At 64.5% G+C, this 114,634-nt stretch carries 93 protein-coding genes, 1 tRNA gene and 1 pseudogene (2 of these 95 running past the window's edge); 47 read left to right on the forward strand and 48 right to left on the reverse strand.

Annotated elements, in window-relative coordinates; translation table 11 throughout:
• The 3 genes from CIT40_RS04975 to CIT40_RS04985 form a co-directional block, all read left to right on the forward strand.
• Positions 1-915, forward strand: partial view of an ABC transporter substrate-binding protein gene (locus CIT40_RS04975; protein ID WP_094895996.1) — the 3' portion only. It extends 54 nt beyond the left edge of the window; the window shows 915 of its 969 coding nt (coding positions 55-969); its start codon lies off the left edge, out of view; its stop codon occupies positions 913-915.
• Between the two features lie 231 nt (positions 916-1,146).
• The gene (locus CIT40_RS04980; RefSeq protein ID WP_094895997.1) at positions 1,147-2,148 is read left to right on the forward strand and encodes an SPFH domain-containing protein; all 1,002 of its coding nucleotides are present in this window, start codon (positions 1,147-1,149) and stop codon (positions 2,146-2,148) included.
• A gap of 54 nt (positions 2,149-2,202) precedes the next feature.
• Complete coding sequence (locus CIT40_RS04985; RefSeq protein WP_094895998.1) at positions 2,203-2,646, forward strand: NfeD family protein; 444 nt, start codon at positions 2,203-2,205, stop codon at positions 2,644-2,646.
• A 311-nt stretch (positions 2,647-2,957) separates the two neighbouring features.
• Here the strand turns inward: CIT40_RS04985 and CIT40_RS04990 are convergent, their stop codons facing one another.
• On the reverse strand, positions 2,958-3,284 hold the full coding sequence (locus CIT40_RS04990; protein WP_094895999.1) for a winged helix-turn-helix transcriptional regulator: 327 nt from the start codon (positions 3,282-3,284) through the stop codon (positions 2,958-2,960).
• A gap of 72 nt (positions 3,285-3,356) precedes the next feature.
• Between CIT40_RS04990 and CIT40_RS04995 the strand changes: the two genes are divergently transcribed.
• Positions 3,357-3,920 (forward strand): carboxymuconolactone decarboxylase family protein, encoded by a 564-nt coding sequence (locus CIT40_RS04995; RefSeq protein ID WP_244611911.1) that lies wholly within the window; start codon positions 3,357-3,359, stop codon positions 3,918-3,920.
• A gap of 65 nt (positions 3,921-3,985) precedes the next feature.
• Here the strand turns inward: CIT40_RS04995 and CIT40_RS05000 are convergent, their stop codons facing one another.
• Entirely contained in the window at positions 3,986-4,993 is a 1,008-nt protein-coding gene (locus CIT40_RS05000) for a KpsF/GutQ family sugar-phosphate isomerase (RefSeq protein ID WP_162307355.1), read from the reverse strand.
• A gap of 191 nt (positions 4,994-5,184) precedes the next feature.
• Here CIT40_RS05000 and CIT40_RS05005 point away from each other — a divergent pair, with 191 nt between their 5' ends.
• Complete coding sequence (locus CIT40_RS05005; protein ID WP_094896001.1) at positions 5,185-6,942, forward strand: outer membrane beta-barrel protein; 1,758 nt, start codon at positions 5,185-5,187, stop codon at positions 6,940-6,942.
• 86 nt (positions 6,943-7,028) lie between these two features.
• Here the strand turns inward: CIT40_RS05005 and CIT40_RS05010 are convergent, their stop codons facing one another.
• Together CIT40_RS05010 and gltB are read right to left on the reverse strand one after the other, a co-directional pair.
• Complete coding sequence (locus CIT40_RS05010) at positions 7,029-8,480, reverse strand: glutamate synthase subunit beta (RefSeq protein ID WP_094896002.1); 1,452 nt, start codon at positions 8,478-8,480, stop codon at positions 7,029-7,031.
• A gap of 143 nt (positions 8,481-8,623) precedes the next feature.
• Positions 8,624-13,369 (reverse strand): glutamate synthase large subunit, encoded by a 4,746-nt coding sequence (gene gltB / locus CIT40_RS05015; protein WP_094896003.1) that lies wholly within the window; start codon positions 13,367-13,369, stop codon positions 8,624-8,626.
• A 491-nt stretch (positions 13,370-13,860) separates the two neighbouring features.
• On the opposite strand from gltB, the gene CIT40_RS05020 reads away from it, so the two are divergent.
• Positions 13,861-14,667 carry a hypothetical protein gene (locus CIT40_RS05020; protein WP_094896037.1) on the forward strand — a complete coding sequence of 269 codons (807 nt, stop codon included), beginning with the start codon at positions 13,861-13,863 and terminating at the stop codon, positions 14,665-14,667.
• A gap of 152 nt (positions 14,668-14,819) precedes the next feature.
• On the opposite strand, the gene CIT40_RS05025 is transcribed toward CIT40_RS05020, so the two are convergent.
• Both CIT40_RS05025 and CIT40_RS05030 read right to left on the reverse strand, forming a co-directional pair.
• Positions 14,820-15,590 (reverse strand): alpha/beta fold hydrolase, encoded by a 771-nt coding sequence (locus CIT40_RS05025; protein WP_094896004.1) that lies wholly within the window; start codon positions 15,588-15,590, stop codon positions 14,820-14,822.
• 149 nt (positions 15,591-15,739) lie between these two features.
• Positions 15,740-16,210 (reverse strand): Hsp20 family protein, encoded by a 471-nt coding sequence (locus tag CIT40_RS05030; protein WP_162307356.1) that lies wholly within the window; start codon positions 16,208-16,210, stop codon positions 15,740-15,742.
• 207 nt (positions 16,211-16,417) lie between these two features.
• Here CIT40_RS05030 and CIT40_RS05035 point away from each other — a divergent pair, with 207 nt between their 5' ends.
• Positions 16,418-17,365: an alpha/beta fold hydrolase gene (locus CIT40_RS05035; RefSeq protein ID WP_094896006.1), complete on the forward strand. Its 948-nt coding sequence runs from the start codon at positions 16,418-16,420 to the stop codon at positions 17,363-17,365.
• A gap of 122 nt (positions 17,366-17,487) precedes the next feature.
• On the opposite strand, the gene CIT40_RS05040 is transcribed toward CIT40_RS05035, so the two are convergent.
• Complete coding sequence (locus tag CIT40_RS05040; protein WP_094896007.1) at positions 17,488-20,253, reverse strand: di-heme-cytochrome C peroxidase; 2,766 nt, start codon at positions 20,251-20,253, stop codon at positions 17,488-17,490.
• A 153-nt stretch (positions 20,254-20,406) separates the two neighbouring features.
• Positions 20,407-22,203, reverse strand: a complete 1,797-nt coding sequence (locus CIT40_RS05045; RefSeq protein WP_162307357.1) for an adenylate/guanylate cyclase domain-containing protein — start codon at positions 22,201-22,203, stop codon at positions 20,407-20,409.
• Positions 22,204-22,427: 224 nt separating this feature from the next.
• Here CIT40_RS05045 and CIT40_RS05050 point away from each other — a divergent pair, with 224 nt between their 5' ends.
• Positions 22,428-23,060, forward strand: a complete 633-nt coding sequence (locus CIT40_RS05050) for a LysE family translocator (RefSeq protein WP_094896009.1) — start codon at positions 22,428-22,430, stop codon at positions 23,058-23,060.
• Between the two features lie 159 nt (positions 23,061-23,219).
• Here CIT40_RS05050 and CIT40_RS05055 read toward each other — a convergent pair whose 3' ends face one another.
• Positions 23,220-23,972 carry a sulfite exporter TauE/SafE family protein gene (locus tag CIT40_RS05055; RefSeq protein WP_094896010.1) on the reverse strand — a complete coding sequence of 251 codons (753 nt, stop codon included), beginning with the start codon at positions 23,970-23,972 and terminating at the stop codon, positions 23,220-23,222.
• Positions 23,973-24,074: 102 nt separating this feature from the next.
• On the opposite strand from CIT40_RS05055, the gene CIT40_RS05060 reads away from it, so the two are divergent.
• Positions 24,075-24,965: a LysR substrate-binding domain-containing protein gene (locus CIT40_RS05060; RefSeq protein WP_094896011.1), complete on the forward strand. Its 891-nt coding sequence runs from the start codon at positions 24,075-24,077 to the stop codon at positions 24,963-24,965.
• 178 nt (positions 24,966-25,143) lie between these two features.
• On the opposite strand, the gene CIT40_RS05065 is transcribed toward CIT40_RS05060, so the two are convergent.
• The 3 genes from CIT40_RS05065 to CIT40_RS05075 form a co-directional block, all read right to left on the reverse strand.
• On the reverse strand, positions 25,144-26,109 hold the full coding sequence (locus CIT40_RS05065; RefSeq protein ID WP_094896012.1) for a Bug family tripartite tricarboxylate transporter substrate binding protein: 966 nt from the start codon (positions 26,107-26,109) through the stop codon (positions 25,144-25,146).
• A 19-nt stretch (positions 26,110-26,128) separates the two neighbouring features.
• Positions 26,129-26,911, reverse strand: coding sequence for a histidinol-phosphatase (hisN, locus tag CIT40_RS05070; RefSeq protein WP_094896013.1), 783 nt, complete (start codon positions 26,909-26,911; stop codon positions 26,129-26,131).
• Positions 26,912-27,442: 531 nt separating this feature from the next.
• The gene (locus tag CIT40_RS05075; RefSeq protein WP_094896014.1) at positions 27,443-28,333 is read right to left on the reverse strand and encodes an N-formylglutamate amidohydrolase; all 891 of its coding nucleotides are present in this window, start codon (positions 28,331-28,333) and stop codon (positions 27,443-27,445) included.
• 330 nt (positions 28,334-28,663) lie between these two features.
• On the opposite strand from CIT40_RS05075, the gene cpdR reads away from it, so the two are divergent.
• Both cpdR and CIT40_RS05085 read left to right on the forward strand, forming a co-directional pair.
• A complete protein-coding gene (cpdR, locus tag CIT40_RS05080; RefSeq protein WP_007597092.1) occupies positions 28,664-29,023 on the forward strand; it encodes a cell cycle two-component system response regulator CpdR in 360 nt (119 codons plus the stop codon).
• Between the two features lie 75 nt (positions 29,024-29,098).
• Positions 29,099-29,173, forward strand: a tRNA-Val gene (locus tag CIT40_RS05085).
• Positions 29,174-29,497: 324 nt separating this feature from the next.
• Here the strand turns inward: CIT40_RS05085 and CIT40_RS05090 are convergent.
• Positions 29,498-29,959: an NUDIX hydrolase gene (locus CIT40_RS05090; protein WP_094896016.1), complete on the reverse strand. Its 462-nt coding sequence runs from the start codon at positions 29,957-29,959 to the stop codon at positions 29,498-29,500.
• A 117-nt stretch (positions 29,960-30,076) separates the two neighbouring features.
• On the opposite strand from CIT40_RS05090, the gene CIT40_RS05095 reads away from it, so the two are divergent.
• Positions 30,077-30,499, forward strand: a complete 423-nt coding sequence (locus tag CIT40_RS05095; protein ID WP_094896038.1) for a RidA family protein — start codon at positions 30,077-30,079, stop codon at positions 30,497-30,499.
• A gap of 9 nt (positions 30,500-30,508) precedes the next feature.
• Here CIT40_RS05095 and CIT40_RS05100 read toward each other — a convergent pair whose 3' ends face one another.
• Complete coding sequence (locus CIT40_RS05100; protein ID WP_094896039.1) at positions 30,509-31,600, reverse strand: enolase C-terminal domain-like protein; 1,092 nt, start codon at positions 31,598-31,600, stop codon at positions 30,509-30,511.
• A gap of 190 nt (positions 31,601-31,790) precedes the next feature.
• Here CIT40_RS05100 and CIT40_RS05105 point away from each other — a divergent pair, with 190 nt between their 5' ends.
• Complete coding sequence (locus CIT40_RS05105; protein WP_094896017.1) at positions 31,791-33,353, forward strand: adenylate/guanylate cyclase domain-containing protein; 1,563 nt, start codon at positions 31,791-31,793, stop codon at positions 33,351-33,353.
• A gap of 216 nt (positions 33,354-33,569) precedes the next feature.
• On the opposite strand, the gene CIT40_RS05110 is transcribed toward CIT40_RS05105, so the two are convergent.
• The gene (locus CIT40_RS05110; RefSeq protein WP_094896018.1) at positions 33,570-34,499 is read right to left on the reverse strand and encodes an alpha/beta hydrolase; all 930 of its coding nucleotides are present in this window, start codon (positions 34,497-34,499) and stop codon (positions 33,570-33,572) included.
• A 410-nt stretch (positions 34,500-34,909) separates the two neighbouring features.
• On the opposite strand from CIT40_RS05110, the gene CIT40_RS05115 reads away from it, so the two are divergent.
• Positions 34,910-35,185, forward strand: a complete 276-nt coding sequence (locus tag CIT40_RS05115; protein WP_094896019.1) for a hypothetical protein — start codon at positions 34,910-34,912, stop codon at positions 35,183-35,185.
• A gap of 53 nt (positions 35,186-35,238) precedes the next feature.
• Positions 35,239-37,389 carry a methyl-accepting chemotaxis protein gene (locus CIT40_RS05120; protein ID WP_094896020.1) on the forward strand — a complete coding sequence of 717 codons (2,151 nt, stop codon included), beginning with the start codon at positions 35,239-35,241 and terminating at the stop codon, positions 37,387-37,389.
• A gap of 96 nt (positions 37,390-37,485) precedes the next feature.
• On the opposite strand, the gene CIT40_RS05125 is transcribed toward CIT40_RS05120, so the two are convergent.
• Both CIT40_RS05125 and CIT40_RS05130 read right to left on the reverse strand, forming a co-directional pair.
• On the reverse strand, positions 37,486-37,887 hold the full coding sequence (locus tag CIT40_RS05125; RefSeq protein ID WP_094896040.1) for a DUF3606 domain-containing protein: 402 nt from the start codon (positions 37,885-37,887) through the stop codon (positions 37,486-37,488).
• Between the two features lie 202 nt (positions 37,888-38,089).
• Entirely contained in the window at positions 38,090-38,659 is a 570-nt protein-coding gene (locus CIT40_RS05130) for an alpha-ketoglutarate-dependent dioxygenase AlkB (protein ID WP_094896041.1), read from the reverse strand.
• Positions 38,660-38,739: 80 nt separating this feature from the next.
• Here CIT40_RS05130 and CIT40_RS05135 point away from each other — a divergent pair, with 80 nt between their 5' ends.
• Positions 38,740-38,880, forward strand: a complete 141-nt coding sequence (locus tag CIT40_RS05135) for a hypothetical protein (RefSeq protein WP_164718835.1) — start codon at positions 38,740-38,742, stop codon at positions 38,878-38,880.
• On the opposite strand, the gene CIT40_RS05140 is transcribed toward CIT40_RS05135, so the two are convergent.
• Genes CIT40_RS05140 through CIT40_RS05150 form a run of 3 tightly spaced genes read right to left on the reverse strand, consistent with a single transcriptional unit; the run spans position 38,877 to position 42,685 of the window.
• On the reverse strand, positions 38,877-40,463 hold the full coding sequence (locus CIT40_RS05140; RefSeq protein WP_094896042.1) for an ATP-binding protein: 1,587 nt from the start codon (positions 40,461-40,463) through the stop codon (positions 38,877-38,879). The genes CIT40_RS05135 and CIT40_RS05140 overlap by 4 nt on opposite strands.
• Complete coding sequence (locus CIT40_RS05145) at positions 40,460-41,164, reverse strand: response regulator transcription factor (protein ID WP_094896043.1); 705 nt, start codon at positions 41,162-41,164, stop codon at positions 40,460-40,462. The genes CIT40_RS05140 and CIT40_RS05145 overlap by 4 nt, the downstream gene beginning before the upstream one ends.
• Positions 41,165-41,176: 12 nt before the next feature.
• Positions 41,177-42,685, reverse strand: coding sequence for a DUF4153 domain-containing protein (locus CIT40_RS05150; RefSeq protein WP_094896044.1), 1,509 nt, complete (start codon positions 42,683-42,685; stop codon positions 41,177-41,179).
• 190 nt (positions 42,686-42,875) lie between these two features.
• Here CIT40_RS05150 and CIT40_RS05155 point away from each other — a divergent pair, with 190 nt between their 5' ends.
• On the forward strand, positions 42,876-44,234 hold the full coding sequence (locus CIT40_RS05155; protein WP_094896045.1) for a glycoside hydrolase family 3 N-terminal domain-containing protein: 1,359 nt from the start codon (positions 42,876-42,878) through the stop codon (positions 44,232-44,234).
• Here the strand turns inward: CIT40_RS05155 and CIT40_RS05160 are convergent.
• The 3 genes and pseudogenes from CIT40_RS05160 to CIT40_RS05170 all read right to left on the reverse strand — a co-directional run bounded on the left by CIT40_RS05160 (position 44,216) and on the right by CIT40_RS05170 (position 48,021).
• The gene (locus CIT40_RS05160) at positions 44,216-45,835 is read right to left on the reverse strand and encodes an ABC transporter substrate-binding protein (RefSeq protein ID WP_094896046.1); all 1,620 of its coding nucleotides are present in this window, start codon (positions 45,833-45,835) and stop codon (positions 44,216-44,218) included. The genes CIT40_RS05155 and CIT40_RS05160 overlap by 19 nt on opposite strands.
• 152 nt (positions 45,836-45,987) lie before the next feature.
• Positions 45,988-47,259: pseudogene (locus tag CIT40_RS05165) on the reverse strand (DUF892 family protein).
• Positions 47,260-47,412: 153 nt separating this feature from the next.
• Entirely contained in the window at positions 47,413-48,021 is a 609-nt protein-coding gene (locus CIT40_RS05170; RefSeq protein ID WP_094896047.1) for a TetR/AcrR family transcriptional regulator, read from the reverse strand.
• A gap of 102 nt (positions 48,022-48,123) precedes the next feature.
• On the opposite strand from CIT40_RS05170, the gene CIT40_RS05175 reads away from it, so the two are divergent.
• The 4 genes from CIT40_RS05175 (at position 48,124) to CIT40_RS05190 (ending at position 50,576) form a co-directional block, all read left to right on the forward strand.
• Positions 48,124-48,819, forward strand: a complete 696-nt coding sequence (locus tag CIT40_RS05175; RefSeq protein ID WP_094896048.1) for a PspA/IM30 family protein — start codon at positions 48,124-48,126, stop codon at positions 48,817-48,819.
• Between the two features lie 39 nt (positions 48,820-48,858).
• Positions 48,859-49,134 carry a YiaA/YiaB family inner membrane protein gene (locus CIT40_RS05180; RefSeq protein WP_091966026.1) on the forward strand — a complete coding sequence of 92 codons (276 nt, stop codon included), beginning with the start codon at positions 48,859-48,861 and terminating at the stop codon, positions 49,132-49,134.
• A 193-nt stretch (positions 49,135-49,327) separates the two neighbouring features.
• The gene (locus tag CIT40_RS05185; RefSeq protein WP_094896049.1) at positions 49,328-49,534 is read left to right on the forward strand and encodes a hypothetical protein; all 207 of its coding nucleotides are present in this window, start codon (positions 49,328-49,330) and stop codon (positions 49,532-49,534) included.
• An 82-nt stretch (positions 49,535-49,616) separates the two neighbouring features.
• Positions 49,617-50,576 carry an IS5 family transposase gene (locus CIT40_RS05190; protein WP_094894031.1) on the forward strand — a complete coding sequence of 320 codons (960 nt, stop codon included), beginning with the start codon at positions 49,617-49,619 and terminating at the stop codon, positions 50,574-50,576.
• Positions 50,577-50,820: 244 nt separating this feature from the next.
• Here CIT40_RS05190 and CIT40_RS05195 read toward each other — a convergent pair whose 3' ends face one another.
• A complete protein-coding gene (locus CIT40_RS05195; protein WP_094894703.1) occupies positions 50,821-51,666 on the reverse strand; it encodes an SDR family NAD(P)-dependent oxidoreductase in 846 nt (281 codons plus the stop codon).
• Between the two features lie 182 nt (positions 51,667-51,848).
• On the opposite strand from CIT40_RS05195, the gene CIT40_RS05200 reads away from it, so the two are divergent.
• The 4 genes from CIT40_RS05200 to CIT40_RS05215 all read left to right on the forward strand — a co-directional run bounded on the left by CIT40_RS05200 (position 51,849) and on the right by CIT40_RS05215 (position 57,184).
• Positions 51,849-53,345 (forward strand): aldehyde dehydrogenase family protein, encoded by a 1,497-nt coding sequence (locus CIT40_RS05200; RefSeq protein ID WP_094894705.1) that lies wholly within the window; start codon positions 51,849-51,851, stop codon positions 53,343-53,345.
• 119 nt (positions 53,346-53,464) lie between these two features.
• Positions 53,465-54,592 (forward strand): alkene reductase, encoded by a 1,128-nt coding sequence (locus CIT40_RS05205; RefSeq protein ID WP_094894708.1) that lies wholly within the window; start codon positions 53,465-53,467, stop codon positions 54,590-54,592.
• 155 nt (positions 54,593-54,747) lie between these two features.
• Positions 54,748-55,251 (forward strand): GFA family protein, encoded by a 504-nt coding sequence (locus CIT40_RS05210; RefSeq protein ID WP_094894710.1) that lies wholly within the window; start codon positions 54,748-54,750, stop codon positions 55,249-55,251.
• 271 nt (positions 55,252-55,522) lie between these two features.
• Positions 55,523-57,184, forward strand: coding sequence for a thiamine pyrophosphate-binding protein (locus CIT40_RS05215; RefSeq protein ID WP_094894713.1), 1,662 nt, complete (start codon positions 55,523-55,525; stop codon positions 57,182-57,184).
• A 100-nt stretch (positions 57,185-57,284) separates the two neighbouring features.
• Here CIT40_RS05215 and CIT40_RS05220 read toward each other — a convergent pair whose 3' ends face one another.
• Positions 57,285-58,664: an LLM class flavin-dependent oxidoreductase gene (locus tag CIT40_RS05220; protein WP_094894716.1), complete on the reverse strand. Its 1,380-nt coding sequence runs from the start codon at positions 58,662-58,664 to the stop codon at positions 57,285-57,287.
• Positions 58,665-58,939: 275 nt separating this feature from the next.
• Here CIT40_RS05220 and CIT40_RS05225 point away from each other — a divergent pair, with 275 nt between their 5' ends.
• From CIT40_RS05225 to CIT40_RS05250, 6 genes are all read left to right on the forward strand, one after another.
• Positions 58,940-60,334, forward strand: a complete 1,395-nt coding sequence (locus CIT40_RS05225) for a M20 family metallopeptidase (RefSeq protein WP_094894719.1) — start codon at positions 58,940-58,942, stop codon at positions 60,332-60,334.
• A 92-nt stretch (positions 60,335-60,426) separates the two neighbouring features.
• Positions 60,427-61,338 (forward strand): amino acid ABC transporter substrate-binding protein, encoded by a 912-nt coding sequence (locus CIT40_RS05230; protein WP_094894721.1) that lies wholly within the window; start codon positions 60,427-60,429, stop codon positions 61,336-61,338.
• Between the two features lie 129 nt (positions 61,339-61,467).
• Positions 61,468-62,199: an amino acid ABC transporter permease gene (locus tag CIT40_RS05235; protein ID WP_094894723.1), complete on the forward strand. Its 732-nt coding sequence runs from the start codon at positions 61,468-61,470 to the stop codon at positions 62,197-62,199.
• 2 nt (positions 62,200-62,201) lie between these two features.
• Positions 62,202-62,894, forward strand: a complete 693-nt coding sequence (locus CIT40_RS05240; protein ID WP_094894725.1) for an amino acid ABC transporter permease — start codon at positions 62,202-62,204, stop codon at positions 62,892-62,894.
• A 12-nt stretch (positions 62,895-62,906) separates the two neighbouring features.
• A complete protein-coding gene (locus CIT40_RS05245) occupies positions 62,907-63,638 on the forward strand; it encodes an amino acid ABC transporter ATP-binding protein (RefSeq protein WP_094894727.1) in 732 nt (243 codons plus the stop codon).
• A 186-nt stretch (positions 63,639-63,824) separates the two neighbouring features.
• Entirely contained in the window at positions 63,825-64,685 is an 861-nt protein-coding gene (locus tag CIT40_RS05250) for a D-amino-acid transaminase (RefSeq protein WP_094894729.1), read from the forward strand.
• A 131-nt stretch (positions 64,686-64,816) separates the two neighbouring features.
• Here CIT40_RS05250 and CIT40_RS05255 read toward each other — a convergent pair whose 3' ends face one another.
• Genes CIT40_RS05255 through CIT40_RS05265 form a run of 3 tightly spaced genes read right to left on the reverse strand, consistent with a single transcriptional unit; the run spans position 64,817 to position 68,073 of the window.
• Positions 64,817-65,278: a carboxymuconolactone decarboxylase family protein gene (locus CIT40_RS05255; RefSeq protein WP_094894731.1), complete on the reverse strand. Its 462-nt coding sequence runs from the start codon at positions 65,276-65,278 to the stop codon at positions 64,817-64,819.
• Positions 65,279-65,306: 28 nt separating this feature from the next.
• Positions 65,307-66,917, reverse strand: coding sequence for an MDR family MFS transporter (locus tag CIT40_RS05260; protein WP_094894733.1), 1,611 nt, complete (start codon positions 66,915-66,917; stop codon positions 65,307-65,309).
• Between the two features lie 4 nt (positions 66,918-66,921).
• Positions 66,922-68,073 carry an HlyD family secretion protein gene (locus tag CIT40_RS05265; protein WP_094894734.1) on the reverse strand — a complete coding sequence of 384 codons (1,152 nt, stop codon included), beginning with the start codon at positions 68,071-68,073 and terminating at the stop codon, positions 66,922-66,924.
• 134 nt (positions 68,074-68,207) lie between these two features.
• Here CIT40_RS05265 and CIT40_RS05270 point away from each other — a divergent pair, with 134 nt between their 5' ends.
• Both CIT40_RS05270 and CIT40_RS05275 read left to right on the forward strand, forming a co-directional pair.
• Positions 68,208-69,119: a LysR family transcriptional regulator gene (locus CIT40_RS05270; protein WP_094894736.1), complete on the forward strand. Its 912-nt coding sequence runs from the start codon at positions 68,208-68,210 to the stop codon at positions 69,117-69,119.
• A 323-nt stretch (positions 69,120-69,442) separates the two neighbouring features.
• Positions 69,443-70,501 (forward strand): DUF3616 domain-containing protein, encoded by a 1,059-nt coding sequence (locus CIT40_RS05275; RefSeq protein WP_094894740.1) that lies wholly within the window; start codon positions 69,443-69,445, stop codon positions 70,499-70,501.
• A gap of 28 nt (positions 70,502-70,529) precedes the next feature.
• Here the strand turns inward: CIT40_RS05275 and iaaH are convergent, their stop codons facing one another.
• Positions 70,530-71,951: an indoleacetamide hydrolase gene (iaaH, locus tag CIT40_RS05280; RefSeq protein ID WP_094894742.1), complete on the reverse strand. Its 1,422-nt coding sequence runs from the start codon at positions 71,949-71,951 to the stop codon at positions 70,530-70,532.
• Between the two features lie 76 nt (positions 71,952-72,027).
• Positions 72,028-75,474: an indolepyruvate ferredoxin oxidoreductase family protein gene (locus tag CIT40_RS05285; RefSeq protein WP_094894744.1), complete on the reverse strand. Its 3,447-nt coding sequence runs from the start codon at positions 75,472-75,474 to the stop codon at positions 72,028-72,030.
• A gap of 152 nt (positions 75,475-75,626) precedes the next feature.
• Here CIT40_RS05285 and CIT40_RS05290 point away from each other — a divergent pair, with 152 nt between their 5' ends.
• Entirely contained in the window at positions 75,627-76,082 is a 456-nt protein-coding gene (locus CIT40_RS05290) for an Lrp/AsnC family transcriptional regulator (protein ID WP_094894746.1), read from the forward strand.
• Between the two features lie 113 nt (positions 76,083-76,195).
• On the opposite strand, the gene CIT40_RS05295 is transcribed toward CIT40_RS05290, so the two are convergent.
• Genes CIT40_RS05295 through CIT40_RS05305 form a run of 3 tightly spaced genes read right to left on the reverse strand, consistent with a single transcriptional unit; the run spans position 76,196 to position 79,438 of the window.
• On the reverse strand, positions 76,196-76,981 hold the full coding sequence (locus tag CIT40_RS05295) for a fumarylacetoacetate hydrolase family protein (protein WP_094894748.1): 786 nt from the start codon (positions 76,979-76,981) through the stop codon (positions 76,196-76,198).
• Between the two features lie 15 nt (positions 76,982-76,996).
• Positions 76,997-78,364, reverse strand: coding sequence for an LLM class flavin-dependent oxidoreductase (locus CIT40_RS05300; RefSeq protein WP_094894750.1), 1,368 nt, complete (start codon positions 78,362-78,364; stop codon positions 76,997-76,999).
• Between the two features lie 21 nt (positions 78,365-78,385).
• Entirely contained in the window at positions 78,386-79,438 is a 1,053-nt protein-coding gene (locus CIT40_RS05305; protein ID WP_094895145.1) for an Ldh family oxidoreductase, read from the reverse strand.
• 298 nt (positions 79,439-79,736) lie between these two features.
• Between CIT40_RS05305 and CIT40_RS05310 the strand changes: the two genes are divergently transcribed.
• Positions 79,737-83,852: a sensor domain-containing phosphodiesterase gene (locus CIT40_RS05310; protein ID WP_094894752.1), complete on the forward strand. Its 4,116-nt coding sequence runs from the start codon at positions 79,737-79,739 to the stop codon at positions 83,850-83,852.
• A gap of 54 nt (positions 83,853-83,906) precedes the next feature.
• On the opposite strand, the gene galE is transcribed toward CIT40_RS05310, so the two are convergent.
• The 4 genes from galE to CIT40_RS05330 form a co-directional block, all read right to left on the reverse strand.
• The gene (gene galE, locus CIT40_RS05315; protein WP_094894754.1) at positions 83,907-84,899 is read right to left on the reverse strand and encodes a UDP-glucose 4-epimerase GalE; all 993 of its coding nucleotides are present in this window, start codon (positions 84,897-84,899) and stop codon (positions 83,907-83,909) included.
• Positions 84,900-84,910: 11 nt separating this feature from the next.
• Positions 84,911-85,714: a WecB/TagA/CpsF family glycosyltransferase gene (locus CIT40_RS05320; protein ID WP_094894756.1), complete on the reverse strand. Its 804-nt coding sequence runs from the start codon at positions 85,712-85,714 to the stop codon at positions 84,911-84,913.
• The gene (locus CIT40_RS05325; RefSeq protein ID WP_094894758.1) at positions 85,707-88,076 is read right to left on the reverse strand and encodes an exopolysaccharide transport family protein; all 2,370 of its coding nucleotides are present in this window, start codon (positions 88,074-88,076) and stop codon (positions 85,707-85,709) included. The genes CIT40_RS05320 and CIT40_RS05325 overlap by 8 nt, the downstream gene beginning before the upstream one ends.
• Before the next feature lie 291 nt (positions 88,077-88,367).
• On the reverse strand, positions 88,368-89,168 hold the full coding sequence (locus CIT40_RS05330; protein ID WP_094894760.1) for a class I SAM-dependent methyltransferase: 801 nt from the start codon (positions 89,166-89,168) through the stop codon (positions 88,368-88,370).
• Between the two features lie 386 nt (positions 89,169-89,554).
• On the opposite strand from CIT40_RS05330, the gene CIT40_RS05335 reads away from it, so the two are divergent.
• On the forward strand, positions 89,555-90,583 hold the full coding sequence (locus CIT40_RS05335) for a glycosyltransferase family 2 protein (RefSeq protein ID WP_094895146.1): 1,029 nt from the start codon (positions 89,555-89,557) through the stop codon (positions 90,581-90,583).
• A 3-nt stretch (positions 90,584-90,586) separates the two neighbouring features.
• Here the strand turns inward: CIT40_RS05335 and CIT40_RS05340 are convergent, their stop codons facing one another.
• Positions 90,587-91,579, reverse strand: a complete 993-nt coding sequence (locus CIT40_RS05340) for a glycosyltransferase (RefSeq protein WP_162307358.1) — start codon at positions 91,577-91,579, stop codon at positions 90,587-90,589.
• Positions 91,580-91,824: 245 nt separating this feature from the next.
• Between CIT40_RS05340 and CIT40_RS05345 the strand changes: the two genes are divergently transcribed.
• The 3 genes from CIT40_RS05345 (at position 91,825) to CIT40_RS05355 (ending at position 95,528) form a co-directional block, all read left to right on the forward strand.
• Positions 91,825-92,925: a glycosyltransferase gene (locus CIT40_RS05345; protein ID WP_094895148.1), complete on the forward strand. Its 1,101-nt coding sequence runs from the start codon at positions 91,825-91,827 to the stop codon at positions 92,923-92,925.
• A 3-nt stretch (positions 92,926-92,928) separates the two neighbouring features.
• Positions 92,929-94,281: an O-antigen ligase family protein gene (locus tag CIT40_RS05350; protein WP_094894762.1), complete on the forward strand. Its 1,353-nt coding sequence runs from the start codon at positions 92,929-92,931 to the stop codon at positions 94,279-94,281.
• Between the two features lie 101 nt (positions 94,282-94,382).
• A complete protein-coding gene (locus tag CIT40_RS05355; RefSeq protein ID WP_162307359.1) occupies positions 94,383-95,528 on the forward strand; it encodes a GNAT family N-acetyltransferase in 1,146 nt (381 codons plus the stop codon).
• Between the two features lie 44 nt (positions 95,529-95,572).
• Here CIT40_RS05355 and wrbA read toward each other — a convergent pair whose 3' ends face one another.
• The 3 genes from wrbA to CIT40_RS05370 all read right to left on the reverse strand — a co-directional run bounded on the left by wrbA (position 95,573) and on the right by CIT40_RS05370 (position 97,812).
• A complete protein-coding gene (wrbA, locus tag CIT40_RS05360) occupies positions 95,573-96,172 on the reverse strand; it encodes an NAD(P)H:quinone oxidoreductase (RefSeq protein ID WP_094894763.1) in 600 nt (199 codons plus the stop codon).
• 151 nt (positions 96,173-96,323) lie between these two features.
• The gene (locus CIT40_RS05365; RefSeq protein WP_094894765.1) at positions 96,324-97,022 is read right to left on the reverse strand and encodes a pirin family protein; all 699 of its coding nucleotides are present in this window, start codon (positions 97,020-97,022) and stop codon (positions 96,324-96,326) included.
• 37 nt (positions 97,023-97,059) lie between these two features.
• Complete coding sequence (locus CIT40_RS05370) at positions 97,060-97,812, reverse strand: SDR family NAD(P)-dependent oxidoreductase (RefSeq protein ID WP_094894767.1); 753 nt, start codon at positions 97,810-97,812, stop codon at positions 97,060-97,062.
• A gap of 117 nt (positions 97,813-97,929) precedes the next feature.
• Here CIT40_RS05370 and CIT40_RS05375 point away from each other — a divergent pair, with 117 nt between their 5' ends.
• Positions 97,930-98,865: a LysR family transcriptional regulator gene (locus CIT40_RS05375; protein ID WP_094894769.1), complete on the forward strand. Its 936-nt coding sequence runs from the start codon at positions 97,930-97,932 to the stop codon at positions 98,863-98,865.
• 120 nt (positions 98,866-98,985) lie between these two features.
• Here CIT40_RS05375 and CIT40_RS05380 read toward each other — a convergent pair whose 3' ends face one another.
• A complete protein-coding gene (locus tag CIT40_RS05380; protein WP_094894771.1) occupies positions 98,986-99,243 on the reverse strand; it encodes a hypothetical protein in 258 nt (85 codons plus the stop codon).
• A 150-nt stretch (positions 99,244-99,393) separates the two neighbouring features.
• Here CIT40_RS05380 and CIT40_RS05385 point away from each other — a divergent pair, with 150 nt between their 5' ends.
• Both CIT40_RS05385 and CIT40_RS05390 read left to right on the forward strand, forming a co-directional pair.
• Complete coding sequence (locus CIT40_RS05385) at positions 99,394-100,380, forward strand: tripartite tricarboxylate transporter substrate binding protein (RefSeq protein WP_094894774.1); 987 nt, start codon at positions 99,394-99,396, stop codon at positions 100,378-100,380.
• A gap of 96 nt (positions 100,381-100,476) precedes the next feature.
• Positions 100,477-100,827, forward strand: a complete 351-nt coding sequence (locus tag CIT40_RS05390) for a hypothetical protein (RefSeq protein ID WP_094894777.1) — start codon at positions 100,477-100,479, stop codon at positions 100,825-100,827.
• 63 nt (positions 100,828-100,890) lie between these two features.
• Here the strand turns inward: CIT40_RS05390 and CIT40_RS05395 are convergent, their stop codons facing one another.
• Genes CIT40_RS05395 through CIT40_RS05405 form a run of 3 tightly spaced genes read right to left on the reverse strand, consistent with a single transcriptional unit; the run spans position 100,891 to position 103,032 of the window.
• Positions 100,891-101,721 (reverse strand): adenylate/guanylate cyclase domain-containing protein, encoded by an 831-nt coding sequence (locus CIT40_RS05395; protein WP_094895150.1) that lies wholly within the window; start codon positions 101,719-101,721, stop codon positions 100,891-100,893.
• Positions 101,722-101,780: 59 nt separating this feature from the next.
• The gene (locus CIT40_RS05400; protein ID WP_094894780.1) at positions 101,781-102,248 is read right to left on the reverse strand and encodes a YbaK/EbsC family protein; all 468 of its coding nucleotides are present in this window, start codon (positions 102,246-102,248) and stop codon (positions 101,781-101,783) included.
• A 46-nt stretch (positions 102,249-102,294) separates the two neighbouring features.
• Complete coding sequence (locus tag CIT40_RS05405; protein ID WP_094894783.1) at positions 102,295-103,032, reverse strand: haloacid dehalogenase type II; 738 nt, start codon at positions 103,030-103,032, stop codon at positions 102,295-102,297.
• Between the two features lie 133 nt (positions 103,033-103,165).
• Between CIT40_RS05405 and CIT40_RS05410 the strand changes: the two genes are divergently transcribed.
• From CIT40_RS05410 to CIT40_RS05420, 3 genes are all read left to right on the forward strand, one after another.
• Positions 103,166-104,521 carry a helix-turn-helix transcriptional regulator gene (locus tag CIT40_RS05410; protein ID WP_148667167.1) on the forward strand — a complete coding sequence of 452 codons (1,356 nt, stop codon included), beginning with the start codon at positions 103,166-103,168 and terminating at the stop codon, positions 104,519-104,521.
• A gap of 234 nt (positions 104,522-104,755) precedes the next feature.
• Positions 104,756-108,280 (forward strand): hypothetical protein, encoded by a 3,525-nt coding sequence (locus CIT40_RS05415; RefSeq protein WP_094894789.1) that lies wholly within the window; start codon positions 104,756-104,758, stop codon positions 108,278-108,280.
• 119 nt (positions 108,281-108,399) lie between these two features.
• The gene (locus tag CIT40_RS05420; RefSeq protein ID WP_148667168.1) at positions 108,400-109,065 is read left to right on the forward strand and encodes an SH3 domain-containing protein; all 666 of its coding nucleotides are present in this window, start codon (positions 108,400-108,402) and stop codon (positions 109,063-109,065) included.
• A gap of 230 nt (positions 109,066-109,295) precedes the next feature.
• Here the strand turns inward: CIT40_RS05420 and CIT40_RS05425 are convergent, their stop codons facing one another.
• The 3 genes from CIT40_RS05425 to CIT40_RS05435 all read right to left on the reverse strand — a co-directional run bounded on the left by CIT40_RS05425 (position 109,296) and on the right by CIT40_RS05435 (position 113,557).
• A complete protein-coding gene (locus CIT40_RS05425) occupies positions 109,296-110,954 on the reverse strand; it encodes a hypothetical protein (RefSeq protein ID WP_244611912.1) in 1,659 nt (552 codons plus the stop codon).
• Positions 110,955-110,982: 28 nt separating this feature from the next.
• Entirely contained in the window at positions 110,983-112,497 is a 1,515-nt protein-coding gene (locus tag CIT40_RS05430) for a glycosyltransferase (RefSeq protein WP_094894795.1), read from the reverse strand.
• A gap of 175 nt (positions 112,498-112,672) precedes the next feature.
• Positions 112,673-113,557: an amidohydrolase family protein gene (locus tag CIT40_RS05435; protein WP_094894798.1), complete on the reverse strand. Its 885-nt coding sequence runs from the start codon at positions 113,555-113,557 to the stop codon at positions 112,673-112,675.
• Positions 113,558-113,868: 311 nt separating this feature from the next.
• On the opposite strand from CIT40_RS05435, the gene ykgO reads away from it, so the two are divergent.
• Together ykgO and CIT40_RS05445 are read left to right on the forward strand one after the other, a co-directional pair.
• Positions 113,869-113,994, forward strand: a complete 126-nt coding sequence (gene ykgO / locus CIT40_RS05440) for a type B 50S ribosomal protein L36 (RefSeq protein WP_006611362.1) — start codon at positions 113,869-113,871, stop codon at positions 113,992-113,994.
• A gap of 118 nt (positions 113,995-114,112) precedes the next feature.
• Positions 114,113-114,634 carry the 5' portion of a tetratricopeptide repeat protein gene (locus CIT40_RS05445; protein WP_094894801.1) on the forward strand. It continues 117 nt past the right edge of the window, so 522 of the gene's 639 nt are visible here — the first part of the coding sequence; its start codon is at positions 114,113-114,115; its stop codon lies beyond the right edge, outside the window.

Here is a 114,634-nt window from a genome sequence, read left to right on the forward strand (position 1 = left end):
CCGGTCCTGGCGCAGCAGCCGAGCGAGGTGCGCCGGCTCGGCGTGCTCTCGGTCATTGCCTCCGACGAAGTGATCGGCCAGGCCCGCCTGGCGGAGGCGCTCGCCGGCCTCGGCTGGAAAAAGCGCGACAAACTCGAGATTGACTGGCGCAGCGGTGGCGGCGACCGCGCCCGCATCGCGCGGCTCGCCGACGAGTTGATCGCGCTCAAGCCCGACATCCTGCTCGCGCTCGGCACGCCCTCGGTCGAGGAGCTGCGCCGGCGCAGCGCGACGATCCCGATCGTGTTCGCCGTCGTCACCGATCCCGTCAGCCAGGGCTTTGTCGACAATCTCGCGCATCCCGGCGGCAACGTCACCGGCTTCACCGATTACGACGGGCCGCTGGCCGGCAAATGGCTGGAGATGCTGACGCAGGTCACGCCAAGATTGTCCCGCGTCGTCGTCGTCTACAATCCCGCCACTGCGCCGTTCGCGCCCCTGATGCTGCGCACCATCGAGGACGCCGCGCGGACGCTCCATGTGACGGTCGAGCCCGCGCCGGTGCATGACACGGCCTCCATCGCCGTGCTGGCTTCGCGGAGGGACGGCGGCTTTTTGATCCTGCCGGACTTCTTCACCATGGCCAATCGCGTAGAGCTTCTGGCGGCGATCGCGCAGGCGCGCGTGCCGGCGGTGTTCTGGAGCCGCACCTTCGTCGAGGCGGGCGGGCTGATGTCCTACAGCACCGACAGCGCCGAGCAGCTCCGCCGCGCCGCGGACTATATCGATCGCATCCTGAAGGGGGCGCGGCCAGCCGACCTGCCAGTGCAGAACCCCACCAAGTTCGAGCTTACGGTCAACCTGAAAACGGCAAAGGCGCTTGATCTCGTCATTTCGCCCTCGTTGCTGGCGATCGCCGATGACGTCATCGAATGAAGACGTCCGCGGCCGCCGGCATGGACGGATATGTTCGCTAGGTCCGCGTCGGCTCGCTTTCAAGGGCCTTGCGCGAATACATATTCGTGGCCGGTCTCTTTCGTCGCGTCTTGTGCAGAATTGCGCCGATACCGACGTTACTTGCGACCGCTGAACCGGTAAGGAAGTGATCCCGACCAATGACAGCCGGGAAAGGGCTTTCCGAGCTTCTTTTCCCGCCTTGGAGGAAATATGAGCGGTTTCGACATTTTCGCGATTGTTCTGGTGTTGCTCGTCATCGTCACGCTGGTCGCCGGCGTGAAGACGGTGCCGCAAGGTTATGACTGGACCATCGAGCGGTTCGGCAAATACACGCAGACGCTGAGCCCCGGCCTTAACTTGATCGTGCCCTATTTCGATCACGTCGGGCGCAAGATCAACATGATGGAGCAGGTGATCGACATCCCCGAGCAGGAGGTCATCACCAAGGACAACGCCACCGTGACGGTGGACGGCGTTGCTTTCTACCAGGTGTTTGATGCCGCCAAAGCGAGCTACGAGGTCTCCAACCTGACCCAGGCCGTCACCGTCCTGACCATGACGAACATCCGTTCCGTGATGGGTTCGATGGATCTCGATCAGGTGCTGTCGCACCGCGACGAGATCAACGAGCGCCTGCTGCGCGTCGTCGATGCCGCGGTCTCGCCCTGGGGCTTGAAGGTCAACCGCATCGAGATCAAGGACATCGTGCCGCCCGCCGACCTCGTCGAGGCCATGGGCCGGCAGATGAAGGCCGAGCGCGTCAAGCGTGCCGACATTCTCGCCGCCGAAGGCCAGCGCCAGTCGGAGATCCTGCGCGCCGAGGGCGCCAAGCAGGGCCAGATCCTCCAGGCCGAAGGCCGCAAGGAGGCTGCGTTCCGCGATGCCGAAGCCCGCGAGCGGTCTGCCGAGGCCGAGGCCAAGGCGACCCAGATGGTCAGCGAAGCGATTTCCAAGGGCGACGTGGCTGCGCTGAATTACTTCATCGCGGACAAATACATCAAGGCGTTCGGGCAGCTGGCCGACTCGCCGAACCAGAAAGTCATCATGCTTCCGGTCGAGGCGATGAGCATGCTGGGCTCGCTCGCGGGCATCGGCGAGATCGCAAAGGCAACGTTCGGCGAAAGCGCGGCATCCGCCGCTGCCGCCGCGCGCCGTTCGAGCTCGGTGCCGACGACCGGCAGCACGCCGCCGGTGCCGCCGCGGCAGGGATAGTCACCGGTGCATGTCCCTTCGACAGGGGCATGCACCATGATAGAAGGTCGTGTCATGACCGACATGTTCGTATCGCTCGGCACCTGGAACTGGCTGATCTTCGGCTTCATCCTGATGGGGCTCGAGGTCCTGGCGCCGGGCATCTTCCTGTTCTGGCTCGGACTTGCCGCGCTGCTGGTCGGCCTGATCTCGTTCGCTGTGGCCATATCCTGGCAGATCCAGCTCGTGATGTTCGCGATCTTTGCCGCGGCCGCCGTGCCGGTGTGGCGTCGCCTTGCCCGGCCGAAGTCCGATGCAAGCGCCAGCCCGTTCCTCAACAAGCGCGCCGATGCGCTGCTCGGGCGCGAGTTCACGCTGGAGAAGCCGATCGTCGACGGCAGCGGCACCATGCGTATCGGCGATACGGTGTGGCGCGTCGCCGGCCCCGATACGCCGGCGGGAACGCGGGTGAAGGTGGTGCAGGTGGACGGTGCGAACCTGACCGTGGCGGCGGCGTAGCTTTGCTTGACCCTCCCCTGGAGGGGCAGGGCAATCGCATGTGAGAAACCGTGGCGGGAATCTCGCCCGTAGCCATCCTTCGAGACGCCCGCCTCCGGCGGGCCCTCAGGATGACGACGGAGTCTGCAGCGGCCATTTTAACGGACACAACTGCAACTCAGCCTCATCCTGAGGGACCGCCACCGGGTCCGCGCAAAGCGCGGCCCGATGACAAGCTCCGCGGTCGTCTCGAAGGACGAGGCGCTTGCTCAGGCCCATCCGAAAAGTCACATGCGATAGCCCTGCCCTGGAGGGGGAGGGTCAGCAAGACATTATCGCTTCCACCGCTCGGCAAACCGGTGCAGTGGCACGACCATCTCGCACAAGTCCCGCCCGAGCGAAGTCAGCCCATAACCTCCGCCGTCGCCAAGCTCGACGAATCCCGCTTCACGCAGCTCCGTCAGCCGCGCCTGCAGCACCGTGGGCGAGGCCTCGTCGCAGGCGGCGCGCAGCGCGCGCGAGGTGAGGGGGGCATCCCGCAGCTCCCAGAGAATCCGCAAGCTCCAACGCCGGCCGAGCAGGTCGAGCAGCGCCATGATCGGCCGGCCGGTGCGAGAGCCGCGAACGCCGGGTGTCTTCGAGGCGGCCTTTTTATTCATCGGCGGACCCTTGTGTCATGCTACAAATAGTGTAGCGTGTTGCTACGGTAAATGTAGCAATAGAGGCGGCCCATGTCTTCTGCCCTGTCCCAAACCATGCCGCGCATCGCCCCGCTTACCCCGCCTTATCCACCGGAGATCCAGGCGCAATTCGACCGCATCATGCGCGGTGCGCCGCCGCTGCTGCTGTTCCGGGTGATGGCGGGCCACGCTCGCGCCTGGGACAAGTTTCGCGCTGGCGGGCTGCTCGATCCCGGCCCGCTCTCCCTGCGCCAGCGCGAGATCGTCATCGACCGCACCTGCGCGCTGAACCAATGCGAGTATGAATGGGGCGTGCATGTCGCGATCTTTGCCGGGCCGGCCAAGCTCACCGAAGACGAGGTGCGTGCCACAGTGCAGGGCGATGCCGCGTCGTCATGTTGGTTACCACCCGAGCAGGCGCTGATCGCAGCGGTCGACGCGCTGCACACCCGCGCGACGTTGAGCGACGAAGAATTTGCCGCGCTGTCGGCGCATTATGACGAGGCGCAGATCCTGGAGATCATGCTGCTTTGCGGCTTCTATCGCACGGTGTCGTATCTGGCGAACGGGCTGCGCTTGCCGCTGGAGGAGAATGCGGCGCGGTTCCCGGCGTAGCTGTCATTCCGGGCTCGCGCCAATCGGCACGCCCCGGAATGACGCGCCGAGATAGCGCGTTGACGCTACGCGACGCCCGCCCGCAGCAGATCGTGCAGATGCACGATGCCTACCACCTTGCCCGCCTCGGTGACGACCAGCGTCGTGATCTTGCGGGTGTTCAGCACCTCGATCATCTCGGTGGCGAGCATCGAGGGCGGCACCGTTTTCGGCTGCTTCGTCATGATGTCGTCGACCGAAGCCGTCAGCAAATCGGGACGCATGTGGCGGCGCAAATCACCGTCGGTGATGATGCCCGCGACCTCGTTCGCTGCGTTGACGATGCAGACGCAGCCGAGGCCCTTGGCCGACATCTCGACCACGGCGTCCGACATCTTGGTGCCGAGCGGCTTGACCGGAATTTCCACGCCGGTGCGCATGTAGTCGCGGACGAATTTCAGCATCGCGCCGAGCTTGCCGCCGGGGTGGAAATGCGCGAACTCCAGCGCAGTGAAGCCGCGGCCTTCGAGCAGCGCGATCGCGAGCGCATCGCCGATCGCTGCCTGCATCAGGGTCGACGTGGTCGGCGCCAGATTGTGCGGGCAGGCCTCGCGCGCCTTCGGCAGTTCGATCACGAGGTCGGCGGCTTGTCCCAGCGATGAGGCCGCGTTCGACGTTACCGCGATCATGGGAATGGCGAACCGCGCCGAGTAGTTCACGAGGTTCTTCATCTCCGGCTGCTCGCCGGACCAGGACAGCGCCATGATGACGTCGTCGGTGGTGATCATGCCGAGGTCGCCGTGGCCGGCCTCGGCGGCGTGCACGAAGAACGCCGGCGTGCCGGTCGAGGCCAGCGTCGCCGCGATCTTGCGCCCCATATGGCCTGACTTGCCGAGCCCGGTGACGATGACGCGGCCCTTGGCGTTGCGGATCAGGTCGACTGCTTTCGCGAATGTCGCGCCCAGCGGGCCGCGCAGGGCGGCGGCGAGCGCGTTGATGCCGCCGCTCTCCGTCTCCAGCGTGCGGAGCGCGGATTCGACGCTGTTGGGGATGGAGCCGGATGATGCGGTCATCAGCGGTTTCGAACTCGGCATGTTCTGGTCCAGGAGGAGGGGCGTTCGCCCGGTCGGCGCCTCATTAGCACGCCGCGGCGGCGGAGGCGACGAGCCGGCCTGAGCCCTCAACCGGTCGTTAACCATAATTGTTTTAACTCCATTAACGATGGTTCCCGCCAGCCGGCGGAGATCATCGTGAAAGTGTTTGATTTCGTTGGAGTTATTCCATCGTGGGGTCGTCTCCAAGCATGGGCCGGAGCAAACGCGCGCTGTTTCTAGGCGCGGCTTTGCCGTGCCTTGTGCCGGGTCTTGCGCTGACGGCCCTCGGAAGCGCTCCTGCGGCCGCCCAGAGCCTCACGCCCGACCTGTTCAATCCCAATCGCGGCGGCTTCGCTTCGCCCGAGACGCTGCCGACGCGCCGCACGGCGGGCGTGCCGCAGTCGCCGTCGGATGCGTTGCCGGTGCTGCCCGATCCCGCTGCCGATCCGCGCAAGGCCCGCGAGAAGCCGGCGACCTCGCGGATCGGTCAGGTCCCGACTTATGGCCTGCCTGCCGCTGCCGGCGCGAGCAACTCCGGCTACGATTCGCTCAACCGCAAGCGGCAGCAGCCCAAGCTTTATCCGGGCCAGCCGAAGCCCAAGCGCGCGGCTGGCCCCGGCTCGCCGGCGCCGACCACGGCGCCGCCGCCGTTGACGCTCGGCCTCCCCAAAATCGCGCCGCCGCCATCGGCGTCCGCGAACAAGGCGCCGGTGCCGGCCGCGATGGCGGGCACCGTGCCCGGCCAACCGCTGCGCCGCCGCCTCAAGGCGGACGATGATGCGTTCGGAGCCGTCGGCGATTACGCCGGCAGTTTCCTGATCAAGGGCGGGCTCGAGCTCTCCACCGGCTACGACACCAACCCCACGCGTCTGAACAAGCCGGTCGGCTCGCCGGTCTACGTCGTCGCGCCTGATCTCCTCGTGGCGTCGGACTGGGAGCGCCACGCGCTGGTGGCTGACCTGCGCGGCTCGTTCTCCGGCTACACCCAAAACATGCCCGCGACGATCGACGGCTTTGCCTCGCCTTCGCCGGTCGAAGCCGATCGCCCCGACTTCACCGGCCATGTCGATGGCCGGCTCGACGTCAGCCGCGATCTCAAGCTGACCTCGCAGTTGCGCCTGCGGCTCGCCACCGACAATCCGGGCAGCCCTAACGTGCAGGCCGGCCTGCAGAGATATCCCGTCTACGCCGCCTACGGCACCACCGTCGGCTTCGACCAGACCTTCAATCGCTTCCAGGTCGCCGCCGGCGCCACCGTGGATCGCACCGCCTACACCGACTCCAAGCTCACCGACGGCTCGACCTTCAGCAACGGCGATCGCGATTTCAACCAGTACGGCGGCATCGGGCGCTTCTCCTACGACCTCAAGCCGGGCTTGAAGCCGTTCGTCGAGATCCAGGGTGACACCCGCGTCCACGACCAGGCCGCCGACCGGAACGGCTTTTTCCGCGATTCGAACGGCGGCTACGCCAAGGCCGGCACGTCCTTTGAATTCTCGCGCATCCTCACCGGCGAAATCTCGGTCGGCTATTCCGCACGCAATTACACCGACCCGCGTCTCAGCCAGCTCGCGGGCTTCCTGACCTCGGGTTCGCTGATCTGGAATGCCAGCGGCCTCACCACAATGAAATTCTTCACCGACACGCAGATTGCCGAGACCACCGTCCCCGGCTCCTCCGGCGTGCTGGTGCGTACCTATTCGGCCGAAGTCGATCACGACTTCCGCCGCTGGCTGACGGCCGTGGGCAAGTTCACCTACGGCACGCTCGACTACCAGGGCCAGAACCGCAACGACAAGACCTACTCGCTCGAAGGCAATCTGATCTACAAGCTCAACCGTAACATCTGGGTGAAGGGCACGCTGCGCCACGACATCCTGGATTCGAACCAGCCGGGCTCGAGCTCGCAGGGGACGGTGATGTTGGTGGGGGTGAGGTTGCAGAATTAGCGAGGCGCGCATTCAATGCGCCAAGCCGGGCCTTTTCGGCAGTCATCCCGGGCTTGCGCCAAGTGGCCGCCCCGGAATGACAGAACCTACCGCGGCAGATCCGTCTTCCCCATCAAAAACGTATCGATCGACCGTGCACACAGCCGGCCCTCGCGGATCGCCCACACCACCAGCGACTGGCCGCGGCGCATGTCGCCGGCGGCGAACACGTTCGGACGCGAGGTCTGGTAGTCCAGCGTGTTGGCCTTGACGTTGCCGCGCGGGTCGAGCTCGACCGCGAGCTGCTTGAGCAGGCCCTCGTGCACGGGATGCACGAAGCCCATGGCGAGCAGGACGAGGTCGGCATCGAGCTCGAACTCGGTGCCGGCGATCGGCTTGAACTTGTCGTCGACGTGGACGCAGTGCAGCTTCTTGACCTTTCCGTTCTCACCGGAAAACTTCTGCGTCAGCACGGCGAATTCGCGCACGGCGCCTTCGGCCTGGCTGGAGGACGTCCGCATCTTCAGCGGCCAGTTCGGCCAGGTCAGGCCCTTGTCCTCGCGCTCGGGTGGAGCGGGCATGATCTCGAGCTGGGTCACCGACAGCGCGCCCTGGCGCAGCGAGGTGCCGATGCAGTCGCTTCCGGTGTCGCCGCCGCCGATGACGACGACGTGCTTGCCGCCGGCCAGGATCTCCTGGACGCCGCCGAGCGGCTCCTCGGAGACACGGCGGTTCTGCTGCGGCAGGAAGTCCATGGCGTAGTGGATGCCCTGGAGCTCGCGGCCGGGAATCGGCAGGTCGCGGGGGGCTTCCGCGCCGCCGGTCAGCGCCACCGCGTCATATGCGTTGAGCATCTCGCGCGGATCGACATTGCCCTCAGTGCCGACATGGCTGTTGTAGTGGAAGGTGACGCCTTCGCCTTCCATCTGCGCAACACGGCGGTCGATGACGCCCTTCTCCATCTTGAAGTCGGGAATGCCGTAACGCAGCAGGCCGCCGGCCTTGGCGTATTTCTCGAACAGGTGCACGTCGTGGCCGGCGCGCGCCAGCTGCTGGGCGCAGGCCATGCCGGCCGGGCCCGAGCCGATCACCGCGACCTTCTTGCCGGTCTTGTGCGCGGCGATCTCGGGCTTGAGCCAGCCATTGTCCCAGGCGCGGTCCACGATCGCGCATTCGATGGTCTTGATGGTGACGGGGTTGTCGTCGATGTTGAGCGTGCAGGACGCTTCGCAGGGCGCCGGACAGATACGTCCCGTGAACTCAGGGAAATTGTTGGTCGAGTGCAAATTGCGCGAGGCTTCTTCCCAATTGCCCTGATAGACGAGGTCGTTCCAGTCGGGGATCTGGTTGTTGACCGGGCAGCCGGGCGTGCCGGGCGAGACCGATCCGGTGCCGTGGCAATAGGGAATGCCGCAATTCATGCAGCGCGCGGCCTGGTCGCGCGTTTCCTTTTCGGACAAGGGAACGACGAACTCTTTGTAATGCTTCACGCGCTCGGCGACCGGGGTGTACTTGCGGTCGTGCCGTTCGATTTCGAGAAAACCCGTGATCTTGCCCATTAAACCCGAAGTCCCTGCCGCTTGGTCGTTTGTTGCTTCCCCACCGTCATTGCGAGGAGCGAAGCGACGAAGCAATCCAGTCTGCTGCCGAGGAGAAGGTCTGGATTGCTTCGCTGCGCTCGCAATGACGGGCGTTGATAGTCCTACGCTCCGATCGCGATTTTCGGCTCGGCGTCCGCGTTGGCGGCCATTTCGCGCAGCGCGCGCCGGTACTCGACCGGCATCACCTTGCGGAATTTGGGCAGCCATTCCTTCCAATTGGCCAGGATGTCGGCGGCGCGCTTGGAGCCGGTGGCTTTCGCGTGGCGCGTGATCAGCACGTGCAACCGCTCGACGTCGGAGGCGAGCAGGTTCTTGAACACGTCGACCCGGCCATGCGCTTCGAGGTCGCCTGAGGCGTGATAGGTGTCGGCGTTGATCATCTCCTCCGACAGCACCGGCTCCAGCTCGACCATCGCCATGTTGCACAGCCTGTCGAAGTCGCCGGTCTCGTCGAGCACGTAGGCGATGCCGCCCGACATGCCGGCCGCGAAGTTGCGCCCGGTCTTGCCGAGCACGACCACGATGCCGCCGGTCATGTATTCGCAGCAATGATCGCCGGCTCCCTCGACGACAGCCACAGCCCCGGAATTGCGCACGGCGAAACGCTCGCCGGCGATGCCGCGGAAGTAGCACTCGCCCTGGATCGCGCCATACATCACCGTGTTGCCGACGATGATGCTTTCTTCCGGCACGATGCCGCTGTTGGCAGGCGGCTTGACGATGATCTTGCCGCCCGAGAGGCCCTTGCCGACATAGTCGTTGCCTTCACCTTCGAGCTCGAAGGTGACGCCGTGGGCGAGCCAGGCGCCGAAGGCCTGGCCGGCGGTGCCCTTGAGGCTGACATGGATGGTGTCGTGCGGCAGGCCGGCATGGCCGTAGATCTTGGCGACGGCGCCGGACAGCATCGCGCCCGCGGAGCGGTTGGTGCTGTTGATCTTGGCCTCGATCTTCACCGGCGCGCCGCGGTCGATCGCGGGCTGCGCCTGCTCGATCAGCGTGCGGTCGAGCACGGCTTCCAGATGATGGTTCTGGCGCTCGGAGTGATAGATCTTCTGGCCCTTCTCTTCCTTCTGCTTGACGAACAGCTTGGAGAAGTCGAGGCCCTTGGCCTTCCAGTGCGCGACCAGCTTGGTCTGGTCGAGCAGCTGAACCTGGCCGATCATCTCGTTGAAGGTGCGGAAGCCGAGGCTCGCCATGATCTCGCGAACCTCCTCCGCAACGAAGAAGAAGTAGTTGATGACGTGCTCGGGCTGGCCGGTGAAGCGCTTGCGCAGCACGGGGTCCTGGGTCGCGACGCCGACCGGGCAGGTGTTGAGATGGCACTTGCGCATCATGATGCAGCCGGCCGCGATCAGGGGCGCAGTGGCGAAGCCGAACTCGTCGGCGCCGAGCAGTGCGCCGATCACGACGTCGCGGCCGGTGCGGAAGCCGCCGTCGACCTGGACCACGATGCGGCTGCGCAGCCGCTCGCGCACCAGCGTCTGGTGGGTTTCGGCGAGGCCGATCTCCCAGGGGCTGCCGGCATGCTTGATCGAGGTCAGCGGTGAAGCACCGGTGCCGCCTTCGAAGCCCGCGATGGTGACATGGTCGGCGCGCGCCTTGGCGACGCCGGCGGCCACGGTGCCGACGCCGATCTCGGAGACCAGCTTGACCGAGACGTCACCCGTCGGGTTGACGTTCTTGAGGTCGTAGATCAGCTGCGCCAGATCCTCGATCGAATAGATGTCGTGGTGCGGCGGCGGCGAGATCAGGCCGACGCCCGGGGTCGAGTGCCGGACCTTGGCGATGGTCGCGTCGACCTTGTGGCCGGGCAGCTGGCCGCCTTCGCCGGGCTTGGCACCCTGCGCCATCTTGATCTGCATCATGTCGGAGTTGACGAGATACTCCGTGGTGACGCCGAAGCGGCCGGAGGCGACCTGCTTGATCGCCGAACGCATGCTGTCGCCGTTCGGCATCGGCTTGAAGCGGTCGGATTCCTCGCCGCCTTCGCCGGTGTTCGACTTGCCGCCGATCCGGTTCATGGCGATCGCGAGCGTGGTGTGCGCCTCGCGCGAGATCGAGCCGAAGCTCATCGCGCCGGTGGCGAAACGCTTGACGATGTCCTTGGCCGGCTCGACCTGGTCGAGCGGGACCGGCTTGCGCTTCTCCTCGTCGGCGTTCTTGATCCGGAACAGGCCGCGCAGCGTCAGAAGCCGCTCCGACTGCTCGTTGAGGATCTTGGCGAAGGCGCGATAGCGCTCCAGCGAGTTGCCGCGGGCGGCGTGCTGCAGCAGCCCGACCGACTCGGCGGTCCAGGCATGGTCCTCGCCGCGGCTGCGATAGGCATATTCGCCGCCGACGTCGAGCGCGCTCTTGTAGACCAGCGCCTCGCCGAACGCGTCGGCATGGCGGCGCACCGCTTCCTCCGCGATCTCGGCGAGACCGACGCCCTCGACGCGGGTATGCGTGCCGGCGAAGAATTTTCCGACGAATTCGGCCTTGAGACCGACCGCGTCGAAGATCTGCGCGCCGCAATAGGATTGGTAGGTCGAGATGCCCATCTTGGACATCACCTTGAGCAGGCCCTTGCCGATCGACTTGATGTAGCGCTTGACGATCTCGTAGTCGTCGAGCGAGCCGGGCAGGCGGTCCTTCATCGCGATGATGGTCTCGAACGCGAGATAGGGGTTGATCGCTTCGGCGCCGTAGCCCGCGAGGCAGGCGAAGTGATGCACTTCGCGCGGCTCGCCGGATTCGACGACGAGGCCAACGGAGGTGCGCAGGCCCGTGCGGATCAGATGATGATGCACGGACGCGCAGGCCAGCAGCGAGGGGATCGGCACGCGGTCGGTGCCGACCATGCGGTCGGACAGGATGATGATGTTGACGCCCTCGCGCACCGCGCTTTCGGCGCGCGCGCAGAGCTCGTCCAGCACCTGGTCCATGCCGGCCGCGCCGAGACCGGCGTGGAAGGTGGTGTCCAGCGTGCGTGACTTGAAGTGCGTGTCGGCCACGTCCGAGATCGAGCGGATCTTTTCGAGGTCCGCGTCGGTCAGGATCGGCTGGCGCGCTTCGAGGCGCTTGGTGGTGGCGAGGCCCTGCAGGTCGAACAGGTTCGGCCGCGGTCCGATGATGGAGACGAGGCTCATCACCAGCTCCTCGCGGATCGGATCGATCGGCGGATTGGTGACCTGCGCGAAGTTCTGCTTGAAGTAGGTGAACAACGGCTTGGCCCTGTCCGACAGCGCCGAGATCGGCGTGTCGTTGCCCATCGAGCCGGCGGCTTCCTCACCCGTGGCCGCCATCGGCGTCATCAGGATCGCGATGTCTTCCTGGCTGTAGCCGAACGCCTGCTGGCGATCGAGCAGCGACAGGTTTGAGCGCACGCCGGTGGTCGGAACCTTCGGCAGCTCTTCCAGCACGATCTGGGTCCGCTCCAGCCACTCCTTGTAGGGATGGCTCCGGGCGAGCTCGGCCTTGATCTCGTCGTCGGGAATGAGACGGCCCTGTTCGAGGTCGACCAGCAGCATCTTGCCGGGCTGCAGCCGCCACTTGGTGATGATCTGGTCCTCGGGGATCGTCAGCACGCCCATCTCGGACGCCATCACGATGCGGTCGTCCTTGGTGACGAGATAGCGCGCCGGCCGCAGGCCGTTACGGTCCAGCGTGGCGCCGATCTGACGGCCGTCGGTGAAGGCGATCGCGGCGGGGCCGTCCCACGGCTCCATCAACGCGGCGTGATATTCGTAGAAGGCGCGACGCCTCTCATCCATCAGCGGATTGCCGGCCCACGCCTCCGGAATCATCATCATGACGGCGTGCGGCAGCGAGTAGCCGCCCTGCACCAGGAATTCGAGCGCGTTGTCGAAGCAGGCGGTGTCCGACTGGCCTTCGTAGGAGATCGGCCAGAGCCGGTTGATGTCCTTGCCGTACAGCTCGGAGCTCACCGAGGCCTGGCGCGCCGCCATCCAGTTGGTGTTGCCGCGCAACGTGTTGATCTCGCCGTTATGCGCGATCATGCGATAGGGATGCGCCAGCGACCAGGCCGGGAACGTATTGGTCGAGAAGCGCTGATGCACCAGGGCGAGCGCGCTCTCGAAATCCTTCTCGTGCAGATCGGGATAGTACTTGCCGAGCTGGTCGGCGAGGAACATGCCCTTGTAGATCACGGTGCGGCACGACATCGAGCAGGGGTAATAGCCTGCAAGCCCGCGGTCGCGACGCTGGTAGATCGCCTGCGAGATCGACTTGCGCAGGATGTAGAGCCGGCGCTCGAAATCGTCCTCGGTCTTGGCGGTGCCGTTGCGGCCGATGAACACCTGCATGCAGGCAGGCTCGGTCGGCTTCACGGTGACGCCGAGCGAGGAATTGTCGGTCGGCACGTCGCGCCAGCCGAGCAGGGTCAGGCCCTCTTCCTTGATCTGGTCGGCGATGATGCTCTTGATCACGTTGCGCCAGGCGGTGTCGCGCGGCATGAACAGCGCACCGATGGCGTATTCGCCGGGTGCCGGCAGCGAGAAGCCGAGCTCCGCGGCCTTGCGGCTGAAGAAGGCGTGCGGAATCTGCAGCAGGATGCCGGCGCCGTCACCGGCGCGCGGGTCGGCTCCGACTGCGCCGCGATGCTCGAGATTGCAGAGGATGCTCAGCGCGTCGGAGACGATCTCGTGCGACTTCCTGCCCTTGATGTTGGCGATGAAGCCGACGCCGCAGGAATCCTTTTCCAGACTCGGATCGTAGAGACCAACGGCTGGCGGGCGCGAATTGTGTTCCTGAATCGGCGAGGTGATCGGATCAATCGTTTTCGAGGCGACCGTCGCCGACAGTTGTTCTGCCACGATGTTTGCGCTCTCGAATTGCGACCCGTTCATTGTTCCAATCCTCTCCATGCGGCAAGCTGCCTCACCGCCACCTTCGGCGCACCTTGGGCGTTCCGCGGCACCCGCCTCTGGGTCACCGCTCGTCCGCTGCGAGCCGCATTTTCTTAAATTCAGGCCTAGGCGTTCTTCGTCCCCGAGAACGGCTTTGCCTGTTGCCTTATGGTGCTCGAGAGCACCGACTTTCGTTGCAATCCCTATGCCGGAACCGCAAGCAAAATTGAGACAGTCTTCCTGTCCTAACCGTCACCTTGCCAAATTTTTGTCTATCACACAAGCGCTCGGAAGTCCCGATTCCCGATTTGTCAATCGATCGCTTTCCGAAAGTTGCGCAGCCCCTGTTTTGAAGCAAACGCGCCCTGATCCGGCCCTGTGGGCGCCGAAATCCCGAATGAAGCTTCAGATCAACCCTTCGAAAGGCGCGCCACGCCACAAGAAGCGAAAGAGCGCGAGGCCTTCGGGGGTCTGACAGGAGCGTGTCGATCATGAAGTTTTTCACAGGATGTGTGGCTGCTGCCACGCTGGTGCTCGCCGTCAGCGCCGGGCACAGGCAGGTTTTGGCGCAAGTTCCCGCGAACGGTATCGCGAGAGGGGCGGTGATCCCTGTGTCGGATTTCGACGGACCCTATGCGCCGGGGTATGCCGCCCCGCCAATGCGGCCGCGTTACGGCCAAGGCTACAATCAAGGATACGGTTACAACCAAGACTACGGTTACAACTATGGCTACGACGAACGCGGCCCGGCGTTGCTGCCGTCGACAGAGGTGTACGCGGTCTTGCGCGAAAGCGGCTTCTCGCCGCTCGGCATCCCGCGCCTGCGCGGCAGCGTCTACACCATCGCGGTGATCGACCGTCGCGGCGACGACGGCCGGCTCGTCATCGATGCCCGCGACGGGCGGATCATCCGTTTCATGCCGGCCGCCGACGCCTACGGCATGGCCCCCGCCGTCGAGGAGCCCGCAATCGGATCCTATGGTCCGCAAAGCGCGCTGCCGCCCCCGACCGTGATCCGCAGCGGGCCGCCTCGCCCGCCGGCCTTGATCCCGCACGTGGCCAGCCGCACCGTGCCGCTGCCCAGGGCCGCCCCGCCGCGCGGGCAGACGCCGGTCGCGGTCAAGCCGGCCGAGCCGGTGACCCAACAGGCTCAGGCACCGACGGCACAATCTGCGCAGCAGGCCGCGACGGCGGCGGCCAAGCCGGCCGAGGCCGCCGCGTCGACAGTCGGGCAGGCCAGGTCTGCTCCAGCGATCCTGCCGACGCAGGAGATGCCGGCAGTTCAGGGGCTGGATTAGCGATGGGGGCTTGATGCGAAGGCACCAGCGCCACCCACGCTGTCGTCCCTGCGAACTCACGCGAAGGCGGGGACGACGTCGGTGAGAGCAATGAACTCAACAAATAGACGCCTGAGAATGCTCAGGCGCCTTTGTTGCACGAGGCGATCGCCTCAGCTCCGTGGATACCCCGCCGCCTCCAGGATCAAATTCGCGACCTCCCTCGGATGCGACACCAGCGAGAGGTGGCCGGCATCGAGCTCGACGGTGGTCGCGTTCATCCGCTTGGCGAGGAAGCGTTCGAGATCGGGATTGATGGTGTAGTCGTTCTTCGACACCGCGTACCAGCTCGGCCTCGAATGCCATGCCGCCTCCGTGGTGCGGCCGGCGAAGATCGCGGCCGCGGTCGGCCATTGCACGGCATAGAGCTCCCTGGCCTGCTCCGGCTTCACGCCATTGGCAAAGTATTTCAGGAAAGCCTCTTCCGAGAGTTTTGTGTAGCCGTCGCGCTCGACGATGCCGGCGCGCGCGGGCCCCGTAGGGAATTGCTTCGACAGCGCGACGAAATCCTCGTTCGCATCCGGCGCGCGTGCGGCGACATAGACGAGGCCGGTCACTTTCGGGTCGGTGCCGACCTGGCTGATCACGGTGCCGCCCCAGGAATGCGCGACCAGCACCGTCGGCCCGTCCTGCTCTGCCAGCGCGCGCCTGGTCGCCTCGACGGAGTCCGCAAGCGACGACAGCGGATTCTGCACGGCAGTCACTTGAAGGCCTGCAGCCTGGAGGATCGGGATCACCCCCGACCAGCTCGAGCCATCGGCCCAGGCGCCATGCACCAGCACGACGTTCTTAGCCTTCACCGTCTGCGGTGTCTGCGCATGGGCAAAACTGATAGGTGCCGTCAGAAGGCTCGCGGCGACCAAAAAGCTGCGCCAGAAAGTCATGATCGTTCTCCGTCTTGTTTTGGGTTCGATGCCCAAAGGACGGAGCGCGCCGCGGCGAAGTTACGTCTCCTCACCGCCCTGTGATGCGGCGCAAATAAAAACGCCCCGGGGCACCGGGGCGTTTTCATAACCTGGAAGTACCGCGTGATTTATGCGGCGGCTTGCGCGGCCGAGTTCTCGATCACCTGCGGCTTCGCGCCGGTGTTGATCGCGATCTGGCGCGGCTTCTTCGCCTCGGGAATCTCGCGGACGAGGTCGACGTGGAGCAGCCCGTTCTCGAGCGAGGCGTCTTTCACCTGCACGAAGTCGGCGAGCTGGAAGGCACGTTCGAACGCCCGCGCGGCGATGCCGCGGTACAGCACCTCGGCCTTGCTGTTCTCGTTGGCGACCTTTTCGCCCTTGATCGTCAGCGTGTTCTCTTTCGCGACGATGGAGAGCTCATCCCTGGCGAAGCCCGAAACCGCAACGGTGATGCGGTAGGCGTTCTCGCCGGTACGCTCGATGTTGTAGGGGGGGTATCCGGGGCTGGCGCCGTCAGAACCGGCCTGGTCGAGCAGGCTGAAAAGGCGGTCGAAGCCGACGGTGGAACGATAGAAGGGGGTGAGATCGTAGCTACGCATGGTCAAGTCCTCCATTGAGCGACTGTTGGGTAACCCGCCCGCCAATCGGGCCGGGCTTTCGTCTGTGTGCAGCCTGATGTTCCGGTTCCGAAACACTGGTAGCGGCCTGCACGAAAGTGATATGGGTGAACCGAGACGGCGTTCAAGAGGGCGGCAATGGCGCCTTTTCGGCGCTCCCGCCCCTTGATTTGCAGCCTTCTGCCCCCAATGACGCTGGTCTCGATTCCGTCCAATCCCGTTCCCGAAGACGTCGTCAGCGGTACCATCAAGACGCCCGATGGCGCCGAGCTGCGCTTTGCGCGCTGGGCGCCGCCGGCGAACCGCAAGGGCACCGTCTGCGTCTTCACCGGACGCAGCGAGCAGATCGAGAAATATTTCGAGACCGTGCGCGATCTGCGCGACCGCGGCTTTGCGGTGGCGATGATCGACTGGCGCGGGCAGGGCCATTCGTCGCGCCGGCTGCGCGACCCGCGCAAGGGCTATGTGCGCGATTTCTCCGATTTCGAGGTCGACGTGGAGGCCTTCGTGCAGCAGGTGGTGCTGCCCGATTGCCCGCCGCCGTTCTTCGCGCTGGCCCACTCCATGGGCGGCACGGTGATGCTGCGGGTGGCGCATGCGGGCAAGCGCTGGTTCGACCGCATGGTGTTGTCGGCGCCGATGATCGACCTGCCCGGCCGCACCACCTCGCTTCCGGTACGCGCGCTGCTCAAGACCATGCGCCTGCTCGGGCAGGGCGGCCGTTATGTCCCCGGCGGCAGCGACCGCCTCACCGGGCTCGATCCCTTCATCAACAATCCCGTGACCAGCGATCCGGTGCGCTACGCGCGCAATGCCGCGATCCTGGAGGAGGACCCGACGCTCGGGCTGGCATCACCGACGGTTGCCTGGGCCGATACCGCCTTCCGCGCGATGCACACCTTCAAGGGCATGAACTACCCCTCGCAGATCCGCCAGCCGATCCTGATGCTGGCAGCGTCCAACGACACCGTGGTCTCGACCGCGGCGATCGAGGAGTTCGCCTATCACTTGCGTGCCGGCTCCCACCTCGTGATCGCCGGCGCCAAGCACGAGATCCTGCAGGAGCAGGACCGCTACCGCTCCCAGTTCTGGGCCGCCTTCGACGCCTTCGTGCCGGGCACGCCGCTGTTCAAGTGAGGGGGCGATGACGAGCAGGATGCTCGTTCTCCGTCATTGCGAGGAGCTCTTGCGACGAAGCAATCCAGGCTGCCTCCGCGGAGACAGTCTGGATTGCTTCGCTGCGCTCGCAATGACGGTGCTCACAGCGTCTTCAAATACTCGATCAGGTCGTAGCGCTCGTTATCGTCCTTGAACATGCGGCCGATCACGCCGTCGCGCTTCGGCTCGCCTTCCTTGCGCTCGAAGGAATGGCCGAGCACGCTGTTGCCCTGGATCGGGTCCTTCTCCGACCCCGCCGAGAACTGCGTTTCGCCGGTCTTGCACGTCTCATCCGCGGTCACCGCAAAGCCGACGGTCACGGGATCATAGTCGCGGCGGCCCATGCAGAATTTGGTTGGGCGCTCGCTCGCCGGCTTCAGCAGCCAATACAGCGAAGGTACCGAACCGTTATGCAGGTAAGGCGCCGTTGCCCAGATGCCGTTCAAAGGCCGCGCGCGATAGCGTGGGTCGGGCGCCGGATTGAGACAGTTCTTGCGCGCGAGATTCCATATCTTCGCCCGTTCGGCGTCCGGGACCTTCTCGTCGTCCATCCATTTGCGGGCGACGAGGTCGACCACCGTCATCAGGCCGAGCGCGTAGACCATCTCATTGGGCGATTTGCTCGCGGTCGGAATGTCGCATTGCCACCATGTCTGGAGATCGGCCGTATTCACCTTCAGGAAGCCGGGCACATCGACGATCCTGTTGCTGAGAACGAGGGATTGTTCGGGATCGGTGTTGATCTCCTTGAGGGGAATCGTGACCGCGTTCAGCACCTTGCTGTCGCCGCTCGGCTCCCAATGCTTCGATGACCAGAAGGCTGGGGTGTCGATGGCCGGAAGGTGGCAGCCGGAGCACATCTCGGCGTAGATGGCGCGGCCGCGCTCGACGCGATCGGGCTTCAACCGCCATGCATCGCCGAGGATCTGCGAAGGCCATTTCGGCGCGAGCAGGCCGCCGAACTTCGGGCCGGCGGAAGGATCCGCAGGCTTGAACGGATCGGGGCCTCTCAGCATGTCCTCGATCCAGCCGAGTGTCCTGATGTTCACGGAGGACCGCCACACCCGGTCCTCCGGATAGGCGTCGGACAGGTTGAGCAGCGCGGTCACGCCGAGCGCTTCGCCGGCGTTGCGGATCAACGGCTGCTCGATCGAGGCGTCGTATTGGGCGAATTTGAACCAGGGCACGGTCCAGATCGCGGGATAGCTGACCGGCGCGTCCTGGGCGTGCAGGTTCTTCTCGAAGCCCTTGATCCCGCTCAGCGCGAGATCCTGCGAGAACACCTGGTTGCCGATGCGATTGAGGGCATCGAGCCGGCCGAACCCTTCTTCCGTGTCCTGCTGCTGCCTGCCGTTCCAGGTCTTCTTGCCTTCAACCGTCTTTTGCTGGGTTTTCGCCCAGTCGATCAGGAACGTGCCGATCGCGCTGAGCTTCTGCTTGAGCGCAGCGCGGTCCGTCTTGCTGGCATCGGGGCCGAGCACGCGATCGGCAAAGCGCTGGAAGCGGAACGGGACATACAGCGTGTAGGCGATCGACAGGCCGGTCGAGAGCTCGAGCTTCTTCAGGTCAGTCATGGCCGGGCCGCCGTCGAAGCGCACGTCCACGCCCTGATAATGGATCTGGCCGGTGTGGCAGGCTGCGCAGGTCAGACCGATCTTGTCCTCCTCGCGACGCCCGGTCGCGGGATCGACGACGCCGGTCATCCGTGCGAAGCCGACCGGCAGGCCGTCGACGTTCTCCGCCGGCGTCCATCTGGTCGACCAGTCCGGCGCCTGCGTCGTCTCATAGACATTGGCGTAACCGAAGCGGCGCAGTGTCGTGGTGTCGGTCTGGATCGATTGCGGGCTCGGGATGAAGCCGAAGCGTTCGAGATAGGCACTCTCCTTGATCATGCCCGGCTTCGAGAACAGATGGAGGCGCGGCTGCTCCAGCGCCAAGAACCATTCATAGGGCACCGGGAAGGTCGCGGTGCCCTGGCTGGCATGATGGAACCAGTGCCGGTCCTTCAGCGACCAGTTCTGCTCGAGCCAGAAGGCGGCCTTGGTCTCCGGGACCGCGGGCAAGGGCGGCGGCAAGAGATTTACGAGAATTCCCTTCTGCGGCAGCACGGCACGAACCTGATTGGGGAATTCGGCCACCGCGACGAGGGTCACGAGGCCGATGGCGATCAGCAGGGCCGCAAGCTTGAGGGCGCCCCGCACCACGCGCTGGCAGGTCGACAGTATCGGTTGCGATACGAGCCGCTGGTTGATCCGCGCGGGGAGTTGCCGCTCATTGAACAGCGTGCGGACGTCGGCAACGCCGAGATAGCGATCCTCGCCCGTGCCTTTGCCGATGATCTTCAGGAGGATTGGCCATTCGAACTTCATCAGCAGCGGGTAGTACCAGCGCGCGGCGCTGCCGGCGCGCTTGAGGTTGTCGCGCATGAAGATTTCGATTTCCGAAGCGTTGAGGCCCGGCTCGGCGCCGCCGTTCGGATCGGTGTAAGTCCGGCCGAAACTCGCGAACCGGGCGATCTGGTCCTCGTTGACCTTGCCGTCGACGCCGAGGATGCGGGAGCCGGCACCGCGCTTGTCCAGCGGGCCGCCGCGCAGCGCATCGAGCTGTGCGCCCGAAAAGATGCTTTTGAGGATGTGACCGAGACCGTTGGCGATGAGCGCCACGCCGCGGACCTGAAGCCGGGCAGACGCCTTCTTCAGCCCGGTTTCGCCGGTCGCATTCGCGATCGTTTCCGACAGCTTGCCGAGTGGGACAGTGCCGCCGTCGACAAAGCCCTCGCCGACGAGGCCGCGCAGGAATGGGCAGGGATTGTTCGGCGAGACCTGGATCGAGGGGTCGAGCGGCGGCTTCGAAGCGGGGTCGTGCATGGCCCAAAATCCTGAAAACAGCGAATCGTGAAAAGAGGCGCCGATAAGGCGCGGAAAATCCTAACAAACCGACAGCGGACTATACTACTTCAGCGTGTGGCGAAGTGTGGTCCATTTCACTGTCCTGTCAACAAGAGCAGGTTCTTCCGGCCGTCAGGATTCGGCGGCGCGTTTGACGTCGCTCTGAATCAGGGTCAGCTTGGCGAGCGGCACGCCGGCCTTCAGCAGTCCCTCGCGATAGTGGGCGAGATCCTCGGGCCGTTTCCAGTGGAAGTTGCGCAAGTGACGATCGACATTGAGGGTCGGGTAGTTGCCCATCAGCACGCCGGTCGCCTCGCTCGCCTCGGCGGTCCGCCCCAATTGTGCCAGGGCCGCGGCGCGGATCGCCAGCGCCTGCATGTGGTTCGGGTTGATGTAGAGCTGCTCGCGCGCCCATGACAGGGTCGCGTCATATTGGCGCAACAGATAATGACTGAAGGCGTTCAGCGCCGCCCATTGGTAACGCGGGTCGCTGTTGTCGCGCTGCGCGGCCATCGAGAACAGCTCGATCGCCTCCCGGTGCTCGCCGATGACGAAATGGCAGATGCCCAGCACGCCGCGCGCGCCGTTGTCGTAGGGATTGAGCGCGACCGCGCGCTTGGCCGCGTCCATCGCGGCTTCGTAATGCCCCTCCAATGCGTGCGTCCAGGACAGGATCGAGAACGCGAAGGAGGAGCGCGGGTCGAGCCGGACGCTGGTCTCAGCCAGGTTCATTGCCTCGGCCCACATCTCGCGCGTGCCCTTGATCCAGCCGAACTGGATGCTCTGGATCTGGATCGTGGCGAGATAGGCATGCGCGATCGACAGTTTGGGATCGACACTGATGGCTTCCCGGAACAGGTCGATGGCGGCAGTCAGGTCCTCCTTGGTCTGCCGATAGTAGTGCGACAGTCCCTTGAGGAAGCGATCCCAGGCGGTGACGTCCGTCGAGAGCCGCGCGGGCGCCGAGGCTTCCGCCCGGACGATCTCGGTGGCGATGGCAGCGGACAGATTGGTCGTGATCTCGTCCTGCATCGCGAAGAAGTCGCCGATGTCGCGGTCGTAGCGGCCGGTCCAGAGCTGCTCGCCGGTCTCCGGCGCGATCAGCTCGGCGGTGACGCGGATCTTGGCTCCGGCGCGCCGCACCGAACCCTGGATCAAATAGGTGGCGTCGATCTCGCGTGCGATCAGGCGGGTGCTGGTGTTCCTGCCCTTGAAAGGGAAGGTCGAGTTACGGCTCAGCACGCGATAGAAGGATTGCAGCGACAGCGCGTGGATCAGATCCTCGGTGAGGCCGTCGGAGAAATATTCGTCCTGGGCATCGCTGAGATTGGCGAAGGGCAGCACGCCGACGATCGCGGTGCGGTACTGTTGCGAGAGGGTGGATGCCTCCCGAAGCTCGGGCGCGAGCGCCGGCGCACCCTCGGCTGTCCAGGTCCAGACCCCGACCGGGTCCTTGATGTTCTTGAAGCGATGATTGCCGGCATCGACCAGCGGCACGGGGAGATGCTTGCTCGCCTCCTTGTAGGCCTTGGCCGAGATCGCAAAGCCGCCTGGGCTTGCCACCGATTCCAGCCGGACTGCAATGTTGACGTCGTCACCGAAAACTTCGTCTTCGTCGGCGATGACGTCGCCCATGTGGATGCCGAGGCGGAACTGCATGGTGCGGTCGGCCGGCAGGTGGCGGTTACGCTCCGCCATCAGCGTCTGCATCGCGATGGCGGCCTCTGCGGCCCCGACGATCGAAGGGAACTCCAGCAGGAAGCCGTCGCCGGTGTTCTTCACGACGCGGCCGCCGTGATTGAGGATGATGGGATGGATCGCGCTGCGATGGGCCTTGAAGGCAGCATGGGTGCCGGCCTCGTCGCTGCCCATCATGCGCGAATAGCCGGCGACATCGGCGCAGACGATGGCAGCCAGACGTCTTTCCATAGTCCCGGAGCTCCAAGGGAAGGCAAACCGGCCGCAGCGTGGCAGTCGCCCCGAATCCCGCATTTCAAGAACCAGCCTTTATAATGCAGATGCGGCCGAGCGGAAGTATGATCCGCCTTGCAAATTCGAGGTAAATCCTACGCAACCCCGCCGGTGGACGGCGAGGGGCGAACCGACTAAGCGGAACTGCGACCGCCCGGACGGCGGCAGCAGAGGCACCTTGCATGCTGGGCATTCACGAAATCTGGCTTTTCATCCTGTCGGGCGTGCTGCTCAACATCACGCCGGGGCCTGATTCCGTCTACGTCATCGGCCGCAGCATGCAGATGGGCTGGCGGGGCGGAGCCGCGGCCGCATTCGGCATCAGTTGCGGCTGTTTTGTCCATGTCGCGGCCGCTGCGATCGGCCTTTCGGCCCTGCTGATGGCCTCGTCGACCGCCTTCTCGATCCTGAAGCTGGTCGGCGCGGCCTATCTCGTGCTCACCGGGCTGCAGATGCTGTGGTCGCGCCCGGTGCTGGCGGCGGCGCTCGACGAGCCGGTGCGGAGCTCGCTGCGGCGGGTCTTCCTCCAGGGGGTCTTCACCAACGCGCTCAATCCCAAGGTCGCGCTGTTCTTCCTGGCCTTCCTGCCGCAATTCGTCGCAGCCGATGCGACCCACAAGCCGCTCGCCTTTCTGGCGCTCGGCCTGATCTTCATCTTTACGGGGACGCTTTGGTGCCTGGTGCTGGCCGCGTTCGCGGCCAAAGCCGCCCACCGCCTGCGCGAGTCCGAAGGCGTGATCGCCTGGGTCAACCGCGGCTTGGGCTGCCTCTTCATCTATCTCGGCATCCGCGTCGCCATGCTGGAGACGCGGTAAGCTCGTTCGAACGAATGAGGGAAGCTGCGTAGGGTGGGCAAAGGCGCACTTGCGCCGTGCCCACCACCTCTTTCGGTCACGAAAAATGCGTGGGCACGCTTCCGCCTTCGCTCTGCGAGCTACGGCGTACAAGTCGCTTTGCCCACCCTACGTTCTGCCTTATGCAAACTCCTTCATCAGTGCGCTGCCGGCGAGATAGAAGCCGAGCAGGATCATCGCGATCAGGAACCAGCGGCGGAACGCTTCGGCCGGCATTCGTGCGCGCACCGATTGGCCGATGAACATGCCGGCAAAGGCCATGGCCATGCCAACGGCACCGGGCACGGCATTGGCCGGCGTCAGCAATCCGCTGGCGGTGAGGTTGAAGGCGAGCGCCAGCGTTGCCGTCGTGAAGAACACGCCGAGCGCCTGCACCAGCTCGTCCTTTTCCATGCCGATCGCCTGCATGAACGGCATCGAGGGGATCACTTGCACGCCTGTCGAGGCCGAGATCACGCCGGTGACGACACCGACCACGCCGCCGATCCATTTCTCGTTCTTGGGCGCGACGTGGAACTGGAATTTGTTCAGCCCGATGATGGCGTAGATCACCAGGAGCACGCCGAGCACGATCGTGCCGTAGCGGGCATGCGGGCCGGTCAGCGCGCCGGCATTGAGCCAGCAGCCGATCACGGTGCCGATCATCAGCGGCCACAGCCGCCTCAGGATGTCGCGCAGATAAGGACCGACGAAGGTCTGCCAGATGTTGGTGACGATGGCGGGCACGATGACGATGGCGATCGCCCGGCTGGGCGCCATGCTGACCGCGAGCAGGCCCATGGACACCGTCGGCAGGCCGAGGCCGACCACGCCCTTGACGAATCCGGCGAGGAGGAAGACGGCGGCGATGAGGATGAGAAGCGGGTCGATCATCCGGGCACATTGACCGAAGCCGCGCCGGCGCACAATCTGGAGGTTACGGAGTAAGCCTTCGTTCCAGACGAAGTCTGCGGAGACCCGCCATGGAGACTTGACATGCGTTTCGACCTCGTCGACCTCCAGCTCTTCATCGCGGTCGCCGACCAGCGCAGCATCACCCGCGGCGCGGAGCGGTCGCATCTGGCGCTGGCCTCGGCCAGCGCGCGCATCAAGGGGCTCGAGGACGCGCTCGGCGTCGCGCTGCTCAAGCGCGGCCGGCGCGGCGTCGAGCTGACCGCGGCCGGCGAGAGCCTGCTCGACCATGCGCGGCTGGTGATCCACCAGATCGACGCCATGCGCGGCGATCTGGCCGGCTTTGCCTCCGGCGTGCGCGCCAGCGTGCATTTCCTCGCCAACACGTCGGGCCTGTCGGAGCATCTGCCCAAGGCGCTCGCCGGCTTCCTGCGCGAGCATCGCGACATCGCGGTCGACATCGAGGAGCGCGAAAGCACCGACATCGCAGCCGCGATCACCGCGGGCGCGGCCGATCTCGGCTTCGCCGCCGAGCACGCGCTGCCCGACCACATCGAGCGCTTCCTGTTCAGCGAGGACCGCCTGGCGCTGGTGACGTCGAAACGCGGCCCGTTCGCCGGCCGCCGCCAGATCGATTTCCAGGAAGCGGGGGCGTGCGACTTCGTCGGCCTCACCAGCGCCACCGCGCTCCAGATGCATATTTCGAAGCACGCGGCGAGGCTCGGCATGCGCCCGCATTTCCGCGCGCGCCTGCGGGATTTCGACGCGATCTGCCAGATGGTCGCCGCCGATGTCGGCGTTGCCCTCGTGCCCGAAGCCGCAGCCCGCCGCTGCGCCAAGCTGATGCCGCTCGCTATCGTCCGCCTGCGCGATGCCTTCGCCAACCGCAGGCTCGTGATCTGCGCGCGCAGCTTCAAGGCGCTGCCGCGGCCGGCGAAGCTGCTGGTAGAGCATTTGAGGGCGGAGGCGGTGTGAGGAGGACTCTTACCCTCCCCTGGAGGGGGAGGGTCGGCTCACATTGAGCGTAGCGAAAATGTGAGACGGGGTGGGGTGACGGTCTCTCGGCATCGAACACTGCCCGAGGGGAGAGATCACCCCACCCCGCTCGCGCTGCGCGCAATCGACCCTCCCCCTCTAGGGGAGGGTAAGAGAGCTACTTCGCCGTCTCCACCCCGGCGTCCTTGATCACCTTCGCCCACTTCTTCGTCTCGTCCGCGATAAATGCGCGAAAATGCCCCGGCTCGTCGCCGACCAGCGTCGCGCCTTGCGCCGCGAGCTTTTCCTTCACTGCCGGATCCGCCATGGCCTTGGTGGCGAGAGCATGCAGCGCCGCGACGATCTCGTTCGGCGTGCCCTTCGGCGCGACCATGCCGTACCAGTTCTCGACGCGCAGATCGGGAAAACCGGCTTCCGAGAGCGCCGGCACATCGGGTGCCGTCGGCGCGCGCGCGGCCGAGCCGATCGCGATCGGCCGCAACGCGCCCGCCTTGACCTGCGGCAGCAGCACGGGGAGATCGAGGAACGTCATCTGCACCTGCTGGCCGAGCAGGTCGTTCACCGCCGGCGCCGCCCCGCGATAGGGCACATGCACGATGTCGATCTTGGCCGTCAGCTTGAACAATTCGCCGGCGAGGTGCGGCAGGCTGCCGGGGCCGGAGGAGGCGAAGTTGAGCCTGCCGGGCTGTGATTTTGCCAGCGCGATCAGCTCGCCGATGTCCTTTGCCGGCACGTTGGTGGCGACCACGAGCATTTCCGGCACGGTCGCGACCAGCGTCACCGGCGTGAGATCGGTCAGCGTGTCGTAGGCGACCTTCTCCATGCTCGGGCTGATCGCAAGCGCGCCGGCGCTGGAAATCGCGATGGTGTAACCGTCCGGCGCGGCCTTCGACACCGCATCGGTGCCGAGCACGCCGCCCTGGCCGGCGCGATTGTCGATCAGCACCGGCTGGCCTGACAATTCCGACATGCGGTGGCCGATCACACGCGCGATGATGTCGTTGGGCCCGCCGGCCGGGAACGGCACGATCAGCTTGATCGGCTTGGTGGGAAAATTCTGCGCGAATGCCAGCGTCGGCAGCAGAAGCAGGCATGTGAGCAGGAGCGTGCGGCAGGTTTTCATGCAGGCTCCCAGTCCTTTTTTAACCGTTGAGCAGTTTCAGTGCCTCTTCGTGGACCCTGGCGTCCCCGGCCGCGAGGATGCGGCCGCCGCCCTGGGCCGGCTTGCCTTCCCAGGTGGTGACGACGCCGCCGGCGCCGGTCACGATCGGGATCAGCGCCGCGATATCGTAAGGCTTGAGCTCGGTCTCGACCACGAGATCGACATGGCCTGCCGCCAGCATGCAATAGGAGTAGCAGTCGCCGCCATAGCGCGACAGGCGTGCGCCCTTCTCGATGCGGCTGAAAATGGCGCGGTCGCGCTCGTTCATCAGCAGCGGGCTGGTGGTGTAGGTCGTGGCTTCCGAAAGCGAGGCGCAGCGGCGGACCTGGAGCCGACGCTCGCCGGAAGGGCCGTTATAGGTGGCCGAGCCGTTGTCGCCGGAGAAGCGCTCGCCGATGAAGGGCTGGTGCATCATGCCATAGACCGGCGCGCCCTTGTGCAGCAGTGCGATCAGCGTGCCCCAGATCGGGAAGCCGCCGATGAAGGATTTGGTGCCGTCGATGGGGTCGAGCACCCAGACATAATCGGCGTCCTCGCGCTCGTTGCCGAATTCCTCGCCGACGATGCCGTGCTGGGGGAAGTTGGCCTTGATCAGCCGCCGCATCACCGCCTCCGCGGCGCGATCGGCCTCCGTGACCGGGTCGAATTCCCGGGTCTTGCTCTTGTCGTCGATCGACAGCGAGGTGCGGAAGAACGGCAGGATGGTTTCGCCGGAGGCGGTGGCAAGCCGTCCGATGAAGGCGGAGAAGTCGATCACCGTCACAGGCCGAATCCTCAAAGCGAAAGTGGAATGAAGCTCTCTCCTGCGTAGCTCAATTCGCCGCCCGCGTGCAGCGCTGTCTTGGATTTGCACCCTGGTATTTTGGATGCCGAAGCCCGGTGCCCGCCAAAGTTATCCGCTGGCCAAATATCGATCATAGCGTTGAAAACTTAGTTCCGAACATGCCCTGTTGGTATGCAAATGACTATCAACCTATTGAAATTCCTTATCAAAGAAACTGAATCTGGGTTTCCGTGGAAGCAATTGAGCCATGTGCATATTGCATGGGAAACGGCTCAAAAGTCCTTGCGCTTTGTGCGGCGCGGTCGCATATTGTTGCGGTGCGGTAGCGCTTCTCGCGTTACCGCTGCCCTCCTTGGGCGTTTCCTCCCTAGACTTGGGCCGCTTCTTCATTAGAAGCGGCCCTTTTTTCTTGGCGCTCCTGTTTTCGTTTCGAAGTGCGCAGCGAAAGCGAAGCGAAGACGCGTTCGCGCCGGTCAACGACACCATGATCCGTCGAAGAAAAGCCGGGGCTTATTCCGCCGCGGCCTGGAACGGGCCGAGATCGCCGAACGGAATCGTGGTCGCCAGCACGTCGGCGAGAACACCGAAGTCGGACGCCACTTGCGTAAAGCGTGCACTTCGCTCGCGCCGCCGCTCATCCATGTAGATCGCGCGATTGAGCTCGAGCTGCACCGCGTGCAGGCCGCTCGCGGGATTGCCGTAATGCTCGGTGATGAAGCCGCCGGCATAGGGCTTGTTGCGGCCGATCGAATAGCCGAGTCCGGTCATGGTCTCCTCGACCCGGTCCGGCAGCAGCGGGGTGCAGCTCGTGCCGTAGCGGTCGCCGATCACGACGTCGGGCCGGCGCGGCTCGTCCCTGCTCACGCCGACCGAAGGCATCGAATGACAGTCGACCAGCACCACGGTGCCGAACATCTGGTGCACCTTGTTGATCAGCCGGCGCAGCGCGCGGTGGTAGGGCTTGTACAGCGTCTCGATCCGCCCCAGCGCATCGTCGACCAGGAGGCGCTCGCGGTAGATCTCCTGGCCGTCGCCGACCACGCGCGGAATGGTGCCGAGGCCGCCGGCGACCCGCATTGAGCGGGTATTGGCAAAGCTCGGCAGCCGTCCGCTGAACATGCGGGGATCGAGCTCATAGGGCTCGCGGTTGACGTCGACATAGGAGCGGGGAAAGTTGACCCGCACGGTCGGGAAGCCGCGCTCGCTGAGATGGCCGATCAGCTCGTCCATGAAGGAATCTTCGGACCGCCGCAGCGTCGGCAGGTCGATCCTGGACGCCGCGAGGAATTCGTCCGGATAGGTCGAGCCGGAATGGGGCGAGTTGAAGATGACAGGCGCGCGCCATTGCGCGGGCTCAACGATCTCGAAGGCTGGCGACATCTCGCCGTCAAACCGGGTCATCTTCTCAGGCTTCGTCCCTTCGCGCCGGGATCTGGCAGTGGCCAGACCGCATCGATTCGGCCGATCGAGCGGCTCTTATGTGTCGTCATTGTCCGGAATCGCAACCATTCTGCCAAGCGAAAAGATGTGATGGTCATTGGAACACGTCTTAACCGTGTGGGCAGGGAGGCTGGGACGGGCCGGCGGGGCTCGATTGCTTCGAGCCGTTTTCCGGTTCACAAGAGTGCGGCAGCGCGGCCGGCTCAGGGTAAAGATTTTCACCCCAAATTTACCCTCTGTCGGGCTTAGTGATCTCTGCTGATATCCTCTGGGGATGCGACGAATCCTGCCATGCCAAAGATCCTGCTCGCCGAAGACGACAACGACATGCGCCGTTTCCTGGTCAAGGCGCTGGAAAACGCCGGTTTTCAGGTCTCGTCCCATGACAACGGCATGGCCGCCTATCAACGGCTGCGGGAAGAGCCGTTCGAGATGCTGCTCACCGACATCGTGATGCCGGAGATGGATGGCATCGAGCTGGCCCGCCGGGCCTCGGAACTCGATCCCGACATCAAGATCATGTTCATCACCGGCTTCGCCGCGGTCGCCCTGAACTCGGATTCGGACGCCCCCAAGAACGCCAAGGTGCTGTCCAAGCCCGTGCATCTGCGTGAATTGGTCAGCGAAGTGAACAAGATGCTGGCCGCCTAAATCGGCCTTGTTCCGTCCTTGCACAGGGTCCCCTCGTCCGTTATAGGGACCCCACCCGACGCAAGTGGACTAAGAGGGCGCGTAGCTCAGCGGGAGAGCACTACCTTGACATGGTAGGGGTCACAGGTTCGATCCCTGTCGCGCCCACCATCCTTCGCTCGCGAAGCGAGGGAAGGATGCCGCGCCGAAGCCCAACGGGCGCAGGCGGGCTGCCGCCGCGAGCTACGGCTCGGCAAGCCACGATTATAATGCGAAGCGTGTCCGGCGTAGCTCGAAGAGCGTAGACGGACTGGTGCACCTTGCTCCCCTCAGTCGAACAGGCTGAGCCAGCCCAACGGGCGCAGGCGGGCTGCCGCCGCGAGCGACGGCTCGGCAAGCCACGATTTCAAGGGGAAGCGTGTCCGGCGAAGCTCGAAGAGCGTAGACGGACTGGGGCTCACCTCTCCAAAATGTGGAAATGACGGGGCGCAGCCCTCATCCTCGTTTCGGCCCAAGCAGCAGGCCTTTCAATCCCGTGGGAAAAAGTTTCGGCCCATCCTCGGCGTCGAGCTCGGAAAGGTCGAACCAGCGGGCGACGATCTCTTCACCGTTGTCCTCGCGGAAGTCGATGCGGTCCTGGCCGGCGAATGCACCATCCGGGAATGCGACCTCCACGATGAACATGACCTCGTGGCCGGTCGCTCCCTCGTGCACGAAGATGTTCTCCATCACCAGCGGCCCGCCCGTGATGCTGACGTCGATGCCGAGCTCCTCGTTGAACTCGCGCATCAGGGCAGTGCGCCAGCTCTCGCCGAACTCGATCTCGCCGCCGAGCGGGCGCACGCCCTTGATCCGGTTCGCATCATCGCGAACCTCGGCTGCGAGCAGCCGGCCGTCGCGCCAGTGCAGTCCGAGCGCGACGACGCGGATGTGGGAATGTGGGCGCCAGGCAGTCATCGAGGATCGTTATAGCGCGCGCCACCGTCGTGCAATGCGCCGTCTTGATCGGCGACTCCCCGCCTGCCACTGTCCGGCCGTCCACCACGGCGAAGAGCAAAGAAGGAGGTGACCGAGATGAGCAGCGTGAACAAGCCCGGCGGCAACTATCTGCCGGTGATCATCCATGGCGGGATTGCGTATGTCAGCGGCCAGCTGCCGCGCCGCGGCGAAGACCTGCTGTATCAGGGCAAGGTCGGAGCAGGCGTCGATATCGCGGCCGCGCAGGAAGCTGCCGCCCTCTGCGCCGATCTCTGCATTGCTGCCATCAACCACGCGACGGGTGGAGAGGACAGAATCGTGCAGGTCCTGCAGCTCGTTGGATACATTGCCTCGGCGCCGGGATTTACCCAGCAGTCTCAGGTCATGAACGGTGCCTCCGACCGGCTGATCGAACGCCTCGGCGATCGCGGTCGTCACGCGCGCACGTCCGTCGGTGTCGCAGAACTGCCCCGCGGGGCTCCGGTTGAGTTGAACATGATGGCCGCGGTGCGGTCGTAACCGGCACGTCTATGTCACGCGATATTTCTCGACCGCCGCCTCGTCCCATGCAATCCCGTTGCCCGGCTCCTCGCTCGGCAGCGCAAAGCCGTCCTTGATCGTCAGCCGCGTCGACAGCACCGCGTCGGCCCAATCGACATATTCCAGCCAATGCGCCGTCGGCGTCACGCAAAGCAGATGCGCGCTGACTTCCGAGAACAGATGCGAGGACATCTCGATGCCGGCGGCATGGGCGAGCGCGGCGGCGCGCAGCCAGCCGGTGACGCCGCCGATGCGCTGCACGTCGGGCATCACGTAGTCGCAGGCCTCCGCCGACAGCGCGGATTGCATCGAAAAGGCGCTGTCAAAGTTCTCGCCGATCTGGACCGGAGTGCGCAGCGCGTCCGCGATGCGGGCGCAGCCAGCATAGTCGTCGTGGCGGATCGGCTCCTCGATCCAGGTGAGGCCCTCGTCGTCGAGCATCTCGCCGCGGCGGATTGCCTCGGTCACCGTCAGCGCCTGGTTGTAGTCGCACATCAGCGTCACGTGATCGCCGACGGCCTTGCGCACGGCGCGGACGACGGCGAGGTCCTCGCGCGCATCGGGCCGGCCGACGCGGATCTTGGCGGCCTGGAATCCTTCGGCCAGCAGCTTGTGCGCCTCCTCGACCGCGGCGCCTGCCGGCATGATGCCGAGCCCCTTCGAATTGTAGGCCCTGACCGGCTTCGGCGCGCCGCCGAGCAGCCGGGCCAGCGGCAGGCCCTTGGCTCGGGCGAGCGCGTCCCATGCCGCCATGTCGATGCCGGATTGCGCCAGCCGCTGCAGGCCGGCGAGGCCGAGCAGGGTGAAGCGCTGGGTCAGCTTGCGTTCGATCTCGAACGGCAGCAGCTCGTCGCCGGCGAGCAGCTCTGACATTTCCGTGACCATTGCCGTCAGCGGCTTCAAGGCCGACGGCGTGATCGAAAACAGATAGGCGTGCCCGACCGCGCCCTGGTCGGTCTCGCAGTCGATCAGCACCAGCGGCGCCCTGGCGACTGATCCGGTGGAGGTCTGCAGTGGCAGGTTCATCGGCACGATCACGGGCCGCGCGGTGAGGCGCTTGATACGGAGGTTACAGGTCATGGGTTTCTCCCGGCGGGGCAGATGCAGGTCGGCGCTGATCTTAAGCATCCGTGATCAAACGAAAAGCCGTCCCGCCCGACCACCATAGAATGGGGTTGCGCCGGCCGTGGATTATTGGCTCTGTGCCGCCGCATCCTTGCCGCAGATTCCGACCGGTTTGCGACAAAATCGCACACAACGGAGCCACAGAGTGAAACAAGAAATCTCCGAAGAACAGCGCAAGAGCGGCCTGCTCACGGGCACCGTGATCGTATTCCTCCTGCTTGCTTTGCCGCTCGCGGTGTGGCTGGACCTGGCCGAGCTGAGCAAGACGGCGCTGCGCCGGCAGGCGGTCGATCTCAATTCGGTCATCACCAGCGTGCGCGGCTATTACGCCTCCAACGTGGTCGGGCGCGTGCTGGCCAACCCCGATGGCACCACCAAGGTCGTGCATAATTACGAGTCCGTGCCCGGCGCGATCCCGATCCCGGCGACGCTGTCGCTGGAACTCGGACGGGTGATCGGCGCGCAGCAGGAGAACATCACCTATCGCTTCGTCTCCGATTTCCCGTTCCAGAACCGCGCCCCGCACCAGCTCGACAAGTTCGAGAAGGATGCGCTTGATGCGCTGCGGAAAGATCCCGAGCAGAAGATCGTGGAGACCGAGACTTCGCTGTTCAACGACAAGGTCCGCCTGGTCGCCCCCGTCACGATGGGCCCGGCCTGCGTGAGCTGTCACAACAGCCACCCTGAAAGCCCCAAGAAGGACTGGAAGGTCGGCGATGTCAGAGGCATCCAGGAGGTGATCATCGCGCAGCCGATCGCCGCCAACATCTTCTCGTTCAAGTTCCTGCTGGCCTATTTCCTGATCGCCGCGGGCTGCGGCCTGTCGTTCCTGTCGCTGCAGCGCCGCCAGGCCAGGCGCATCAAGGGCATGAACAGGGAGCTCGAATCCGCCAACGATTTCCTCGCCTCGCTGTCCATGAAGATCTCGCGCTACATCCCGCCGCAGGTCTACAAATCCATTTTCAGCGGCCAGAAGGACGTCACCATCCACACCGAGCGCAAGAAGCTCACCATCTTCTTCTCCGACATCCAGAACTTCACGGCGACCGCCGAGCGGCTGCAGCCGGAGCAATTGACCCAGCTCCTCAACGAATATTTCACCGAGATGTCGGCGATCGCACATGACTACGGCGGCACCATCGACAAGTTCATCGGCGACGCCATGCTGATCTTCTTCGGCGATCCCGAGACCAGGGGCGATCGCGCCGATGCGCAGGCCTGCCTGCAGATGGCCTGGCGCATGCAGCAGCGCCTTGCCGAGCTGAATGCGAAATGGCGGGCGTCCGGCATCGAGCAGCCGTTCCGCTCGCGCATGGGCATCAATTCCGGCTATTGCAATGTCGGCAATTTCGGCAGCAGCGATCGCATGGATTATACGATCATCGGCGCGGAGGCGAACCTCGCCGCGCGCCTGCAGTCGATCGCCGAGCCCGGCGGCATCGTGCTGAGCTACGAGACCTTTGCGCTGGTCAGCGACATCGTCCGCGCCCACGCGCTGCCCGCGATCACGATGAAGGGCATCAGCCGCGAGGTGATTCCCTATTCCGTCGATGCGCTGAACGACGCGGCGGCGGAACGCAGCGGCGTCATCACCGAGCGCGCGCCGGGCCTCGAGCTCTATCTGGATCCGGCCGTGGTGAAGTCCGGCGACGCCGCCCGCGTGCGCTCGCTGCTGGAGAACGCTCTGGCCTCGCTGAAGCCGGCGTGAGGCGCGCGGGCCTGAATGGTGTCTCTTACCCTCCCCTGGAGGGGGAGGGTCGATCGCGCGAAGCGCGAGCGGGGTGGGGTGATCTCTCAACTCGGGCGGTTCTCGAGCGGAGAGACTGTCACCCCACCCCGTCTCACATTTCGCTGCGCTCCATGTGAGCCGACCCTCCCCCTCCAGGGGAGGGTCCCCCGTCAAACGGCGAGGGTAATCGCCCGCTTAAGGCAGCCCCCGCGCCTCCAGCTGCTTCACCAGCAGCATTGTCGGTTCTGCAAGACTGTCGCCGGAGCCGTCGAGGCCGAACGCCGCGGCGATGCCGTCGCGGCTGCGGAGCAGCGAGGCGCGCGGGCAGTGGCCGGCGCCGCAGAGGGTCTTCTTCAGGGTCTCGCCCTGCGCCACGACACCGGCGGAATCGTCCGCGGCCCAGGCCAGTACGATCGGCACATCGACGTTGAGGATGCCGGGGAAGACCGAGCGCGCATTGTACTTGCTGGCGTCGCCGCCGAGATAGGCCTTCTCGCTGTCGCTGGCGTCCTTGCCGGCGCGGTAGATGCCGGACACCAGCACGACGGCCGCGACATCGGCGCGGTCGGCCTGGAGCTCGGGATGCGCCAGCAGGGTTGCAACATGGAACGCGCCGGCGCCGTAGCCGATCGCGACGATCTCGCGGGCATCGCCGTTGAACAGGTCGATATTGCCGTGAACCCAGGACAGCGCCGCCGCCACGTCGGTCGCCCCCATCGGCCAGGTCGCGCCGGGAGCCAGCCGATAGTTGACGCGCACCCCGATCATGTCGTTGCGGGCGGCAAAGCACATCGCCTGGTCCTGGATCTGGTGCGACAGCTCGGGCGCGGCGCGGTCGCCGGTGAAGGTGTCGCCGGCCACGAACACCAGCACCGGCCGCGGCGTATCTGCCTTGGTCGTGCTGGCGGCGACGTCGAGCACGTTGGCCTCGCTCTCGCCGTAGCGCAGGCCCCGGGAGAAGGTGACCTGCTCGCACAGCCGCGCGGTGCCGCCAGCCGTGGTGTCGGAATCGGTCAGGCCTGTCGGGACGAGATCGGAAGGCGAAGGCAACCGGGCCGGCAAAGGTCCGCGAGCGAAGGCGGTCGTGGCGGTGAGAACGAGGAGAAATGCGAGGTAATTCTTCATCTTGGTATCAGCCCGGCACTTTCATATCGGCTGGCGCGTTGAACTTGTCTTTTCAATTCGCCCTAATAGTCGAGTTGGCTTGAGGCAATTTCGCGGCGGCTTCCTGAGCTCACGGAGCCAAGTCAGGCTCCCGACGAATATGCGATGTGGGTGCGACGCTTCCCGACCGGGCCTGAATAAATCGGGCCGCTCAGTTCGGGCAGGTCCGCCGGGCGCCCGGCCGATTGCCGATTTTCGATAGCCCGTTTAGCTCCGAATTAGAGAAGTTGCCCTTGTTACCGTCGAACATCAATGTCGGCCTAACGCGCGTGACAGAATACGGCCAGAGTGTCGTTGATCGGTCAAACGCATGGATAACTCGACTAGGATATTAGCGATCTCGTCGACGGACCTCCGCCGCGGGATACAGCATGACCAATGTCATTCAATTTCACTCAAAGCATCGCGCCCGAGAGGCGCCGCAAGAAATCACGGAGTCGTCGACCCATCTTAGGGCCGCCGCACTATGCGCGAGTGCGCGGGATGCACTTTGCCTGCTGACCGGCCAGTTTGAACTCGCCATCCATCACGCTCGCGCCATCGAATCGCGAATTCGCGACATCGAGGCGCGTCAGCAGTTCGCCGACCGGATCGAGCTCACCCAGCGCCTGCTGGAGATCGCCCGTCTGAAGATACTGCTGCTCTAATCCGGCTCACCCCTCGACCATGGCCGATATCCTTATTCGCCCGAGAGATAACGATGCGCACCAATCTGCCTGTTACCGCCACCGAATACCCGCTGACCGATGAGACGCTGATCGTCTCGAAGACCGATCTCAAGGGTAAACTGACCTACTTCAACGATCAATTTGTCCAAGCCTCGGGATTCGCCGAACAGGACCTCATTGGACAGCCTCACAACATCGTGCGGCATCCGGATATGCCACCTGAGGCCTTTTCCAATCTCTGGGAGACGCTGAAGAGCGGAAAACCATGGGCCGGTGCTGTTAAGAATCGGCGCAAGAACGGCGACTATTATTGGGTGCTGGCAAGCGCTACGCCGATCTGGGAGGGTGATCGTGTGGTTGGCTACATGTCAATTCGCACCAAATTACCCCGGGAGCAGCGTGAACAGGCCGAGCAGGTCTACGCCGCGATCCGCGAAAAGAAGGCGGGAGCCTTCAAGATCGAGGCGGGCATGATCCGCAGGCGCTCGATATTCGACGTTCTTGCTCCATTCACGAGGTCTTTCAAGGCTCGCCTGACTACAATGGTCGGAGGACTGGCTGCGGCGATGTTGATCATCGGCGTCGTGGGCTTGGCCGGTATGAGCGAGGGCAATCAGCGGGCCAAGTCGATCTATGAAGACCGTTCGGTTCCTCTTGCCCAACTCTTCGAGATCAACGATCGCATGCAGGACAATTCGCTCGTCATGTTGCGCTCCGCCATCGAAGGGCGCAACCGGCGCGATCTCGCAGAGGTGCAGAGCGCCGTCACGGCCAACATCGAAAGGATCAACAAGCTCTGGTCGGACTACATGTCCACCTACCTAACCCCGGAAGAGAAGTCGGTTGCGGAGTCATTCACCCCGAAGCGAATCGAGTTCGTCGAACGTGGCCTCAAGCCGGCACTCGCGATGCTGGCCAATGAAAGATATGATGAGCTGAATGCCCATATGGCCGGCAGAGCAGCCGAACTCTTCCGTGTTGCGAAGACGGACATGGATCGGCTGGTCTCCATTCAAATCAAGGAAGCAAAGGCTGAGTACGACGCGGCAGAGACTGCGTTTTTCTTTGCGAAGATAGCCGTGATCGCCACACTATGCCTTGGTTTGGTCTTGGCTGCTTGTTTCTCTTTTGCGACCATCCGAGCGATCGCAAGGCCGCTCGTTCATTTGAACGAGATCATGTCGAAGATCGCGCAAGGGGTCTTCAATAGCCGCGTCAATGTTGAACGAGATGACGAGGTCGGAGTAGCGTTGCGCAACCTTCAGGCGCTGCAGGCCAAGCTCGGCTTCGATCGTGAGGCGCAAAGAGATATGGAGGCGCGCGCCGCCGCTCAGCGTCAGGCCGACATGCACGCGCTGGCGGGCGAGTTTGAAGTTGCCGTGGGGAACATCATCGAAACCGTCGCCTGCGCGGCGACGGAACTCGAAGCCTCTGCCAGAACACTGACGAACACCGCTGACTCAACCCAACAACTGTCGATTGCCGTCGCAGCAGCTTCGGAAGAGGCGTCCACCAACGTCCAATCCGTCGCCTCAGCGACTGAGGAAATGTCCTCGTCGGTGACAGAGATCAGCCATCGCGTGCAGGACTCCGCCAAAATGGCAGCGGAGGCGGTCAATCAGACCCGGCAGACCAACGACCGTGTCGGCGAATTGTCGCGAGCTGCCACTCGGATTGGCGACGTCGTCGAGTTGATCAATACCATCGCAGGCCAGACCAACCTCCTGGCGTTGAATGCGACGATCGAGGCCGCGCGCGCCGGCGATGCCGGCCGGGGCTTCGCCGTCGTAGCCTCCGAGGTGAAGGCGCTGGCCGAGCAGACGGCCAGGGCGACCGGAGAGATCAGCCAACAGGTCACCGGTATTCAGGTGGCGACACAGGAATCCGTGATTGCTATAGGGGCGATAGGAGTCACGATCGGCCGCCTGTCCGAGATATCAGCTGCCGTCGCAGCGGCTGTGGAGGAGCAGGGCGCAGCGACCCAGGAAATCTCACGCAACGTGCAGCAGGCTGCGCAGGGCACGCAGGATGTTTCCTCCAATATCACCGACGTGCAGCGTGGCGCTTCGGAAACCGGATCGGCCTCGTCTCAGGTGTTGTCCTCGGCGCAGTCGCTGTCGGTCGAGAGCAATCGGCTCAAGACGGAAGTCGACAAGTTCCTGGCGAATATCCGCGCGGCATAAATTAAACAGGCGAAACAGGCGGGCGCGGCGAACATGTCGCCGCGCCCGAAACTGGCGCTCCTGGCGCGGCAGGGCATAACTCGCGGGAGGAGGATTTCAGGCGGCCTTCTTGCGCTTGGCTGCCTTCTTCGTCGTCTTCTTCTTGGCCTTCTTCGCCGCCTTCTGGGCGGCGAGATAGGCTCCGACCTTCTTCGCGGAATGGCCGGCCGCGGCGACGGCAGCCTTCAGCTTGGCCGGGGTGATCTTGAATTTCTTCGACCAGTAGCGGACCTCATAGGCCTCGCTTAGCGCGATCCGGCTTTTGTCGGAGGCGCGGTGCTTCTGGAGCTTGATATACGCCTCGACCTTCTTGGCGGAATGGCCGACCTTCTTGACGGCGTATTTCAGCTTGGCCGGGGTCACCTTGAACTTCTTCGACCAGTAGGCGACTTCATATTTTTCGGTGAGCGCAATCAGCGCCCGATCGGCCCCGCCGCGCTTTGCCTTGTTATCGGCCATGCTTCCCTCCTGCCGTGGAATGCGTGCCAATCTAGCATGCAATCGGATTCGGAAGGCAAGACGCAAGCCGTGCGGTGATTGCGCGAGGGGGCGGTTTTGCACCGATGTATCAAACCCTTGTGCGGCGTGGCCGCGCCTCGGGCCGAACCGGCGTTCTACTGTGCATGGGGTTGTTTTCTCATTTTTTGCTTGGCCGGCCTCGCTACGCCTGCTTCATCGTCCGGAACGTGATGGAGTAACGGCGCGCCTCGACCGGCGGGATACTGTGCTCCCAGTGCGAGCGCGCCTCGCCTTGCATCATATAGAGCGAGCGCGGCCGGGCCTCGAGCGTGTGGCGCTGCCATTTGTCGCCGCTGCGGCGGCGGAAGCGGAATTTGCAGGCCGAGCCGAGCGACAGGCCGAGGATTTTGTCGAAGTGCGGCTTGTCGCGGTGCCAGCCGATGCCGACGCCGGCCTCATACTCGGTGCAGAGCACCTGCCGGACGCTGGCTTCCGGCAGCTCCGCCCAGGCCTCGGCCTGACGCGCGATGGGCAAGAGCCAGTCCGGGATCGGCTCCGCCTCTGCGAGCCGCTGCAGCGTGTAGTGATAGCGATAGCCGAACGACGCCACCCGGCGGTTGCCCTCGAACGCCCCGAACTGGAAGCGCTCGAGCGGCAATGCTGCGATGCGGTCGATCAAGCCCTGCTCGACGGCGGGTTCGATAAAATTGTCCGTGTAGCGAAGGCCGGTCGGGCCTGCGTCAGGAACGGCGAACAAGCCAAGCTGCGTCATTCCTCTCATTTCCGTGACGGAACCTTTCGTGCCCCCAAGCGACTTACATTATGACGCGGGGAGAAACGTGCGAGGCTGTCATGGCACAGAAGCATACCGCCGATCCGGCAGAAATCATGCGGGCGACCGGTCATCCTGAACTGGAATATGCCGCGGGCTGGACCATCGCTGGTCTCGTCACCATCGGCACCATCGTCGCCGCCTGGGTGTTCGCGATCTAGGCCATCGGAAACTGAAGCTCGAAGGCGGCGCCGGTTTCGGTCGGCTTCAGCCTGATCGAGCCGCCATGGCTCGCCATCACCGCGCGCGCGATTGCGAGACCCATCCCGGTGCCGCCCTGGTCGCGGCGGGTGGTGAAGAACGCATCAAAGATCCTGTCGCGGTTGGGCGCCGAAATCGGTTCGCCGTCATTGCTCACCGTCAGACGCAGGGTCGTACGCTCGTCCACCGCCTCCAGCCTGATGGTCCCGGCCTTGTGCCGCATCGCGTTGTCGGCGAGATGCGACAGCACGATCAGCGCCTTTTCGCCGGACATGCCGATGGGGCGGTCGAGACTGCCGCTGGCTTCGATGGAGCTGGCCGGAAATCGGTTCTTGAGGTCGGCGATCACGGGCGCCAGCTCGGTGCGTTCGTTCTGCGGCAGGCTTTCGGCGCGGGCAAGTTCCCGTAGCCGCTGCGCCATCGCCTCCAGCCGCTTTGTGTCGGACAGGATGTTGGCGATGAACGTCTCCTGCTCGGCCGGTGTCAGCCCCTCGGACTTGCCTTGATATGAATCCTGCAGCAGCTCGGCCGCGCCCTTGATCGAGGTCAGCGGCGACCTCAGCTCGTGGGTCAGATGGGCCGAGAATGTCGCGATATAGTCGGAGCGCCGCGCCAGCTGCTCGGCCATGCCGAGGAAGCTGTGCGAGAGTTGCGCGAACTCGCGCGTGCCGTAGTGTCGGAGCGGCTGGAAGGCCGCGCGGTCGCCACGGCCGATCCGCGCGGCGCGGTCGATCAGCTCGTGCATCGGCAGCGTGATGGTGCGCGAGAACACCAGGCCGATCGCGATCGTGCCGAGGATGACGGCGAGCCCCGCCAGCACGAACTTGCCCCGCTCCTGGTACAAATGGTCGAAGATGTTGCTCGGCGTCCGCGTGGTGTAGATTACGCCGGCGACACGGTTGTCGACGATGACAGGCATTGCCGAGAACACGTGGACGCCGAGGCCGCGGCTGAAGGAATAGATCGGCGGAGGCGGCTTGTCCGGCACGCGGTTGCGCAAGGTGGCGCGATATTGCCCGTGCAGTGCGTCCGCGACCTCCTCGATATGGGCGAGCGACTGGCCGACCTCCTGCCGCCCGGCGATAACCACCCCTTGCGGATCGAGGATGCGGAAGCCCGCCAGCGTCACCTTCTGGGTCTCGCGGATGATCGGCGTCAGCCTTGCGCCGATCTCGACATAGCCCGCCTGCGCCGGATGAGGCGCGGCCTGCCCTTCCGGCCGCCGCCGCAGCAGATCATTGGCGGTGAGGTCGAGTGCCGGGCGGATCGGCGTGACCTGGTCGCCGGGATCGGGCAGCACGTTCGGCGGCACCTCTGCGCCGAGCGTCAGCCCGCTGTCGAGCCTTGCCGTGACCTCCTGCGCATAGATCGTCGCCAGCACGCGGCTCTGCGCGATCAGCTCGGCCTGGGTCTGGCGGATCAGCTGGTTGTCGTAGAGGCGGAAGAAGAACAGGCCGACCAGCGGCAGCACGCCGACCGTTGCCAGCACCGCGAAGATGACGAGCCCGAGCGACGGCCGCCATTTGTCGGGCGCCGCGCTCATGCCGGCGTCTCGCAGCGGCCGAGCTTGAAGCCGACGCCGTGGATGGTCTCGATCACGTTCTCGCAATCCAGCGCCGCGAGCTTGGCGCGGATGTTGCGGATGTGGCTGTCGATGGTGCGGTCGGAGACCTGGATGTTGAGCTGATAGGCCGCCCGCATCAGCTGCTCGCGGTTGAACACCGATGTCGGCCGGGCCAGGAACGCACGCAGGATGCCGAATTCGATCGCGGTCAGCTTCAGCGGCGTGCCGGCGAAGGTCGCGACATGCTGCTCGGGATCGATTAGCAGGCCGCCTTGCGACAGTGCGGCCGGACCCGCCTTGGCCTCGCCATTGCGCGGGCTGAGCCGGCGCAGGATGACATTGACCCGCGCCACCAGCTCGCGCGGGCTGAACGGCTTCGTCACGTAATCGTCGCCGCCGATCTCGAGACCGAGGATGCGGTCGATCTCCTCGTCGCGCGCCGACAGGAAGAGGATCGGCACGTCGGAATTCTTGCGGATCTCGCGGCAGACATCGAGGCCGTCGAACTCGGGCATGCCGATGTCGAGCACGATCAGATCGGGTCGGTCGGCGGCAAAGCGGGCGAGCGCCTCCTTGCCATCGCGCGCCTCGATCACGTCCATGCCGGCCTTCTTCAGGGCGACGCGGATGACCTCGCGGATATGGCCTTCGTCGTCGACGATGAGGATGCGATGCGCCAAGATTTTCTCCGCTCACCCTTCCGGCCGGCTGCCGGACTGATCTTTCGCCTGCGCGTCCAGCCTGCGCTGCAGCCGCCAGCTCCGAAAGCCCCAGCTTCGCCAGGCCAGATCCTGGCGCTGCTGTTCTACAAGGCGGTCGCGTCGCGACACAAGACAGCTCTCGCCGGCGCCGGGCCGGAGCGCGATGGCCTTGTCGATCGCGGGCAGCGCCTGCGGCCCGAGCGTCAGGAGATAGTTGATATCGATCTGCAGGCCCTTGCCCGACGCCTCCCGGCTGTGCGCGACGTTGTAGTCGGCGATGAAGGCATCGAAGTTCACGAGCGAGCAGCTGTAGAGCACGATCGCCAGCGCGACCAGATTGACGCCGACGAGCCATTGGTTGGACCGGTTGAGGGCGATGCGGGCGACGATCAGGATCAGCCCGAGCGCGACCAGCCCCATCCAGATGAAGGCCGCGATCCGCCAATAGGTCAGCATGTAGATGTCGACGTAGAGGTCGAGGCGAAGGATGGAGGAGGCGACGAGAAGCACGTTCTGCCCGACCCAGAGATAGACCAGCGGCCTGATCACCCTCGCGTTCTCAGCCAGCCCGCCCGGGCGCATCGCCACCAGCACGAAGGCCGCGGCAAGCAGGGCGGTCACGATCAGCGGATAGGCGCCGCGATGTGCGTAGCCCGCATAGGTCAGATTGTCCGGCAGTGCCACATGGCCCCAGAGATAGATCCCGTCGAGAATGGACTGCGCCGCGAACAGCAAATTGAACAGGATCAGCGAGCGCAGGACGGTGGAGGGACCAAGAAATTCCACCGGGGCCAGGGGTGGCAGCGGCAGCGGCACAGCACCGTCCGCGACGGCGTTGGTGACGATCGTCTTGCGCCGCCAGCGCACATGGATGAACGGCCAGGCCAGCGCCAGCATCAAGCCCCAGAACAGCACGCGCGGGACGCTGATATATTGGAGGAAGAGTTTCGGATTGAGCAGGGACACCCATTGCTCGATCACCGGATTGGCCGCGGCGAACAGCGCGACGAAGACGCTGCTCAGCGCTGCCGGCAGCAGCCAGTGCGCGATGCCGCGGGTCAGCGCCGACGCGTTGAACGCCTGGGGCGCATCGAGGATGAACCTGAAGGGTCCGAGCAGGACGAAGTTGCGCAGCGCGCGGGCGCGGTCGGCGAGCCCGGTCGTTTCCGAATTGGTTACGAGCAGCAACGCCATCGCGAGCGACGCGATCAGGATCAGGAACGACAGGGTGTTGAGCTCCTCGATAGCAGGCACCAGACCGGCGACGAGAACGGCCGAGCCGATCAGGGCGCGGCGCAAGTCAACGACCGCATGATTGAACAGCGCCGATACCCCGGCGAGCGCGATTGCAAAGAGCGTCAGCGAGAGCCCGATCCGCTGGCCGTAGAACAGCCAGTCGGCGAGTGCGGCCAGCACCAGCGCGAGGCCGACCTTGGCCGGGATCGAGGCGTGACCGATCGGCTTGATGTCCTCTACGATCGTCGAAGCCAGGCTTGTCATATTCGAAAAGACCTCTCGTGATGGGTGGCATCACGAAGTCTGAACGGTGCTTGTGCAGAAGCCGGGATCATCGTCTGCACGGTTTCAGGAGTCTTTTGCAGTTTTCGTGCAGGCGCGCTTTTGCCTCTCGCCCGGCGTGAATTGCTTTGATAGGTGCGAAGCATTCGCCCCTCCCAGCGCGTGATGCATCATGCAATTCCTCCGCCGTATCGGTCACATTCTGCTTTGGCTTGCCGCACCTGTTGTCGCATTCGCGGCCGCGAACAAGAACGATCCCTATCTGGTCCCATTGCGTGGCGCCGGAAACCTCGCGCTTGTCGTCGCAAGCGTCGCGATCGTCCTCCTGCTGCTGCGCAGTAGGCGTCGGCGGACCATCGCGGGCAAGCTGCTCGTCACGCTCTGGTGCCTGCCGCCGGTCCTGATGTCCGCGGCGCATCTGAAGTTCGAGCTCCGCAAGCACGACGTTCTCGGCGCAAGCGCCGCCGAGGCGCGCCAGCTCGGGCCTCATTTCATGGTCGGCTATTCCTCGTTTCCCGAGGTCGCGCGCCTTGCCGAGCAGGGATTGATCGGCGGCGTCTATGTGACCCGGCACAACATCCGGGGCCGGACCGTCGCGACGTTACGTGCGGAAATCTCGGCGCTTCAGGATATCAGGCGCGCGGCTGGCCTGCCGCCGCTGGTCGTCGCCGCAGACCAGGAGGGCGGCATCGTCGGGCATCTGGCGCCGCCGCTGACCAAGGTGCCGGCGCTGGCGACGCTCGCCGGTCTTGCTCCCGACGACCAGCGGTCCAAGGCTGAAGAGTTCGGTCGTATTCACGGACGCGAGCTTGCGGACCTCGGCGTCAACCTCAATCTCGCGCCGGTGCTCGACCTCAAGCCGCCGGCGCGGCGCAACCGTCTCGATTTCCACACGCTGATCGGCCAGCGCGCAATCGCAACCGATCCGGCCGTCGTCAGCACGATCGCGACCGCCTATGTGCGCGGGCTGGAGGAATCCGGCGTCGGTGCCACGCTAAAGCATTTTCCGGGCATCGGCCGCGTCCGCACCGACACGCATCATTTCAGTGCCAATCTCGATACGCCGGTCGGGGAATTGGAAGCCACCGACTGGCTTCCGTTCCGCGAGGTGCTGTCGCATTCGCGCAGCGCACTGATGGTCGGCCATGTCACCCTCACCGCGGTCGACCCCGACCGCGCCGCCTCGCACTCCCGGCGCGTCGTCGATGGCATCATCCGTGACAAATGGGGCTATCAGGGCGTGGTGATGACCGACGACCTCGTGATGGGTGCGATCTACCAGAACGACGTCTGCAAGGCCGTGGTCGAGGCGATCAATGCCGGCGTCGACCTGCTGCTGGTCGCCTATGACGGCGCGCAATTCTACCGCGTCTTCGCTTGCGCCCTGGAAGGCTCGCGGAAAGGCATGCTGGATGCCGCGGCGCTGCGCGCGAGCGGGGCGCGGCTGACGCGAGGTTTTCCGATCGAGCAGGCGCGGGCGGCGTCAGATGTGCTCCGCGTCGTCGAGCGGCATCAGCCCTTCGAAAATTGACGGTAGTCCGGCTCGCGGTGAAACCAGAACTCGTAGCCGGTGATGCCTTTCTGCATGGCGACGTCGTGGATCGGCTGGTTGAGCGGAACGACCGGCACGTCGCGGATGCAGAGCGCGATGAAATCCTTCACCGCCTTGTCGTACTCGGCTGCGTCCGCGGTGAAGCGGGCCTTGTCGATCAGCGCGTCCATCTCCTTGTTCTGATAGGAGGAGATGTTGAAGATCGAATTGTTGCCGTGGAAATTCCAGTAGAAGTAATATTCGGGATAGTCGAGCCAGCCGCTGAAACGGTTGAGCGCAAGCGGCAGCTCCTTCTTGTTCAGCGTCGTGCGCCAGTTCGCGCCCGGGATTTTTTCGATTGATGCCTTGATGCCGATCTTGGCGAGGCTCTCCTGGATCAGGATCGCCGTGGGCTCGCCGACGGTCGCGGTGCCGGTGTCGAGCGATAGCGTCGTCTCCAGGCCGGACCCGAAACCTGCTTCCTTCATCAAGGCCTTGGCCTTGTCCAGGTCGGTGGCGTAGGGAAACGGTTGCGGCCAGACCGGCTTTGAGACGTCCGCCGCTCCTCCGTACATCGGAACGGCACGGCCGAAGAACGCGCTGCTCTGGATCTGCTCATATGGCATCGCCCAGGCGACGGCCTGGCGCAGCTTCATATTGTCGAACGGCGGCTTTGCGGTGTTCAGAGCAACGTACCAGAGCGCATTGGGGATCGGTACGCCCGATACCTTGACCTTGCCTTCCCGGATGAGCTGGTCGAAATCGCGCGGCGCAAAGCCGCTCGACAAGTCGGCGTCGCCTCGCTCCAGCATGGCGCGGCGGGTCCCGCCGGAGGGAACATCGCGTGCGATCACGCGCCTGATCTTCGGCAAGGGTCCGCTCTTCCAGTCGTCGAAACGCGCCAGCACGGTCTCGCTGCCGGGCTTCCAGCTCTCGATTCTGTAGGCACCGCCGCCGGCCTCGTTGTTCCGGAGCCACGTCAATGCCCAGGGGTCTTCCTGTGTTGCATTCTTCTTCGCCAGTTCCGAGTTGATGATGAAGGGCACGACCACGGCGACGTTGAACAGCAGCATCTTGTCCTTGCGGACATAGTCGATGCGGAAGGTGTGATCGTCGACGACCACGAACTGTTCGGGCTTCTCCAGCGATCCTGCCGACATCTGGAAGGTCGGGAAGCCGCCGACCTTCACCGCGCGGTCGAACGACCATTTGACGTCCTTGGCGGTGACTGGCGTGCCGTCGTGGAATTTCGCGTCCTTGCGAAGCCTGAAGGTGCAGGACATGCCGTCGGCCGCGACCTCCCAGCTCTCGGCCAGTTCGGGCGCGAGTTTCTCGCGATCATACGACAGCGTTCCGTCCGGCAGCGTCCTGGAGGCGTAGGAAAGCAGGCGGTCGTAGCAATTCCACGATAGCCCGTTCACGGTCTGGTTGGAGCCGACGCCCTGCATGTCCAGCGAGTTCGGACCCAGCTCCTGCACCACCAGCAGGGTCTCGCTACGTCCCTGCGCCCAGGCGAGGGGCGGAGCGACGGCACTGATGCCGGCGGCACCCGCGCCGCCGAGCACGCTGCGGCGGCTCATGTGGAAGGGTGAACTGCTCATGGGCGCCTCCTGTCCGGCAATTGTCCGGTATCGAGAGGCAAGGTGTGTGCCACCGGCACGACTGATCGTGTCGTATCCGCGGCCGACCGCCCCGCGCGATGGCGCGAGGCGGCTTCATTCGGTGTGCGTCTGGGGCGTGCGCCAGGCGTTTCCTATTCAGCCTGCTCCACTGCGGCAGGCATCTTCGCAACCGACATCAGCGATCGCGCGACCTGATTGAGCAGGAGATCGGCGTTTTCTTCCTCGGCCAGGGATTTGGAGAGCAGGGCGACCACCGCGCTATGCCGGAGCTGCTGCGCCAGATTGCGTGCGGTGGTGTAGCCGGACATCTCGTAATGCTCGACGCGTTGAGCCGCAGAAATCAGCGAGAGGTCGGCGGCTGCGTCTTCCTTGTCTGCGGCTTCCTTCATGACCTCCTGGCCTTCCTCGATGAGGCCCATCATGCCTTTACAGGGCTTGGCGCGTGCGGTCTCGCCGAGCAGCTCGAAGCATTCGTTGATGCGCTCGACCTGATTCTCCGTCTCGCCCAGATGCTGCTCGAACAATTCCCGCAGCTGGTCGAAGCGGGCGGCCTGCGCCATCTTGGGAAGAGCCTTGGTCAACTGCTTCTCGGCATGGAGAATGTCGCGCAGTTCATGGAGCAGGAGATCGGTCAGGCCCGCCTCGTCCACGGGCGATGAGCTTTCGGTGACGATCGGCGTGCCGGCGCCGGAATCGGTGGACTGCAGAGCGGGTGATTCCGTGAACACCCAGTCCTCGCCCTCGTTCCAGGGACCGCGGGTGTCGATTTCGCCGTGGTCACCGCTGCCGGTGGAGTCGTTGAAGTACTGGTTGACGAGGCCGGGCGTCGGCGCGATCCTGCCGATGCTGAAGGCCGGCTTCGACAGGCTTTCGAGCGCTCGCGCGAAAGCCTTCATATGCGTGATCTCCCGCGTCATCAGGAACTGGAGCGCGTCCTTGCTGCCCGAATCGTCGCAGAAATTGATCAGCCGTTCATAAACGATCTTCGCGCGGGCCTCGGCGGCGATGTTGCTGCGGAGGTCGACGTCGAGCTCGCCGGTGATCTTCAGATAGTCGGCGGTTCAGGGATTGCCTTGTGAATTGAACAGATTGACGCCGCCGCCACCGGCGATCGCAATCAGCGGATCGGCCTCTGCCGCCTGGCGGTCGTTCTTCGAAGGCGCAAGATGCATGCGCGCAAGACAACCGACGACTTCGAGATGGCTGAGCTCTTCGGTGCCGATATCCATCAGGAGATCCTTGCGGTCGGGGTCCTCGCAATTCAAACCTTGAATCGAATATTGCATGGCGGCCGCGAGTTCCCCGTTGGCGCCTCCGAACTGCTCGAGCAGCATATTGCCGAAGCGGGGATCGGGTTCGTCGACACGCACGGTGAACATCAGTTTCTTGACGTGGTGATACATGGGAAACTCGCGCTGTGAGGGAAACTATGCGGTCAACCGGCCCTCGGAATGTTCGTTCCTAAGCTCTCGTCGAGATTAAGATCTGGTGGTGGGAGCGCGTCTACGCGGTGGTTGGTGCCGGCGAGATCTCTGCAATCCCATTGCTGCACGGCTCTACATCGCTCGCGCGATCAGTCCGTCGATCATCGCGCGCACGAGGCCTGAGATTTCCTCGCGCAGCGCCGGCAGCGGCACCGCGACCAGTTTTTGCTCCAACCCCAGTGCCACCATGCCATGCACCGCGGAGAACAGGCTGCGCGCGGTGATGCCGAGCTGCTCCGGGCTGCGCTTTGGAAACAGTGCGGCCAGCGGCTGGTGGATGTGGCGGAACAGCTGCATCTGGTCGTCGATCGACCATCCGGGAACGACCTTGTCAGCCTCCATGCGGTGTTCGAACAGCGCGCGCCAGAGCTGGAGATTCTCCGCCGCGAAATCGCAATAGGCGATGGCGATGCGGACCAGCGTCTCCTGCGGCGAGGGGGCGCCCGCGCGCTCAGCGGCGCTCAGCGCCTCGTCGAGCCGGTGCAGCGTGCGCGAGCCCACGCGCAGGATCAGCTCGTCCATGTCCTCCACGAGATTATAGACCGCCCCATTGGCGCAGCCGATCTGGCGGGCGAGGTCGCGGGTCTTCAGCCCCGACAATCCACGGTCAGCGATCATCCCCTCTGCCGCCAGGATGAGGTCGGATCGAAGTTTCTCCCGCCGTTCCAAGGCTTTAGACATTCTAATCAATTTCTTGAGCGCTGCTCAAATTTATCTTGAACAATGTTCATGGATATTGCTACAAACTGTTTGTGAGCAGCGCTCATAAACAGGGAGCAAGAGATGTTCAAGACCGTGGTGACACTTTTCCGGGGCAGCGTGGCCGCCGCCGGCGAGGAGCTGGAAGACCGGACGGCCCTCCTCATTCTCGACCAGCAGATGCGCGATGCGGCCGCAGCCGTCGAGCGCAGCAAGCGGACGTTGGCGCTGGCGATCGCGCAGGACCAGCAGGAGGGCCGCAAGCTCGAGGCGACAATCGCCCGCATCGCCGATCTCGAGACGCGCGCGCTTGCGGCGCTCGAGGGCGGCCGCGAGGATCTCGCCAGGGACGCCGCCGACGCCATCGCAGGCCTGGAGGCGGACCGCGATGCGGCCATGACGGCCCGCGCCTTGTTCGCGACCGAGATCGTCAGGCTGAAGCGGCACGTCGCAACCGCGCAGGCTCGCATCACCGAGCTCGATCGCGGCCGCCGCGTCGCCCGAGCGTCGGAGGCGGTGCGCTCGCTTCGCCGCAGCGGCATCGAGGCGGCACGTCCTTACGAATCCACGCTGCCGGAGGCGGAGAGCACCCTGCGGCGCCTGCGCGAGCGGCAGATGGAAACTCAGGCAGCCGATGATGCTCTGGTCGAGCTCGATGCAGCCACCGGACCGCTCGCCACCGCCGAGAGACTTGCCGAGCAGGGCTTTGGCCCACGGCTGAAGACGACTGCGGACGACGTGCTGGTCCGGTTGAAATCCAAGCGCGCGCCGACTGCCTGATCCCAACCCCATCATCATTCGAACCAACGGGAGACCATCATGAACCAGAACGGCCAACCTCATAGCAGCGCCTGGGTGACCTTCACTTACGCGTCCTTCGCAGCCTCCGCGTTCCTCATCGCCATCGGCATCTTCTTCCTGCCCATCGACTTCTGGATGAAGGGCTATCTCACCATGGGCATCGTCATGCTGATCCAGACCTGCATCACCCTGACCAAGACCGTGCGCGACAATCACGAGAGCAGCCGGCTGGTGAACCGCATCGAGGATGCCAAGGCCGAACGGCTGCTGATGGAGGTTTCCAAGGCGGCTTGACGAAAAGGCGGCTTGAAGAATCTGCCTTGTGCCAATCCGGACGACGAGCAAGAGAGCCGCGCAGCGCCGCGGCTCTCGCGTCCGCGAGCGCCCGGAATGACGTTCTGATCGGGCCTTCCGATCCGCATCCCGCATTGTACTTCCAACGCAGGTGCGATATGGCTCTCGCGCTTTCCAGAGGCGGAGACGAGCTTTGTCGAAACAATCGCTGCGTGAGGAGGCCGAGCGCCTGATCCGCGAATCGATGGAAAAAAAGACCATCGTCGTCAAGCAGGGCTCGACCCGCATCGAGGCCGTCTGCGGCAAGTGCGGCGCGCCGAATCGGGTCCAGGCGGAAAAGGGCCAGACCCGGGTCAAGTTCGCCTGCAAGAATTGCGGACACCAGCAAGAGACGCTGTAGCCTTTTTACCTTCTCCCCCTTGTGGGACTGTTGCGTAATCCATCAATTGTGATTCTCTAGGGCGAAGCCTTGGAGATTGACGATGGCAGTGAAGCAGACGGGGCAGCCGAGCTTTATAGAGGCGTGGTTGCCGAAAGGGGCTGGCGCTAATGCGGCACTGGATCGGCTGTCTGGCTTGGTCAAATGGTACCGGTTCGAGAAGCTGCTCGCCCATTTGCGTGATGAAGCGGGGCCCGGTCGTCCAGGCTATCCGGTGCTGGTGTTGTTTCGCGCTGTGCTGCTGCAGTCACTCTACGGTCTGTCGGAGCGCGAACTCGAGGAGGCGCTGGGCGACCGATTGTCCTTCAAGCGCTTCGTCGGTTTGAGTCTTGAGGACGCGACGCCCGACCATACGGTTCTGAACCGCTTCCGGAACCAGCTCGTCGAACAAGGTCTGTTGGAGAAGTTGTTTGGTGAACTCGATCGTCAGCTTGAGAATGCCGGCGTCATCCTCAAGCGCGGCACGATGCTGGATGCGACCTTGATCCAGGCAGTCTCGGCTCCTCCGAAGGAGGATCGTCCCTCAAACGACCCTGACGCCCGGTTCACCAAGCGGCAAGGCAAGAGCGGCTCGACCTTCGGCTACAAGGCTCATGTCGGCGTCGACGAAGGATCAGGCCTGATCCGCTCGGTTCTGACCACGCCCGCCAATGTCAACGACACCACGCCGGCCGATGAGTTGATCCGCGGCGACGAAGCCGTGGTGTGGGCCGATGCGGCTTACGATACCCATGCCAGACGAGCCCGGCTGAAGGCGGAGGGCAAAAAGCCCCGCATCGCCCGACGTCCCAACCGCCACCATCCGGAGTTGCCGCCGAGGCTCAAACGCTACAATCTTCTCGTCTCTCGACGACGGGCGACAGTCGAGACCACCTTCGCTACCCTCAAACGCAGGATGCGGCTGACCTGCATCCGTTACGTCGGTCTCATGAAGGCAAGCGGACAAGTCCTGCTTGCCTCCATCGCATTTAACATGAGGCGATGGGCCACGATCGCCGCGTGAGCCGCCCCCCGAGGGCGACCACCACAGACCTTCGCCAGCAATCGCCCCCAACCAAGACCTTCTCCTCTGCCGTCTTCAGCTCCAAAAGCCAATAGCGCAACAGGCCCCCTTGTGGGAGAGGGTGGCTTCGCGAGAGCGAAGCCGGGTGAGGGGTTCTCTCCCCACGGACAATTGCACGGGTTGAGCGAACCCCTCATCCGGCGCTTCGCGCCAGCTTCTCCCGCAAGGGGAAAAGGAAAAAGCGTTACTTCTCCTCGGCAAACCGCGTGAACGCATCCGTGTATTCCGGGTGCCAGCGCGACAGCGGCGGGCGGTTCTCGACGATGTCGCCGGCGGCCCATTGGATGCGCTTCTCGTCGAGCGCGCGCGGCACGTCGTTGTCCGGGCACAGGATGTAGAAATCGCCGGCCTCCAGCCGCGCCAGCATGAAATCGACCGTCTGCTCCGGCGTCCAGGCGCCGGCCGGCTTCTCGGTGCGTCCCTTCGCGGTGAGGCCGGTGAAGACGAAGCCGGGGATCAGCAAATGCGCCGCGATGCGACAGTCTTTCGTGTTGCGCAACTCGTGCTGCAGCGCTTCGGTAAATGCCTTCACGCCGGCCTTGGAGACATTGTAGGCGGGATCGCCCGGCGGCGTGGTGATGCCCTGCTTCGAGCCGGTGTTGATGATGAGGCCGGTCTTGCCGCGCGCGATCATGCCGGGCGCGAAGACGCGCGAGCCGTTGATGATGCCCCACATGTTGACGGCGATGATGCGCTGCCAATTGTCGGGTTCGCCGAACAGCGTGCTGCCCGGCTGGATGCCGGCATTGTTCATGAGCAGGTCCGTTCCGCCGAACTGCGCGCTCACGGCGCGTTCCAGTTCCCTCACGCTCTCCGCGCTGCTGACATCGACGACTGAGGTCATCACGTTTGTGGCAGACGTGACGGATGACAGTTTTGTCGCGGCGTCCGCCAGCCGTTCCCGGTCGACATCCGCGATGCACACCTTCATGCCGGCGCGCGCGAAGGCCGCCGCGGCGGCAAACCCGATTCCGGATGCGCCGCCCGTGATCACGGCGACATTGTCTTTGACGATGGCGGGATGTGGCATGGATCGTCTCCGGCGAGGACTCTTTGTCGAGCTATAACATGGCAGCAGTCCGACCCTGCACAAGTCGGCATGGGAGATCTTCGTTCGACGCTGCCTTTACGCCTATCCGGCGCGGCTGTATCCTCTAGCTCAACGATCCCGCCCAGATCGAACCAATCAAACACCTGACAGGGAGTGCAGCCATGGCTGTGTCGCAGGCTATTCCGATCACGCGCCATCCGTTCGCCAACGGGTCCTACAAGCAGATGCTGATCGACGGCAAATGGATCGATGCCGCCTCAGGCAAGCGCTTCGAAACTCATAACCCCGCCACCGGCGAATTGCTCGCAACCGTCGCCGAGGGCGACAAGGAAGACATCGATCGTGCGGTCGCCGCGGCCCGCCGCGCCTTCGAGGGCCCCTGGAGCAAGGTCAAACCGTTCGAGCGGCAGAACCTGCTGCTGAAGCTCGCGGATCTCGTCGAGAAGAATTTCGACGAATTGTCGCAGCTCGACACGCTCGACATGGGTGCGCCGCTCAGCCGCACCCGCGCCTATCGCCTGCGCGCCGTCGGCATGCTGCGCTATTATGCCGGCCAGACCACGGCGATCCACGGCGAGACCATCGAGAACTCGCTGCCCGGCGAGATCTTCTCCTACACGCTGAAGGAGCCGATCGGCGTCGTTGGCGCCATCATTCCCTGGAACGGCCCGCTCACGGCGACGATCTGGAAGATCGGCCCCGCGATCGCGACCGGCTGCACCGTGGTGCTCAAGCCTGCCGAAGAGGCGCCGCTGACCTCGCTGCGCATTGCCGAACTGGCGATGGAGGCGGGCATTCCGCCCGGCGTCATCAACGTCGTGCCCGGCTATGGCGAAACCGCGGGCGCCGCGCTCGCCTCGCACCATGACGTCGACAAGGTCGCCTTCACCGGCTCGCACGTCACGGGTCAGTCGATCATTCGTGCCTCCGCCGGTAACTTGAAGCGCGTCTCGCTTGAGCTCGGCGGCAAGTCGCCGGACATTGTGTTCGCCGATGCCGATCTCGACGCCGCCGTGCCTGGCGCGGCGATGGCGGTGTTCGCCAATTCGGGCCAGATCTGCAGCGCGGGCACGCGTCTGTTCGTCGAGCAGTCGATCTACGAAGAGTTCGTCGGCCGCGTCGCCGAATTCGGCAAGAAGCTGCAGGTCGGCAACGGCCTCGATCCCAACGTGCAGATCGGTCCGCTGGTGTCCGAGGAACAACTCAAGCGCGTCACCGGCTATCTCGACATCGGTCAAAAAGAAGGCGCGAAGGCGCTCGCCGGCGGCGGCCGCGTCACCGAGGGCGCCCTGTCGAAGGGCTTCTTCGTCTCGCCGACGGTGTTCGCGGGCGTGCAGGACAACATGCGCATCGCGCAGGAGGAGATCTTCGGCCCCGTCATCTCCGCGATCGCGTTCAAGGACATGGACGAGCTGGTCAAGCGCGCCAACAACACCACCTTCGGCCTCGGCTCGGGACTGTGGACGCGCGACGTCAGCAAGGCCCATGCGGTTGCAAAGTCGCTGCGTGCCGGCTCGGTGTGGGTGAACTGCTACCAGGCGATGGACCCGGCCGTGCCCTTCGGCGGCTACAAGATGAGCGGCTACGGCCGCGAGTCCGGCAAGCAGCATGTCGAAGAATATCTCAACGTGAAGTCCGTCTGGATCAAGACGGCGTAAGGCCTGTTCTTCCCCCGCGTTCCGCGGAAGGGAATATCCGTTTTTATGGGGCGGCGCCTTTTCGGGTGACCGCCCCTCGCTATATGATCCGCGTCCTTCCATATTCATTCGGGGCTCCCATGAAATTCGAGGCGTTGTTCAAACCGTTGCAGGTCGGTCCGTACAAGCTTGCGCATCGCGTCGCGCTGGCGCCGCTGACGCGCATGAGGGCCGAGCGCGAGAGCTTTGCGCCGCGGCCGCTCAACGCCGAATATTACAGCCAGCGCGCGACGCAAGGCGGTCTGCTCATCGCCGAGGCCTCGCCGGTGCTCTCGCAGGGCCGCGGCAATCCCGCGACGCCGGGCATCTATTCGGAGGCGCAGATTGCCGGCTGGCGCAAGGTGACGGATGCGGTGCACGCCAAGGGCGGCATCATCTTCCTCCAGCTCTGGCACGTCGGCCGGGTCTCGCATTCCTCCTTCCATGGCGGCCAGCTGCCGGTGTCTGCTTCGGCCATCGCGATCAAGGCCGAAGGGATGAAGGCGATGACCGCCGATGGCAAGATCTCGGACTACGAGACGCCGCGCGCGCTCGAGACCGAAGAGGTCAAGGGTATCGTCGAGGCCTTCAGGCAAGGTGCGAAGAACGCGCTTGCGGCCGGCTTCGACGGTGTCGAGATTCACGGCGCCAACGGCTATCTGCTCGAGCAATTCCTGCAATCGCGCAGCAACCAGCGCACCGATCAATATGGCGGTTCGATCGAGAATCGCGCCCGTCTGCTGCTCGAAGTGACACAGGCCGCGATCGACGTCTGGGGTGCCAATCGCGTTGCCGTACGGCTGTCGCCCTACGGCATCGCCAATGATTCAGGCGAGCCCGATCCGATGCCGCTCTACACTCATGTGGTGAAGGCGCTCGACAAGCTTGGCCTCGCCTATCTGCACTTCATCGAGCCGCGATCGAGCGGCTCGGGTCGCGCTGAGGTCAACTGGCAGAACGTGCCGTCCGCGATGGTGCTGTTCCGCCCGCTCTACGGCGGCGTGCTGATGACCGCCGGCGGCTTCACCGGCGAGACCGCAAACGCGGCGATCGCCGACGGCCACGCCGACATCATAGCCTTCGGCCGGATCTTCATCTCCAATCCGGACCTGCCGCGGCGGCTGCAGCACGATTATCCGATCACCCCGTACAATCGCGCGACGTTCTACGGCGGCGAGGAGAAGGGGTATACGGATTATCCTGTTTATGACGAGCTTGCGCCGGCGTAAGTCTCTCCGTCATTCCGGGGCGACGCGAAGCGTCGAGCCCGGAATCCATTTCACGTCCTGGGTTGCTGCGCGATGGTTTCCGGGCTCGCGACTTCGTCGCGCCCCGGAATGACAATCATGTATTGTTGTCCCCGCAATGACGACCGGGAGATATCATGGCCAAAGCCGCCGCCGTCGCAGGGATCGCCACCGGGCAATGCCTCTGCGGCAAGGTCACCTTCGAGATCGATGTCCCCGCGCGCTGGGCCTGGCACGATCATTCGGCTGCCAGCCGCCGCGCCCATGGTGCCGCCTACGCGACTTATGTCGGCAGCTGGAAGAAGCGGTTTCGCATCACGTCCGGCAAGGCCGCTCTCACCCGCTACGAGGACAAGCCCAGCAAAACCACGCGCAGCTTCTGCTCGCAGTGCGGCACGCCGATCGCCTATGAGCGTCCGCGCGGCCCGCACATGGTCAACATTCCCCGCGCATTGTTTGGGGAGCGTACCGGCCGCCAGCCGCTCTACCACATCGCCATCGAGGAGCTGCAGGAATGGACCTATACCGGCGAGCCGCTGGTGCCGCTGAAGGGTTTTCCGGGCGTGGTCTGGCAGCGCTCGAAAAAGAAGAAGCGGGTCGGCGGTGAGGATCCGTTCGAGCTGGGGCGGGAGGAGAGGTAGCTCCATTCGCTCCGCTCTCGTGTCCCGGACGCGCTGCAGCGTGAAACGCTGCCGCGCAGTGCCGGGACCCATGTGTCAGCAAACTCGGCGCCAATCTGGGTCCCGGCTCTGCGCCGCACCGCTGCGCGCTGCGACGCGTCCGGGACACGAAAGCTGAATTGCCGCACGCCCCCACGCAACGCAGCCATGACCACGCTTCCTTGCGCGCCTCCCGCAACTTCGGCCATCATGTGATCCGTCCTTGCGGCAACGTCCGCTCCCTGGAGGAAACATGAAGAACAAGATCACCGGCCGCTCCGCCTTTCTCGCGCTGCTCAAGGACGAGGGCATCACGCATCTGTTCGGCAACCCCGGCACCACCGAGCTGCCGATCATGCATGCGCTGAAGGACCATCCCGATCTCACCTATGTGATGGCGATGCAGGAGAGCCTGGTGGTCGCGATCGCCGATGGTTACAGCCGCGCCTCCGGCAAGCTCGTTGCCTGTAATGTCCATGTCGCCCCCGGCCTCGGCAACGCCATGGGCTCGCTCTACAATGCCCAGTTCACGGGCACGCCGATGATCCTCACCGCCGGCCAGCAGGAGCAGGGTCACGGGTTGATGGAGCCGGTGCTCTACGGCCCGCTGGTGCGAATGGCCGAGCCGCTGGTGAAATGGGCGGTGGAGGTGACGCGTCTGGAAGACCTGCCGCGCATCGTGCGCCGTGCCGCCAAGATCGCGACCACGCCGCCGACCGGTCCGGTGTTCATCTCGCTGCCCGGCGACATCCTGAACAGCGAAGCCGGCATCGATCTCGGCCGCTCCACTCGCATCGACGCGCGGACAAGGCCGTCGGGCGAGGCGCTGAGGGCGTTTGCTGCGCGGCTGTTGAAAGCCGAACGCCCCGTCATCGTCACCATGGACGAGGTGGTGAAAAGCGATGCGCTGAAGGAAGCGGCTGAACTCGCCGAGCTGCTTGGAGCTGCCGCTTACCAATCCTCGACGCCCTATGGCTCGCATTTCCTCTCCGAGAGCCCGAGCTTCGTCGGAACGCTGGCGCGCGTGCAGAAGGTCGCGCGCGACACGCTAGCGCCCTACGATCTGCTGATCGCGCTCGGCGGCGATCCCCTGCGCATGTCCGTCTATAGCGAGGTGGATGCGCTGCCGGACGGTCTCGGTATCGTGCAGATCGGTCTCGTCGACTGGGAGATCGCCAAGAACTACGGCGCCGAGATCGCGCTGAAGGCGGACCTGAAGGAAACGCTGCGCACGCTGATCCCGGTGCTGAAGGAGATGGGTGGTGCGACATTGGCGAGCCGGGCGAGGCAGCGTCTCGCCGAACTCGGGCCGAAGAACTGGGCCGCGCGCCGTGCCGCGCTGGTCGAGCAGATCGGCAAGAGCGCCGGCCGCACGCCGATCGATCCGGACTATCTGGTGCTGCAGATGGTCGAGGCTATGCCCGACAACGCGATCCTCGTCGACGAGGGCCTCACCTCCAGCCGGCAGGTGACGGCGCTGCGGCCGCATCGCGATCGCTACGGCTATCACGGCCTTGCCTCAGGCGGCATCGGCTGGGGCCTGCCGGCCTCGGTCGGCGCCAGCATCGCCAATCCGGATCGCCCCGTGGTGTGCTTCTCCGGCGACGGCAGCGCAATGTATTCGATCCAGTCGCTGTGGACGGCGGCCCATCACAAGCTGCCGCTCAACGTCGTCATCGCCAACAATGGCGGCTACCGCATCATCAAGCAGCGCCTGCTCGCCTTCCATGGCGACGACAATTATGTCGGCATGGATTTTATCGATCCGCCCGTGGATTTTGCCGGCGTTGCCAGGGCGCTCGGCTGCGAGGCGATCAAGATCGACGATCCCCGCGAGCTGAAGGCAACGCTGTCGTCGGCATTTGGCCGGCCGGGGACGAAGCTGATCGAGGTGATAGTGGACGGGAAGGTGTAGCCCCACCGTCATTGCGAGGAGCGCAGCGACGAAGCAATCCAGACTGTTTCGCGGAGGGATTCTGGATTGCTTCGCTACGCTCGCAATGACGAGGAGGAAACTACCCCGTCTTCCCCACCCGATACTCCGCGGCCGGATGCGGCGCATCGAGCCGTGCGTGGCCATCGCCGAATAGCTTCTCCCGCAGCGTGCCCTTGGCGTATTCCGGCTTGTACCGTCCGCGCCGCGTCAGCTCCGGCACCAGCATGTCGGCGATATCCTCGAAATCGCCCGGCGAGACGGCGAAGGCTACGTTGAGGCCATCGACATCGGTCTTCTCGAACCAATCCTCGATCTTGTCGGCGACGCTCTCCGGCGTGCCGACCACGACCGGGCCAGCACCGCCGATGCCGACATGCTCGATGACGTCGCGCACGGTCCAGACGCGGTCCGGATCGCCGCGCGTGACGTTGTCGAGCGCGCTCCGACCGGCATCGTTCTGGACATGACGCACCTGCTGGTCGAGCTCGTAGCCGGAGAAGTCGATGCCGGTCCATCCCGACATCAGCGCCAGCGCGCCTTCCGGATTGATATGCGAGCGGTAGTCGGCATATTTCGCCGCAGCTTCCGCTTCCGTGTTGCCGAGGATGATCGTCATCATGTTGAACATCAGGAGCTCGGCGGGGTTGCGGCCGAACTTGGCGGCTTCTTCGCGGATCGCCGACACGCGCGGCGCGATGATCTTGGCCGACGGTCCCGACATGAACACGCATTCGGCATGCTTGGCCGCGAACTGCCGGCCGCGCGGCGAGGTGCCGGCCTGGTACAGCACCGGCGTTCGTTGCGGCGACGGCTCGCTGAGATGGATGGTGTTGTTGATGCGGTAGTTCGCGCTCTCGTGATTGATGCGGTGAACCTTGCTGGGATCGGTGAAGATGCCGCGCTTGCGGTCGCGCAGCACGGCGTCGTCCTCCCAGCTCCCTTCCCAGAGCTTGTAGACCACCTCCATGTATTCGTCCGCGATGTCGTAGCGGTCGTCATGCCCGGTCTGCTTGTCCTTGCCGGCACCGCGCGCGGCGCTGTCGAGATAGCCGGTGACGACATTCCAGCCGATCCGGCCCTCGGTGAGATGGTCCAGCGTCGACATCCGCCGCGCGAACGGATAGGGCGGCTCGAACGACAGATTGCTGGTGACGCCGAAGCCGAGGTTTTTCGTCACCGCAGCCATTGCCGAGAGCAGCAGCAGCGGCTCGTTGGATGGCGTCTGCGCTGCGTTGCGCAAGGCCGCGTCAGGGCTGTTGCCGTAGACGTCGTAGACCCCGAGCACGTCGGCCAGGAACAAGCCGTCGAACCGGCCGCGCTCCAGCGTCTTGGCGAGATCGATCCAGTAGGGCAGGCGGTTGTACTCGGCGGTGCGGTCACGCGGATGGGTCCACAGGCCCGGTGACTGGTGTGCGACGCAATTCATCGCAAAGGCGTTGAGCCTGATCTCTTTGGTCATGATCGTTCCCCGGCGCTCTATACTGAGCGCTCTTCGAATGGTAGATGTGCGCCCGAACTTGGCAAAGTTCTTGCATATAGCTTGCGCTTGGCAAGGTCAAAACCAACGGGCTGCCGCCTTTGGCAAGCCAATCTCTCGAGGGCAAGGCCGAAATCCCAAGAGAAGTACAAGAGAACTACAAGAGAAGTACAAGAACTATCCAACTCCCTGCCACTTTCGACGGCCAGTGTAGCCCGCTAGGTACGCCCGCCTCGAGACCTTGAAGACGAATAGCAATGACCAGAGCCGACGCCATCGCCCGCGCCCGGGACGATTTCAAATCCGGCGCGTTCCTCGCCGAACTCGACCGCCGCGTCGCTTATCAGACCGAAAGCCAGAATCCGTCGCGTGGCGCCGAGCTGCGCGCCTATCTGGAACAGGAGATGCAGCCGGCGTTTGCCGCGCTCGATTTCACCAGCCGCATCGTCGAGTCCCCCAGTGGCAAGTCGCCGTTCCTGTTCGCCGAGCATCACGAAAGCGCCTCAGCGCCGACCGTGCTGATCTACGGCCATGGCGACGTCGTCGACGGCATGGAGGGCGAGTGGCGCGAGGGCCGCGATCCCTGGCGCACGACGGTTGCGGGCAACCGGCTGTACGGCCGCGGCACAGCCGACAACAAGGGCCAGCACAGCATCAACATGGCGGCACTCCGCGCGGTGCGCGACGCCCGAGGCGGCAAGCTCGGCTTCAACGCCAAATTCATCGTCGAGATGGGCGAGGAGATCGGCTCGCCGGATCTCGGCAAGGTCTGCGACCTCAATCGTGACGCGCTCAAGGCCGACCTCTTCATGGCCTCCGACGGACCGCGCCTGTCCGCCGACCGCCCGACGCTGTTCCTGGGATGCCGCGGCGGCATCCGCATTCATCTCGACGTGAACCTGCGCGATGGCGGCCATCATTCCGGCAATTGGGGCGGCGTGCTGGCCAACCCCGCGACCATCCTGGTCAACGCGATCTCGACCCTGGTCGACGGCCACGGCCGCCTCCAGCTGGACGCGCTGAAGCCGCCGCGGCTCACCAACCAGATCCGCTCCTATCTCGCCGACGTGCAGGTGGTCCCTACCGAGGACGAGCCGGCGCTGGCGGAGAACTGGGGCGAGGAGGGTCTTTCGGCAGCCGAACGGCTCTATGCCTGGAATACGCTGGAAGTGCTGGCGATGTCGTCGGGCAATATCGAGAAGCCGGCCAACGCCATTCCGGGCCATGCCAATGCCGTGCTGCAGCTGCGTTTCGTGGTCGGCACCGAGGTCGGCGGCCTGATCGAGGCGATCCGCGCGCATCTCGTTCAGAAGGGATTTCCGATGGTCGAGGTGCGGGCGGCGCAGAGCTTTGCCGCCTCGCGGACCGATTTCGACAGCCCCTGGATCAAATGGGCGGCGGATTCGGTGAAGGAGACCACCGGCAAGCCGCCGGCGGTGCTGCCGAACTTTGGCGGCTCGCTGCCCAACGACGTGTTCTCCGAGATCCTGGGTCTGCCGACGATCTGGGTCCCGCACTCCTATCCCGGCTGCTCCCAGCATGCGCCCAATGAGCACATCCTGCTGCCTCTGACGGAAGAGGCCTTGACGGTGATGGCCGGGCTGTTCTGGGATCTCGGGGAATTGCCCAAGCCGCTGACCAGAGCCCATTAACCTGAGCCGCAAGCCAGCCGAAAGTCACATTCTAATCCGGCCCAATCTGTGCTTGCATCCGGGCCGCATCATCCTGAAAGGGGACCAAAAAAGTGAAACATTTCCGTAGCATCGGGCTTGCGCTCGCCGCGACCTTCGCCGTCAGCCAGGCCGGGGCCCAGGAGCTGACCGGCACGCTGAAGAACATCAAGGACACCGGCGCCATCACGCTGGGCTTCCGCGACTCCTCGATCCCGTTCTCCTATCTCGACGACAACCAGAAGCCTGTCGGGTTCGCGATGGACATCTGCTACAAGATCGTCGACGCCGTGAAGAAGGAGCTCAAGCTCGACAAGCTCGAGGTCAAGCTCAACCCGGTGACGTCGGCGACCCGCATCCCGCTGATGGCCAACGGCACCATCGACCTCGAATGCGGCTCGACCACCAACAACGCCGAGCGCCAGAAGCAGGTTGCCTTCACCAACACCCACTTCCTGACCGCCAGCCGCTACGTCTTCAAGAAGTCGAGCGGCCTGAAGTCGATCGACGACCTCAAGGGCAAGACCGTGGTTTCCACCGCTGGCACCACCAACATCAAGCAGCTCACCGAGGCCAACGTCGAGAAAAAGCTCGGCGCCAACATCATCCCGGCCAAGGACCATGCCGAAGCCTTCCTGATGGTCGAGACCGACCGTGCGGTCGCCTTCGTGATGGACGACATCCTGCTCGCGAGCCTCGTAGCCGGCTCGAAGGCGCCGGGTGACTACGTCATCTCCAAGGACGCGTTCTCCAAGCCCGAGCCCTACGGCATCATGCTGCGCAAGGACGACGCGCCGTTTAAGAAGGTGGTCGATGCCGCGACTGCCGCGCTCTACACCTCGGGCGAGGGCCAGAAGATCTACGACAAGTGGTTCACCCAGAAGATTCCCCCGAAGGGCCTCAACCTCAACAGCCCGATTTCGCCCGAGCTGAAGAACGAGTTCGCGAAGCCCACGGATTCGCCGAACCCGGACGACTACAAGTAAGATACAACCTCGATCTTTCGATCGGGATCATGTCCGGCCACTCTTGACACAGGGGTGGCCGGACATTTGCATGGGGGCCTGAGACTTTTCTGAAGTTTGCTCTGATTGGCGCGTTCGCGCGGGGGACACGTGAACTACCACTGGAACTGGGGAATCTTCTTCGAGCCAAACCCCATGGGGACCGGCAACTATCTCGACATGCTGTTGTCGGGACTGGTGCTGACCCTCAAGACCGGGGCACTGGCATGGGTCATCGCCCTGATCACCGGCTCGCTCGTCGGCGTCATGCGGACGCTGCCTTCGAAAGGGGCCAACTGGTTCGGCTTTGCCTATGTCGAATTCTTCCGCAACATGCCGCTGCTGGTGCAGCTCTTCCTGTGGTTCTTCGTGCTGCCGGAACTGCTGCCCAAGGCCGCGGGCACCTGGCTGAAGCAACTTCCGAACGCGCCGTTCTGGACGGCCGCGATCGGAATCGGCTTCTTCATGTCGGCGCGCGTGGCCGTGCAGCTGCAGGCCGGTATCGGCTCGCTGCCGCGAGGGCAGAAGATGGCCGCAACCGCGCTGGGCCTGACTACCGTGCAGGCCTATCGCTACGTGCTGCTGCCGATGGCGTTCCGCATCATCCTGCCGCCGCTGACCTCCGAATTCCTCAACACCATCAAGAATACGGCGGTCGCGATCACGATCGGCCTGCTCGAGCTGACCGGGCAGGCGCGCTCGATGCAGGAATTCTCGTTCCAGGTGTTCGAGGCCTTCACTGCCGCGACGATCCTCTACCTCCTCGTCAATGCCGTGGTCGTGACGGCGATGCGCTTCCTCGAACGCTGGGTCGCGATCCCCGGCTACATCACGGGGAAATAGCGATGTTCGCCAATCTCGATTTCGACGTCATTCGCCGTGCGCTGCCCTATCTGTTCTACGAGGGCATGACGTTCACCCTGACGTTGACGGCGCTCGCAGCACTCGGCGGCCTGGTCTTCGGCACGGCGCTCGCGTTGATGCGGCTGTCCGGCTACAAGATCCTCGGGCGCATCGCCGGCGTCTATGTCGACTTCATGCGCTCGCTGCCGCTGGTGCTGGTGATCTTCTGGTTCTACTTCCTGGTGCCCTATATCGGACAATGGGTGACCGGCGCCTCGCGTCCGATCAGCGTCGGCGCCTTCGCATCCTCGCTCATCACCTTCATCATGTTCGAGGCGGCATACTTCTCCGAGATCATGCGCGCCGGCATCCAGTCGATTTCGCGCGGCCAGCCGGCCGCGGCCAGCGCGCTGGGGCTGACCTACGCCCAGACCATGCGCTACGTCGTGTTGCCGCAGGCGTTCCGCAACATGCTGCCGGTGCTGATCACGCAGACCATCGTGCTGTTCCAGGACACTTCGCTGGTCTACGTCCTCTCGATCACGGACTTCCTGGGCGCGGCGAGCAAGGTCGCGCAGCGCGACGGGCGCCTCGTCGAAATGTACCTGTTCGCAGCCGTCGTCTACTTCACCATTTCCTGTATCGCGTCCTTCGGCGTCCGTCGCCTTCAGGCGCGCATCGCCATCATTCGATAGAGCGCATCGGTCATGATCGAAATCAGTCACGTCAACAAATGGTACAGCCCGAGCTTCCAGGTGCTGACCGATTGCACAACCAGCGTCACCAAGGGTGAGGTCGTGGTGGTCTGCGGCCCCTCGGGCTCGGGCAAGTCGACCCTGATCAAATGCGTCAATGCGCTGGAGCCGTTCCAGAGCGGCGACATCAGCGTCGACGGCACCAAGGTCAACGACCCCAAGACCAATCTGCCCAAGCTGCGCTCGCGCGTCGGCATGGTGTTCCAGCACTTCGAGCTGTTCCCGCACCTGAAGATCATCGACAATCTCTGCCTCGCGCAGCAGAAGGTGCTGGGCCGGTCGCACGACAAGGCGATGGCGAAAGGCATGCAGCTGCTGGAGCGCGTCGGCCTCAAGGAACAGGCGCAGAAATATCCCGCGAACCTGTCCGGCGGCCAGCAGCAGCGCGTTGCGATCGCCCGTGCGCTCGCCATGGATCCGATCGTCATGCTGTTCGACGAACCGACCTCGGCGCTCGATCCGGAAATGGTCAGCGAGGTGCTCGACGTCATGGTGGACCTCGCCCATGAGGGCATGACCATGATGGTCGTCACCCACGAAATGGGCTTTGCCCGCAAGGTTGCCAATCGCGTGATCTTCATGGACCGCGGCGAGATCGTCGAGGACGCGGCGAAGGAAGACTTCTTCGGCAAGCCGCGCAGCGACCGCGCACAGAAGTTCTTGTCGAAGATCCTGTCGCATTAATTCCCGCCGTCGTTCCGGGATGCGCCGAAGGCGCAGGCCCGGAATCCATCGAGCGCAACACCCGGAGTGGAATGGATTCCGGGCTCATTCGCTGCGCGAATGCCCCGGAATGACGAATCGAGGGGTGATCGCCGCCCATGATTGGCGTATAAGCGCGCCAAATCCCTTCCCTCCAGGAGACCTGCCTTGGACCCGATCGCCTATGTCAACGGCTCATTCGTCCCGCTCTCGGACGCCAAAATCTCGGTCCTCGATCGCGGTTTCCTGTTTGCCGACGGCATCTATGAGGTCTCGGCCGTGCTTGACGGCAAGCTGGTCGACAACGCCTCGCATCTGGCGCGGCTGGAACGCTCGGTCGGCGAGATCAAGTTGAAGCTGCCGGAGACGCTCGAGCGCATCACCGAGATCCAGAAGGAATTGATCGCGCGCAACAAGGTCGAGAACGGCCTGGTTTATCTCCAGGTGACCCGCGGCGCCGACAAGGGCCGCGACTTCCCGTTTCCCAAGGCTGACGTGAGATCGAGCCTGGTGATGTTCACCTCGGAAAAGGACATCATCAACACTCCGGTCGCAAAGACCGGCATCAACGTGATCACCGTGCCCGACATCCGCTGGGAGCGGCGAGACATCAAGAGCGTTGCACTGCTCGCGCAGGTGCTGGCGAAGCAGGCCGCGGCCGAAGCCGGCGCCGGCGAGGCCTGGATGCTGCAGGATGGCTATGTCACCGAGGGCGGCTCGTCCACCGCGTTCATCCTGACCAAGGACGATGTCATCGTCACCCGCCAGAATTCCAACGCGATCCTGCCGGGCTGCACCCGCAAGGCCGTGATTGCGCTCGCCGAAGAACGCCAGCTCCGTGTCGAGGAGCGTTCCTTCACGGTCGCCGAAGCGCATGCCGCCAAGGAAGCGTTCATCACGAGCGCATCCTCGTTCGTCCAGCCGGTAGTCGCCGTCGACGGCAAGAAGATCGGCGACGGCAAGCCCGGTCCGATGGCGACGCGGCTCCGCGAGCTCTACGTGGAGTTCGCCAAGGCGACGGCGGTCTGAGGCGCGTACTCTGTTGTCGTAGGGTGGGCAAAAGGCGCCTCGCGCCGTGCCCACGTCTTCTCTCCTGGTAGCCACAGAAGGTGGGCACGCTTTCGCTTTGCCCACCCTACAAGACTGTGGTCGTGGTTGGCTCACGCCGCCGACGCCTTCACCTTCACCGGATGGACCGCGCGAAACGCGATCGCGATCCTGTTCCAGGCGTTGATGGCGCCGATCAGCATGGTCAGGTTCACCGATTCTTCCTCGGAGAACTGCGTGCGGATCTGCTCGTAGACGTCATCAGGCGCGTGCGTCTCGGAAATCAGCGTCACCGATTCCGTCCAGGCCAGCGCGGCGCGCTCGCGGTCGGTGTAGAGCGGGGATTCGCGCCACGCGTTCAGCAGGTAGATGCGCTGCTCGGTCTCGCCGCGCTTGCGGGCGTCCTCGGTGTGCATGTTGATGCAGAAGGCACAGCCGTTGATTTGCGACGCGCGGATCTTGACGAGCTCGATCAGCGATTTCTCCAGTCCCGTGGACTGGATCTGCGTCTCCAGCGCCATCAGCGCTTTCATCGTGTCGGGGGCGGCCTGGTAGAAATTCATGCGGGGCTTCATGGTCGTTCTCCTTGCTTGCGGGGTGAGGTCAGTGAGCGCCACCGGCTGAGGTCTTGCCGGGCTTCTTCAGGAACAGGACCGCGGCGAGCGCGACGATCAGCGCCACGCCGAGCAGATAAAACGTGTCGCTGAAGGCGAAGATATAGGCCTGCTTCTGAACGGTATGGCCAATCGCGACATAGGCGCGATGCGCCGCGTCGGCACGGTCGAGGATGCCATGATTGACGAAATATTGCGTCAGCTGTTCCAGCCGTGTGCGGGTGGCCTGCTCGAACACCGAGACCGACTGCATCAGCACGTTGGAGTGATACTGCTCGCGCTTCGTCAGCACTGTCTGGAGCAACGCGATGCCGACAGCGCCGCCGAGATTGCGCATCATGTTGAACAGGCCGGAGGCCGAGCCCGCATTCTCCGCTTCGATACCTGCTGTCGCGACCGCCGACAGCGGCGCCATCACCAGCGCCTGCCCGACGGCGCGGACGACGTTGGGCCACAGCAGCTGGTCGGCGGCGTAGTCGTTGGTCATATAGATGTTCATGAAGTTGGAAGCCGCGAACAGCACGAAGCCGATACCGATGATGATCCGCGCATCGAATTTCTGCATCAGGCGCGGTACCAGCGGAATCAGCAGCAGCTGCGGCAATCCGGTCCATGCCAGCACCATGCCGATCTGCTCGGAATTGTAGCCTTGGATGCGCGACAGATATTGCGGCAGGATGAAGACCGAGCCGTAAAGCGCGATGCCGAGCAGGAAATTGGCGAGCATGCCGAAGCCGAAATTGCGGCGGCCCAGCAAACGCAGGTTGAGCAGCGGCTTCTTCACCGTGAGCTCGATGATCAGGAAGGCGGTCAGCGCGACGGCCGCGATCACTGACAGCTTGAGGATGAAAGGCGAGCCGAGCCAGTCGTCCTTGTTGCCTTCCTCCAGCACGGTCTGAAGCGCGGAGAGGCCGATCGCCATGGTGACGATGCCGGCCCAGTCGCCCTCGCGCAGCAGCGCCAGCTTCATCGGCTTGGCGTCGAGCGCGTACCAGAGCATGCCGACCATCACCGCGCCGGGGATGAGGTTGACGTAGAAGATGTATTCCCAGCCGAAATTCTCGGTAAGATAGCCGCCGATGGTCGGGCCGATCGCGGGCGCGAACGTCGCCGAGAGCGCGAACAGCGCAAGGCCGACCGGCTGTTTTGCGCGCGGCAGCAGCGTGATGATCAGCGTGAACGCCATCGGAATCAGCACGCCGCCGGTAAATCCCTGCACGGCGCGCAACACGATCATCTGCGACAGATCCTGCGCAAGCGCGCAGGCCGCCGAGAGAACCAGGAACAGGACCGCGTTGGTCAGAAGATAGATCCGGATCGAGAACACCTGCGCCAGCCAGCCGGAGAGCGGGATCACCACGATCTCAGCGATCAGATAGGAGGTCGAGATCCAGCCGCCGTCGTCGATGCCGGCACCGATCGCGCCCTGGATGTCGGCGAGCGAGGCGTTGACGATCTGGATGTTCAGCACTGCCATGAAGGCGCCGAGCGTTGCGCCGATCACCGCGATCCAGGTCTTTGCGGACACCGCCGGAGCGGCGGGCGCAACGGGAGTTGGGAGACGCGCCGCGGCGTCGACAGTGGGTTGGAGCGTGCTCATGGCTTCAGCCGCCGTTGGGGCGGGACGTGTTGTCCGCCAGTCGCTTCGCCGTCTCGCGCTCGGCCAGTGCCGCCTGCTTGGTGTCGACCGTCGGCACCGCCGACATGCCGGGGCGCAGCAGGCCGGTGAGGCTGTGGTCGTCGAGCACGATTTTCACCGGGACCCGCTGCACGATCTTGGTGAAATTGCCGGTGGCATTGTCGGGCGGCAGCAGCGCGAACTCGAGCCCGCTCGCCGGCGACAGGCTGTCGACATGGCCGTGCAGCGTGCGATTGTGAAAACTGTCGACGTGCAACTCGACCGGCTGACCTGGCCGCATATGTGTGAGCTGGGTCTCCTTGAAGTTGGCGACGACATAGACCGCATCGAGCGGCACCACCGCCATCAATTGCGTGCCGGCCTGGACGTATTGGCCGACCCGCAAGCTCCGGGCGCCGACGGTGCCGTCGACCGGCGCGGTGATTTCGGTATAGGAAAGGTTCAGCGCCGCCTGCTGCGCGACCGCGCGGGCTCGTTCGAGCTGGGCCGCGGCCTGGGCGCGCTGGGTGGTGAGCACGTCGATCTTGCGCTGCGCGGCCAGCAGGCCAAATTTCGCGTGCTGCGATTGCGCGCTGCTCGCGCGCAGCGCCGCGTCGGTCTGCTGCGCGCGCTGGATCGTGCCGGAGCCGGTCTTCATGAGGTCGTCGTAGCGGGCACGCTCTTCCTGGGCGAATTTCAGGTTGGCGTCGGCAGCAGCGACATCAGCCGTGCTCTGCTCGATGATCGGCTGTTGCAGTTCGATCTGGGCATCGATGTTGCGCACCGAGGCCTCGCCGGCGGCCACGTCGGCTTTGGCCTGGTCGAGCGCCGCCCTGAAGTCGCGATCGTCGATCTTTGCCAGCGCCTGGCCCGCTTTCACCTTCTCGTTGTCACTGACCAGCACCTTGGCGATGTAGCCGGAGACTTTTGGCGCGATGATCGTGGAATCGGCCTTCACGTAGGCGTCGTCGGTGCTCTCGAGATAGCGGCCCGTTTTCAAATAGTCGTAGCCATAGTCGGCGGCCACCGCGACGCCGATCGCCAGAGCCAGCCCGATGGCTGCACGCCCGATTACCTGCCGAGACGGGCGCAGGGTGATTTTTCTTTTGCTTTCAGCGACATAAGTTGCATTCGACATGGCATCCTCGGAACTCCCAGATGGCCCGTTTGAAGGTGCCTTGTTGGGTCGCCGGTAAGATGTGCTGTCGCACCCCTTGTGATAATCTTGGAATAAGTTGAAGCATTATCCAGTCAGAGTGGATAATCCGAGCCATGGATCGCTTTACCAGCCTCACTGCCTTCGTCCACGTCGTCGAGAATGGCGGCTTTTCCGCCGCCGCGCGCCGGCTCAACATGTCGACAACCATGGTGAGCAACCATGTCCAGGCGCTGGAGGATCGGCTCGGTGTGCGCCTGCTCAACCGCACCACGCGGAAGGTGAGCCTCACCGAAATCGGCAAGGCCTATTACGACCGCTCGACCCAGATCCTCGCCGATCTCGAACAGGCCGACGACATTGCCGGCGAATTGCAGTCGGTGCCGCGCGGCACGCTGCGCATCCACGTCGCCACGCATATGGTGCAGTTCGTCGCGCCTGTGGTCGCAAAGCTGCTGTCGACCTATTCGGAGCTCAAGGTCGATCTGCGCATGGGCGAGGCTGACGTCGATCTCATCGAGGAAGGCTATGACGTCGCCCTGCGCATGACCTCGCCGCCGGATTCAAGCCTGATCGTCCGCAGTCTCGCCACCTGGCGTCATGTGCTGTGTTGTTCGCACGATTATCTCGAGAGGCACGGCCGGGTGCAGAAGCTTGACGAACTCGCCGCGCATAATTGTGGCCGGCACTTGAACTATCCGTTCGGCGACGAATGGCGCTTCCTCGATCGCAAAGGCGCACCGGCCTCCGTACGCATCTCGGGCAGCTTCGTCACCAATAGCGGGGAAGCGCTGCGCAAGGTCGCACTGGAGGGGGGCGCAATCTGTCTGATGGCGGGATTTCTCATCCAGGACGACCTCGAAGCCGGCCACCTCGTGCGCCTCTTGCCGGAATATCGGACGATCGAGCTGTCCATGAACGCGGTCTATCCGCATCGTCATCATTTGTCGGCGAAGGTCAGGACCTTCATCGACCTGCTCGCGCAGCACAGCGCCGAGCAGCAAAAGCTGATCAATCCGTATTCATGAGACCTCTCGCCGACGGCTCCATGTCTGCCCAGAAAAGTGAGTTGACATCAGCTGGGCATCTGGAACAATGCAACCTAAGATATGAATGAGCTATTTTGGACCGAGATGGTTCGGCCCGATCCTGTTTCTTCGATGTGACGTTTCGTTCAAGCCGGCTATTCTGCTTCTCGGTCTCTTGCTTTCCATGTTTGGCGCATCGACAGGCGGCAAGCCGATCAACGTTCGATGGCGTGCCGCTTCGCAGGAGATTGGCGGCATCATATCGCGGTGAGGCTGGACGGCTTGGCCATATCCGGACCGACTGCAGCTGAAGGGAGGCTTCAATGACCCTCGCCAGAACGGGATGGCTTGCGACTCTGCTGCTCGGGCTCGTCGTGGCGTGCGTGCCTCCTTCCATAGCCGGGGCGGACGATGCGTGGCCGGTCAAGAAAAGGCTGATCGGCGAGGACGACGGCAAGTCGAAGGATGTCAGTGGCATTGCCTGCACGACCGCGGATGGATTTCCCCGTTCGTGCCTCGTCATCGACGACAACCTCCAGGACGCCCAGTTCGTCGAATTGACCGACGGCAAGCTCGTTGCCGGCAGCCCGGTCAAATTGATCGACAATACGTTCAACGACAAAGCGCTCGAACTCGATGGCGAGGGCGTCGCCTTCTCCAAAGGGGACTACGAGTATTATTACGTCATCGGCTCGCACGGCCATCCCCGGGACAAGGACCACAAGCTCGATCCAGAGAAAGATGCCGATAAGATTCGAGCGAAGATCGCTGCGAGCAGCCAGATCGTCCGGTTTCGCACGACAGGGGTAAATGGCAACGTGTCGGGCCTCGAGCGTACGTCGAAACTGAGAGATGTCATCGGGACTGAGCCCGCTCTTCGCGACTTCATGGATGTTCGGCTGGAGAAGAACGGTCTGACCATCGAGGGAGTGGCGATCAAGGGCGATCGGACATTGCTCGCGGGATTCCGCGGTCCCGTGCTGGACGGCAAGTGCGCCGTCGTTCTGGCGGTCGAGGTGGCTTCCCTGTTTGGTGACGGGAAGAGTTCGGACCATCGCTTGTACCGGCTGCCGCTCGGCAACGGTCGTGGCGTGCGCGATCTCGCATCATTCGGGGATGGCATTCTCGTTCTGGCAGGTCCTGGTGCGGACGGACCCGGGACCTACGCCGTTTATGCGTGGGACGGCGCATCGGAATCCGTCGAGCTGCTGAAGGACCTGCCATTCGATCCGAAGCGAAAGCCGGAGGGACTTCTGCCGCTGGACAAGACGTCCACCGGATGGCGTGTCCTCATCCTGTTCGATGGCGACAAGGAAGGTGCGCCCACCCCGATCGAGATATCGGCGTCGGGGCCGCGATCCTCATCCTGTCCTCCCGGCTAGGTGAAAGCCCGTGCTTCGCATTGCGCGTTCAGGAAGTCGGTGGGGGCAACCGCTTGAAAATATCGTCGAGCGCCATGCCGATCGCAAGCAGGCGATGATCGCTGCCAGCGGGGCCGTCAAGTTCGAGCCCGATCGGCAATTTGCTGGTAGCGCCAAGCGCGATCGGGATTTGGATTCCAGGTATGCCGGCATTGCTGCCGGGATCGGTGTTCTGGATGAACAGTCCGAAGTTTTCGAGGCTGCTGGAGTCGGGATTGGAAGCGATTGCCACACGCGGTGTGGTCGGGAAAGCGATGGCGTCGAGCCGATGATCGGCGAAGGTCGTGGCATAGAGCGCCTGTAGCGCCGGTCGCGCGGTCTTGATCGCCGCGTCATAGATCGGCCTTGCATCGAGCAGCGTATCGTCCGGACCCGGCAGTTTGCGCGGGATCACCAGGCCGTCATAGGTACCCTTCACGTCGGGGCTGGCAATCTCCATCGCCAGCGCTTCGATGGTGAGGCCTGTGCCGGTGTGGGCGAGATATCCGACCATGTCGTCATAGGCTTCATACAGCGCAACGGGGAAGCCGACCTGGCCGTTGAGCTCGGCGAGCTGCGGCATCTCGACCTCAACGACCGTGACGCCCTGTGCTTTCATCCGCACGATGGCGGCCTGGAAAGCGGTTTCGGTGTCGACATCGAGATTGGTCAACATCGTCCTCACGATGCCGATCCGCATTTGCTTCAGGTCGGCCGGTGCGACCGCCGCGCCACCCGTGATCACGCGATCGAGCAGCGCGACGTCGGCCATGGTCGCGGCCATCGGGCCCGCTGTGTCACGGGTATGCGAGATCGGGGCGATGCCTTGTTGCGGATAGCGGCCGACCGTCGGGCGCAGCGAGGCACATCCGTTCAGCGCGGCGGGCACGCGCACCGACCCACCGGTGTCGGTGCCGAGCCCGCCGGCGACGATCCGCGCGCCGATCGCAGCGCCGGTCCCCGACGAGGAGCCGCCGGCGATCAGGGTGCGGTCATAGGCGTTGCGTACGCCGAACCCGGCGCCGGTCCTTAACGCGGAGTTGTAGCCGGAGATGCCGAAGGCCAGCTCGTGCATGCTGGTCTTGCCGATGATGATCGCGCCCGCCGCGCGCAGCTTTGCCACGACCGGCGCATCGGCCTTTGGAACGTAGTCTCTGAGGGCGGGCGTGCCGGCGCTGCAAGGCAATCCCGCGACCTCGATGTTGTCCTTGATCACGACGGGCACGCCGCCGAGCGGCTTGTCCTTGTCGCCCGTCGCGTCGAATGCCGCTGCGGCCTTCAGGGCGCCGTCCTCGTCCAGCGTGACGAAGGCATTGAGATCGGCGTTGGACTTGGCGCGCGCAAGAGCCTCCGTCGTGAGGGTCGTACTCGTGACGGTCCCGGCGCGGACGCCGGCTGCGGCCTGGCCCAGGGTCAATTGGTCGAAATCCATGATGCGTCACTCTCTTGGCGGGCAGCCATTAGGGCGCCCTCCCAAGCATGGAGGCTGAAGCCTCGCCGGCTCCGCGTCAACCGGCGGCGCGCATCTTTGGCGGCGACGACGTTTGGAGTTCGCCAAACAAGCGCTCGACCTCGGTCTTCGTCCTCCCGATCGCGGCGTCCTTGACCGGGCCATAACCGCGGATCTCCATCGGCGCCTTGGCAATCGCGACGAGATCCGGAAGACGCGCCCTGCCGAGCTCGCCGAGCATCCGTTCGATCAGGGCTTCATACCATGTGATCAGTTCGCGCTCGGTCCGCCGTTCCCGGGCGTAGCCGAACGGATCGAACGGCGTTCCGCGCAATCCCTTCAGCCGCGCGAGGAGGGCGAGCGGCATCTGGATCCATTGGCCGAAGGCGCGCTTGCGTGGCCGGCCGCGCGCGTCGCGCTGCGACGGCAGGAATGGCGGTGCGAGGTGGTACCGGACGCTGAAGCCGTCCTCGAACTCGCTTTTCAGCTCATCGAGGAATCCACTCTGCATGTGCAGCCGCGCCACCTCGTATTCGTCCTTGTAGGCCATCAGCTTGAACAGGGCGCGTGCGACCGCTTCGGTCAGAGCCTCGCTGTTCAGGACGGTCTCGGCATTGCGGACTTTTGCGACGGTCGTTCGGTAGCGTGCGGCATAGGCGGCATCTTGATAGGCGGTCAGGAAGTCGGCGCGACGGTCGATGAGCTGGTCGAGCGTTTCGGCCTTGGGCGCATCCTCCGTTTTCAGGAGGTCGGGATCAGCGGCCGCGATCCGGCCCCAGGCAAGGGCCTGCTTGTTGCGTTCGACTGCGACGCCGTTGAGCTCGATCGCGCGCAGCAGCGCCGCAAGCGAGATCGGGACCAGCCTGCGCTGCCAGGCAAAGCCGAGCATGATGATATTGGCGTAGACGGCATCGCCGAGCAGCCGTTCGGCCAGCGCGTTGGCATCAATGGTGCCGAGATTGCCCTCGCTGATGACCTGGCCGATCGCGCGCAGGCGGGCGGGGGAGGCGAGGTCGGCGTCGCGGAATCGGACCACGTCGCCGGTCGGCATCTCCGCTGTGTTGACGGCGGCGCGCGTTCCGCGGCGGTAAGTACCGGACGCCTTCGGCGAGGAGCTGACAACGAGATCGCAGCCGATCAGCGCATCGGCCGCGCCCTGGTCGATCCGGACCTGATGCAGCGCCTCGGGGCTCGAGGCGAGGCGGATGTAGCTCAGCACTGGCCCGAACTTCTGCGCAAAGCCGGTGAAGTCGAGCACCGAGACGCCACGGCGCTCCAGGTGCGCGGCCATGCCGATCAGCGCGCCAACGGTGATCACGCCGGTGCCGCCGACGCCGGTCACCAGCAGGTCGTAGGGCCGATCGAGCGTTGCGGGAGCGGGCAGGGGAAGTGTCGCGGCCCGACCAACGGCGTCGATCTGGCTTGCGCTCTTCGTCCGGCGCGTCGCACCTTCGACGGTGACGAAGCTGGGGCAGAAGCCGTTGAGGCAGGAAAAATCCTTGTTGCAGGCCGAGAGATTGATCTGCCGCTTGCGGCCGAACGGCGTCTCTTTGGGCTCGACGCTGAGGCAGTTTGATTCCACCGAGCAGTCGCCGCAGCCTTCGCAGACGAGATCGTTGATATAGGCGAAGCGCTTGGGGTCGGCCATCTGTCCACGCTTGCGCCGGCGCCGCTTCTCCGTGGCGCAGGTCTGCTGATAAATCAGGACCGAGACCCCGGGAATATTGCGTAGCTCGCGCTGCACGGCATCCATCTCCTCGCGTGGATGAAGGGTGACGCCGGCCGGCAGGTCCGCAGGCGAGAACTGTGCGGGATCGTCCGACACCAGCGCAATGCGCGTCACGCCCTCGGCGCGGACGCTGTGGGCGATGGCCTGCACGCTGATGGGACCGTCGACCGGCTGACCGCCGGTCATCGCGACGGCATCGTTGAACAGGATCTTGTAGGTGATGTTGGCCTTGGCCGCGATCGCCTGCCGGATCGCCATCGAACCGGAATGGTAGTAGGTGCCTTCGCCGAGATTCTGGAAGACGTGCTTGCGGCCGGTGAATTTCGACGACGCCGCCCAGTTCACGCCCTCGCCGCCCATCTGGATCAGCGACGATGTCTCGCGGTCCATCCAGCTTGCCATGAAGTGACAGCCGATGCCGGCCAGCGCCTTGGAGCCTTCAGGCACCTTCGTCGATGTGTTGTGCGGGCAGCCTGAGCAGAAATAGGGCGTGCGCGTTGCGCCCGATACGTTGATGGTGCGTGCGGCCTCCGGCATCAGCGCGGCTGCGCGCGCGGCCAGATTGAGGCCTGGAAACATCGGGTCGAGCCGGCGCGCCAGCACGCCGGCCAGTGCACGGGGCGACAGCTCGCCGATCCAGGAGATCAGCCGTGCGCCGGTTTCGTCGTGCTTGCCGACCATGCGTTCGGGTTTGCTGCCGGGATAGTCGTAGAAATATTCCTTGAACTGGCTCTCGATGATGCCGCGCTTCTCCTCGACCACGAGGATCTCGCGCTTGCCCCTCACGAAATCCATGGCGTCATGCAGCGCCAGCGGCCAGACCATGCCGACCTTGTAAACGTCGATGCCGATGCTGCGGCAGGCGGCTTCGTCAAGACCCATCAGCCGCAGTGCCTCCATCAGATCGAGATGGGCCTTGCCGGTGGTGACGATGCCGTAGGTGGCATCCGGAATGTCGTAGATGCGACGGTCGATCGGATTGGCCTTGGCAAAGGCGTAGACCGCATGCTTCTTCGCCTCCAGCCGCTCCTCGATCTGCGGACCCGGCAAATCAGGCCAGCGGTAGTGCAGGCCTTCCGGCGGCGGCGTGAAGTCCGGCGTGCGGAAGCTTCGCGGCGGGCGCAGCGCGACGGAGGCGCCGGATTCGACGATCTCCGAGATCGCCTTGAAGCCCACCCACATGCCGGAGAAGCGGCTCAGCGCATAGCCATATTCGCCGAACTCGAGGTACTCGCTGACGCTTGCCGGATGTAGCGTCGGCATGAACCAGCTCATGAAGGCGACGTCGGATTGGTGCGGCATCGAGGAGGAGACGCAGCCGTGGTCGTCGCCGGCGACCACCAGCACGCCGCCATGCGGCGAGGAGCCGTAGGCATTGCCGTGCTTGAGCGCGTCGCCGGAACGATCGACGCCGGGACCTTTACCGTACCAGAGCCCGAACACGCCATCGACCTCGCGATCGCCTTGCGTCTCCACCTGTTGCGAGCCGAGCACCGCGGTCGCGGCGAGGTCCTCGTTCACTGCGGGGAGGAATTCGATGCGGTCCTGCTTGAGCCGCTGCTGGATACGCCAGAGCTCGAGGTCGATGCCGCCGAGCGGCGAGCCGCGATAGCCTGAGATGAAGCCGGCGGTGTCGAGGCCGCTGGCCCGGTCGCGCCTGACCTGATCCAGCGCGATGCGGACGATGGCCTGCGTTCCCGTCAGGAAGACGCGACCCTCCTTGCGATCGTAGCGGTCGGAGAGTTCGTACGTGTCGAGTGACGGAACGGCATCCATGGCGGACCTCGCGCGGCATCCTGCCGAATGATGCAAGGTTATGCCTGGGCCGCTGGTAGGTCTTACCTATTCATCCGATGTCGCCTATAATTGAGGTAGGGTTTTGCATATCATGGTCATTTTTGGCAGATTTTATCAAACCGGGGGTTTCCATGATTGAAGACCAGGACGTGCGGATTCTCGCTCATCTTCAGAAGGATGGGCGTGCCACCAACCAGCAACTGGCGGACGAGGTCGGCATGTCCACCTCTGCCTGCTGGCGCAGGGTGCGTGCGCTGGAGGAAGCCGGCATCATCCAGGGCTACGCCGCGCTGGTTTCGCGTGAGCAGGCGGGCTTTGCGATGTCGGCGATCCTCCACGTCTCGCTGGAGCGGCACGACGCCAAATTCGTCGACGAATTCGTTGCGCGGGTGACCAAGCGGCGCGAGGTGCTGGAGTGCTTTGCGACCACGGGCGATGCCGATTATCATTTGCGCGTCGTCGTGCAGGACATGGCGGCCTACAACAAATTCCTCGACGAGTTCATGTTCCGCATCCCCGGCATCCGCCATGTCCGCAGCAACGTGGTGTTGAAGGAGATCAAGTCGAGCGTGGCGCTGCCGTTTTGAGTGGCTTGCACCACTGCCGTAGGTGGGCAAAGGCGCACAGCGCCGTGCCCACCATCTTTCAATCGCAAACGCGGTGGGCACGCTTCGCTTTGCCCACCCTACGGCACCGTTGCTTACTGTCCCTCCCGCACAAACCTGTTCCGCAACGTCCCGACCCCCGTGATCTCGATTTCCACGACGTCACCATGCTTGATGTCGGGCGAGGCACCGTCCGTGCCCATCCAGATCACGTCGCCGGGCCATAGCGTAAAATACTTGGTCAGCTCCACCAGGAACGGCACCACGCCGAAGATCATGTCGGCGGTCGCGAAGCGGTTGGTTTCCGTGCCGTTGACCCGGACGATCGTTTCCATTTTCTCGAGATCGGCTTCGGTCTCGATCCACGGCCCCATCGGCTTGAACGTGTCGGCGTTCTTCGAGCGCCACAGGCTGCGGTCGGCCTTTTGCCAGCTGCGCTCGCTGACGTCGTTGCCGATGGTGTAGCCGAACACGCAATCCATCGCGTTCGCTCCGGTGAGGTGCTTCATCTTCTTGCCGATGACGACGACGAGCTCGCCTTCGTAGTGGATCTTCTCCGTCGCAAAGGACGGGATCACCACGTCCTCGCCATGTGCGATCAGCGCGTTCTGGGCGCGATAGCCGATCTCGGGCCTGTCAGGGACGGCCGGCACTTCGCCGCGCTTGTCAGCGGCCTCCTTCAGGTGCTTCAGATAGTTCAGGCCGACGCAATAGAAGGTGCGCGGGATCAGCGGCAGCTCGATCCTGACGTCGCCAAGCGGATGCGTGCGCGAGCTGCGTTGCCATTCGCCGAAGGGATCGCCGTCGACCGCAATGACCTTGTCGCCCTCGATAATCCCCCAGGACGTCTTGCCCGAGGCGGTGAATTTCAGCCAGCGCATGTTCTATCCTTGCCATCATTCCGCAGCATCGCGCGGCTGCACCTTCCAGGCACCGGCCGCCGGACGCTTGAGCCCCAGGTTTTCCCGCAATGTCTTGCCGGCATAGTCCTTCTGGAACAGGCCGCGGCGCTGCAGCTCCGGCACGACATGCTGGACGAAATCGGCGTAGGAGCCGGGCACGTAGGTCGCGGCGATGACAAAGCCGTCGCAGCCGCGCTCGACGAACATTTCCTCGAGCCTGTCCGCGATCTCCCTGGGGCCGCCGACCATGGCGTCCTGCACCTGGCCGCGGCCGGAGAAGGTGACGAAGTCGCGCGCGCTCGGATTGCTCTTGCCCGAATTCTTCAGCACGCCGTCGCGGATGCCCAGGATGCCCTGCATGCTCTTCAACTCGTCCGTCGTGAGCGGCTCGTCGAGATCCTTGGAGGCGAAATCATAATTGAGCGCTTCGGCAAGCAGCGACAGTGCGTCGATCTGCAACGGCAGCTTGTTGATCAGCGCCATCTTGTCTTCGGCCTCGGCTTTGGTGGCAGCGCAGACCGGCGTCGTCAAATTGCAGAGGAACATCTCATCAGGGTCGCGACCGGCCTTGGCGGCTTCGTTGCGCACGGACGCGTAGCCGTCCTTGGCGCCTTGAAGGTTGCGCGCGGCGGTGAAGATCACCTCGCCCCACCGCCCGGCAAAGCGCTGGCCCCGGCCCGATGCCCCGGCCTGGATGATCACGGGATGGCCTTGCTGCGAACGCGGCACGGTGAACGGCCCGCGCGACTTGAAGGCAGGTCCCTTGTGATCGAGCCGCTTCACCTTGGCGGGATCGGCAAAACGGCCGCTTTGCTTGTCCATGATGAGGGCGCCGTCCTCCCAGGTGTCCCAATGACCGAGCACGACTTCCATGAACTCGTCGGCCTTGTCGTAGCGGGAATCGTGTTCTGGGTGAGAGTCGCGTCCCATGTTGAGGGCTTCACCGTCATTCAGCGAGGTGACGACGTTCCAGCCCGCGCGTCCCCCCGACATCAGATCGAGCGTCGCGAAGCGGCGAGCGACGTCGAACGGCTCGTAGTAAGTGGTCGAGCAGGTTGCTCCCAGGCCGAGCTTGTCGGTGACCATGCCCATCGTGGTCAGCACGATCAACGGATCCATCTTCACGCAGCGGATGCCGTATTCGACGGTATGGGCGTGATCGTTGCCGTAGCGGTCCGGCATCGCCAGGCGATCGTCGAAGAAGGCCATGTGGAACTTGCCGGCTTCGAGAATCCTGGCGATCTCCTGATAATAGTCCGCCGACATCGAATCGGCGCGCGAGTCCGGATGCCGCCAGGAGCTCGGCAGATTGGTGCAATTCTGCGCCTGGAGGAAGCCGACCAGGACCATCTGTCTCGTCATGCTGCTGTTCTCCTGATGCCGTCAGGCCAGATCGAGGACGGTGTCGAGCCTGTATTCCCGCGCCAGCGCGCGCAGCTTTTCCCAGGTGGCATCCTCGATCTCGATGCCGTCGCGGAGACGCTGCTGCTCGCGCAGGCCTTCGATCTCGCCGGGATAGAACACGCCCTTGCTGCCTTCGGACGGCGGTGTCGATTTCAGATAATGCGCGAACTCGGCGACCTCGCGCTTGAACTGCTGCAGCGGCCGGAAGGCGGCGACGTTGAACACCGCCATGAAGCAGCCGTCGTTGTGCCGCCCGGTCGGCTCGACGCCGAAGCCGAGGCCGGTGAGCAGGCCACAGAGCACCTCGACCATGGCGGCGAGGCCGCTGCCCTTGTAGCCCTCGGTGCCGCCGAGCGGCAGCAGCGCGCCGCCCTTGCGGTATTGCGTCGGGTCGGTGGTGTGCCGTCCGTCGGCATCGATGATCCAGCCCGTCGGGATTTCTTCTCCGCGCGCGACCGCGAGCTGGATCTTGCCGGCCGCCACCGCCGAAGTCGCCATATCCAGGTAGAACGGCGCGTCGAGATCGGACGGCACCGCGATCGAGATCGGGTTGGTGCCGAGCCGTGCCTCCTTGCCGCCGAACGGGGCGACATGTTTCGGCGAGCGCCCGGAGTCCGCCGTGGCAATCCCGATCATGCCTGCGCGCATCGCCATCAAGGGGTAGGCGGCGAGGCGGCCGACATGGCTTTGCCGGAACACGGTGCAGGCCGCGACATTCGCCGTCCTGGCCTTCTCGATCGTCAGCGCCATCGCCTTGGCGTTGACGTGGAAACCGAAGCCCCAATGGCCGTCGATCACGGTCGTGGTCGGCGATTCCTGGACGATGGTCCATTTGGCGCCGGGAACGATGTGGCCGACCTTGATGCGATCGATATAGGTGGGAACGGCGATCACGCCGTGGGAATCGTGGCCGGCCAGATTGGCGTTGACGCAGCCGGCCGCGACGGCGTCGGCCTCTTCCTCGGAGGCGCCGGCGGCGCGGAGCAGGGCGGCGCTGACGCGCGTGAGGCGATCGGCCGTGACGATCGGCATGGCGTTTCCCCGGAGGTCCTTGCCCTTGGCGGGCATTGATAGTTGGAGGCCATCGTCTCAAAGCGCAGCTGCGATATCAATCTCTCGTAAACCAATACAGGGCTGCAAATTCGCAAAGAGGCCGCGCCTCTCGCTGAGGATTCGTTCCGTGCGACGGTATTTTCGATGGTTTTGCCCGGGTCATTCGCAGCTCGTTCACTTTGATCGATTGTTTGCAGCGCGCGATAACGACCACTTAGGCGATGGCCCCTCATAAAGTTACCCGGGACAAATAGGCAGAATGCCCGGGAGTTGAGATGTGTCGACGACACTCGCGCGCACCTTTGCGGCGTTGAGCGCCATTAACGAAGCGATCCTTTACGCGAAATCGCCGGACGAGCTGTACCAGAGGGTCTGCGACGCCGGGTTTTCGAGTGGGGATTTCTTGGCCGTTGCCGTGTTCCTGGTGGGGCAGGACGGCGGACGGCTTCGTTTTGCGGCGGGCTGCGGCGACGACGCCGCGCGTCTGCGTTCCATCATGATTTCCACGGAAGCCGGCAGGCCCGAAGGGGCTGGCGTCGGGGGCGAGGCGTTTCGCGATCAGAAGCTGTGCATCAGCAACGATTATCTGAACGATCCGCGCTCGCTGGCCTGGCGCGAGGGGGCGGCTGCGGCTGGCGTAGGCGCGGTCGCTGCGCTGCCACTGCTCTGCGACGGCAAATGTGTCGGAGTGCTGTTGGTGACCCGCAGCGATCCGAATTCGCTGAGCGACCAGATGGTGTCGCTGTTCGAGCGCATGTCGGCCAACATTTCCTATGCGCTGGACAATTTCGCGCGTGAGACCGCGCGGCAGACCAGCGAGCGGACGGCGCGGCGGCTCAACCGGATGTACGGCGCCATCAGCGCCACCAACGAGGCCATCCTGCGCGCCAAGACCGAGCAGGAGCTGTATCAACTCGTGTGCGACGCCTCCGTCCACGGAGGGAAGTCGCTCGCGACCTTCATCTTGCTGAAGGAACAGGATTCCGATTGGCTGAAACCTGTCGCCGGCACGGGCAAGAATCTGGAATTGGTCGCTCAGGCCCGGTACTCCACCGATCCGGACAGTCCCTATGGCCGCGGCATCTCAGGTGAAGTGTTTCGCTCGCAAAAGCCATGCCTGGAGGACGATCTGCCCCGCCGCACCAAGGGCACGCCCTGGGAGCAAGCCAACGTCAACACTGGCGTCGCAGCCTGTGTCGCTGCTCCCCTGATCAAGCATGGGCAAAGCGTCGGCGTCATGCTGTCCTTCATCAGCAGCTCGTGGGCCAAGGACGAAGAAGTCGTCGCGCTGATGTTTCGGATGGCGGAAAACGTCTCGTTCGCAATCGAGAATTTCGACCGCGAGTCCGAGAAGGCCAAAATCACCGCCGAAGAGGAGCGGCTGGCGCGCATGTATGCGGCGCTCAGCGCCACCAATGAGGCGATCCTGCGGGCGCGGTCCCGCGCAGAACTGTTCGATCTCGTCTGCGAGGCGACGGCAAAGGGTGCCAAGTTCACGTCGGCCAACATCGCCATGGTCGACCGTGACGCCGAGCTGCTGCGTGTCGTCGCCTGCTACGGGCCGAACGCTGACCAGGTTCGTAACTTCAAGTTCTCGATCTCCGAGGATGTGCCGGAGGGGCGCGGACTGACGGGTACGGCGTTCCGCACGCGCCAGCCCGCCGTCAGCAACGACGTGCTCGCCGACGAACGCATCGCGCCGTGGCATGCCAGCGCGCGCCGCAACGGAATAGCGTCCTCCGCGGCCCTGCCGCTCTTCAACGGCGATCAGGTCGAGGGCGTGTTCCTGTTCAACTCGCCGGAATGCGGCACGTTCACACCCGAATTCGTCGAGCTGCTGCGCAAGCTGCAGGCCAATGTCGCCTTTGCGCTGGAGGGCTTCGACCGCGCGGAGGAGCGGGCGCGGGCAGACAAGCTGCGCAACCGCCTGAGCGGAATGTTCGAAGCGCTGAGCGCAACCAACGAAGCGATCATGCGAGCCAAGACGCGCGAAGACCTGTTCGAGGCGGCGTGCAAGGCGGCCGTCCTCGGTGACGTGTTCGCGTCGGCCACGATCGGCATCATCGACAAGGAACAGGAGCTGGTTCGCGTTGTCGCGGTGAAGGGGCGGCTCCAGCAGCAAATGGTTGGACGGACCTGCATCATTTCCGTCGACCATCCCGAAGGCCATGGGATCATCGGCACCTCGCTCCGGGCCCGCCGGCCCAGCGTCCTGAACGACTATCTGAACGAGCCGCGATCGGCCTATTGGCGGACCAGGGCGGTCGAGGATGGAACGCGGGCCGCCGCCTGCTTTCCGCTTCTGAAAGCAGGCCAGGAACCGATCGGCATTCTGCTTTTCCTCGCACCCGAGGCGAACACGTTCACGCCAGATCTGGTCGAACTGCTCGGGCGCCTTGCCGAAAACGTCTCCTTCGCCCTCGACAATTTCGAGCGTGCCGAGGAAAAGGCCGGCACCGAGGCGCAGAAGGAACGCCTGACGCGCATGTTCGCCTCCCTGAGCGCGACCAACGAGGCGATCATGCGCGCGAAGTCGCGCGCCGAAATGTTCGAACTCGTGTGTCATGCGGTATCGAACGGCGCCAAGTTCACCTCGACCACGATCGCGCTGGCCAGGCCCGGCACGGACCAGCTGGAAATCGTCGCTGCCGCCGGGCCGTCCGCCGATACGACGCGCAACGTCCGTCTCTCCGTCGATCCGGAGCGGCCCGAAGGACGCGGAATGAGCGGCACCGCGTTCCGAACGCGCCGACCCTGCATCAGCAACGACTACCTCAACGACGATCGTGTCCGTGCCTTCCACGCCGTCGTGCGCGGCGACGGCGCGCGATCGGGGGCGGCATTTCCGCTCGTCACGCACGACCAGGCTGTCGGCGTCATGATTTACATGTCGACCGAGGCCGGATCCTTCACGGACGAGTTCGTCGAATTGCTGCAGCGCCTGGCCGACAACGTCTCCTTTGCGATGGAGAATTTCGATCGCGCCGACGCCAAGAACGAGGCGGACGAGCGGATCGAATATCTGGCTTCGCATGACAGCCTGACCGATCTTCCAAATCGCGAGACCTTCAACGGGCTCCTGCGGGAAGCGATCGACACGGCGGAACGCCATGATCATCGCTTCGCGGTGCTGTTCATCGATCTCGACCGCTTCAAGGTCATCAACGATTCGCTCGGCCATGAGGCCGGCGACCTGCTCCTGCTCGAAGTCGCCAACCGCTTGCGCGGCGCGCTTCGGGAAAGCGATGTGGTGGCGCGACTCGGCGGCGACGAGTTCGTGGTGATCCTCGACCGGTGCGGCGAGATCGGCGACGTCCAGCGCATCGCGACCGGGCTGCTCGCGGCACTCGCCGAGCCCATGGAGCTGGCCGGACACGAGTGCCACACCACGGCCTCGATCGGTATCGCGATGTATCCGGCCAACGGCTCCGACGCGCAGACCTTGACCAAGAACGCCGACATGGCGATGTACCTGGCCAAGGAGGACGGCAAGAACGGCTACCGCTTCTTCTCCAAGGAAGTGACGACGCAGTCGATCGAGCGGCTGTCGCTGGAGAGCGCGCTGCGCCGCGCGCTGGAGCGCGAGCAGTTTTCGCTGAACTACCAGCCCAAGGTCGACATGGCGACCGGCCAGATCACCGGCGTGGAAGCCCTGCTGCGCTGGGCGCATCCCGATCTCGGCAACATCTCGCCGGCTCAGTTCATCCCGCTCGCGGAGGAGACCGGCCTGATCGTGCCGATCGGCCGCTGGGTGCTGAGGGAAGCCTGCGCGCAGGCCATGGCGTGGCAGCGCCGCGGCCTGCTGCCGTTGTCGATGGCGGTCAATTTGTCGCCGAGGCAGTTCGCCGACGAGCATCTGTTGCAGGACGTCGACGAGGCGTTGGCGGCCAGCGGCATGTCGCCGGTGCTGCTCCAGCTCGAAGTCACCGAGAGCATGATGATGCGCAATGTCGGCCGCGCGCTCAAGGTGCTCGATGCCATCCAGAGTCGCGGCATCCGCCTCGCCATCGACGATTTCGGCACCGGCTATTCGTCGATGTCGCTGATGAAGCACTTCCCGATCGACACCATCAAGATCGACCGCTCCTTCGTGCGCGACCTGCCGCAGGATTCGGAGGACCAGGCGATCGCGCAGGCCATCATCAGCATGGGCAAGGCGCTCGGCATGACCGTGGTCGCCGAAGGCGTCGAGAACGCCGAGCAGGAGGCATTCCTGCGCACCCATGGCTGCGACGAGATGCAGGGCTTCCTGATCTCGAAACCGCTGCCGGCCAGGCAGATGGCCGAGCTGCTGCGGCCGATGGTCCTGCCGATTGCCCCGCCGCTCCAGCCGGAGCTGGACGTTGCCGCCACGGAAGCCGCGGCGTCACGACTGAAGCGCGCTGTCGTCTGACGGCCGCGGGTGCAGTCCGCTGCCGCTGGAGCAAGACGCGGGCGCCTTGATCGGCTAACGCTGCCTGAACGGATGCGCCTTCTGGTGCCAGGCCCAGGCGGTACGGATGACGGTAGCCAGGTCGGAATGGCCAGGCACGAAGTTCAGCACCTTTCTCGCCGCAGAAGGATCCGCGACCAGATAAGTGGGATCGCCGGCGCGGCGCGGCTTGACGGTGTGCGGCACTTCGCGGCCGGTCTCCTGCCTGATCGCGTTCAGGATCTCGCGCACGGAAAAGCCGGCGCCGGTGCCGAGATTGAAGCTGCCGCCGGCATGCCCGCCCTCCAGGAGCTTCAGGGCCGCGACATGCGCCGCGGCGAGGTCGGTGACGTGGATATAGTCGCGGATCGCAGTTCCATCGGGCGTGTCGTAGTCGTCGCCGAACACCGCGAAGTCGACATGGCCCTGCAGCGCCATCATGGCGCGGGGAATGAGGTGGGTTTCATTGTCGCGCAGCTCGCCGATGCCGCCTGAGGGATCGGCGCCGCTGGCGTTGAAATAGCGCAGGCAGAACGCGCCGAAGCCGTAGGCCGAGCGGTAATCGGCGAGCAACCGCTCGATCATCAATTTCGATGCGCCGTAGGGATTGATCGGCATGCAGGGAAAGTCTTCTGGCAGCTCCTTGGAATCGGCATTGCCGTAGACGGCGCCGGTCGAGGAGAACACGATGCGCCGGCAGTTTGCGTTGCGCATCGCCTGCAACAGCGACAGCGTGCCTTGCACGTTGTTGATGTAGTATTTCTGCGGATCGACCATGGACTCGCCGACCAGGCTCGCCGCGGCGAAATGCATCACCGCCGTGATCTCATGGTCGGCGAAGGCGCGCGCCAGCGCCGTGCCGTCGAGCAGATCGCCCGTCACCAGCGGGCCGGCAACGAAGCTGCGATGACCTGTCGAGAGATTGTCATAAACGACGGGCTGGTAGCCGGCGGCGGTCAATGCGCGGCAGGCATGCGAGCCAATATAGCCCGCGCCCCCAGTGACGAGGACGGTCGGTCGGTCGGTCATGTCTTCTTCTCTTAGCGGAGGGGTTTATTGCGGCTGAAGAGAAGATAGAGCGCGCGGGGGTTGGTGGTCAAATAGCGCCAGAACAGCCGGCGCGGCTCGAGCAGGGTGCGCCAGACCCATTCGAGTCCGATCTTCTGCATCCATCGCGGCGCGCGGGAACGGCTGCCCGACAAGAAGTTGAACAGGCCGCCCGATGTCTTGATCACGCCAACATTGGTCAGGTGCGGCGTGAATTGCTCCACGAATGCCTGCTCGTTGGGCACGCCGAGCGCGACCCACAGATAGTCCGGCGCCAGCGCGTTGATCTCCTCGACCTTGGCGCGCAGCGCCTCGCCTCGCAGATAGCCGTGGCTGTGTCCGACGATCTTGAGGTCCGGATACATCTTCTGGACGTTGGCGACGGCCACGATGTTTTCGGCCTCGCTGGCGCCTAACATGTAGAAGGTGCGGCCCACCGCCTCCGCCTTGCGCGCGACGACGTGGAACAGGTCCGTGGTCGCGACGCGCTCGGGCAGCGGAAACCATGATTGCAGCCGCGAGGCCGCCACCAGCGGCTGGCCGTCGGCGTTGATCAGGTCGGCGGCGCGGAACAGGCGCTCGGTCTGCGGCTCCGTCGAGCAGCGCGCAAGCACCTCGCCATTGGCCGAGGTCAGGAACAAGGGGCGGCCGATGCGATTGTCGGGATCGGTCGCCTCGATCATGAAATCGGCGGTCGCTTCCAGATCGATCGCGGCCATGCGCAGGCCGCCGACGGTGATGCGCGGCACCTCGGCCGTTGCTGCCCGTCCGTCGATGTTGACGCGGCGCTCAAGCATATTGTCTGCTCCGCTGGCGCGTTTGGAGTGCCGGGGTGAGCTCGTCGAGCACGACGCCGACGAGCTTGCGCTCGGCGCGGCCCAGCGCGGTTAGGATCTCTTCCAGGCTGTCGTTGATGTCGAGGCTGGTCGGCAGCACCACCACCAGCGCGTCGGTGTCGTCGAGAAGCTTGCGGCCGCCGGCCGAGAGCGGCATCGCGGGGCCGTCGAGGATCACGAGGTCATAGCCGCCTGCGGCGCGCGCCTGCGCAATCGCCTTGCGGATCGCGTCGGCAGCCTTGCCGGCGTCACCTTCGCCGACCGGCAGCACTGAAACGCCGTTGACAGTCTTGATCTCGCGGGCGGCCTTGCTGCCGATCGAGAGCCAGCCGAGCCGGCTCGGCTCGCTCTTGCCGGGGCGGCTGACCTTGTTCGAGAGCGCGTGGGCCTGATGGTCGGCATCGATCATCAGCACGCGGACGCCGTCGCGTGCCGCCGCAAGCGCGAAATTCAGCGCGCTCACGCTGCGCCCGCTGGTCTCGCCGGTGCCAACGATCGCGATGACCGGCATCGCCTTGTCGCCGGCGCGCCGGGCCACGGCAGAGCGCATGTCGCGCCAGGCGTTGAGCAGTTTCGTCAGGGGAAAGCCGGGCCGCAATGTCGGCCAGCCCAGCCGGGTGAGGTCGACGCCGCCGCCGGTGGCAAGAATGGCTCCGAGCGTGTGGATGACGTCGGCCTCCTGGAGCCGCGCGATCAGCGGCTTTTCGATCAGGGGCTTTTCGACCATCGCAGGCTGCAGCGATGGCGCGGCAAGTTCGGGCAGGTCCTGCGCCACTTCCGGAAGGGACGAAACCTGGGGAGGCTGCGGCGCTTCCGGAGCCGGCAATACCTCGGGAGTGCGCGTCCTCTCCGGCGCCGGCTTGGCCGCGCGGCGCACTGGTCCGGGCGCCGTCGCGCCGACGAGCAGCAGTTCGGCCGCGGCAAACCAGCTCGACGCCGCGAGCGCGCCGAAGATGAAGCCGATCATGGCAAACATGCTCATGGCGGGCGGGAACGAGCGCCGCTGCGGCACTGTCGCCTCGCCGATGATGCGGGCCGCCGAGGTGTTCAGCGTCTCCTGCTCCTCGGTCTCGCGCGAGCGCTTGAGGAAGGATTGATAGACGTCGCGGCTGGCATCGGCTTCGCGCTCGAGCTCGCGCAGGCGGACGGCGGCCTGGCTGAGCTGCACGCTCTGCCGCTTCTGCGCTTCCATCGCCCGGTTGAGCGAGGCCTCATAATCGCGGGCGCGCGTCAGATCGTTCTTGGCCGACTGGGCGAAGCGGTCGATCTCCTCGCTGATGGTGCGCTTGAGATCCTCGACCTGCTTCTCGGTCTGGCGCAGCGCCGGATGGCGCGGCCCGAGTTCGCCGGCCAGCTCGGCATATTTCTTGCGCGCATCGGCATATTGCGCGCGCAGGTTCGCGATCGTCGGCGATTGCAGCGCTTCCGTGTTCGCGCCGGCATCGGCGGCGGTACGGCGGCTCGCCTCGATCTGGTCGAGCCGCGCCTGCGCATCCATCGTCGCCGCGCGGGCCGCGGAAAGCCGTTGGTTGCTTGCGGAGAGCTGCTGATCGCTGATCAGCGCGTCCTGGGTGCCGACGAAATTGTTCTGGGCCTTGTAGGTGGCGAGCGTGGTCTCGGCATTGCGCAGCCGCTCGCGCAGCTCCTTGAGGCGGCCGGAGAGATCGTTGGTGGCGCGCCGTGCGGCCGAAGCCTGCGAGTTGCGGGATTCGGCGAGGTAGGCATCGGTCAGCGTGTTGGCGAGCATTGCCGCTTTCGCCGGGTCCGTCGACCAGACCTCGATGTCGACGATGAAGCTCTTCTCGGTCTTGCGGATCGTGATGTGCCGGTTCAGCGCCTCGAGCGCCGCAAGCTGCACTTCCTTGTTGTCCGCAGCGGAGGGCGCGCGGGGGTGCAGGCCGATCAGCCCGAGCACCGAAGACATCAGGCTCTGGCCGTCACCGCCGCCGCCGAATTCCGGGTCCTTGTCGAGACCCGCCTGCTGGATCACCTTGAGCAGCACGCTGTTGGAGGTGATCAGCCGCGCCTGGCTCTCCACCACCATGGACATGCCGGAGACGTCCTGCGCGCGCGGCGTGAGCTCACGATCGACGAGCTGAAGCTCGCGCGGATCGACATAGAGCTGGGCGGTGGCGGTGTAGCGTGGCGTCAGGCTCTTGCCCACGGTGACGGCAAGCGTTGCGCCGAGCAGGGCAGCCGCGGCAATCGCGATCTTGCGCCGCCAGAGCAAATTGGCGAGCTCCAGCACGTTGAAGCCGGCCTGAGACTTCTGTTGCGAGGGCTCGGGTCTCGCCCGATCTATCGGCTGACTATAGTCAAGCATGATCCCCAGCTTTCATTCCAAGTGCCGCAGGCTGAGGGGTTACTCTTCGCTCTACGCCATGCACCCGGGATATAGGTGCCCAATCAACGCAACAGGGAAAATTAACCATACTCATTGAGGGACTATTCAACGAAATGGCAAACAAAGCGTTTAAGCGCTCGCCACTCCGCGGTGCGTCCTCGTGACGCCAGCGATGCCGGGGCTCCCGGGAGATTAACGGTTCGTTACCGCGCACGGCATGGCCGCGAGGCTCCGCCTGTTCTGCAATGGGCCGCGCGCGCGTCATGATGCTCAGCTTTTCCGCAGGATGACGTGATAGTCGCCGCGACGGACGTCGGTCCCACGCGACAACATGGTATTCAGCACGGCCGCGCCGGCGTCCACGAGCGCCGCGAACAGCGGCTTGCGCCGGCGCATCTCGGGATAGCGCGGGCTCTCGACCTCACGGCGGTAGATCATCTCCAGGCCGTTGGCGGTCGCGAAGGCTTCGAGCCGGGGCAGCGTCACCAGCGGATGGAAGAAGGTCGGAAACGGCGGCTCGCCGGGCAGGCCGGCATCCTTGATGCCGCGGATGTGCCGGTAGAACCAGACGTGAAACCAGTGCGGCGAATATTTGGTGACGATGCCGGACAGTGAGCGGGGATTGGGCGCGCCGATCAGGATCAGCCCGCCGCGCTTGAGCGCATCGCGAAAGTTCAGCAGCGCGGCGTCGACATGGGGCAGATGCTCGATCACGTTGTAGCAGATCACCAGGTCGAAGGTCTCGCGTCCGAAACGGTAGGTCTGCACGTCGCCGAGGATCGCCTCATCCGCATAGGTGTTGTTGCGGACCTGGTCCTCGTCGATATCGACGACGGTGACCTTGCTGCGGCCAGGCAATTCCGGCGGCAGGACGCTGCACGAGCCGCCGCCGGCTTCATAGATGGCGAGCTGGCCTTGTGGCAGTTCGCGCCGCAGCACGTCGTGAACGGCGAGCAGGCTGTCGCGCGCTTCGCCGGGGACGAGATCGTGCAACGCCTGGACGGGTGCAGCGGCCGCGGGGATCTGGATCGCCGTGGCTGTCGCGAAATCGATCGTGGCTGGCTTGTTCATTGTTCTGGACCGCGCTTGTTCTATTCAAATTTACAGGAAAAATATCGCGAGCCCGAAGAGCAAATCGGATGCCGCGACGTCTCACCGGTTGCAGTGCTTTCGGTCGGGTTAAAGCGCATAGGCATTAACTACGGCATTGTTCATGTTGGACCGTTGCCTGCGCAATGGACCGCGAATTGCAGTATCACGCGCGGCAGGTTCGGCGCCGGAAAACACGGGAACAAGGTAAAGTGCAGCGCATGGCCGGAGATTACGGTTTTGCGTCGGCGAGCGTCGGCCGGCTCGGCGTTCGTTTTGGGACGCATCTGTCCCGCGACGATGTGTCGACGCGGGACGTTTCGAATGAAGCAGGGCTTTTTCAACATATCTCGGACATTGAGAGCGTCATGACATTGATCCCGACAGACCTGTCTGCCGCGCGTATCTCGGATGCCGTGCGCGATCCCAACCGGGAGATCGTGGCGAGCTCCGGGGTCATCGACCTGTCGGTCGGTATCGTGGTCTGCATTCCCTGCTTCCGCCGTCCGCAGCATCTGCGGCTGACGCTGGACTCTCTAGCGAACCAGCGGACCCCGCGTTCCTTTGCCGTCGTCATGGTCGAGAACGATGCCACGCAGCGCGAGAGCGCGCCGGTCGCCGCGGAATATCTGGCAGCCGGCAGGTTGCAGGGCGTCTGTCTGGTCGAGAAGCGGCAGGGCAATTGCCAGGCGATCAACGCTGCGTTCGAGACGGCGCAGGCGCTGTTTCCTGCCGCGACCCGCTTCCTGATGATCGACGACGACGAGATCGCATCGCCCGACTGGCTCGAGCTGATGGTACGCACCGCGGAGGCGACCGGCGCCGATGTGGTCGGCGGTCCGGTGCTGCCTGACTTCGATGACGACAGCAAGCCCTGGCTGTCGCGTCATCCCGCCTTCTGTCCCGCCTACGACTATTCCGGCGCGGTGCCGCTGATCTATGGCTGCGGCAATTGTCTGATCACGCGGTCCGCCTTCGAGCGGTTCGAGCGTCCCGCCTTCGACCTGCGCTTCAATTTCCTCGGCGGCGGCGATTGCGATTTCTTTGTGCGGTGCCGTGATGCCGGCATGATCTTCCACTGGACGGCGGAGGCGGTCATCACCGAGACCGTGCCGCAGAGCCGCACCAGCCTCGGCTGGATCGCCAAGCGCGGCCTGCGCATCGGCGCGATCAATTATAGTGTGCAGCACAAGGCCGCGCGGACCACGTCGGCGCGGGCGCGGGTGTTCGCGCAGATGCTCGGGCGACTGCCGCTCTCGCTGGTTCGGTCCGCAGGCCTGCTGACGTCGTCGAAGGCCGTGGTGGCAATGCATCCCGTGATGGTCGCGATAGGCTCCATGCTCGCGGCCTTTGGCTTTGCGCCCAAGCCCTACGAGGCCTCGAAGATCGTGTCGTGACGATCAGATACCGAAGCGGGCGAGGGCGGTCCTGGCCGCGGCGCGCGGCAACGCCTTGAGCGAGCGCCGGCCGACCATTCCGAGATAGAAAAAGGCTTGGCGATACCGGCCGAAGCGAACCGCCTGCATCGCTGAGTAAGTGATGAGGTGAAGTTCGGCGGCGAGGCGCAGTCCGGCCGCGGTGCCCTCGGGCAGGCGTGCCAGGATCAGCCCGTCGTCGAACACCCGCGCGATGGCCGGAAAGAAATCCTTCGGCGTCCGCACCGCGGCGTTCATGGTGTTGGCGGTGTGCAGGCGATAATCGAGCAGCAGTTTCGGCGCGAATTCGAACTCGCCGATCGCTGCCAGGCGGCACCAGCAATGCCAATCCTCGCAATATCTGAGCGAGGTGTCGAAACCGCCGATGGCCCGGAAGGCTTCTGCGCGTGCGAGCGCGATGCCGCCGTTGACGATGAAATTGCCGGCGGCGAGCCGCGTCAGCACGTCGCCGGACGGCTTCCGGCGCCCCTTCAGCAGGCCGCGTCGGCCGATCTGGTGTCCCTCGCTGTCGATCGTGTTGTAATCGCCATAGACGAGCACCGCCCGCGGAGCCCCGCGTGCCGCCGCGAGCAATGACGCCACTGCGCCACGGCGAAGGCGGTCGTCGGCATCGAGGAAGAGCAGCCAGTCGCCGCGGGCATATCGTGCACCGAGATTGCGCGCCGCCGATACGCCGGCGGAATCATTGGTGATCAGGCGCAGCCGCGGATCGCGAATGCCTCGGACGATGGCGGCGGTGTTGTCGGTCGACCCGTCGTCCACGACGATCACCTCGCCCACCTCGCTTTGCGCCAGTGCGCTGGCGAGGGTTTCGCCGACATAGGCAGCGACGTTCTTGGCGGGAATGACGACCGACACCGACCAGGTCGAGCTCGATGGCAGCGGCTGGCGTGCCGCCGGAACGAGACGTGTGGTGGCCGGCAAATCGAGAACGTCTTCGGCGGTGATCTGAGCCACGGCTCGCCTTTAAGAGTCTGTTAACCAGGGCGCATCTGCCGAAGCGACGATGCGATCGATCGCAACATCGGCAGGCTCCGCGAATGATACTCGCAGTACAGTCGGATCGTTGACGGGAACGTGTGCGCGGCGCGGGTTTCGTCAGTTAGCGTTAAGCCGCTGGCATTAAGCCTGACGTAAATTTGCAAGAGTGCGACAGCCGGTCTCATGCGAGAATGCGCTACCTGCTGCCGCGGATGGATCCAGTGCCCGCTAAGACGTTCGAACACGACCCCGATGCGATGATCCTCAACCTCTTCTACGAGGACAAGGACGATCGCTGGTTCCCCGGCGACCGGCATCTGCGGCGCGTCGCGCGCCGCCTGCTGCTCGGCGAGCCGCGCATGAGCGGCCAGCTTCGCGTGTTCCTCAATCTCTGTGCGGGACTCGACCGGCTCGGCATCCGCTACCGCGTCAACGATTACGGCTACATCGCGCAGCATCCCGAAGAGCTCGCCTGCATCATCGGCCGCACCTTCCTGCTCGACAAGTTCACGTGGAAGAACCCGATCCTGCTCGGCGTCGCCGCGCACAATCATCCGCTCGACGACCCCGATCTGTTCAAGCGCCTGCCGGTGAAGAAGGTCGTGGTGCCCGGCCCCTGGTACGTCGACATGTACCGGCCGTATTGGCCCGAAACGGAGGCCTGGCCGGTCGGCATCGACACCGATCTGTGGGCGCCGTCGCACGCGTCTCGGAAGACGGTCGATGTGCTGATCTACGACAAGGTCCATTGGGACCGCGAGCGCTATGCGCCGGAGCTGATCGAACTCGTCCATGCCCGCCTGCGCAAGGAGGGCCGCTCCTTCACTGAGCTGCGCTATGGCAGCTACAAGGAGGAAGAATATCAGGAAGCGCTGGCGCGTTCGCGCGCGATGATCTTCCTGTGCCAGAACGAGAGCCAGGGCATCGCCTATCAGCAGGCCTTGTCGTGCGGCGTGCCGGTTTTCGCCTGGGATCCGGGCGGCCCGTGGCGGGACCCCGATTACTATCCGCACCGCGTGCAGTTCGCGCCGGTGTCGTCGGTGCCGTATTGGGACGAGCGCTGCGGGGCCAAGTTCATCGACGTCGCGGGCTTCGAGGCGGGGTGGGAAAGTTTCTGGGAAGGATGTGCCGCGGGCGTGTTCGATCCGCGCGGCTATGTCCTGGACAGTCTCACGCTGGAGCAACGCGCGCTGCAATATTACGAGATCGCGCGCAGCATCGTGCGCCGACCGGCGGCGCAGACGCCCGAAAGGCCCGGCGATGAACGTTCAACGGGGCTGAGCCCGGAGCTGGAGCTTCACCGGCGTCAGCAGGTGCCTTGATCCATGGACCGCAGCGCCGCCGACATGACCGACCTCGGGGCCCGATCGCTGGGCCGTGCCTTCCGTGACGGCCTTGCGGAGCTGAATGCCGTGCAGGCGGCTCGTTGCCTCGTCGCCGTCGGGGCGCTGCTGCTGGTGCTGGTGACGCTCGATCCCTTCCCGGACCTGCGCAATCCCGATGTCGCCGCCGTCGTCGGCGGACGGATGGCGCTGGCCTATGTGGCCTGGGGGCTGCTCGCTGCGGTCGCGGTGCTGCTGGTGGCCACCACGGATGCGCCCGCCCTGAAGACGCTGGTGACACCGCTTCACCTCTGCCTCTTGGGCTGGCTGGTGATCAACATCGCCCTCTCCGAGAGCCGCGGCGTCTCGCTCCAGCGCTTCGTGCTCGCCGCCAGCGTAACATCGCTCGCCGTCCTGCTGCCATTGCTGCCGCCGACGCAGCGCAGCTTCAATTTGTGCCTGGGCGGAGCTGCGCTGGTGCTGCTCGCGCTGTGCTATCTCGGCGTCTTCCTCGCGCCGCATTATTCGATCCACACCGCGCTCGATATCGGCGAGCCGCAGCTTGCCGGCGACTGGCGCGGCAGTTTCGGGCACAAGAATATCGCCTCGCCCGTGATGACCATCCTGGTCTATGTCGGCATCTACCTGACCGCCGTCGGCTCGTTCGTGATGGGCCCCGCGATCGCAGCGCTCGCCGGCATCTTCCTGATCTTCACCGGCGGCAAGACGTCGTCGGTGCTCTGCCTTGCGATCTACGCGCTGGCATCGCTGGTCTATGTCACTCCCGGCCTGTGGCTGAAGCGGATCATCTGCTTCGTGCCGCTGATCGTGATGAATCTGCTGACGGTCGGCAGCGTCTTGAGCTCGGCCTTGGGCGCGATGACGCGCCTGCTGCCGCTCGATCCGACCTTCACCGGCCGCTCCGCGATCTGGGAGTTTGCGCTGGCAGCCGTCGCTGAGAAGCCGGTCACCGGCCACGGTTATGCGGCTTTCTGGGACGACGTCACGGCGCGGCAGACGGCGCAGGGCGCCGAATGGGCGACGTCGGCGGCGCACAGCCACAACAGCTATCTCGACCTCGCGGTCACCATCGGCCTGCCGGGGCTGCTGCTCGTGATCCTCGTCTTCGTGCTCGCACCGCTCGGCAATTTCCAGTCAGCCCAGGCTCATAGTCGCAGCAGAGCGCTGGCAAAGCTGTTCCTGGCCGTTTGGCTGTTCGGCCTGTATTACGGCGCGACCGAGACCTTCCTGCTCGAACGGCAAAACCCCATCTGGTTCATGTTCGCGCTCGCGGTGGCCGGCCTGCATTTCCTGGCCAGGTTCCAATGCGTCGAGCAGACGGAACCGGCGCCATGAGAGTTCTCGCGTCTGTTGGCAGTGGCAATAGCTTAACGATAAGCCGGTCTGCGACAAAACATGATCTATCCGGAAGCACCCAGGAATCGTATTCCGCGCCGATGTCGGTTGTCGGCGTCGAGCAATTGGATGGTCTTGTGTCCGGCACCTCGGACATCGCGATCGATTTCGTGCGTGACTGGCGGCAGGCCGCGTCGCGCCTGAATGCCGGGCATCGCACTGCCTTTCAGCATGGCTACTGGCTCGAGGCCTGGTACCAGGCCTTCGATGACGTCGCGCCGTTGATTGCCGTGATCTCCGATGCCGCCACCGGCAAGGATATCGCGGTGGTGCCGATGATCAGCCATGTCAGGCGCGGCATCCGCATCGTCGAATTCGCCGATCTCGGCGTCTCCGACAACAATGCGCCGATCCTTGCGCTCGATGCCGCGTTGGACGCCACCGCAAGGGATGCGATCGGCGGGGCCCTGGTCGAGGCGTTGCGCGCCTTGCCGGACCGCTTCGATCTGCTGCGGCTGCGGAAGATGCCGGCCGAGGTCGGCGGCAGGGCAAATCCGCTGGTGTCGCTCGGGCGGATTGGATCCTCCTCGCTGAACGGCAATGTCGTGTTGATGGGCGACGACTACGCGGACTATCAGGCCTCGATCAAGCGCATGCAGATGCCGCGTTGCTGGCGCGTCTTCAGCCGGCACCAAGGCGCGCGGTTCGAGATCGCCGCGGACGTTGCGCGCGCGCACGAGATGCTCGACGTGATGGATGTGCAGCAGCAGACGCGCATGCGCCAGCTCGGCTCGCGGTTCATCCTCAACGATCAAACTCATGCGCGATTCTATCGCGAGGTCGCCAGGCGGGGCGTCGCGGAAGGCTATGCCGTCGTCACGGCGCTCGTCTGCGACGAGGGCACCGTCGCCACCGCGTTCGGCGTCAGATCCGGCACGACCTATTACCTCCTGCGCATCAGCCACGCCGGCAATTCATGGTCGAGCTGCTCGCCGGGGCTGCTCGTCACCGAGCGCACGATGGCGACGCTGCACGCCGAGGGCGTGCGCCGTTTCGACCTCAGCATCGGCAATCAGGACTACAAGCGGCGCTTCGGTGCCAAGAGGGTCCCGCTGACCGATGTCAGCGTCGCGCTGTCCTGGCGCGGCGCTCCCTTTGCGTGGCGCGATCATGCCGCGCAGGGCCTGCGCCGCCATCCCGCGCTCGCCGCCCTTGCGGCGCGAGCCATGGGCAAGGAAATGCGCTGAAGCGGCATTCCCGAACGGGAATGCCGCCCACGTCAACCTGCGCTTCAGCCATGCAGCTTCTTGGCGGTCTCCGCGATCTGGCGGCCCTGATAGCGCGCGCCGGCGAGTTCGTTGGCGCTGGGCTGGCGGCTGCCGTCGCCGCCGGTGATCGTGGTGGCGCCGTAGGGCGCGCCGCCCGTGACCTCGTCGAGCTTCATCTGACCGGCGAAGCCGTAGTTCATGCCGACCACGACCATGCCGAAATGCAGCAGGTTGGTGATGATCGAAAACAGCGTCGTCTCCTGGCCGCCATGCTGGGTCGCGGTCGAGGTGAAGGCGCCGCCGACCTTGCCGTGCAGCGCGCCCTTGGCCCAGAGCCCGCCGGCCTGGTCGAGGAAGTTGGCCATCTGCGAGGCCATGCGGCCGAAGCGGGTGCCGGTGCCGACGATGATCGCGTCGTAATCGGCGAGGTCTTCGATCTTGGCAACCGGCGCGGCCTGATCGACCTTGTAATAGGAGGCTTTCGCGACCTCGGCCGGCACCAGCTCCGGCACGCGCTTGATGTCGACTGTGACGCCGGCCTCGCGCGCGCCTTCGGCGACGGCATTCGCCATCGCTTCGATGTGGCCATAGGCGGAATAATAGAGGACGAGAACTTTGGTCATGGGTAGTCTCCGTGTGTGGGTTTGGTGCGTCGAGTTGTCTTGTTCGCTGTCATTGCCGGGCTTGACCCGGCAATCCATCAGGCTTGGAAAAGCTTCTTGCGAAGGTGATGGATGCCCGGGTCAAGCCCGGGCATGACGAATTGTCGTGTGGCTACGCCGCGTCGACGAGCACGAGCTCGGTATCTTCCAGCGCGGTGATCTTCAGCCGATCCTCGTCGCGAATTGCGGCGCCGTCTCGGGCATTGACCCGCACGCCGTTGATCTCGACCGAACCCGCCGCAGGCACCAAATAGAGGTGCCGCGACTTTTGCGGCTCGTACTCGGCGCTCTCGCCCGCCTTCAGCGTGGTGGCGAGCACCCGCGCATCGGCGCTGATCGGCAGCGCGTCCGTGTCACCTTCGATCCCGCTCGCGATGGTGACGAGCTTGCCGGAGCGATCGGCCTTCGGAAACGGCTTCGAGCCCCAGGTCGGCTGTCCGCCGCGCAGCGTTGGCTCGATCCAGATCTGGAAGATCCGGGTCTTGCCCGGCTCCAGATTGTACTCGGAGTGGCGGATGCCGCTGCCGGCGCTCATCACCTGCACGTCGCCCGCTTCGGTACGGCCCTGATTGCCGAGGCTGTCCTGATGGGTGATCGCGCCTTCGCGCACATAGGTGATGATTTCCATGTTGGCGTGGGGATGGGCGGGAAAGCCGGTGTTGGGCGCGATCTCGTCGTCGTTCCACACCCTCAAAGAGCCATGGCCCATATTGTTCGGATCATAATGGCTGGCGAAGGAGAAGTGGTGCTTGGCCTTGAGCCAGCCGTGGTCGGCGCCGCCGAGCTTGTCGAAAGGTCTGAGTTCGATCATTTGCGTGGTCCTTGTATGCGGGTGGGACGCGCCTTGATCAGGCGCCGAACCCGCCGTCGACGTTGAGAACGGTGCCGGTGACGAAGGAGGCTTCAGGGCTTGCGAGGAAGACGATTCCGGCGGCAACTTCCTCGGGCCGGCCGAAGCGCTGCAGCGCGTGCTGCTTGCGCTGGGTCTCGGCGAATTCGCCGCCATCCTTCGGATTCATGTCGGTGTCGATCGAGCCGGGCTGCACCACGTTCACGGTGATGCCGCGCGGGCCGAGGTCCCGTGCGGCGCCCTTGGTGTAACCGACCACGGCCGCCTTGGTTGCGACGTAGTCGGCAAGGCCGGGGAACGAGGCACGGTCGGCCAGCATCGAGCCGACGGTGACAATGCGGCCGCCTTCACCCATCAATTGCGAGGCGGCGCGGATCGCCGCGATGACGCCGTGGACGTTGACCTGGTCCTGACGATCCAGCGCGCCAGTGTCGGCATTGGCATCGTCGGTCGCGCCACCAGCAGCGACGCCGGCGTTGTTGACGAGGATGTCGAGATGGCCGAATTCCCTGGCGACATCGTTGACCAGCTTGGTGACGTCCTTGGCTGACGCTTGATCGGCCTTGAAGGCGCGCGCCTTGACGCCACGGGCCTTCAACTCGGTGACGACCGCTTCGGCCTTTTCGGGCGAAGCGACATAGCTGATGGCGATGTCGGCGCCTTCATCGGCGAGAGCGCGGGCAGAGGCCGCGCCGATGCCGCGCGAGCCGCCGGTGACGAGGGCAACCTTGCCTGAGAGCTTCTTGGTCATTGGATTTCTCCAGTCCTGAATGTCTGATGACCCTTGGATAAGCCTCCGCCTGTGGTATAGAAATAGAAACTATCGAAACACATTGTTTCTACATTCATTCCGATCGGACCGGCTCCCATGGCAAAACTCCCGGACTTCGAGGCGCTCGCGATTTTCGCAAAAGTCGTCGAATTGCGGTCGTTTGCGGGGGCCGCGAGCGAGCTTTCGATGTCGAAAGCCACGGTCTCCAAGGCGGTCACGCGCCTGGAGGAGCGGCTCGGCGCCCGGCTGTTCAACCGCACCTCACGCCGGCTTGCGCTGACCGACGCCGGTCACAAGCTCGCCGAGCGTGCGACGCGGCTTCTGGCCGACGGCGAAGCGGCGGAGAACGAGGCGCTGGCGCAATCGGTGGCGCCGCGCGGGCTGGTGCGGCTCGCCGTGCCCATGACGTTCGGCATCAAGGCGGTGGCACCATTGCTGCCGGAATTCTTCGAGACCTATCCGGAAGTTTCGGTCGATCTCCATCTGAGCGATGCAACCGTCGACCTGATCGGCGAAGGCTTTGACATGGCGATCCGGATCGCGCGGCTGCCGGACTCCTCGCTGATCGCACGGCGGCTCTTCACCATGCCGCGCTTCACGGTGGCCGCGCCGTCATATCTGAAGAAGCACGGACGGCCGACGCATCCGATGCACCTGGCCGAGCACAAATGCTTCAGCTACGCCTACATGTCGACGCCCAACATCTGGCACTACACCAATTCCGCGGGCGAACAGGCCAGCGTGCGCCCGGGCGGACAGCTCCGCGTCAACAACGGCGAAGCGGTGATGCCGGCGCTGATCGCGGGGCTGGGCATCGCCGAGCTGCCCGAATTCATCGTCGGCGAGGCGATCTCGTCCGGCGAGGTCGAAGTGATCCTGAAAGACTGGAAGCAGGCCGAAGGCGCCGTGCACCTGGTGACGCCGCCCGGCGGTCCGCGTCCCGCCCGCGTCGAAGCGCTCGGCGATTTCCTCGCAGCCAAGCTGCCGGGCACGTGCAAGCGCCGGCCGCGCGCAAGAGCAAAGGCGTCGTAGGAAGCCGAGCGGCTTCAACGCTACCAGTCATTGCGAGCGGAGCGAAGCAATCCAGATTGTCTCTGCGGAGGGATTGTGGATTGCTTCGTCGCAAGAGCTCCTCGCAATGACGGCGCCTGCTTACACCACCTTCACGCCATCGATCGCAGCGATGCGCAAGCTCGGCTTCAGCGTCGCCTCCAGCTGCGTCTTCAATTCGTGAACGCGCGGGTCGCTCGATCGCGCGGCGCATACGCCGTATTGGTGGACGGATTGCGCCAAAGCGCGGCGCGCTTCCGGTGTCCGCGTCAGTTCGGGCTCTGACAGCCGCAACACGATCGCCGCGAGATTCACCAGCATCTCGTCCAGCGCGACGTCGATGGTTGCCAGATTCCGCATCGCTCACTCTCCCTAAGAGGGCAACAGCCTGTCCAGACATGCGTTCCTGGCGGAGGCGGGCATGGTGAACGCTTCGTAAACGGCTTGTTCTTGCCGCTCGGCGGGTTAGGCTGGCAGCCAAACAAGGAAGATCAGGGGGAGGGCACCATCATGGATCGACGCGATCTCTTGCGCGCCGTTGCGGCACTGCCGTTGTTGCGGCTCGCAGCACCGGATCCGGCCTCCGCGCAAACCTATCCGGCGCGCAACATCACGATGATCGTGCCGTTTCCCGCGGGCGGCCAGGCCGATCTCGCGGCGCGGCCGGTGGCGATGGCGCTGGAGCGGATCCTGGGCAAGCCCGTCATCGTCGACAACCGGGCCGGCGGCGGCGGCGGCTCGGTCGGCAATGCCGCGGCGGCACGCGCCGAACCCGACGGCTACACGCTGCTGATGACGCTGTCCTCGCTCGCGGTGCTGCCCGAGGCCGACCGGCTGTTCGACCGCCCCGTCGCCTATGAGGTCTCGCAGTTCATGCCGATCGCGCGCGTGCTCGCGGATCCCACGCTGCTGGCAGTGCCGGCCTCGGCGCCATGGAAGACGGCGCAGGACTTCGTCGAGGATGCCAGGAAGCGGCCGGGCCAGATCACTTATGGCTCGTCCGGGCCCTACGGCACGCTGCACGTGGCGATGGAGATGTTCGCGAACAGCGCCGGCATCAAGCTGCTGCACGTGCCGTTCCGTGGCGCAGGTCCGGCGCTCACCGCGTTGCTCAGCGGCACCGTGCAGGCGATCGCCGCAGCGCCCGGTACGCTGAAGCCGCAGGTCGACGACGGCAAGCTGCGCGTGCTCGGCAATTGCGGCGCGCAGCGCATCGCGAGCTTCCCTGATGTGCCGACCTTCCAGGAGCTCGGCTACAAGGACGTCGAGATGTACATCTGGGCCGGACTGTTCGCACAGAGCTCTCTTCCTGCGCCGATCGCGACCCGCCTGCGCGAGGCGATGGCGCAGGTGATGACGAGTTCCGACGTGCTCAAGGCCTTCGAGACCTCGGGCAGCCTCGTCGCCTATCAGGATGCGCCGGCCTTCGCGCAATTCGTCGCGACGGACAGCACGCGGCTGATCGCGGCGGTGAAGAAGATCGGCAAGGTGGAGTAGGTTCCAGCTGCCTTTTTCACATTTTTTTGTTGGTCCAGAACCGGCTCCCGCCTCATTGATTGATGAGAATCGACAGGTATCGGGAAGGATCGGGACATGCGAACAGAGCGGATTGCGCTGGGTGTCGTGCTTGCGATCGGCGGCATGGTGGCGCCGGGCGCAGCATTCGCCGAAGAATATCGCGGGACCATGGAACAGCAGATGGCCTGCACGCCGGACGTCTGGCGTCTGTGCAGCGATCAGATTCCGGACGTCGGCCGGATCACCGCCTGCCTGCGGCAGAATACGCCGCAGCTATCGAGTGGCTGCCGCGCCGTGTTCCAGTCCAACAACCAGATGCCGCCGCAGCAGCAGGTGCCACGCAATCGCGCCGCACCGCCGCCGCGTTATGACGATGCGTTGCCTCCGCAAGCGCAACCGCGTCCCTATGACGACAACGACGATTAGGCTCTGGAGAGCGCTTGAATCGGAAATTTGCGCAGCGGGAGGCGCTACGGTTGTACGCCTCGTTTAGCGCTCTGTCCTGCTGTCCGATTCAGGTCGGTTTCCGAGCACCATGCGCATGGCAGCACCGAAGAGAATGGCTGCGACCGGCCAATGGAACCAGATCCGGTGGCTGGTGAGGAGATTGATCACGATCAGGAAGGCCGACACGGTGAGGGCCGCCGCGATCGGGCGGGGTAGCTTCGTGAGCCACTCCAAGACGACATTTGTCGACGACGATGGCGCGCGCGCGTCGTCCACCCGGGGAGTACGCGCCCGCTCCGAGGGAAGCATGCTGTTCTGGATGCCGAAGCTCCCCGGCACCGGGGCCTGGCCGCCCAGGGTCAGCCGATAGCTGGTCAGAGGTGCAATGTTCTTCATCGGACGCTGGCCGAGGCAGTCGAAGCCGACAGACAGTTTGTTGTGCACCTGGTCGTAGACCGAGCTCGAGATCACGACGCCGCCGGGCTCAGCGAGCTCCTGCAGCCGCGACGCGATATTGACCCCGTCGCCATAGATGTCGGAGCCGTCCACCATGACGTCGCCGAGGTTGATGCCGATGCGAAATTGCATCGCGCTCGCCTGCGGCGCGTTCGAAGCCTGACTTGCGATCTCCTGCTGAATCTCGACAGCGCATTGCACCGCCTCGACGACGCTGGCGAACTCGGCGATCACGGCATCGCCCCAGGTGTTGACGATGCGGCCGTCATGGCGTTCGACCAATCGGGCGATGGCCGTGCGGTAGCGGCGGAGCGTCTCCAACGTTCCGGTTTCGTCCGCTTCCATGAGACGCGAATAGCCGTACACGTCGGCGCACAGCACGGTGGTCAGTCGTCGTTTCACCTTGTCGTCGGTCATCGTCGCCATGCTAGCCTCCCTGACCGGCAAATGCACCAGAGATCGTATCCGGTGCCGCCTTACGGCCTGACCTCGCAGACATCGACCCATTCGGCCGCGGTCAGTTCGGCCATCCGGTCCGGCGTGATGCGCACCGCGCTGTGGGTCGAGCCCGCGGCCGGGACCACCACGTCGTAGGCCTTCAGCGACACATCGCAATAGACTGGCAGCGGCGACTTCAGCCCGAACGGGCAGACACCGCCGACCTCGTGGCCGGTGATGTCGGCGACCTCCTCCAGCCCCAGCATCTTCGGCTTGCCGCCGAACTGCGCCTTGACCTTCTTGTTGTCCATGCGCGAGGTGCCGGCGGCGACGATCAGGATGACGCGCTCGCCGACGCGCAGGGACAGCGTCTTGGCGATCATTCCGGGCTCGACGCCATAGGCCTCCGCGGCCAGCGGCACTGTGGCCGAGCTGACCTCGGATTCGATGACGGAGATGTCGGGGGCTTTCTCGGCGAAAAAGGCGCGAACGGATTCCAGGCTCATTCAAGTCTCACACGGGCGAACGGCGATCGTTAGGCGATCCCCGGGGTCATCCCTTGATGATCCCTGGCAGCTCGGACAGCGAACGGACGCGGTGGTCCGGCGCAAAGCCAAGCTCGTCCATCTGGGTGCGGATCGCCTTGAACATCGTCAGCGGTGCCACGAGTTCGTTCTCGACGCAAGCCAGCGCCATCGCCTCGGGCGTCACCCGCTCGATCCAGGCGACATTCAGCCCGAACGACTTTGCGCCTGCCACATCCCAAGGATTGGAAGAGACGAACAGGACCTCGTCCGGTCCGGTGCCGAGCTCCTCGCCGACCAGCTCGTAGGCCTGCGGGCTCGGTTTGAAGATCTTCTTCGCGTCGACGCTGATGGTGGCATCGAGCAGACGATCGAGGCCGGAGTTGCGCACCAGGGCATTGAGCATGTCCGGGCTGCCGTTGGAGAGGATGGCGAGCTTTCGCGGCTTCAAGGCCGCGAGCGTGCTCATCGCATCGGGATAGGGATCGAGGTGCAGATATTTCTCGATCACGCGCTCGAACGCCTCGCTCTCATAGGCGAGCCCGAGCACGCGCAGCGTGTAGGCGAGGGAGTCGCGGGTGACGGCCGCAAAATCCTGGTAGCGTCGCATCAGCGAGCGCAACCAGCTGTATTCGAGCTGCTTGATGCGCCAGACCTGCGTGATGATCTCGCCATAGCCGGGAAACGCATCCTCGGTGATCTCTGCGACCGACTGGACGTCGTAGAGCGTCCCGTAGGCGTCGAAGACGACGGCTTTGATGCTCATGGGCTGTCCTTCCGGGCAAATAGGGTCACGACGCCCATCGAAGGTGGGCACATCATCGTCAGTTTACCAGAGCAAAGTGTAAGTCTGCCACCGCAAGTGTGGTCGCCGTGCATGCGCTGCTGCGGACGTCCAATTGCTGGCTGATCTCTGTACGAGCAACGATGCAGCGGGCCGGACCGCCGAGCGGATGTCTCCATCGTCGCATTCATTTCGCGCACCAGTCCCGGTTGATTCGGTAAAAAGGAATGCCTTTGAGGTGGTGACCTCGATGCAGCCTTGCCGGACATCGCTCGGGTTTCAACACTCGACAAGCCATGTATTTCTTGCAACGATGATCAGGCAGCCGCTCGGGAGAGGCGGCGGCTTTGGGGGCGACCACTTGGAATCCTTGGAATCTGAACTGGTCGACCGGATCTACGAGTCCAGCTTCGTGCCCGAGCTTTGGCCCGAAGTGCTGAAGAACACGTCGAAGATATCCGAATCCGCCGGCGCCTCGCTGTTCGTCACCAATCCACAGGTCACGGCGTGGACAGCGTCCAAGAACTCCCGCGATATCACCGGGCGCTTCGTTGCCGACGGTTGGTATTGGCAAGGCAAGCTGATGTCGCTGGTTCACAAGAGCCGGCATGCCGGCTTTCTGCGGGACGTCGACCTGTGTTCGCAGGATGAGCTTGAGGCCGAGCCGATTTATCGCGACAATTGGCGCAAGATGGGCCTCGGATGGGGAGCCGCGACGGCTTTTTCGCTGCCGACCGGCGAAGCGCTTTCGATCGTGCTGTCACGCACCGTTGCGCAGGGGCCTGCCGACGCCGCCGTTATCAGGAAGCTCGATACGTTGCGCCCGCATCTTGCCCGCGCGTCGGTGCTTGCGGCGCGGCTGCACCTCGAACGCGCCCAGGCAGCCAGCCAGACGCTGGCGGCACTCGGCCTGGCGGCGCTGGTGCTGGATGAAGCCGGCTGCGTGCTCACGGCCAACGCCTTGATCGAGAGCATGGGCCACCTCGTGCATTGGCGGGCAGGCGATCGCGTGGCGCTGAAGGACAGGAGCGCGGACGTCATGCTGGGCGAGGCAATCGCTCGGGTGAAGCTCGGGGATCACACTGGTGTTCAGTCCTTTCCGGTGCGCGACCCGGTCGATGACTCGCCGATGGTCGGCCATGTCGTGCCGATCCGATTTTCCGCCCGCGATATCTTTGCCCGCAGCACGGCCGTGTTCATCATGATGCCGGTCGCCGCGCCGAACGCGCCGCCGGTGGAATTGGTGATGTCGCTGTTCGACCTGACGCCGGCCGAAGCCCGCGTCGCGCGCGGCCTTGCCGCCGGAAGGACCGTGGACGATCTCGCCGGCGACAACGGCGTTTCGTCGAACACCGTCCGCGTTCAGGTCAGGGCTGTCCTCGAGAAAACCGGCTGCCAGCGCCAAACCGACGTTGTTGCCCTGCTGGGAGGTATCTCCGCGGTGCGCGGCGGAGACCCGCAAGCAGGCTGAGGCCGCCCAGCCTGCTTCAGACTGTCGCATAATCAGAACTGATCATGCGTGCGCGAAAACCCCCTTGTTAACTCGCGGCGGGATGCAACGCGGTTACGCGGTCACATTGCGGCTGCGCGCGCCCATTTTTTGAGGTGTGCATTGATGTCGCTATTTTTGCCTCGTTCTTTTTCAAAAGCCATTTTTTCCGCACTGATCCTCGCCGCCGCAACGCTGTCTTTCGTATCCCCGGGCATGGCACAGGCGTTGGATTGCAGCGCCGAGGGGAGCCTGAAATCGGCGCAGCCCGGCAGCCCCGTCGAATTGTCGTTCCGCAACGCCTCGACCGAACGCCGCCGCATCTACTGGATCGATCCGAGCGGCGACCGCAAATTCGTCGGCCTGGTGGAAGGCGGCAACCAGTTCAAGCAATCGACGTCGAGCGGCCATTCCTGGGTCGTGACCGACGACGCGGAAAAATGCCTGACTGCCGTCACGGCCACGGCCGATCCCATGACGATCGATGTCGGTGGCGTCGCGACCGCGCAGCTGGCGCCGCCGGTGCCAGGCGCGCAACAGCCGCTCGCGCCGGCTGCGCCCGCAGCACCGCCGCCGCAGGCCGTTATTCAAGCGCCGCCACCGCCCGCGGTCGTCCAAGCCCCGCCACCCGCTCCTGTCGCCGCAGCACCGCCGGAGCCGGCCCCGCAAGATGCGATGGCGCAGCTGCCGCAGGTTTCGCCGGTCGAGCAATTCCAGCTTCGGGGGGCCTATCGTCTCGTGGCGCGCCTCGACAATTCCAGGGCCCTCAACACCTCGGCCTCAGGGACGGTCGATGTCGTCGCGGCGTCGCCCGAATGGGACAGCGCGCAATGGACGTTCGAAAGCGTGCCGAATACGCCCTTCGTGCGGATCAGGAATGCCTGGAAGAAGACCTATCTCACCGACGTCAACGGTAAGCCGAGAGCGCTGCCGACGCCCCCGGAAGCGACGGAGGGGCATTGGTCGTTCGAGCCGGTCGACGGCACCAACTTCGTCCAGTTTCGCAATCGCGAGACCGATCGCTTCCTGCTTTCGGTCAATGGTGCAGCGGCTCTGGTCGACGATTTCCGGCAAGACCAGGATAACGCCAGTCAGTGGCGCCCGGTCGCAGCCGCGCCCGCGCCCGGCGGCCGTCCGGTAGCCGCGGCTCCGCCTGCGCCCCGCAACCCCGCTTATGACATCGCTCTCGCAGACTGCCGCGAAATCGGCGGCTACTGGACCGGCTCCACATGTCGTCGTCCGGCCTACATCACCGAGCCCTTGTTGTGCCGGCGCGGCTTTCAATGGTCGGAAGCGACCGGCGAATGTGAATGGATCGGCGGCGGCAATTGTCCGCCATGGCAGATGGGCCCCGGAGGCAGCTGCCGCCGGGATCTGGCCTGCCGCGGCGGCGAGGTCGGAATCTCCGGCAATGGCTATCAAGCCTGCTATTGCCCGCGCGGCACGGTCGTCTGGGGCGACTATCCCACATTCTCCTGCGTCCCCTCGATTTCGCGGGTGGCGCCGTATCTGGTGCCGGCCGTCGTCGGCGGCGTGGTGCTGGGGATCATCAGCGGCGGCAAGGACCGTCCCCAGGTCGGGAACGTGTTCGGCAACAAGAGATTCTGCGGCACCGGACAAACCGGCACGCCGCCCAATTGCGTCGCGGCCGCGACGTGTCAGCCGCCGCTCGTCGGCACCCCGCCGAATTGCTACCGCCAGATGCCGCGGCCTGTGCCAACGCCGGTCGCGACACCGGTTGTCGCGCCGACCACGACCCCCGTGGTGACGTCGACCGCGACGCCCACCGTAACCCCAACCGCAACGCCCACGGCGACCCCGACTCCGATCGCGACGCCTACGCGTGCCGGGACGATTTGCCAGATCGGTCAGACCAAGGACGCCAGCGGCAATTGCGTCAGCCTCAACGCGAGTATCACCTGCACTGGCGGAAGGATCGAGCAGGGCGTGTGCGGCTGCCCGTCCGGCACCCAGCTAACCGGTAGTGGCACCAACTTCCAATGCGTCCGTGGCGACCTTCCGCCGCCGACAGGTGGGGGCAGCACGACCACCGCACCCGTCTGCGCCTTGGGAGAGACGGCGCAAAACGGAAAATGCGTGAAGCTCAACGAGTCCATCACTTGTTCGGGCGGCAAGATCGAGCAAGGCGTCTGCGGCTGTCCGGCCGGGACCAGGCTCGTCGGCAGCGGCACCAATTTCCAATGCGTTGCCGCCAATACCGGGACAACCCCGACCCCGACTCCAACTACGACGCCCACGCCGGCAACCGGAGGCGGTGCCACGGGAGGTGGTCAGCCCACGCCACAAACGGGGGGAGGGCCTCCGCGTTGCACCGACGGCCAGAACACCGCCAGCGGTTGCCTCTGTGCGGCTCCGTTGACGGTCCTGCCTGGCGGCAAATGCACCCAGCCCACCGCCCGCGGTGCGGCCTGTCTTGAGGGGCAGAACATCGCGCAGACCGGCTGCAATTGCGTGGCGCCGCTGAAGCCCATCGAAAATGGATTCTGCGGACGGCTGCTGCTGAACGAAACCGGCGCGCCGTCGGCGGGAGGAACCTGCAAGCAAGGTGACGACATCGCGGCGACCAAGTGCACCTGTAAAATGAACACCGTCGATGCCGGTGGCGGAAAGTTCATCTGCTCTTCGGTCCCTTACACGACTTGCACCGACGGCCAGCTCATGGGCGGCAGCGGCTGTAAGTGCCGCATGACGACCGTCAAAGTCGGCAACGATCTCTACTGCACGGCGTCCGGCAGGGCGCCGATCGTCGGAGGTGCGTCATGCAGCGAAGGGCAGAGCACGGCCGGCGGTTGCCGCTGCGTGCTCCCGCTGGTCGAACTGCCGGGCGGTCGTTGCGGCAAGCCGACGCGTGGCGGTGCCTGTCTCGAAGGACAGAACATCGCGCAGGCCGGTTGCAATTGCGTGGCTCCGTTGAAGCCGATCGAGAACGGAGTTTGCGGCCGCCTGCTGAGCGGCGAGTCCACGCCGCTGACCAAGGGCGGCAACTGTGCCGAAGGTCAGGATATCATCGCGACCAAATGCGCTTGCCAGATGAAGACCGTCGACCAGGGCGGCGGCAAGTTCATCTGCAGCGCCAATCCGGCTCCCTCCGGCGTCAAGACGGCGCCACCGCCGCGTCCCGGCGCTACGGTTGCGCCGTCGCCAACGCCAAGTTCGACACCGGCGCCGACACCGACGACCACTCCGCCGCCCGCCCCCAAGCCGGGAGCAGCGCCGTCGCCTACGCCAACCGTCGTGCCAACACCAACGGTGGCGCCCAAGCCGGTGGCAACGCCCTCGCCAACTCCGACGGCTGTGCCCAAGCCGGTGGTGGCACCGTCACCGGCGCCCGCACCGAAGCCTGAGGTCGCACCGCAGCCAAAACCGGTGGTGGCACCGTCACCGCCGCCCGCACCGAAGCCAGAGGTCGCGCCGCAGCCAAAGCCGGTGACGCCACCGCCGCCGCCACCCCCGAAGCCGGTGACAACGCCGCCACCGCCACCGAAGCCGGTGATTGCACCGCCGCCTGCACCCAAGCCGGTGACGCCACCACCGCCGCCGCCACCGAAGCCGGTGACAGCGCCACCGCCTCCACCCAAGCCGGTGGCACCACCGCCACCGCCGCCAAAGCCTGTGACGCCGCCGCCGCCACCGCCGAAACCGGTAACGGCGCCCCCGCCGCCGCCGCCTGCGGCATGCGCGCCGCCGAAGAAGCTGAACCCGCAGGGGCAGTGCGTTTGACGAATAACTGGATGCCGTGGCGCGCAGTCACGCCACGGCATCCAATTTTGCTGCTTGTCAGATCGTCATCGCCGCCATGACGCGTTTTGCAATGCGCGGCTCCAATGCGAGGTCCGTCGATGACAAGAGTGCTCGCCGCCGTTTTGGTCTTGATGTTGTCCGCCGGCTTTGCCGGGGCGCAGACCCGCACCTATTCCTGCCCCAAGGGCAACGCCATCACGCTCACGGTGATTGCTCCGAACGCGATCAAGGCCGGACCGATCGAGGGCGGCACCATGCGGCTGAAGCAGGAAGCGGGCAATGCTTTGCGCTTCTCCGAAGGCGATTACGCCGTCCAGATCTCTCCTGACCAGAACCAGATCACGGTCGAAATTCCGGATTGGGGCTCTGCCAAATGCAGCTTCAGACCGGACGTGGCCATGCAGGGTGGCCGGTCCGGGCTCGGCAATGCAGACCCGTGCGGGCCCGGCTTCCATCAGGCGCCGCAGACCGACCGCTGCGTTCCCAACGATGCGCATCCCGGCCGGCGCCCCATCGCCAACCAGCCGGCGCTGCCGATGGCCGGCATGTCGCTCGGCGGTATCATGCGGACCGAACCGTCGATGTCGGCGCCGAAACTGGCGAGCCTGACCGAGAAGAGCGGCATCACGCTGCTGGAGCGGGCCGGTAGCATGGATGGTTACGACTGGTTCAAGATCGAATTCCACGGCCGCATCGGTTATCAGTGGGGAGGCATCATGTGCTCGGCCGAAGCGATTTCCGGAATTTACCAGAAATGCGAGTAAGCACGGCGACACCCCGGATGATGATGCGATGACGGGACCGGTCTCGCGCGGCCCGGTGCTTTCGGCAACGCAAACCGGCCAGCAGCTTGCGCAGGTCGCCTCAAAATGCCTGTAGAAATTGTGCCTCCTGGACGGTGGTGATTCCGTCAGGACATCAGACCAGACAGCCGGCTCACGTCCTCACCGCGTCCAGGTCGCCCTTTCGGCGAACACCTGGCTGACCTCGGCCGCTATTTGACCTCTGGTCCGGCGGCGCTCGCAGACGGACCGCACCACCGAAGCGGGAGCCTTGGCAGGTATTCGGGGCTCCACTCACAGATGCTTTCGCGGCCCTTGCCCTTGAACGCGATCTTCACCGGCTCCGCCTGGCTGATGGCGACGTGCAGCGCGATCAGTATCGCGCCGACGGTGAAGGTCCAGGGGTGCAGCCAAAGGTTTCTTGCCTGATCAAGCAGGAGCATCCCCGCGATGATGATCAACGGGTCGGTGAAAACGAAATATTCCAGTTTGAGGCCGCGGCGGACTCCGAGCGTGTCGATCGCTATTGCCGCGAGCAGGAGGACGGTGGCCTGCACGGCAATTTGGTGGGCGCCTTGTCGCCAGACATAGGCAATTCCGGGAATGATCAGCCAGGTCAGGAATACAGTTGGACGCGGCGAGGAGAACAGGACGAACGTGTAACGCATGAAGACGCCGAGCAATCCCGACAGGAGCAGGCCGACGGAGTTTTGCAGCTGCCCGTCCGCGCCTGAAGCCTTTGCGTACTGCAGCATCTTCTCGAGCGGATTGAGGACGATCACCGCATCTCGCGCGTCGTATTGGACGTAGAGCGCCAGGAGGCCGAGCGACGCGCCGGCAACGAGAGCGGACATCGCTGCAAGAGTCTCGGGCGGACTCACCCGCCACTGCACGGCAAACGCGACCATGCAGCCAAGGATCCAACCCCATAGCAGGATCTGATAGGTGCCAAATCTCCCGAGCAGAAGCGGATGCAATCCTGTGGCAGCTGCCGCAACAGGATCGAGGCCCGCGGAGACCAGCGGCCACGCCGTCGCCGCCGCGCAGGCTGCGACGACGGCGGCAGCCGCGGCCGTCGTCCAGGCGCGCGCACCCGACCTCCAGAATCCGACGCTCGCGCTTGCGCTGCCTCCGAAGGGCAACAGCACGGCCGGGATGGCTGCGATCAGCAGGATGGCCTGGACCTTGTTTTCAAGCCCCAGCATGCAGAGCCACGCCGCGACCGCGAGCGCGACCGGCCGGAGGACGGAGCCTCGACGCGCCACGATGACGAGCAGCATGAGGGCGATCACGCAGAAACAGGCTGCAATCATCTCGCTGCGCAGAATGCGCAGGTGCATCTGCACGCCCCCCGACATCGCGAACGCAAATACGCCGCATGTTGCGACTCGCCGATCCCGAACGATTCTCTTGGCCAGAACGGCGAATCCGAGCAGGCATGCGCCTGCGGTCATCGCCGCCACGATCCGCCCGGCGCGAATGACGTTCGTCATCGCTGCATCGAAGCGCTGGCCATCCGCTGGAATGGCTGAAAGCGTCCATTCGTCCAGAAGTCGAAGCTGATGAAGCAGCCGAAGCCAGAACTCGACCGACAGGATGGTCCAATAGGCCGGGTGATCGAAGAAGGCGCGCTTGCTCCCGTCGTTGAGCGAGAGGGCGCTGTAGACCACCATGAAATCCATATCGGCATTGCGCCAATAGGCGATGAAATAGCCGCACAGCAGGAACGAGAGGAGAGAGAAGGCGAAAAGAAACGCCAGCGCGCCCCGCCATCCGAACGGTGTCAGGCGGTCGAGCGGGTCTTTCCGGGCCAGCCATTCGAGCCATGTGCCCGGGATGGACCGGGACAATTCCGTCGGCCCGGCCTTCACCGGAGGCTCGCAACAGCGATCATCTTGATCAAACCGCTTTTATCTTGAAGAAGGCGAATACAACCATCTTGAGCAGCATCCAGCCGTGGCTGAAGCGCGAGATCTGCGTCTCGCCGTAATTGCGTGCGGCATAACGGATCGGCAGGTCGATTGACTTCAGGTTGAGCTTGGACGCGCCGAAGATCAGATCGAAGTCGCCGAACGGGTCGAAGTCCCCGAAATAGGCCTTGCCCGCCTTGAGACGTTGATAGTCGCTGCGGCGCAGCACCTTGGTTCCGCAAAGCGTGTCGGTGTATCGCTGATTGAGAAGCCACGAGAACAAGTACGAGAAGATCTTGTTGGCGACCAGGTTGAGGAAGCGCATGGCCCCCTCGTCCATCGGATAAACCAGGCGGGAGCCGTTGACGAACTCGCCCTTACCCGAACACAGCGCGTCATAGAACTTGCAGAGTTGCTCCGGTGGCATGGTCAGGTCTGCGTCGAGGATCATCAGGACATCGCCGCGCGCCGCATCGAAGGCGGTGAAGACCGCATCGGCCTTGCCCTTGCCCGGCTGCTTCATCGTCTTGATGTCCTGCCCGACGAACGCCTGCTTGACCCGCTGCATTTCCTCGAAGGTGCCGTCCTTGCTGTGGCCCTCGATGAAGATGATCTCGATGTCGGGGCAGAATCCGGCGATGCGTCGTACGGCCGGTTCGATGTTGCCGCGCTCGTTTCGCGCCGGAATCACCACGGTGACCGACTTGATGTCGTCGTGGGCGCACCGCATCGAGCGGGCAACGAGATAGTGACGAAGTGACAGCGCGCGTATGCCGGGCAGCACGCTGATGAAGCGATTGACGAAGCGCCCGATCCCGAACAGCGACGCGGGCAACAGGACGCGCTGCTCGGATTTGACGGGATCAAAATCGGCCAGCGACACGAGATTGCGCAGGTCGTCCGGCGAAAGCACGTTCTGGTCGGGGTGCGGCATTCGCATGCCAAGGGCCTCGGCCAGCTTCAGGACCGGGTACCAGAGATGAGAGAAGTATCCGAAGACGATCCGCGTCTCCCGCGTGCATAGCGGGTGGAGGTGCTCGATGAAGCTTTGGCAGTCGTCCAGGGAGCCTATCGTGTCGAGAACGAGGATGAAATCGAACGGGCCCTCGATGGCAGAGAAGGTGGTGGGGCCCTCGGCGTCGCCCTCGACGAACGCGAGATCTGGATGACGCTGTCGCGCAATGTCGATCTGTGCGGAGCTGAAATCGATACCCACGCCATAGGATGGCGCGAGCGCCGCGAGCGTATCTCCGATGCCGCACCCGATGTCGAGCACGCGGCTTCCAGGCGGGATCAGGAACCGCAAATAGCATTCGTCTTCGCGGTGAAAGAAGGCCGCCTTCTCGCGCCAGCGGATGCGCGACGTCGCAGACCGGTCGGCGTGATCCCGAAGCAGGTCCTTGCGGGACGAGGAAGAACCGGGCCGCGCTGCCTTCACATCGACGGGGCAGCCATGGAGAGAAAACGCCTTACGCTCAGGCAATTCCGAGTCGAAATGTACCATCAAATCCTGCCGATACGCTCAATAGTTGTATCATGGCAGAAAGATGGCACGATTGGCCAGCCATAATTCGCGGCTGGTCGAGCCAACCGAAGCAGACACCTTTCGCTGTGGTCGAGCGGTAGCGGGTTAGGTTGGTGGCTCTCGCGAGGGCTTGTCGCGAGAGCTCGTCTCCTCGTCAGATCCCCAACAGCCTGCGCGCATTCGCCTTCAGCACCTTCGGCCGGATCTCGTCGCGGATCTCGATCTTGGAAAAATCCGATAGCCAGCGGTCCGGCGTGATCACCGGCCAATCCGAGCCGAACAGCATCTTGTCCTGCAGGATCGAGTTGATGTAGCGCACCAGGATCGGCGGGAAATATTTCGGCGACCATCCCGAGAGGTCGATATAGACGTTCGGCTTGTGGGTCGCGACCGACAGCGCCTCTTCCTGCCAGGGGAAAGAGGGATGGGCGAGGATGATCTTGAGGTCGGGGAAATCGGCCGCGACGTCGTCCATGTACATCGGGTTGGAATATTTCAGCCGCATCCCCATGCCGCCGGGCATTCCGGAGCCGACGCCGGTCTGGCCGGTGTGGAACAGCGCGACCGCGCCGCCATTGTTGATCTCTTCGTAGAGCGGATAGGCCATGCGGTCGTTGGCGTAGAAGCCCTGCATGGTCGGATGGAATTTGAAGCCGCGCACCCCGTATTCCTCGATCAGCTTGCGCGCCTCGCGCGCGCCGAGCTTGCCCTTGTGCGGGTCGATCGAGACGAAGGGGATGAGGACGTCGAGATGGTCGGAGGCGGCCTCAATCATCTCGTAATTGTTGTAGCGGCGGAAGCCGGTCTCGCGCTCGGCGTCGACCGGGAAGATCACCGCGGCGATGTTCTTGGAGCGGTAATAGGCCGCGGTCTCCGGCACCGTCGGCGGATGCTTGTTCGGCGACTTGAAATACTCCGCCATCTGCGCCTGGAAGTCGTCATAGCCGTCGTCGGGATGGCAGCCGCAGGGCTCCTCGGCATGGGTGTGGATGTCGATGGCGACGACTTTGTCGATATCAGGCAGCTTCAGCTTCGGCATGGTTTCCTCCCGACGGGTTGCCGAATTGATTATATGATATAACGAACTTGGCAAGGCGTCGTCGAAACACCGCTGATTTCCTTGGCGATAAATCGGGCCGATCCGGCCGTTTCTACTGTGCATGGGGTTGTTTTCACGAATTTGCCGGTTCGGAACCCGGCAGTTAACATTGACATGACCTCCCGCGATGCCTTAAGAACCGCCCCGTCCCGGGCGGTCGTCCGCCGGCGGGAAAGATCTCATTTTGCCACATTCGCGCGTGCCGAAACGGTAGTGCCGAACACGGCCTTTCGAACGTTCAGGATTCTGCCATGAAGGTCCGTAACTCCCTGAAGTCGCTGCGCGGTCGCCATCGCGCCAACCGCCTGGTCCGCCGCAAGGGCCGGGTCTATGTGATCAACAAGGTGCAGCGCCGCTTCAAGGCTCGTCAGGGCTGATCAGTCAAAGGCTGATCCCTGCCGAGGGCTCCGCGCGCGCCCCGCAAGACCACTGCTCACACGAGTTTGACGCCGCCTTTGCTTTGCAAGGGCGGCTTTGCGCGTTTAGACTTTGGCCATGGCAGTGAGATTCCTTTTCGCGCGCACTTTGTGTCTGGCCCTCGTTCTGGGGACGGTCGGCCTCGCTCCGGCGCTGGCGCAGGCTGATCGTCCGGCACCGTCCGGCAAGCAGCAGAAGCTCCCAGAGGCGCCGGCCAAGCTGCCCAAGGTCGATCGCACCAAGAATCTCGATTTCCTGTTCGGCGCGCTGAAGGCGGCGCCCGACGAGGCCAGTGCCAAGCATGTCGAGGCGCGGATCTGGGCGATCTGGCTGCAGACCCCGAGCGACACCGCGTCCTTGCTGATGGCGCGGGCGAAGACCGCAGTCGATGCCAAGAAGATCGATGTCGCGATCAAGCTTTTGGATTCGGTCATCAAGCTCAGGCCCGACTACATCGAGGCCTGGAACCGGCGCGCCACGCTCTACTACATGCAGAACGATTACGGCCGTTCGCTTGCGGATATCCAGCAGGTGCTGATCCGGGAGCCGCGCCATTTCGGTGCGCTCGCAGGCCTCGGCATGATCATGCAGGAGGTCGGC

The organism is Bradyrhizobium amphicarpaeae, assembly GCF_002266435.3.
In the GTDB taxonomy this organism is placed as follows: Bacteria; Pseudomonadota; Alphaproteobacteria; order Rhizobiales; family Xanthobacteraceae; genus Bradyrhizobium; species Bradyrhizobium amphicarpaeae.

Coding starts and splice junctions, on each gene's coding strand:
- CIT40_RS04980 (WP_094895997.1), top strand. CDS start 1,147: ATGAGCGGTTTCGACATTTTCGCGATTGTTCTGGTGTTGCTCGTCATC.
- CIT40_RS04985 (WP_094895998.1), top strand. CDS start 2,203: ATGACCGACATGTTCGTATCGCTCGGCACCTGGAACTGGCTGATCTTC.
- CIT40_RS04990 (WP_094895999.1), bottom strand. CDS start 3,284: ATGAATAAAAAGGCCGCCTCGAAGACACCCGGCGTTCGCGGCTCTCGC.
- CIT40_RS04995 (WP_244611911.1), top strand. CDS start 3,357: ATGTCTTCTGCCCTGTCCCAAACCATGCCGCGCATCGCCCCGCTTACC.
- CIT40_RS05000 (WP_162307355.1), bottom strand. CDS start 4,993: ATGCCGAGTTCGAAACCGCTGATGACCGCATCATCCGGCTCCATCCCC.
- CIT40_RS05010 (WP_094896002.1), bottom strand. CDS start 8,480: ATGGGCAAGATCACGGGTTTTCTCGAAATCGAACGGCACGACCGCAAG.
- gltB (WP_094896003.1), bottom strand. CDS start 13,369: ATGAACGGGTCGCAATTCGAGAGCGCAAACATCGTGGCAGAACAACTG.
- CIT40_RS05020 (WP_094896037.1), top strand. CDS start 13,861: ATGAAGTTTTTCACAGGATGTGTGGCTGCTGCCACGCTGGTGCTCGCC.
- CIT40_RS05025 (WP_094896004.1), bottom strand. CDS start 15,590: ATGACTTTCTGGCGCAGCTTTTTGGTCGCCGCGAGCCTTCTGACGGCA.
- CIT40_RS05030 (WP_162307356.1), bottom strand. CDS start 16,210: ATGCGTAGCTACGATCTCACCCCCTTCTATCGTTCCACCGTCGGCTTC.
- CIT40_RS05035 (WP_094896006.1), top strand. CDS start 16,418: ATGACGCTGGTCTCGATTCCGTCCAATCCCGTTCCCGAAGACGTCGTC.
- CIT40_RS05040 (WP_094896007.1), bottom strand. CDS start 20,253: ATGCACGACCCCGCTTCGAAGCCGCCGCTCGACCCCTCGATCCAGGTC.
- CIT40_RS05045 (WP_162307357.1), bottom strand. CDS start 22,203: ATGGAAAGACGTCTGGCTGCCATCGTCTGCGCCGATGTCGCCGGCTAT.
- CIT40_RS05050 (WP_094896009.1), top strand. CDS start 22,428: ATGCTGGGCATTCACGAAATCTGGCTTTTCATCCTGTCGGGCGTGCTG.
- CIT40_RS05055 (WP_094896010.1), bottom strand. CDS start 23,972: ATGATCGACCCGCTTCTCATCCTCATCGCCGCCGTCTTCCTCCTCGCC.
- CIT40_RS05060 (WP_094896011.1), top strand. CDS start 24,075: ATGCGTTTCGACCTCGTCGACCTCCAGCTCTTCATCGCGGTCGCCGAC.
- CIT40_RS05065 (WP_094896012.1), bottom strand. CDS start 26,109: ATGAAAACCTGCCGCACGCTCCTGCTCACATGCCTGCTTCTGCTGCCG.
- CIT40_RS05075 (WP_094896014.1), bottom strand. CDS start 28,333: ATGACCCGGTTTGACGGCGAGATGTCGCCAGCCTTCGAGATCGTTGAG.
- cpdR (WP_007597092.1), top strand. CDS start 28,664: ATGCCAAAGATCCTGCTCGCCGAAGACGACAACGACATGCGCCGTTTC.
- CIT40_RS05090 (WP_094896016.1), bottom strand. CDS start 29,959: ATGACTGCCTGGCGCCCACATTCCCACATCCGCGTCGTCGCGCTCGGA.
- CIT40_RS05095 (WP_094896038.1), top strand. CDS start 30,077: ATGAGCAGCGTGAACAAGCCCGGCGGCAACTATCTGCCGGTGATCATC.
- CIT40_RS05100 (WP_094896039.1), bottom strand. CDS start 31,600: ATGACCTGTAACCTCCGTATCAAGCGCCTCACCGCGCGGCCCGTGATC.
- CIT40_RS05110 (WP_094896018.1), bottom strand. CDS start 34,499: ATGAAGAATTACCTCGCATTTCTCCTCGTTCTCACCGCCACGACCGCC.
- CIT40_RS05115 (WP_094896019.1), top strand. CDS start 34,910: ATGACCAATGTCATTCAATTTCACTCAAAGCATCGCGCCCGAGAGGCG.
- CIT40_RS05120 (WP_094896020.1), top strand. CDS start 35,239: ATGCGCACCAATCTGCCTGTTACCGCCACCGAATACCCGCTGACCGAT.
- CIT40_RS05125 (WP_094896040.1), bottom strand. CDS start 37,887: ATGGCCGATAACAAGGCAAAGCGCGGCGGGGCCGATCGGGCGCTGATT.
- CIT40_RS05130 (WP_094896041.1), bottom strand. CDS start 38,659: ATGACGCAGCTTGGCTTGTTCGCCGTTCCTGACGCAGGCCCGACCGGC.
- CIT40_RS05135 (WP_164718835.1), top strand. CDS start 38,740: ATGGCACAGAAGCATACCGCCGATCCGGCAGAAATCATGCGGGCGACC.
- CIT40_RS05140 (WP_094896042.1), bottom strand. CDS start 40,463: ATGAGCGCGGCGCCCGACAAATGGCGGCCGTCGCTCGGGCTCGTCATC.
- CIT40_RS05150 (WP_094896044.1), bottom strand. CDS start 42,685: ATGACAAGCCTGGCTTCGACGATCGTAGAGGACATCAAGCCGATCGGT.
- CIT40_RS05155 (WP_094896045.1), top strand. CDS start 42,876: ATGCAATTCCTCCGCCGTATCGGTCACATTCTGCTTTGGCTTGCCGCA.
- CIT40_RS05160 (WP_094896046.1), bottom strand. CDS start 45,835: ATGAGCAGTTCACCCTTCCACATGAGCCGCCGCAGCGTGCTCGGCGGC.
- CIT40_RS05170 (WP_094896047.1), bottom strand. CDS start 48,021: ATGTCTAAAGCCTTGGAACGGCGGGAGAAACTTCGATCCGACCTCATC.
- CIT40_RS05175 (WP_094896048.1), top strand. CDS start 48,124: ATGTTCAAGACCGTGGTGACACTTTTCCGGGGCAGCGTGGCCGCCGCC.
- CIT40_RS05180 (WP_091966026.1), top strand. CDS start 48,859: ATGAACCAGAACGGCCAACCTCATAGCAGCGCCTGGGTGACCTTCACT.
- CIT40_RS05190 (WP_094894031.1), top strand. CDS start 49,617: ATGGCAGTGAAGCAGACGGGGCAGCCGAGCTTTATAGAGGCGTGGTTG.
- CIT40_RS05195 (WP_094894703.1), bottom strand. CDS start 51,666: ATGCCACATCCCGCCATCGTCAAAGACAATGTCGCCGTGATCACGGGC.
- CIT40_RS05200 (WP_094894705.1), top strand. CDS start 51,849: ATGGCTGTGTCGCAGGCTATTCCGATCACGCGCCATCCGTTCGCCAAC.
- CIT40_RS05205 (WP_094894708.1), top strand. CDS start 53,465: ATGAAATTCGAGGCGTTGTTCAAACCGTTGCAGGTCGGTCCGTACAAG.
- CIT40_RS05210 (WP_094894710.1), top strand. CDS start 54,748: ATGGCCAAAGCCGCCGCCGTCGCAGGGATCGCCACCGGGCAATGCCTC.
- CIT40_RS05215 (WP_094894713.1), top strand. CDS start 55,523: ATGAAGAACAAGATCACCGGCCGCTCCGCCTTTCTCGCGCTGCTCAAG.
- CIT40_RS05220 (WP_094894716.1), bottom strand. CDS start 58,664: ATGACCAAAGAGATCAGGCTCAACGCCTTTGCGATGAATTGCGTCGCA.
- CIT40_RS05225 (WP_094894719.1), top strand. CDS start 58,940: ATGACCAGAGCCGACGCCATCGCCCGCGCCCGGGACGATTTCAAATCC.
- CIT40_RS05240 (WP_094894725.1), top strand. CDS start 62,202: ATGTTCGCCAATCTCGATTTCGACGTCATTCGCCGTGCGCTGCCCTAT.
- CIT40_RS05245 (WP_094894727.1), top strand. CDS start 62,907: ATGATCGAAATCAGTCACGTCAACAAATGGTACAGCCCGAGCTTCCAG.
- CIT40_RS05255 (WP_094894731.1), bottom strand. CDS start 65,278: ATGAAGCCCCGCATGAATTTCTACCAGGCCGCCCCCGACACGATGAAA.
- CIT40_RS05260 (WP_094894733.1), bottom strand. CDS start 66,917: ATGAGCACGCTCCAACCCACTGTCGACGCCGCGGCGCGTCTCCCAACT.
- CIT40_RS05265 (WP_094894734.1), bottom strand. CDS start 68,073: ATGTCGAATGCAACTTATGTCGCTGAAAGCAAAAGAAAAATCACCCTG.
- CIT40_RS05270 (WP_094894736.1), top strand. CDS start 68,208: ATGGATCGCTTTACCAGCCTCACTGCCTTCGTCCACGTCGTCGAGAAT.
- CIT40_RS05275 (WP_094894740.1), top strand. CDS start 69,443: ATGACCCTCGCCAGAACGGGATGGCTTGCGACTCTGCTGCTCGGGCTC.
- iaaH (WP_094894742.1), bottom strand. CDS start 71,951: ATGGATTTCGACCAATTGACCCTGGGCCAGGCCGCAGCCGGCGTCCGC.
- CIT40_RS05285 (WP_094894744.1), bottom strand. CDS start 75,474: ATGGATGCCGTTCCGTCACTCGACACGTACGAACTCTCCGACCGCTAC.
- CIT40_RS05290 (WP_094894746.1), top strand. CDS start 75,627: ATGATTGAAGACCAGGACGTGCGGATTCTCGCTCATCTTCAGAAGGAT.
- CIT40_RS05295 (WP_094894748.1), bottom strand. CDS start 76,981: ATGCGCTGGCTGAAATTCACCGCCTCGGGCAAGACGTCCTGGGGGATT.
- CIT40_RS05300 (WP_094894750.1), bottom strand. CDS start 78,364: ATGACGAGACAGATGGTCCTGGTCGGCTTCCTCCAGGCGCAGAATTGC.
- CIT40_RS05305 (WP_094895145.1), bottom strand. CDS start 79,438: ATGCCGATCGTCACGGCCGATCGCCTCACGCGCGTCAGCGCCGCCCTG.
- galE (WP_094894754.1), bottom strand. CDS start 84,899: ATGACCGACCGACCGACCGTCCTCGTCACTGGGGGCGCGGGCTATATT.
- CIT40_RS05320 (WP_094894756.1), bottom strand. CDS start 85,714: ATGCTTGAGCGCCGCGTCAACATCGACGGACGGGCAGCAACGGCCGAG.
- CIT40_RS05325 (WP_094894758.1), bottom strand. CDS start 88,076: ATGCTTGACTATAGTCAGCCGATAGATCGGGCGAGACCCGAGCCCTCG.
- CIT40_RS05330 (WP_094894760.1), bottom strand. CDS start 89,168: ATGAACAAGCCAGCCACGATCGATTTCGCGACAGCCACGGCGATCCAG.
- CIT40_RS05335 (WP_094895146.1), top strand. CDS start 89,555: ATGACATTGATCCCGACAGACCTGTCTGCCGCGCGTATCTCGGATGCC.
- CIT40_RS05350 (WP_094894762.1), top strand. CDS start 92,929: ATGGACCGCAGCGCCGCCGACATGACCGACCTCGGGGCCCGATCGCTG.
- CIT40_RS05355 (WP_162307359.1), top strand. CDS start 94,383: ATGTCGGTTGTCGGCGTCGAGCAATTGGATGGTCTTGTGTCCGGCACC.
- wrbA (WP_094894763.1), bottom strand. CDS start 96,172: ATGACCAAAGTTCTCGTCCTCTATTATTCCGCCTATGGCCACATCGAA.
- CIT40_RS05365 (WP_094894765.1), bottom strand. CDS start 97,022: ATGATCGAACTCAGACCTTTCGACAAGCTCGGCGGCGCCGACCACGGC.
- CIT40_RS05370 (WP_094894767.1), bottom strand. CDS start 97,812: ATGACCAAGAAGCTCTCAGGCAAGGTTGCCCTCGTCACCGGCGGCTCG.
- CIT40_RS05375 (WP_094894769.1), top strand. CDS start 97,930: ATGGCAAAACTCCCGGACTTCGAGGCGCTCGCGATTTTCGCAAAAGTC.
- CIT40_RS05380 (WP_094894771.1), bottom strand. CDS start 99,243: ATGCGGAATCTGGCAACCATCGACGTCGCGCTGGACGAGATGCTGGTG.
- CIT40_RS05385 (WP_094894774.1), top strand. CDS start 99,394: ATGGATCGACGCGATCTCTTGCGCGCCGTTGCGGCACTGCCGTTGTTG.
- CIT40_RS05390 (WP_094894777.1), top strand. CDS start 100,477: ATGCGAACAGAGCGGATTGCGCTGGGTGTCGTGCTTGCGATCGGCGGC.
- CIT40_RS05395 (WP_094895150.1), bottom strand. CDS start 101,721: ATGACCGACGACAAGGTGAAACGACGACTGACCACCGTGCTGTGCGCC.
- CIT40_RS05400 (WP_094894780.1), bottom strand. CDS start 102,248: ATGAGCCTGGAATCCGTTCGCGCCTTTTTCGCCGAGAAAGCCCCCGAC.
- CIT40_RS05405 (WP_094894783.1), bottom strand. CDS start 103,032: ATGAGCATCAAAGCCGTCGTCTTCGACGCCTACGGGACGCTCTACGAC.
- CIT40_RS05415 (WP_094894789.1), top strand. CDS start 104,756: ATGGCACAGGCGTTGGATTGCAGCGCCGAGGGGAGCCTGAAATCGGCG.
- CIT40_RS05420 (WP_148667168.1), top strand. CDS start 108,400: ATGACAAGAGTGCTCGCCGCCGTTTTGGTCTTGATGTTGTCCGCCGGC.
- CIT40_RS05430 (WP_094894795.1), bottom strand. CDS start 112,497: ATGGTACATTTCGACTCGGAATTGCCTGAGCGTAAGGCGTTTTCTCTC.
- CIT40_RS05435 (WP_094894798.1), bottom strand. CDS start 113,557: ATGCCGAAGCTGAAGCTGCCTGATATCGACAAAGTCGTCGCCATCGAC.
- ykgO (WP_006611362.1), top strand. CDS start 113,869: ATGAAGGTCCGTAACTCCCTGAAGTCGCTGCGCGGTCGCCATCGCGCC.